General features: G+C 46.0%; 92 protein-coding genes, 1 tRNA gene and 6 pseudogenes. 49 read left to right on the top strand and 50 right to left on the bottom strand.

Annotation, left to right across the window (positions count from 1 at the left end):
* Positions 1-323: 323 nt before the first annotated feature.
* Entirely contained in the window at positions 324-932 is a 609-nt protein-coding gene (gene lepB / locus QUA43_RS18920) for a signal peptidase I (RefSeq protein ID WP_333375854.1), read from the bottom strand.
* Positions 933-1,021: 89 nt separating this feature from the next.
* Between lepB and QUA43_RS18915 the strand changes: the two genes are divergently transcribed.
* The 3 genes and pseudogenes from QUA43_RS18915 to QUA43_RS18905 all read left to right on the top strand — a co-directional run bounded on the left by QUA43_RS18915 (position 1,022) and on the right by QUA43_RS18905 (position 3,085).
* A complete protein-coding gene (locus QUA43_RS18915; RefSeq protein WP_333375853.1) occupies positions 1,022-2,350 on the top strand; it encodes a dihydroorotase in 1,329 nt (442 codons plus the stop codon).
* A gap of 55 nt (positions 2,351-2,405) precedes the next feature.
* Entirely contained in the window at positions 2,406-2,747 is a 342-nt protein-coding gene (locus tag QUA43_RS18910) for a DUF433 domain-containing protein (RefSeq protein ID WP_015174644.1), read from the top strand.
* 3 nt (positions 2,748-2,750) lie between these two features.
* A pseudogene (locus QUA43_RS18905) lies at positions 2,751-3,085 on the top strand (DUF5615 family PIN-like protein).
* A 16-nt stretch (positions 3,086-3,101) separates the two neighbouring features.
* Here QUA43_RS18905 and tsaE read toward each other — a convergent pair.
* Both tsaE and QUA43_RS18895 read right to left on the bottom strand, forming a co-directional pair.
* On the bottom strand, positions 3,102-3,551 hold the full coding sequence (gene tsaE, locus QUA43_RS18900) for a tRNA (adenosine(37)-N6)-threonylcarbamoyltransferase complex ATPase subunit type 1 TsaE (protein WP_333375857.1): 450 nt from the start codon (positions 3,549-3,551) through the stop codon (positions 3,102-3,104).
* Positions 3,552-3,641: 90 nt separating this feature from the next.
* On the bottom strand, positions 3,642-5,042 hold the full coding sequence (locus tag QUA43_RS18895) for a gluconeogenesis factor YvcK family protein (RefSeq protein WP_333375852.1): 1,401 nt from the start codon (positions 5,040-5,042) through the stop codon (positions 3,642-3,644).
* A gap of 164 nt (positions 5,043-5,206) precedes the next feature.
* Here QUA43_RS18895 and QUA43_RS18890 point away from each other — a divergent pair, with 164 nt between their 5' ends.
* From QUA43_RS18890 to QUA43_RS18860, 7 genes are all read left to right on the top strand, one after another.
* Positions 5,207-5,989, top strand: a complete 783-nt coding sequence (locus QUA43_RS18890) for an ATP-binding cassette domain-containing protein (RefSeq protein ID WP_333375851.1) — start codon at positions 5,207-5,209, stop codon at positions 5,987-5,989.
* A 79-nt stretch (positions 5,990-6,068) separates the two neighbouring features.
* A complete protein-coding gene (locus QUA43_RS18885) occupies positions 6,069-6,443 on the top strand; it encodes a four helix bundle protein (protein WP_333375850.1) in 375 nt (124 codons plus the stop codon).
* Between the two features lie 125 nt (positions 6,444-6,568).
* Positions 6,569-8,047, top strand: a complete 1,479-nt coding sequence (locus tag QUA43_RS18880) for an MlaD family protein (protein ID WP_333375849.1) — start codon at positions 6,569-6,571, stop codon at positions 8,045-8,047.
* 191 nt (positions 8,048-8,238) lie between these two features.
* Entirely contained in the window at positions 8,239-9,015 is a 777-nt protein-coding gene (locus QUA43_RS18875; protein ID WP_333375848.1) for a Uma2 family endonuclease, read from the top strand.
* A gap of 115 nt (positions 9,016-9,130) precedes the next feature.
* Entirely contained in the window at positions 9,131-9,283 is a 153-nt protein-coding gene (locus tag QUA43_RS18870) for a hypothetical protein (RefSeq protein ID WP_333375847.1), read from the top strand.
* Positions 9,284-9,460: 177 nt separating this feature from the next.
* Positions 9,461-9,913 carry a tetratricopeptide repeat protein gene (locus QUA43_RS18865; protein WP_333375846.1) on the top strand — a complete coding sequence of 151 codons (453 nt, stop codon included), beginning with the start codon at positions 9,461-9,463 and terminating at the stop codon, positions 9,911-9,913.
* 90 nt (positions 9,914-10,003) lie between these two features.
* Positions 10,004-12,238: a methyltransferase domain-containing protein gene (locus tag QUA43_RS18860; protein WP_333375845.1), complete on the top strand. Its 2,235-nt coding sequence runs from the start codon at positions 10,004-10,006 to the stop codon at positions 12,236-12,238.
* A 42-nt stretch (positions 12,239-12,280) separates the two neighbouring features.
* Here QUA43_RS18860 and QUA43_RS18855 read toward each other — a convergent pair whose 3' ends face one another.
* The 5 genes from QUA43_RS18855 to QUA43_RS18835 form a co-directional block, all read right to left on the bottom strand.
* On the bottom strand, positions 12,281-13,327 hold the full coding sequence (locus QUA43_RS18855) for a PDDEXK nuclease domain-containing protein (RefSeq protein ID WP_333375844.1): 1,047 nt from the start codon (positions 13,325-13,327) through the stop codon (positions 12,281-12,283).
* A 59-nt stretch (positions 13,328-13,386) separates the two neighbouring features.
* The gene (locus QUA43_RS18850) at positions 13,387-15,627 is read right to left on the bottom strand and encodes an O-linked N-acetylglucosamine transferase family protein (protein WP_333375843.1); all 2,241 of its coding nucleotides are present in this window, start codon (positions 15,625-15,627) and stop codon (positions 13,387-13,389) included.
* 109 nt (positions 15,628-15,736) lie between these two features.
* On the bottom strand, positions 15,737-16,270 hold the full coding sequence (locus tag QUA43_RS18845; protein WP_333375842.1) for a type IV pilin-like G/H family protein: 534 nt from the start codon (positions 16,268-16,270) through the stop codon (positions 15,737-15,739).
* A 114-nt stretch (positions 16,271-16,384) separates the two neighbouring features.
* Complete coding sequence (locus QUA43_RS18840) at positions 16,385-17,704, bottom strand: methyltransferase domain-containing protein (protein ID WP_333375841.1); 1,320 nt, start codon at positions 17,702-17,704, stop codon at positions 16,385-16,387.
* Between the two features lie 93 nt (positions 17,705-17,797).
* On the bottom strand, positions 17,798-18,079 hold the full coding sequence (locus QUA43_RS18835) for a hypothetical protein (RefSeq protein WP_333375840.1): 282 nt from the start codon (positions 18,077-18,079) through the stop codon (positions 17,798-17,800).
* A gap of 18 nt (positions 18,080-18,097) precedes the next feature.
* On the opposite strand from QUA43_RS18835, the gene QUA43_RS18830 reads away from it, so the two are divergent.
* Together QUA43_RS18830 and QUA43_RS18825 are read left to right on the top strand one after the other, a co-directional pair.
* Complete coding sequence (locus tag QUA43_RS18830; RefSeq protein ID WP_333375839.1) at positions 18,098-18,220, top strand: hypothetical protein; 123 nt, start codon at positions 18,098-18,100, stop codon at positions 18,218-18,220.
* Positions 18,221-18,343: 123 nt separating this feature from the next.
* Entirely contained in the window at positions 18,344-18,484 is a 141-nt protein-coding gene (locus QUA43_RS18825; RefSeq protein ID WP_333375838.1) for a hypothetical protein, read from the top strand.
* A gap of 147 nt (positions 18,485-18,631) precedes the next feature.
* Here QUA43_RS18825 and QUA43_RS18820 read toward each other — a convergent pair.
* Positions 18,632-18,805 (bottom strand): annotated as a pseudogene (locus tag QUA43_RS18820) (pilin); the annotation flags it as partial.
* A 99-nt stretch (positions 18,806-18,904) separates the two neighbouring features.
* A complete protein-coding gene (locus tag QUA43_RS18815) occupies positions 18,905-20,239 on the bottom strand; it encodes a class I SAM-dependent methyltransferase (RefSeq protein WP_333375837.1) in 1,335 nt (444 codons plus the stop codon).
* 214 nt (positions 20,240-20,453) lie between these two features.
* On the opposite strand from QUA43_RS18815, the gene QUA43_RS18810 reads away from it, so the two are divergent.
* From QUA43_RS18810 to QUA43_RS18800, 3 genes are all read left to right on the top strand, one after another.
* Entirely contained in the window at positions 20,454-20,642 is a 189-nt protein-coding gene (locus QUA43_RS18810; RefSeq protein ID WP_332984302.1) for a hypothetical protein, read from the top strand.
* Positions 20,643-20,751: 109 nt separating this feature from the next.
* Complete coding sequence (locus tag QUA43_RS18805) at positions 20,752-21,369, top strand: Uma2 family endonuclease (RefSeq protein ID WP_333375836.1); 618 nt, start codon at positions 20,752-20,754, stop codon at positions 21,367-21,369.
* A gap of 179 nt (positions 21,370-21,548) precedes the next feature.
* Complete coding sequence (locus tag QUA43_RS18800; RefSeq protein ID WP_333375835.1) at positions 21,549-22,724, top strand: AI-2E family transporter; 1,176 nt, start codon at positions 21,549-21,551, stop codon at positions 22,722-22,724.
* A gap of 95 nt (positions 22,725-22,819) precedes the next feature.
* Here QUA43_RS18800 and QUA43_RS18795 read toward each other — a convergent pair.
* Positions 22,820-23,469: pseudogene (locus QUA43_RS18795) on the bottom strand (Uma2 family endonuclease).
* A gap of 211 nt (positions 23,470-23,680) precedes the next feature.
* Here QUA43_RS18795 and QUA43_RS18790 point away from each other — a divergent pair.
* Positions 23,681-24,856, top strand: coding sequence for a homocysteine biosynthesis protein (locus QUA43_RS18790; protein WP_333036886.1), 1,176 nt, complete (start codon positions 23,681-23,683; stop codon positions 24,854-24,856).
* A 68-nt stretch (positions 24,857-24,924) separates the two neighbouring features.
* On the opposite strand, the gene cobA is transcribed toward QUA43_RS18790, so the two are convergent.
* The 4 genes from cobA to QUA43_RS18770 form a co-directional block, all read right to left on the bottom strand.
* Positions 24,925-25,734 carry a uroporphyrinogen-III C-methyltransferase gene (cobA, locus tag QUA43_RS18785; protein WP_333375834.1) on the bottom strand — a complete coding sequence of 270 codons (810 nt, stop codon included), beginning with the start codon at positions 25,732-25,734 and terminating at the stop codon, positions 24,925-24,927.
* Complete coding sequence (locus QUA43_RS18780; protein WP_333375833.1) at positions 25,731-26,465, bottom strand: sirohydrochlorin chelatase; 735 nt, start codon at positions 26,463-26,465, stop codon at positions 25,731-25,733. The genes cobA and QUA43_RS18780 overlap by 4 nt, the downstream gene beginning before the upstream one ends.
* A gap of 245 nt (positions 26,466-26,710) precedes the next feature.
* A complete protein-coding gene (locus QUA43_RS18775) occupies positions 26,711-27,394 on the bottom strand; it encodes a manganese catalase family protein (protein ID WP_333375832.1) in 684 nt (227 codons plus the stop codon).
* A gap of 197 nt (positions 27,395-27,591) precedes the next feature.
* Positions 27,592-29,118: a serine/threonine-protein kinase gene (locus QUA43_RS18770; protein WP_333375831.1), complete on the bottom strand. Its 1,527-nt coding sequence runs from the start codon at positions 29,116-29,118 to the stop codon at positions 27,592-27,594.
* A 658-nt stretch (positions 29,119-29,776) separates the two neighbouring features.
* On the opposite strand from QUA43_RS18770, the gene QUA43_RS18765 reads away from it, so the two are divergent.
* From QUA43_RS18765 to QUA43_RS18745, 5 genes are all read left to right on the top strand, one after another.
* Positions 29,777-29,849: transfer RNA gene (locus QUA43_RS18765), tRNA-His, on the top strand.
* A gap of 182 nt (positions 29,850-30,031) precedes the next feature.
* The gene (locus QUA43_RS18760) at positions 30,032-34,336 is read left to right on the top strand and encodes an AAA domain-containing protein (protein ID WP_333375830.1); all 4,305 of its coding nucleotides are present in this window, start codon (positions 30,032-30,034) and stop codon (positions 34,334-34,336) included.
* The gene (locus QUA43_RS18755; RefSeq protein ID WP_333375829.1) at positions 34,314-35,195 is read left to right on the top strand and encodes a hypothetical protein; all 882 of its coding nucleotides are present in this window, start codon (positions 34,314-34,316) and stop codon (positions 35,193-35,195) included. Before QUA43_RS18760 ends, QUA43_RS18755 begins: the two co-directional genes overlap by 23 nt.
* A gap of 136 nt (positions 35,196-35,331) precedes the next feature.
* Positions 35,332-35,748 (top strand): XisH family protein, encoded by a 417-nt coding sequence (locus QUA43_RS18750; protein WP_333375828.1) that lies wholly within the window; start codon positions 35,332-35,334, stop codon positions 35,746-35,748.
* Positions 35,736-36,071 carry a XisI protein gene (locus tag QUA43_RS18745; RefSeq protein ID WP_333375827.1) on the top strand — a complete coding sequence of 112 codons (336 nt, stop codon included), beginning with the start codon at positions 35,736-35,738 and terminating at the stop codon, positions 36,069-36,071. Before QUA43_RS18750 ends, QUA43_RS18745 begins: the two co-directional genes overlap by 13 nt.
* A 72-nt stretch (positions 36,072-36,143) precedes the next feature.
* On the opposite strand, the gene QUA43_RS18740 is transcribed toward QUA43_RS18745, so the two are convergent.
* The 4 genes and pseudogenes from QUA43_RS18740 to QUA43_RS18725 form a co-directional block, all read right to left on the bottom strand.
* Entirely contained in the window at positions 36,144-36,401 is a 258-nt protein-coding gene (locus tag QUA43_RS18740) for a hypothetical protein (protein ID WP_333375826.1), read from the bottom strand.
* Between the two features lie 63 nt (positions 36,402-36,464).
* Positions 36,465-36,512, bottom strand: a pseudogene (locus QUA43_RS30890) (hypothetical protein); the annotation flags it as partial.
* Between the two features lie 63 nt (positions 36,513-36,575).
* Positions 36,576-36,683, bottom strand: a complete 108-nt coding sequence (locus QUA43_RS18730; RefSeq protein ID WP_445301982.1) for a hypothetical protein — start codon at positions 36,681-36,683, stop codon at positions 36,576-36,578.
* 70 nt (positions 36,684-36,753) lie between these two features.
* Positions 36,754-37,437 carry a DUF3747 domain-containing protein gene (locus QUA43_RS18725; protein WP_333375825.1) on the bottom strand — a complete coding sequence of 228 codons (684 nt, stop codon included), beginning with the start codon at positions 37,435-37,437 and terminating at the stop codon, positions 36,754-36,756.
* Between QUA43_RS18725 and QUA43_RS18720 the strand changes: the two genes are divergently transcribed.
* Positions 37,429-37,623: a hypothetical protein gene (locus QUA43_RS18720; protein WP_333375824.1), complete on the top strand. Its 195-nt coding sequence runs from the start codon at positions 37,429-37,431 to the stop codon at positions 37,621-37,623. The two genes, QUA43_RS18725 and QUA43_RS18720, sit on opposite strands and share 9 nt — an antisense overlap.
* Positions 37,624-37,869: 246 nt before the next feature.
* On the opposite strand, the gene QUA43_RS18715 is transcribed toward QUA43_RS18720, so the two are convergent.
* Positions 37,870-38,862, bottom strand: a complete 993-nt coding sequence (locus QUA43_RS18715) for a ribose-phosphate pyrophosphokinase (protein ID WP_006635514.1) — start codon at positions 38,860-38,862, stop codon at positions 37,870-37,872.
* Positions 38,863-39,768: 906 nt separating this feature from the next.
* Here QUA43_RS18715 and QUA43_RS18710 point away from each other — a divergent pair.
* The 4 genes from QUA43_RS18710 (at position 39,769) to QUA43_RS18695 (ending at position 44,648) form a co-directional block, all read left to right on the top strand.
* Entirely contained in the window at positions 39,769-40,227 is a 459-nt protein-coding gene (locus QUA43_RS18710) for a GatB/YqeY domain-containing protein (RefSeq protein WP_333375823.1), read from the top strand.
* 508 nt (positions 40,228-40,735) lie between these two features.
* Positions 40,736-42,415 (top strand): protein kinase domain-containing protein, encoded by a 1,680-nt coding sequence (locus QUA43_RS18705; RefSeq protein WP_333375822.1) that lies wholly within the window; start codon positions 40,736-40,738, stop codon positions 42,413-42,415.
* Between the two features lie 60 nt (positions 42,416-42,475).
* Positions 42,476-43,183 (top strand): dethiobiotin synthase, encoded by a 708-nt coding sequence (gene bioD, locus QUA43_RS18700; protein WP_333375821.1) that lies wholly within the window; start codon positions 42,476-42,478, stop codon positions 43,181-43,183.
* A 247-nt stretch (positions 43,184-43,430) separates the two neighbouring features.
* Positions 43,431-44,648 (top strand): M20 family metallopeptidase, encoded by a 1,218-nt coding sequence (locus QUA43_RS18695; protein ID WP_333375820.1) that lies wholly within the window; start codon positions 43,431-43,433, stop codon positions 44,646-44,648.
* 209 nt (positions 44,649-44,857) lie between these two features.
* Here the strand turns inward: QUA43_RS18695 and QUA43_RS18690 are convergent, their stop codons facing one another.
* The 3 genes from QUA43_RS18690 to QUA43_RS18680 form a co-directional block, all read right to left on the bottom strand.
* A complete protein-coding gene (locus QUA43_RS18690) occupies positions 44,858-45,838 on the bottom strand; it encodes an aldo/keto reductase (RefSeq protein WP_333375819.1) in 981 nt (326 codons plus the stop codon).
* A 217-nt stretch (positions 45,839-46,055) separates the two neighbouring features.
* Positions 46,056-47,447 (bottom strand): glycoside hydrolase family 10 protein, encoded by a 1,392-nt coding sequence (locus tag QUA43_RS18685; protein WP_333375818.1) that lies wholly within the window; start codon positions 47,445-47,447, stop codon positions 46,056-46,058.
* Positions 47,438-47,668, bottom strand: coding sequence for a hypothetical protein (locus tag QUA43_RS18680; protein ID WP_333375817.1), 231 nt, complete (start codon positions 47,666-47,668; stop codon positions 47,438-47,440). Before QUA43_RS18680 ends, QUA43_RS18685 begins: the two co-directional genes overlap by 10 nt.
* A gap of 8 nt (positions 47,669-47,676) precedes the next feature.
* Here QUA43_RS18680 and QUA43_RS18675 point away from each other — a divergent pair, with 8 nt between their 5' ends.
* From QUA43_RS18675 to QUA43_RS18665, 3 genes are all read left to right on the top strand, one after another.
* Positions 47,677-48,957, top strand: a complete 1,281-nt coding sequence (locus QUA43_RS18675; protein ID WP_333375816.1) for an FAD-dependent oxidoreductase — start codon at positions 47,677-47,679, stop codon at positions 48,955-48,957.
* Between the two features lie 117 nt (positions 48,958-49,074).
* Positions 49,075-49,734 carry a DUF2834 domain-containing protein gene (locus tag QUA43_RS18670; RefSeq protein ID WP_333375815.1) on the top strand — a complete coding sequence of 220 codons (660 nt, stop codon included), beginning with the start codon at positions 49,075-49,077 and terminating at the stop codon, positions 49,732-49,734.
* 199 nt (positions 49,735-49,933) lie between these two features.
* A complete protein-coding gene (locus QUA43_RS18665) occupies positions 49,934-50,686 on the top strand; it encodes a gamma-glutamyl-gamma-aminobutyrate hydrolase family protein (RefSeq protein ID WP_333375814.1) in 753 nt (250 codons plus the stop codon).
* 4 nt (positions 50,687-50,690) lie between these two features.
* On the opposite strand, the gene QUA43_RS18660 is transcribed toward QUA43_RS18665, so the two are convergent.
* The 9 genes and pseudogenes from QUA43_RS18660 to QUA43_RS18620 all read right to left on the bottom strand — a co-directional run bounded on the left by QUA43_RS18660 (position 50,691) and on the right by QUA43_RS18620 (position 55,917).
* Positions 50,691-50,879 carry a CPXCG motif-containing cysteine-rich protein gene (locus QUA43_RS18660; protein WP_015176827.1) on the bottom strand — a complete coding sequence of 63 codons (189 nt, stop codon included), beginning with the start codon at positions 50,877-50,879 and terminating at the stop codon, positions 50,691-50,693.
* Positions 50,863-51,324, bottom strand: a complete 462-nt coding sequence (locus QUA43_RS18655) for an SRPBCC family protein (protein ID WP_333375813.1) — start codon at positions 51,322-51,324, stop codon at positions 50,863-50,865. Before QUA43_RS18655 ends, QUA43_RS18660 begins: the two co-directional genes overlap by 17 nt.
* A 13-nt stretch (positions 51,325-51,337) precedes the next feature.
* Positions 51,338-51,697: a transcriptional regulator gene (locus QUA43_RS18650; protein ID WP_333375812.1), complete on the bottom strand. Its 360-nt coding sequence runs from the start codon at positions 51,695-51,697 to the stop codon at positions 51,338-51,340.
* Positions 51,698-51,700: 3 nt separating this feature from the next.
* Complete coding sequence (locus QUA43_RS18645; RefSeq protein ID WP_333375811.1) at positions 51,701-52,030, bottom strand: type II toxin-antitoxin system RelE/ParE family toxin; 330 nt, start codon at positions 52,028-52,030, stop codon at positions 51,701-51,703.
* Positions 52,031-52,079: 49 nt separating this feature from the next.
* Positions 52,080-52,178, bottom strand: a pseudogene (locus QUA43_RS18640) (SRPBCC family protein); the annotation flags it as partial.
* A gap of 137 nt (positions 52,179-52,315) precedes the next feature.
* On the bottom strand, positions 52,316-53,953 hold the full coding sequence (locus QUA43_RS18635) for a radical SAM protein (protein WP_333375810.1): 1,638 nt from the start codon (positions 53,951-53,953) through the stop codon (positions 52,316-52,318).
* A 351-nt stretch (positions 53,954-54,304) separates the two neighbouring features.
* Positions 54,305-54,814 (bottom strand): signal peptidase II, encoded by a 510-nt coding sequence (gene lspA / locus QUA43_RS18630; protein WP_333375809.1) that lies wholly within the window; start codon positions 54,812-54,814, stop codon positions 54,305-54,307.
* Between the two features lie 236 nt (positions 54,815-55,050).
* A complete protein-coding gene (locus QUA43_RS18625) occupies positions 55,051-55,629 on the bottom strand; it encodes a biotin transporter BioY (protein WP_333375808.1) in 579 nt (192 codons plus the stop codon).
* Between the two features lie 123 nt (positions 55,630-55,752).
* A complete protein-coding gene (locus QUA43_RS18620; protein WP_333375807.1) occupies positions 55,753-55,917 on the bottom strand; it encodes a hypothetical protein in 165 nt (54 codons plus the stop codon).
* A 170-nt stretch (positions 55,918-56,087) separates the two neighbouring features.
* Here QUA43_RS18620 and pstS point away from each other — a divergent pair, with 170 nt between their 5' ends.
* The 4 genes from pstS to pstB all read left to right on the top strand — a co-directional run bounded on the left by pstS (position 56,088) and on the right by pstB (position 60,406).
* Complete coding sequence (pstS, locus tag QUA43_RS18615) at positions 56,088-57,263, top strand: phosphate ABC transporter substrate-binding protein PstS (RefSeq protein ID WP_333375806.1); 1,176 nt, start codon at positions 56,088-56,090, stop codon at positions 57,261-57,263.
* 333 nt (positions 57,264-57,596) lie between these two features.
* Positions 57,597-58,553, top strand: coding sequence for a phosphate ABC transporter permease subunit PstC (gene pstC, locus QUA43_RS18610; protein ID WP_333375805.1), 957 nt, complete (start codon positions 57,597-57,599; stop codon positions 58,551-58,553).
* Between the two features lie 34 nt (positions 58,554-58,587).
* Positions 58,588-59,481: a phosphate ABC transporter permease PstA gene (gene pstA, locus QUA43_RS18605; RefSeq protein ID WP_333375804.1), complete on the top strand. Its 894-nt coding sequence runs from the start codon at positions 58,588-58,590 to the stop codon at positions 59,479-59,481.
* A 124-nt stretch (positions 59,482-59,605) separates the two neighbouring features.
* Entirely contained in the window at positions 59,606-60,406 is an 801-nt protein-coding gene (gene pstB, locus QUA43_RS18600; protein ID WP_333375803.1) for a phosphate ABC transporter ATP-binding protein PstB, read from the top strand.
* Positions 60,407-60,769: 363 nt separating this feature from the next.
* Here pstB and QUA43_RS30885 read toward each other — a convergent pair whose 3' ends face one another.
* Complete coding sequence (locus QUA43_RS30885) at positions 60,770-61,033, bottom strand: NblA/ycf18 family protein (protein ID WP_445242851.1); 264 nt, start codon at positions 61,031-61,033, stop codon at positions 60,770-60,772.
* 135 nt (positions 61,034-61,168) lie between these two features.
* On the opposite strand from QUA43_RS30885, the gene QUA43_RS18590 reads away from it, so the two are divergent.
* The 3 genes from QUA43_RS18590 (at position 61,169) to QUA43_RS18580 (ending at position 63,763) form a co-directional block, all read left to right on the top strand.
* The gene (locus QUA43_RS18590) at positions 61,169-61,765 is read left to right on the top strand and encodes a phycobiliprotein lyase (RefSeq protein ID WP_333375802.1); all 597 of its coding nucleotides are present in this window, start codon (positions 61,169-61,171) and stop codon (positions 61,763-61,765) included.
* A 279-nt stretch (positions 61,766-62,044) separates the two neighbouring features.
* Positions 62,045-62,803: a phycobilisome rod-core linker polypeptide gene (locus QUA43_RS18585; protein ID WP_333375801.1), complete on the top strand. Its 759-nt coding sequence runs from the start codon at positions 62,045-62,047 to the stop codon at positions 62,801-62,803.
* 279 nt (positions 62,804-63,082) lie between these two features.
* On the top strand, positions 63,083-63,763 hold the full coding sequence (locus QUA43_RS18580) for an NERD domain-containing protein (protein WP_333375800.1): 681 nt from the start codon (positions 63,083-63,085) through the stop codon (positions 63,761-63,763).
* 236 nt (positions 63,764-63,999) lie between these two features.
* Here the strand turns inward: QUA43_RS18580 and QUA43_RS18575 are convergent, their stop codons facing one another.
* The 4 genes from QUA43_RS18575 to QUA43_RS18560 form a co-directional block, all read right to left on the bottom strand.
* On the bottom strand, positions 64,000-64,965 hold the full coding sequence (locus tag QUA43_RS18575) for an RluA family pseudouridine synthase (protein WP_333375799.1): 966 nt from the start codon (positions 64,963-64,965) through the stop codon (positions 64,000-64,002).
* 195 nt (positions 64,966-65,160) lie between these two features.
* Positions 65,161-66,609 carry a RecQ family ATP-dependent DNA helicase gene (locus tag QUA43_RS18570; RefSeq protein ID WP_333375798.1) on the bottom strand — a complete coding sequence of 483 codons (1,449 nt, stop codon included), beginning with the start codon at positions 66,607-66,609 and terminating at the stop codon, positions 65,161-65,163.
* 37 nt (positions 66,610-66,646) lie between these two features.
* Positions 66,647-67,012, bottom strand: a complete 366-nt coding sequence (locus tag QUA43_RS18565; RefSeq protein ID WP_333248710.1) for a DUF4087 domain-containing protein — start codon at positions 67,010-67,012, stop codon at positions 66,647-66,649.
* Positions 67,013-67,187: 175 nt separating this feature from the next.
* A complete protein-coding gene (locus QUA43_RS18560; protein ID WP_333375797.1) occupies positions 67,188-67,571 on the bottom strand; it encodes a hypothetical protein in 384 nt (127 codons plus the stop codon).
* Between the two features lie 33 nt (positions 67,572-67,604).
* Here QUA43_RS18560 and QUA43_RS18555 point away from each other — a divergent pair, with 33 nt between their 5' ends.
* Both QUA43_RS18555 and QUA43_RS18550 read left to right on the top strand, forming a co-directional pair.
* Entirely contained in the window at positions 67,605-67,790 is a 186-nt protein-coding gene (locus QUA43_RS18555) for a hypothetical protein (protein ID WP_333375796.1), read from the top strand.
* A 276-nt stretch (positions 67,791-68,066) separates the two neighbouring features.
* Complete coding sequence (locus tag QUA43_RS18550) at positions 68,067-68,621, top strand: M23 family metallopeptidase (RefSeq protein WP_333083646.1); 555 nt, start codon at positions 68,067-68,069, stop codon at positions 68,619-68,621.
* Positions 68,622-68,811: 190 nt separating this feature from the next.
* Here QUA43_RS18550 and ftsH read toward each other — a convergent pair whose 3' ends face one another.
* Complete coding sequence (ftsH, locus tag QUA43_RS18545) at positions 68,812-70,746, bottom strand: ATP-dependent zinc metalloprotease FtsH (RefSeq protein WP_333375795.1); 1,935 nt, start codon at positions 70,744-70,746, stop codon at positions 68,812-68,814.
* 303 nt (positions 70,747-71,049) lie between these two features.
* Here ftsH and QUA43_RS18540 point away from each other — a divergent pair, with 303 nt between their 5' ends.
* Positions 71,050-71,763, top strand: a complete 714-nt coding sequence (locus QUA43_RS18540; protein ID WP_445301981.1) for an NADPH-dependent FMN reductase — start codon at positions 71,050-71,052, stop codon at positions 71,761-71,763.
* A gap of 220 nt (positions 71,764-71,983) precedes the next feature.
* Here QUA43_RS18540 and QUA43_RS18535 read toward each other — a convergent pair whose 3' ends face one another.
* Complete coding sequence (locus tag QUA43_RS18535; RefSeq protein WP_006635545.1) at positions 71,984-72,214, bottom strand: hypothetical protein; 231 nt, start codon at positions 72,212-72,214, stop codon at positions 71,984-71,986.
* 132 nt (positions 72,215-72,346) lie between these two features.
* On the opposite strand from QUA43_RS18535, the gene psb32 reads away from it, so the two are divergent.
* Positions 72,347-73,069 carry a photosystem II repair protein Psb32 gene (gene psb32, locus QUA43_RS18530; RefSeq protein ID WP_333375794.1) on the top strand — a complete coding sequence of 241 codons (723 nt, stop codon included), beginning with the start codon at positions 72,347-72,349 and terminating at the stop codon, positions 73,067-73,069.
* Between the two features lie 60 nt (positions 73,070-73,129).
* Here psb32 and QUA43_RS18525 read toward each other — a convergent pair whose 3' ends face one another.
* A complete protein-coding gene (locus QUA43_RS18525) occupies positions 73,130-73,513 on the bottom strand; it encodes a DUF4346 domain-containing protein (RefSeq protein ID WP_333375793.1) in 384 nt (127 codons plus the stop codon).
* A gap of 330 nt (positions 73,514-73,843) precedes the next feature.
* Between QUA43_RS18525 and dcm the strand changes: the two genes are divergently transcribed.
* A complete protein-coding gene (gene dcm / locus QUA43_RS18520) occupies positions 73,844-74,896 on the top strand; it encodes a DNA (cytosine-5-)-methyltransferase (RefSeq protein ID WP_333375792.1) in 1,053 nt (350 codons plus the stop codon).
* A gap of 88 nt (positions 74,897-74,984) precedes the next feature.
* Positions 74,985-75,425: a DUF29 family protein gene (locus QUA43_RS18515; RefSeq protein WP_333323424.1), complete on the top strand. Its 441-nt coding sequence runs from the start codon at positions 74,985-74,987 to the stop codon at positions 75,423-75,425.
* A gap of 118 nt (positions 75,426-75,543) precedes the next feature.
* Here QUA43_RS18515 and QUA43_RS18510 read toward each other — a convergent pair whose 3' ends face one another.
* The 3 genes and pseudogenes from QUA43_RS18510 to QUA43_RS18500 form a co-directional block, all read right to left on the bottom strand.
* A complete protein-coding gene (locus tag QUA43_RS18510; RefSeq protein WP_333375791.1) occupies positions 75,544-77,352 on the bottom strand; it encodes an aspartate kinase in 1,809 nt (602 codons plus the stop codon).
* Between the two features lie 213 nt (positions 77,353-77,565).
* A complete protein-coding gene (locus QUA43_RS18505) occupies positions 77,566-78,201 on the bottom strand; it encodes a Uma2 family endonuclease (RefSeq protein WP_333375790.1) in 636 nt (211 codons plus the stop codon).
* Positions 78,202-78,311: 110 nt separating this feature from the next.
* Positions 78,312-78,500, bottom strand: a pseudogene (locus tag QUA43_RS18500) (Uma2 family endonuclease); the annotation flags it as partial.
* A gap of 46 nt (positions 78,501-78,546) precedes the next feature.
* On the opposite strand from QUA43_RS18500, the gene QUA43_RS18495 reads away from it, so the two are divergent.
* Together QUA43_RS18495 and QUA43_RS18490 are read left to right on the top strand one after the other, a co-directional pair.
* Positions 78,547-79,209 (top strand): HAD family hydrolase, encoded by a 663-nt coding sequence (locus QUA43_RS18495; RefSeq protein WP_333375789.1) that lies wholly within the window; start codon positions 78,547-78,549, stop codon positions 79,207-79,209.
* 409 nt (positions 79,210-79,618) lie between these two features.
* Positions 79,619-82,963, top strand: a complete 3,345-nt coding sequence (locus QUA43_RS18490; RefSeq protein ID WP_333375788.1) for a PAS domain S-box protein — start codon at positions 79,619-79,621, stop codon at positions 82,961-82,963.
* Positions 82,964-83,231: 268 nt separating this feature from the next.
* On the opposite strand, the gene QUA43_RS18485 is transcribed toward QUA43_RS18490, so the two are convergent.
* Positions 83,232-85,457 (bottom strand): iron uptake porin, encoded by a 2,226-nt coding sequence (locus QUA43_RS18485; RefSeq protein WP_333375787.1) that lies wholly within the window; start codon positions 85,455-85,457, stop codon positions 83,232-83,234.
* Positions 85,458-85,628: 171 nt separating this feature from the next.
* Between QUA43_RS18485 and QUA43_RS18480 the strand changes: the two genes are divergently transcribed.
* Positions 85,629-86,360: a sucrose-phosphate phosphatase gene (locus QUA43_RS18480; RefSeq protein ID WP_333375786.1), complete on the top strand. Its 732-nt coding sequence runs from the start codon at positions 85,629-85,631 to the stop codon at positions 86,358-86,360.
* A 445-nt stretch (positions 86,361-86,805) separates the two neighbouring features.
* Complete coding sequence (locus QUA43_RS18475) at positions 86,806-87,159, top strand: DUF6464 family protein (protein WP_333066483.1); 354 nt, start codon at positions 86,806-86,808, stop codon at positions 87,157-87,159.
* A gap of 231 nt (positions 87,160-87,390) precedes the next feature.
* Here the strand turns inward: QUA43_RS18475 and QUA43_RS18470 are convergent, their stop codons facing one another.
* The 6 genes from QUA43_RS18470 to QUA43_RS18445 all read right to left on the bottom strand — a co-directional run bounded on the left by QUA43_RS18470 (position 87,391) and on the right by QUA43_RS18445 (position 96,992).
* Positions 87,391-87,741, bottom strand: coding sequence for a late competence development ComFB family protein (locus QUA43_RS18470; protein ID WP_333375785.1), 351 nt, complete (start codon positions 87,739-87,741; stop codon positions 87,391-87,393).
* A gap of 74 nt (positions 87,742-87,815) precedes the next feature.
* Complete coding sequence (locus QUA43_RS18465; protein WP_333375784.1) at positions 87,816-88,124, bottom strand: DUF1830 domain-containing protein; 309 nt, start codon at positions 88,122-88,124, stop codon at positions 87,816-87,818.
* Positions 88,125-89,193: 1,069 nt separating this feature from the next.
* Positions 89,194-89,580 carry a response regulator gene (locus QUA43_RS18460; RefSeq protein WP_333152401.1) on the bottom strand — a complete coding sequence of 129 codons (387 nt, stop codon included), beginning with the start codon at positions 89,578-89,580 and terminating at the stop codon, positions 89,194-89,196.
* Between the two features lie 283 nt (positions 89,581-89,863).
* Entirely contained in the window at positions 89,864-93,310 is a 3,447-nt protein-coding gene (locus QUA43_RS18455; RefSeq protein WP_333375783.1) for a PAS domain S-box protein, read from the bottom strand.
* Between the two features lie 270 nt (positions 93,311-93,580).
* Complete coding sequence (locus QUA43_RS18450) at positions 93,581-95,509, bottom strand: response regulator (protein WP_333375782.1); 1,929 nt, start codon at positions 95,507-95,509, stop codon at positions 93,581-93,583.
* A gap of 196 nt (positions 95,510-95,705) precedes the next feature.
* The gene (locus QUA43_RS18445) at positions 95,706-96,992 is read right to left on the bottom strand and encodes a chemotaxis protein (protein ID WP_333375781.1); all 1,287 of its coding nucleotides are present in this window, start codon (positions 96,990-96,992) and stop codon (positions 95,706-95,708) included.
* Positions 96,993-97,237: 245 nt separating this feature from the next.
* Between QUA43_RS18445 and QUA43_RS18440 the strand changes: the two genes are divergently transcribed.
* From QUA43_RS18440 to QUA43_RS18430, 3 genes are all read left to right on the top strand, one after another.
* Positions 97,238-97,480 carry a hypothetical protein gene (locus QUA43_RS18440; protein WP_333375780.1) on the top strand — a complete coding sequence of 81 codons (243 nt, stop codon included), beginning with the start codon at positions 97,238-97,240 and terminating at the stop codon, positions 97,478-97,480.
* Between the two features lie 143 nt (positions 97,481-97,623).
* Entirely contained in the window at positions 97,624-100,173 is a 2,550-nt protein-coding gene (locus QUA43_RS18435) for an ATP-binding protein (protein ID WP_333375779.1), read from the top strand.
* The coding region (locus QUA43_RS18430; RefSeq protein WP_333375778.1) for a hypothetical protein at positions 100,166-100,433 on the top strand (268 nt) is incomplete at its 3' end. The genes QUA43_RS18435 and QUA43_RS18430, both read left to right, overlap by 8 nt.

Here is a 100,433-nt window from a genome sequence, read left to right as displayed (position 1 = left end):
TGCGGGGAAACCAGCACGTCCGGATCTAACTGAGAGGTGCGAAGGATAATACCTTCCATCGACTCAACCAACCGCTCGTGACGCAGAGGATTTGAATTGATTCTGATGTCACCGGAATATTGATATCATCCATCAACCCACCAACCCCAGCGGTTGAAACCGCGTCTACACAAACAAAACCCGCAAGGCAAGGGTTGAAGAATCGTAGCGTAGCGGGGCGTAAGCCATCGCACATTGCTCTCAAATTCCATATTTCTTAGTCCGCGGAGGCGGACATGGTTTGTGTAGATGCGGTTTCCAACCGCCGAGGATTTGAATGGTAGCTAATTTTTAGCGGGATAAAGGGGCGTGGGGTCGATCGAACCTGTGCGGTTGAGTGGCCAAAAACGCACAATTGCCCTACCAATGATATTTTGCTTGGGTACAAAGCCCCAATAATGACTGTCACAGCTTGCATTGCGGTTGTCGCCGAGCACCAAGTAAGAATTTGGAGGTACAACTACAGGCCCGTAGGGATACTGCGGAATTTCTTCAATATATTTTTCCTGTAGCGGCTGCTTGTTAATAAAAACTTTTCCCTCTCTGACTTCCACACTGTCCCCCGGCAGTCCGATTACTCGCTTGATATAGGCATCTTTGATCGGTGGCGGCTGTCCCGTGCACAAACTAGCCTGGTCAGGAGGCATAAATACGATAATATCTCCTCGCTGGGGCTCTTGGAATCGATAGCTGACCTTATCTATAATTAATCGATCGTTAATTTGTAAGGTTGGGAGCATCGAGCCGGTGGGAATGTAGCGTGCTTCGGCAACCAGGGTGCGGATACCAAAGGCTAAGAATGCTGCTAAGCCGATCGTCTTAATTCCTTCGATCCAAGGATTTTCGGTGTCTTGCGGGGGTTTTTCGTCGGCTGACTTGTCTAGACGAGTCATAGGGTATTGTAGTGACTGAGCTGGATACGAATTATAAACTTAATAATGCTTCCATGCTAGCACGCTGTTTACTCAATTAATGATATCTTATGACTCCCCAATCAAGTTTGTTAATCCGTCGCGCTCGCATTCTTTTGCCAAATGGTGAGTTTTTGGTAGGAGATGTGCAAATCTGCGATCGCAAAATTGTCAAGGTTGCTGCGGAAATTGTCGAATCGGGCGATCGAGAAATAGATGCCAAAGGCTTAACTCTGTTACCCGGAGTAATTGATCCCCAGGTACACTTCCGGGAACCGGGTTTAGAACACAAGGAAGACTTATTTACCGCTAGCTGTGCTTGCGCTAAAGGCGGCGTGACATCGTTTCTGGAAATGCCGAATACGCGACCTCTGACCACAACCCAAGCTGCCTTAGATGATAAACTAAGTCGCGCTGCCGAGAAGTGTTTGGTGAACTATGGCTTTTTTATTGGTGCAACGCCCGAGAATTTGCCGGATTTGTTGAATGCGAATCCGACTCCGGGAATTAAGGTGTTTATGGGTTCGATGCACGGGCAGTTGTTGGTGGATGGAGAAGCAACTTTAGAGGCGATTTTTGCTGCAGGCGATCGACTAATTGCCGTGCACGCAGAAGACCAAGCTAGAATCAACCAGCGTCGTCAAGAATTTGCTGGTATTACCGATATTGCAGTTCACTCACAAATTCAAGACAATCAAGCTGCTTTGTTAGCAACTGAGTTAGCAGTAAAACTTTCTAAAAAATACCAGCGTCGGCTGCATATTCTGCACCTATCGACAGGAGAAGAAGCTGAGTTTTTGCGCCAGGAAAAACCGAGTTGGGTAACGGCCGAAGTAACGCCGCAGCATTTGCTGTTAAATACCAGCGCTTATGAAACTATTGGCAGTTTCGCTCAAATGAATCCGCCTTTGCGCGAGCCCCGCGATAACGAAATACTTTGGCAAGCTTTACTCGACGGCGTAATTGATTTTATCGCCACCGACCACGCGCCGCACACATTAGCAGAAAAAGCTCAAGAGTATCCCAATACACCGTCGGGAATGCCCGGAGTCGAAACTTCTTTGCCTTTGATGCTGACGCAAGCAGTAGAGGGAAAATGTACAGTGGCGCAAGTTGCTAATTGGATGTCGGCGGCAGTTGCTAAGGCTTATAATATTCCGAACAAAGGGGCGATTGCTCCGGGTTTTGACGCCGATTTGGTATTAGTTGATTTGGAGAACTACCGCCCGGTGGTCGGCGCAGAGATGGCGAGCAAGTGCGGCTGGAGTTCCTTTGAAGGTTGGAGTTTGACTGGATGGCCAGTTGTGACTGTTGTTGGAGGAAAAGTTGTTTTTGAAAATGGTAAATTGGATACAAATGTGAGGGGAGAAGCATTGACATTTGACGCTGAGGAAGCATGACTTTAACTCAAGTGTTATAATTGGGTATTCCTGCATCGCAAAGGCGATATTACCCATGCTTCTCCAAGAACTAGAAACACAACTCCTGGCCTTAACTCCGACGGAGAAAGCTGAAGCCATCCGGCTTTTAACCCAAAGTTTAAACAATAGCTGGCCAGGAATTACCAAAACTCCCGACGTGTGTGGCGGCGATGCTTGCATTGCCAAAACTAGACTTCCCGTTTGGCTGTTCGTGAGTTTGCGCCGTCAAGGTTCAAGTGATGCTGAACTTCTACAATTTTATCCCCAGTTGAATGCTGCAAACTTAGTAAATGTCTGGACTTATGCTGAGGCTAACTCAGAAGAAATTGAAACAGCACTCCGAGAAGAAGCAGCAGCAATGATGCAGGAAGTATAATTTATGGCACGTCTCTATGCAGATGAACAGTTCCCGTTTCCTGTTGTGGCATTGCTGCGAAATTTCGGTCACGATGCCCTGACTATTCAAGAGGCAGGAAATGCCGGAGATGATGACCCGAAGTATTAGCCTTTGCTGTGAATAACGATCGGGCGGTTATGACGCAAAATCGCCGGCATTTCATTCGCTTGCACGCTCAACAACCAAATCATGCTGGTATTATCGTGTGTACAGACGATAAAAATCTAGAAAGGTTGGCAACACGCATCAATGATGCTATTGCTGGTGAGGAAAATTTGAGAGGTAAATTGATTCGAGTCAACCGCCCGCCGCCGTAAGTTCGATCGCCTTTTCTCAAATTTCCAATTGCCAATCCAATAAGTCGCCATTACCAATCACTTCAGCTTGCCGCCCCTGATCTAGATAACTTAAAGAAATTTGCAAATATTTTTCTGGTTTGTAGTGCAATCTTTCCGCCCATTCGATCGCCACAATTCCCAAATCCATTTCTAACCCGTCCCAATAACTTTCTAAGTGCAAAGCCTCCGCTTCTTCGGGTTCCAGTCGATACAAATCTAGATGATACAGCGGAATTCGCCCTGTAAAATACTCGTTAATCAGCGTGAAAGTAGGACTTTCGATCGAGTCTGAGATTCCTAAACCTTCAGCGATGCCTTGAACCAAGGTAGTTTTGCCCGCACCTAAATCTCCTTGTAATAAGATGACAGTGCCGGCGGGGAGCGATCGACCTAACGCAAAACCAAAATTGTGCGTAGCTTCAGCATCTGGAAGTGAAAGTATCATATTAGTCATTAGTCATTAGTCATTAGTCATTAGTCAACAGTCAACAGTCAACAGTCAACAGTCAACAGTCAACAGTCAACAGTCAGCAGCTTAAATGTTCTGGGCGCGGCCGTACCAACGCAGCAACATCCCCGCCAACCTTTGAGAATTGTGGCGAATTAAACCTGTATTTTTATCTTCATCCATCACATTTGCGATGACAATTCGCCGCCCCAATTGCGCTACGGCTTCTCGATCGAGCACAACCGGATAAGAATCCTCCTGAGAATAGCGGATCAAAGCCTTTGCAGAAGGGACTTTTCCTTGAACGACTACAGCATCGAACAGCGGCCTGCCGCAAGCGCGGTCGATCGCCCGAATGTGGTCTGCAACACTGTATCCGTCTGTTTCCCCCGGCTGAGTCATAATATTGCACACATAAATGCGCGGAACTTCGCTATTGGCGATCGCATCAGCAATTTCCGGCACCAACAAATTCGGAATAACACTCGTATAAAGACTCCCCGGCCCAATAATGATAAAATCCGCTTCCCGAAGTGCTTGGGCCACCTTGGGCAACGCCGGAGGATTAGCAGGAGTGCAGCCAATTTTGAGGATTTTTCCGTTAGCTTTTGTAATGCTGGACTCCCCCTCAATCCTCCGGCCGTCCGCCAGTTCTGCCCACAAAGAAACGTCGCTCAGAGTAGCCGGCAGCACCTCTCCCCTAACTGCTAAAACTTTAGAACTCGCGGCGATCGCCTGTTCCAAATCTCCAGCAATATCGCTCATCGCCGTCAAAAACAAATTCCCAAAACTGTGACCCACCAAACCATCACCGGCCTGAAAGCGATATTGAAATAACTCAGTCAATAACTTTTCCTCATCTGCCAAAGCCGCCAAACAATTGCGAATATCTCCCGGTGGCAATACCCCAATTTCCCGCCGCAGCCGCCCGGAAGACCCCCCATCATCGGCCACCGTGACAATAGCAGTGATTTTGGCACTGTAATCCTTCAATCCCCTAAGCAAGTTAGAAAGACCCGTACCGCCCCCAATTGCCACAATTTTCGGGCCGCGGTGCAAGCGGCGGTGGTTGAGGAGTCGATCGACCAATTCCTCGTTGCCTTCGGGCATCAGCACTTGAGTAATAGAGTTCAAACTGCGAGTTTGCCCCCACAGAATTAACAAAATCCCGCCAGCAATGATGATCGGCCCCGACACGTAATTGGGAATAACTTCCGCAATCCACGCCAAAAAATTTCTCAACAATTGCAATAAGAAGAAAATGGGAGTCATCCCAGTCCAAATTGCTAAACCCAAAGTGGCAAGTACCACGCCGCTGGCACTGATCAGCAGCCACCGTTTCACTAACAGTCCGGGTGCTAACCACTTAAACCACTGGTGAACTCGCCCGTTCCGCAAAGAAGGGGCGTAAGGATTTCTGGAACTGGCAAAAACCTGCTTGGCTTTAGCCAAGACGCGGAGGGCTTTAGGAAGTGAACTAATTGACATGGTTAATTAGTCTTAAGGGTATTGGAACAGCTCGAGCTGACAAATTTACAATACAAGAGAGTTTTGATTCTGGCAGTCAATTGAAGTAATTAGTTATTAGTCATGAGTCATGAGTCATTAGGTAGACTGATGACTGAGGACTGACAACTTATTGATAACATCCTATGGCTGAGCCACTAATCGAACTCAAAGGGGTAAGTAAGTCCTTCGGCCAGAACCCGATCCTCGATCGAGTCGATCTGAGGATTTATCGGGGAGAGGCCCTGGCAATTATTGGCCCTTCCGGGACGGGGAAATCTACTATTTTGCGGATAATTGCCGGTTTGTTGGCCCCGGATGCCGGCGAGGTTTTTGTTCAGGGACAGCGCAGGGTCGGATGGGTGGACGACGTGGCAGATCCGATCGGAATTGGGATGGTGTTTCAGCAAGCGGCTTTGTTTGATTCGCTGACGGTGGAGGAGAATGTCGGTTTTTTACTGTACCAGCATTCTAAGCTGCCGCGCCGCCGGATTCGGGAATTGGTGGAGGAAAAGCTGGAGATGGTGGGTTTGCCGGCAATTGGCGAACGCTATCCGGCGCAGTTGTCTGGGGGAATGAGGAAGCGGGTAAGTTTTGCCCGCGCTATCATGGCGAATCCTGATAATGACAGGGATAATCCAGAGGTTTTGCTGTACGACGAACCGACGGCGGGTTTAGATCCGATCGCTTCGACGGTAATTGAAGATTTAATCCGCGACTTGCAGGCGGCCCAAGGTGTTTGCAGCACTTATGCGATCGTCACTCACCAAGACAGTACCATCCGCCGCACTGCCGATCGCATCGTGTTTCTCTATCGAGGCAAAGTGCAGTGGGAGGGAACTGTCAATGACATTGCATCGACAGATAATTTACTGATCAGACAATTTTTTAGCGGCAGTGTTACTGGGCCGATTCAAGTGATTGGATAGTCAATTGTCACTTGTCAGTGGGCAGTTGTCAGTTGTCAGTAGGCCGTGGTTAATTGTTTGTATTGTTGGGAGATAGTATATGTCACAAACAAACTTTCAGAAGTTAGATGTTTATAAATTAGCTGAAAAATTAGCTGATGAAATTTGGAATATTGTTATAAAATGGGACGCACTAGCAAAAGATACGGTCGGCAAGCAAATTATTCGCTCGGCTGATAGTATTGGTGCTAATATTGCTGAAGGAGATGGTCGAGGTAGCTATCAGGATCATCGGAGATTTATCAAGATTGCCAGAGGTTCTTTATATGAAACAAAGCACTGGTTGAGACGGGCTTATACTAGGCAACTACTAACAACTACGCAAGTAGAAATACTCAAACCAATTATTGACGAACTGTCGCCCAGGCTAAACGCCTATCTAAAATCTATAGGCAACACATCAGACAAAAATTAACAACTATCAATTGCCAACTGCCAACTGCCAACTGCCAACTATCAACTGCCAACTACCAACTGCCAACTGCCAACTGCCAACTGCCAACTGCCAACTGCCAACTGCCAACTGCCTAATGAGGTAATATGCGATCGCGAACTGTAAGAGAAGGTTCTGTCGGGTTCTTAATTTTAGTAGGAATCGGTTTATTTGGTGGCTTAGTGCTCTGGCTGCGAGGCGTGCAGCTAGGGAACCGCAGCTACAAATTCGCCGTAGAATTTGCCAGCGCCCAAGGAATGCAAATAGGTACGCCCATCAGGTATCGCGGGGTTGCAGTCGGTAAAATTACCGCCCTCCAACCGGGTTCCAACGGCGTAGACGTGACGCTGGAGATTGCCCCCGGTACTTTAGTGATTCCCCGGGATGTGGTGATCGAAGCGAATAAATCCGGTTTAATTGGCGAATCGTCGATCGACATTACCCCCAACTCGATTTTGCCAGAATCATTACTTACCGCAAATCCAGTTAGTGCCGACTGTCCCCCAGAGATTATCTGCCAAAATTCGCGCTTAAAAGGTCAAGCTGGAGTCACTATCGACGAACTAATTCGATCCACAGTCCTCCTAGCTAATTTATACACTGACCCCGCGCTGTTCAACAATATTAAATCAATTGCAGAGAATACAGCCAACACAGCTAAAGGTGCAGCTAAACTCACTCAAGATTTATCGAATTTAACTCAAGCTGCCCAATCCGAAATAAAAACTTTAAATCAATCTGTCAGGGGAGATATTGGGACATTGAATCAATCGGTAAAAACCGAAATAGCAAGTTTAAATCAATCATTAAAGGGAGAAGCAAGCACCTTAAATCAATCATTAAAGGGAGAAGCAAGCACCTTAAATCAATCGCTCAAGACGGAAATATCAGCAGTCGCCGCTGATGTTTCTAAAGTAGCAGCTACGGCGGACACATCCACAAAAGCCGTATCTGCCGCTGTAATAACTTCTGCTAATTCAGTAACTCAAGCAGCCAATCAAGTTACATTAACAGCTAATCAACTCAATTCTTTAGTCGCAACCAACCGCGCCAGTTTAGTCTCAACTCTGAATAACATCAATCAAAGCAGTCAGGAACTGCGGGTAGCTGTTAGCAGTTTGAGTCCGACAATAAATCGAATCAACCAAGGACAATTGCTGAACAATTTAGAAGTTTTATCAGCGAATGCTGCCCAAGCTTCTGGTAGTTTGCGAGATTTATCCAGCCAGGTAAACAATCCCGCCACTTTGCTATTATTGCAGCAAACTCTAGATTCAGCACGAGCTACATTTCAGAACGTGCAGAAAATTACTTCCGACGTAGATGATTTGACAGGAGATCCGGCTTTCCGCAACAATATTCGCAGGTTGTTCAACGGATTGGGAGGCTTGTTGGGTTCGACAGAACAACTGCGACAGCAAGTTAAAGTGACTCAAACATTAGCTCCCCTTTCTGAGAAAGTAAATGCGAGTACACGTGCCAGAAATCAATCAGTAGAGCCTGGATTTCCCAGCTTGAACAAACAGCAAAAATTGCCTGTTATACCTTCTCAAACTGCCAGGTCAGCAGAACCAGTAGAGCCATAAAATACCCCTTAAAACAGGGTATAATTGAATAACTGCAATTGCAAACTTCGCGACATCCTCTATTTAGTAAGGTGGGCAATACGCACTCCGATTACAGCTATTCAATAAGGTGCCGCTTTCGCACTAGGCATTAAAGATATTGTCCAAATCCTATTAACAAAAAACTCTTGCTCTCGAAACCAGGAAAACCAATGACGCCAACATTATCGAAACCGGACGCAACCAAAACCCAGTATACTATCACTTGGGAAAAATTGCCAGACGACTTTAAATTACCAGACGATCCTGTGGAAAACATCGACCAACCACTTTTAGCCGCCGCCCTGCGAGAAGCCTTGGATCTCGCAGGATTTATCCTAGCTTCAATGCTAATAGCTTCCAATTTTGGACTCTGTGCCAAAGTTAACGACAAAACAGTAGTAAAAGCACCGGATTGGGTGTACGTTCCCTCGGTATTGCCAGCAGAACCAGGAGAAGTTCGCCGCAGTTATACGCGCAATGCTGAGGGAGAAGTACCTGCTGTAGTGATGGAATTTTTATCAGATACTGACGGTAGTGAATATTCAAATAAACCGACATATCCTTACGGAAAATGGCGGTTTTATGAGCGAATTTTGCAAGTACCAATTTATGTAATTTTTGAACCTAAATCGGGAGTATTGGAAGTGTACAGACTCTCGACTTCGGGAGAATACGAATTGCAAGAACCGGATGCTAATCAGCGATTCTGGATAGAATCAATGGGTTTATTTCTGGGGGTTTGGGAAGGTGAAAAATCTCAGAGAACTGGTTACTGGTTGCGCTGGTGGGATGAGAATGGCAATTTGCTGCTGTGGGGTGCGGAACGGGTGGAACAGGAACGCCAGCGCGCCGAAGAGGAACGCCAGAGGGCCGAAGAGGAACGCCAGAGGGCCGATCGACTAATGGCATACTTGAGAAGCCAAGGCATCGATCCTGATGGCATTTGAAGGTGTGGGAGGTCTATCGGCCTTTCTGCCCTTAATCCAATCCCATTTTGATTGCACAATCGAGTCAGCAAGGGCGTTTTAGATTAAAAATAACCACAATTAAGGAGCGAGCGGCATGACTGCAACAAAATTAGAAGAAAAATTAGATCGGCTTTCTGATGAATTAGCCTCAGCACTAGAAGCGGAACGCCAGCGTGCTCCTGAACTCACATCTTTGCTACCGCGTTACCGAGATCGGTTTGGCGAAATGTCAGAGAGTAACGGCTAAAAAGTAAGGGTGCGATCGCGCTTGATCGATCTCGATCGTCCGCGTGTTATTGTCACCTAAATGTCCTTGACAAATATGAGATTTTGTGCAGGGCTATAATTGGTTCCAAATTTTCAATGGCGAAGGGCGATCGTTTTGCGATCGAACTTGGGCAATCTAGAGATAGGCGCTTCTTGAGTGCCTGGAAAACAGCGAGGCCAAGACTTAGCAATGGAAAGTACACAGAAAAAATCTAGTGATAGTCGGGTTCGTAAGGGCGATCGAACTAAGCAGATTTTTGCCTTAGTATCAATGGTTGGCTTTGGTGGTTCGGCAATTTTTGGTATGGTGAGTCTGTTCGGCAGCGGTTTGAGTAGCGAGCACCAACAAAAATCTGCTCCGGTAGCAGTTTCTCAGGAATCTTTGCTGGCGGCGCAGGAACGGGGATATGAGACGGTTTTGCAGCGGGAACCGCAGAATCAGACGGCTCTGGAGGGGTTGGCAAATGTGCGGTTGCAGATGAATAATCAGGTGGGGGCGATCGAGCCTTTGGAGAAGTTGGTGAAGTTAAATCCTGACAGAGCTGATTATAAGGTATTGTTGGGACAAGCGCGACAGCAAATGGATGGAAAAAATAAAGCGAATAATTAGTTACAATAAGTTAAACATTTACTATATTATATGCCAGTTAAATGCAAAGTTTGCGAATCTGATTCCCATCATTTGGCCCAGGGTAAAGTTATGGGAAAATATGATGTAGATTATTTTCAATGTTCAAACTGCGGATTTGTTCAAACTGAGGAACCATACTGGTTAGAGGAAGCTTATTCTCAGCCAATAGCGAGCAGTGATGTTGGCTTAGCGTTCAGAAATTTGTCATTTTCACAAATAACACAAAATTTATTATTTAACTTCTTTAATCATCAGTCAAGATTTCTCGACTACGGTGGTGGCTACGGCCTATTTGTCAGGCTGATGAGAGATGCCGGATTTGACTTTTACTGGCTAGATAAGTTTTGTCAAAACATATTTGCTCAAGGATTTGAGATTAATGCAGCCGCAAATAACCAATTTGAATTAGTGACGGCGTTTGAAGTATTTGAGCATCTGGTTCACCCCATGGATGAGCTGGAAAATTTGTTAAAAAAATCCCGAAATATTTTATTGAGCACAGAATTGCTGCCAGAAAGCAATCCTAAACCTGATGAGTGGTGGTACTACGTGCTTCACGAAGGTCAGCACGTTTCTCTTTACACAGCTAAAGCTCTTTCCATAATTGCTACTAAATTTAATCTCAATTTCTACTCAAATGGTTCGTCTCTGCATTTACTAACAGAAAAAGAATTGCCGGACGATTTATTTCAACAATTGGCAAAAGGAGGATTAGCAGCGGTTAATAAAGCGTCGCTTTTACAGAATGACTTCTTAAAAGCTGTTAGCCAAATTACTAATATTCAACAGCCAGCAAAGATACAACTTGCTCAAATAGAAGAGGAAGGCGACTCGCGAAGCGGGTTAACAATCCTGATTGACGGTGTATTCTTTCAAATGTACAAAACAGGAATTTCCCGTGTTTGGAGGTCGCTACTAGAAGAATGGGCAGAAAATGGTTTTGCAAAGCACATAATTGTATTGGATAGGGTGGGGACATCGCCAAAAGTTCCGGGAATTAGGTATTACACCGTGCCTGCTTATGATTATAGTAAAACAGAGGCTGACCGCGAAATGTTACAGCAAGTCTGCGATGAAGAAGGTGCAGATTTATTTATCTCCACTTACTATACAACGCCAGTATCAACCCCTTCTGTGTTCATGGCTTATGACATGATTCCTGAAGTTTTAGGAGCTAATTTTGATGAACCTATGTGGCGAGAAAAGCATTATGGAATTCGCCACGCATCTGCATACATTGCTATTTCAGAAAATACAGCACGCGACTTAGTAAGATTTTTTCCAGCTATTGCCGAAGACCCTGTAACAGTCGCTTACTGTGGAGTAGAAAGCCTTTTCTCACCAGCCAGTCCAGAAGAGATGAGGAATTTTCAAATTAAGTACGGGATTTCAAAACCATACTTTATGTGTGTTGGTGGTGGGTTGGGTCATAAAAATTCTATTTTATTCTTCCGCGCTTTTGCTCAACTTGCCAGCAAACAAGGCTTTGAAATAGTATGTACGGGGAGTGGAGCTTTATTAGAAGAAGAGTTGAGAAATTATACTTTAGGTACTGTAGTTCACAAGCTTCAACTTGATGATCGGGAGTTGAGATTAGCTTATGCCGGTGCTGTGGCACTGGTTTATCCATCGAAATATGAAGGATTTGGCTTGCCTATACTGGAGGCGATATCCTGCGGTTGTCCCGTCATTACTTGTCCTAATTCTTCTCTTCCAGAAGTGGCAGGCGAAGCGGCATTATATGTGAATGATGATGATGTTGATGGATTGGCTAATGCACTTTGCGAGGTACAAAAACCGAAGGTTCGCAACTCATTAATTGCGGCTGGATTGGAACAAGCTAAAAAGTTCTCTTGGTCAAAAATGGCGAAAACGATTAGTTCAGCACTGGTTGACGCAACTCTAGTGCGTTTAAACTTGAAAGATATTAATCTAATTGTTTTTCCAGATTGGACGCAGCCAGAAGAGTCTCTGGGTTTAGAATTGGAACGAGTGGTGAGATCGATCGCAACTCACCCAGACAAAAGCAAGATGGCTCTCTTAGTAGACACCAGCAATATTTCTGACGAAGATGCTAATCTTGCTTTATCAAGCGTAGCGATGAATCTTTTAATGGAAGAAGATTTAGATGTTTCTGATGTGCCAGAAATTTCACTGATTGGACAGTTGAGCGAAAGTCAGTGGTCAGTTCTGATGCCGCGCCTGCATGGGAGAATTGTATTGGAGAATGAGAATAGAGAGGCGATCGCTCACGCAAAAGCACAGAACATAGCCTTATTTGAATTAGACAGCTTAAAAATATAAAATTCCATCCTCTGTTTCCTTAAGTCCTTGTTGCTACAGCATCTATATTTCCTCATCTGTTTCTTGTGAGACCGCAGATAACTCTGCTTCTAATTGCTCAATCGTTGGTAAACTACTTTGCAAATATTCAGGTAAAGCCTCCCTAAGTTGATAAGTCGAAACACTCATCGGCTTGTTCAGATCGCGCAGGGCATATTCTACAACCGTCTGGTTCTTATTCTTGCACAAAATGATACCAATGCTCGGTCGATCGTCAGGGTGTCGTAACAGGTCGTCCACTGCCGAAACATAAAAATTCATCTTTCCCGAAAACTCTGGCTTAAACTCTTCTATTTTAAGGTCAATCACCACAAAGCAACGCAATCGCAAGTGATAAAATAACAGGTCAATGTAAAAATCATCTCCGTTAATTTCCAAATGGTACTGGCTGCCCACGAAAGCAAATCCAACTCCCAACTCTAGCAAGAAATCGCGGATGTGGTTGAGTAAGCCACGCTCTAAGTCGCGTTCTTGTGATTCCTCTCCCAAACTAAGAAAGTCAAAATTGTAGGGGTCTTTTAGGAGTTGTTGGGCTAGTTCTGATTGCGGTTTAGGGAGAGTGTTTTCAAAGTTAGTAATTGCCTTTCCTTGCCGATTGTACAGCCTGCTTTCTATTTGATGAACTAACACATTCCGACTCCAGCCATACTGAATTGTTTGTTGCACATACCACTCGCGCTCGGCTGAGTCTTTAACTGTCTCCAAAATGCGGACATTATGCCCCCAAGGAATTTGTGCAACAACCTGTTGCACAAATTGCTCATCAGGGTATGCTTCAGCAAAAGTTCGCATATACTTCAGGTTACGTGATGAAAAACCCTTAATTTCTGGAAAAAATGAGCGCAGATCCGTAGCTAGACGATCGATGACTTTAGCACCCCAACCTTGCTGTTGTTGTCGCTGTAAAATATCCACCCCTATTTGCCAATACAATAGCACTAACTCACGATTGACAGCCAGTGCAGCACGAATTTGAGCTTGTCTAATCCGCTCCTTTAAATCGCGTAAAAACTCGTCATAGGCGACTTCTGGTGACAGATTATTGGTCATAGGGCTAACAATTCCTGTAAAATAAGATTGCTATAGCTGACAAATTTATGTCCAGGTAATTAACGATTTTTGTCCAGATAGATCTGCCACATTTGCTCGTATGCTTTCTCCATCTCTCGCGTAAATTGCTTGCCATTCCACAGCGGAGCAGTTTGTCGTGACTGTCGCAGTTTCCAGGATATTTGCTGGCGCAGAGCTGCGTCTTTCCCCAAGCGAATTCCCCACTCGACATACTCTTCATCAGTCCAAGCAATCCCTTCCGAAATACCCGCATTCATCATCATTCCGTAACTGTTGCGACTAGAAAACTGTTGCCCTACTCGTGTCACCAAAGGAATGCACATCCAGAGAGTTTCCATTGTGGTTGTAGCTCCGTTGTAGGGGTAAGTATCTAGCACCACATCAGCAATACCTAAATTAGCCCGGTGTACTGCCTCTGAAGGAGCGTGAGGCAAAAATCGCAAGCGATCCGCACTCACCCCCTCTGATTCCGCAATCTGAATAAAAAAGTTTTTTAGCGATTCTTGCTCAGCAAACCATTTAGTTACAAAGTAGCTATTCGGGACTGCTTTAATAATTTGCATTTGCAGCCGAGCTGTGTTGGGATTGTATTTGTATCCCATCTGACTGCAGTAGTATATGACGGCATCGCTAGGAATATCCAGCGAATCCCGTCGAACCGTTGGCACTCCCACTTCAAAACCATCTACTGCTAGATAAGTGGCAGGCAATCGCCATATTTTTTCCGCATAGTAATCCTGTGCTGATTCGGGTAAAACGTAATTATCTGCAATATAGTAATCAACATTTGGTACGCCAGAAGCATCCCACCCCAGCCAACTAATTTGTACAGGGGCAGGCTTAATTGCCATTACCTCACAGTTAGTATTCATCGTAATGCTATCAAGATCGATCAATATATCAATTTCATCTTCGTGAATTTTTTCAGCAGCTTCAATACCCGAAATACCTAGTTTATAAGCTTGGTCAGCTTTACCAATATACCATTGCTGAATGGGATCATTTGTCAGTTTTGCTCCTATTAGATAAGCACATATTTCAAAGCGATCGCGGTCGTGATGTTCAAACAACCAGCGTGCCAGCCATCCTACAGAATGGCTACGTAAGCAATAAGATAAATAACCAACTTTATAACGTCTTTTTTCATTACCTCCCTGAAGCAGAGGCAACGAGCGATGGCGACACTTCTCTACTATTGGCTTAGCATAATTTTCAACATTTGCTTGAAAAAGATTACCAATTTGGATGCGAATTATCCCAGCTTCTTGAGGTCGATCTTCAAAGTAAGGAAGGAAAAATAACGAACTCATCAAGCGAAGCGCAGCAGCCGAATCCAGATTAGTCGGAGCTTCCTCAATAATAGCCCTCATCATTAATTTGTGTGTCTCAAAGGCTGACCAAGCATCTTCCCAATTACCACCAGCCAGCATCAGTCCGCGCAGCAGCAAATGATTGGCAAAAATTTTATCTACCAACTGTTCCATCACTGAGAAGCAAATCTTAGCAGTTTCTATCCCTTTAGAAAAATTTCCTATATCTTGGTAAAAACTAGCCAATGCCCGCAAAACTTCTTGGTGTTTAGCTTCTAACCGCAAGGCGAGTTCCACATAACGGGTCGCTAAGTGAAATTGCTTTCCTGAATATGCGATGTCATAAGCAAAGTAAAGTATATTTTCAATAACAGGTAGAGGTTCTTTAACATGGTTAAAACAAGCTTCTGTAAATTCAAATGATGAAGGGTGGAATGGAGCAACATCTAAAACGGTCTTCCAGACTTGCAGCAACAGGTCGTAGTCTAATGCTATTGGAGGCTCGGACTTCAGAAGCTCGACGATCGTGCCCAAAGCGTCTGATTCTTCACCTCTGTAAGTTTTCCGCAGGATGGAAAGTCCCACCGAATGCAACAGGTTATTAATATCCCCAGGATTGATTTCTCGGATGTGCTGCCGAATCGCCCAAGCTACTTCATAATTTACCAAATCCAGCCGTTGTCGTTCAGCCTCAGCTTCCAGCACTTGTAACAGTTCTGCGGTCCAGAGTTCAATTTCTTCAGATTCACCCTCAGCCATTGCCAGCAGCCAAGTTGTTTGAGCTTCTGCTTCTTGTTCTTGCAACAGCAATATCAATCCTAAGTGCCAGTAGTAAGATTTAACGCTTGGTTGCTCTGTAATTGCCTGTTCGTAGAGGATTGCTGCCTGAGCGTAATTTTCTTTAAGCAGGAGTTGCTCGGCTGTTTGCTGCCAATCGGGCGCCAGTGCTAATAAATTGTCAGAAATCATAAACTCAGCCAAAAAAATCAGTTTCCTATCTACAGTAAAGCGGGCAGCATCGATAACGCTAACCCGCTTTTTCGTACTTTTTCACAAGCATGGCTTGTGTACTAAGCTGTTACTTAGTAACAAGCGTCATACTGGCGGGACAAACACTACTGCTACCAGCAAGAGCAATAGTTGCAGGAGCTCCAACCCCCGTCGTTTCACAAAGGATTGTCTGTGTGCCTGAAGCCCCTGAAGCATCGGGGAGTGTCACTGCTACGGCTCCTCCATATCCCTTCAGTGTAGTAAGATTCTTAGGGGTAGCGGCCGAAGTTGATCCGCCGTTTGTGCCCGTACCACCATCGCTAAGGGTGTATGTATAGTTGGTGGTGTCTGTTTTGAGACCAAGACCCAACACACCGACATCTGTTGTAAACTTGGTGTTTTCTGCATAGTAAGCCTGCGTACCCTTGTTAAGGGAACTGATATACTGCTTGGCTTCTGTCTGCTTGGCTTTGTTTGCTTGACTGAGGAAGGAAGGCAAAGCAATAGCAGACAAAATACCGATGATGATGATAACAACCAGCAGTTCAATCAGTGTGAAACCCTTATCCTGTCTTCTTTGGTTGATGTGTTGCAGGAACTTAGCTTTAAATTCAGTCTTCATAAGTCTTTTCTCCGTGAGGGGTGGGATGCTCGATTTCTAACTCTTATATGTAACTTACCCAGTTATCGGCGCTTTAATATCACCCCAAACTATTTTTTTTTTCAAATCCTAGCTCTAAGGCTCCAAAAGCACATACAGAAAGACTTCTAGCCTAATCAACAGTTCCTTGACTTCCTCAAAGGCAGTCTGCTCACTAACAGACTCTAGGTTAACACCGCTCAGGGAGCGGATCGATCGCCACTTCTCCACGATCGACACCACAGACTGTGGCCCATCCCAAAGAGGTAGCAAACAAGCCGCCATTGTACTCTCGATCGCGACTGGCCCTAGAGTTGGCACAATAATATAACGGCTAATCTCAAACGGCGTCTGGCTCTCAATGCAATTACTCAAGTCTTCCCTCACCTGGGAAGTCCTCAATTGAGGGTGCAGGTGTACCCGTGCTTCCCGCCATTGAGCCTGAGTCCATTCCGCAACTGGCACAAAAGCCTGAGCCCGATCGGGATTGCCGCACCAGAAATCAAACAAACGGTGCAGGGGATGTAACAAGTCAAATAAATGCAGCCGCTCTTCCAGAGAAGCTTCTGGCAGACTCATCGCCAAAAACGGAGGCAAATCATCTGGCTCTTTGAACAAATCCATCAACTCCCACCTGCGCCAAGCCACCATACTGATAAACTCTAAATCAGCACCTCTCAACATAGCAAACACTTCAGGAATGGTACAACCTTTATCACCCACTAATAAATAGTTAGCCATAATCCATCCCTCATCCTGCGCGCGATCGGAATTCCAGGTGAATGCCTTAAGCCCTACTTCATCTTGTAATGCTTCCATTGTTTCCCGGACTATTTCTATCTCCAATTCTCCCGGAGAGCCATTCATTAATCCCATTGCTTTGAAAGCAGCTTGAGCGCGAAATACTCCGGCTCTACCATTTGAACTGTGAAGGTTGGTGCGGATAATTCCGTCTGGAGACAGAACCGATTTCATTGCTTGCAATCCAGCAACAGCGTCGGGCAAAAGATACAGAACTTCGTCAGCATTGATATAGTCAAACTGTAACCCTAGACTTGGTAATTCTTCTATCTTCAAAGCATAAAACTCTGCATTAGCAACCCCATGATACTGTAAACGTTGCTCAGCTAGTTTCACAGATTCTTCTGATAAATCGATTCCTACTATTTTCGCTCCCGGATTGGCTATAGCTAAAACCAAGGATTTATAACCGGTGCCGCATCCCGCATCCAGGATAACTTTACCTTCTGTATTGATAATTTTTCTATTTCTGAAGTAGTAAGCAGTGACAAGATTATGAAGGTAGAGCAATTCACTGTTGTCTTTTGGAGATTGTTCCAGCGGGATTCTGGGATAAGGAGTATTGTCAAATTGCTGGCGAATGTTTTCTATTAACTCTAAATTTTGGTGATCCATGTTCAATTACACTCAACGCTGGCAAATTACCTTAGTATCTCAGAAAATCGCCGATCGCCCGCCGGGCCGCAACACATACTTGCAATAATACTCTCAAAAACCGATCGCCCAACCAACTACCACGTCCATGAACACCAACATCAGCCCCATCCTCAAAGTATTCACCCTTTCCGCCGCCCTTTCCCTGGCCATCAAGTACGCGGGGCCTAGCCTATCCATACCCTCTACGGACCTCAACGCCCTAATCGCCGTCTTTACTCCGAGTATCATCTTAGCTGCCATCCTCGGCTGGCGATCGCGCCAACAGCCAAGATAGGGGATGGAGGGCGATCGCGCCCAAAGACGAGTTAAATTAAACCAGGGGCGATCGAACACTCACACCAAAACCCCTCGATGCCCAGCAATATAGATGAGACAGACAATCACATGAATCTAGCCACCTTAAATCTGAAACCCTTAAATTTGCTAATTTTTCCTGATTGGAACCAACCCGAAGAATCTCTTTATTTAGAGTGAGAACTAATTATTAGGAGTCTGGTAAATCATCCCGATCGCGATTTCCTAACTCTTTTAATAGATGTGAGCGAAACTTTAGAAAAATCCGAGTTAAATGCAAGTTTAATTGTCTGAGGGATTGTGATGAATCTTTTGATGGAAGAAGATTTAGATATTAACGCAGAACAGGAAATTATTTTATTAAAAAACCTCAATCGAAGCCAGTGGAGCGATATTTTGCCACAGATTCAATATCCAATTAAGCTGAATGCGGAAAATCACTAATGAATGCGGAAAATCACTAAGCAATAGCAGAATCTGGAACCACACAAATTCCAGTATTGGAACAGAACTTCGTGATATCACCCTTGACTCCCATCTCAGCATAGTAAGCCGGCTGACCCTTGTCGAGCGAGGCGATATACTACTTGGCTTGGCTTCAGATTGCTTGGCTTTGTTTGTTTGGTTGAGGAATGCAGGCAAAGCAATAGCCGAAAGAATACCGATAATCATGATAAATACCAACAGTTCAATGAGCGTAAAACCTTTATCTTGTCTTCTTTGATTGAAGTGTTACAGGAACTTGGTTTTTAATTCAGTTTTCATGGTTTGTTTCTCCTTGAGGGGTGGGGTGCTTGATTTCTAACTCCTGAATGTAACTTACTCACTTTCGTTCCTTCTCAAATCACCCTGTACTAAAAAAACTTAGCTAGGGCGGGGTGAACGCTCCAAAAGCAAGTAAAGAAACACTTCCAGCCTACTCAAGACTTCTTTAACTTCCTCCCAAGCTGCCTCTTCGCTGACAGGCTCTAGAGTAACGGGATGCAGGGGTTTGAGCTTTAACCAGCGTTCCACAAGGGACTTCGCAGGACAAGCGCCCTCCCAAAGCGGTAGCAAGCAAGCAGCCATATTACTTTCTAGGAAGATAGGTACTAAAACGGGCAAAGTGACATAACGGCTAATCTCGAAGGGTTGTTGGCTAGTGATGCACTGGATCAAGTCTGCTCTGGCCTGGGGAGTTTTTAGCTGAGGATGCAGGTGTACCCGCGCATCCTGCCAGTCATATAAAGTCCATTCAGCAACCGGCACAAATGGCTGTGCCCTATCGGGATGAGCGCACCAAAAGTCAATTAAACGGTTGACGGGATGTAACAATTCACATAAATGCAGCCCTTCTTCTGTAGAAATTTCTGGCAGGCTCATGGCTAGAAAAGCAGGTAAATTGTCTTGCTCTTTGAAAAGATGGAGCAAGTCCCATTGCCGCCAATTCACCATACTGACCAATTCTAAATCAGCGGCTTGCAGTGCCGAAAACATTTCAGGGATAGTGTAGCCTTTATCGCCTTGAAATAAATAATTCATTAGCATCCACTCTTCACTCTGGGCGGCATCGGGCTTCCAGGTGAGTCTCTTGAGAAGGACATCATCTTTCAAAGCGGTCATAATTTCTCGGGCTAATTCCATTTCTAACTCTCGGGGATTTTCGTCCATCAATCCCATCATTTTGAAAAGTTCCTGAGCCCAAAAATAGGCAAACCTCTGTAGCGAACTGTGGAAATTAGCACGAATTATTCCCCGATCTTTTAGCACAGACTTAAGTGTTTTCAATCCCGCCTTTATATCTGGCAATAAATAAAGAACTTCGTCACTATTAATATAGTCATACTCTAATCCTAATTCAGGCAAATCTTCAATTGAAAGCACATGAAACTCTGCATTCTCAATCCCATGATATTCGAGACGGTGACGGGCTAAATTAACCGATTCTTCTGATAAGTCAATACCAACTATTTTAGCGCCGGGATTGGCTTCTGCTAAAGTCAAGGATTTATAGCCGGTGCCACAGCCTGCATCTAAAATAATTTTTCCTTCTGTTTCAATAACTGTTTGATTTCTTAAATAGTAAGGTGTTATAAGGTTATGAATATAGAGAAGCTGGTAGTTATCTTTAGGAGATTGTTCGAGTGGGATTCTCGGGTAAGGAGCGCTGTTAAATTGCTGGCGAATTTTTTCTACGATGTCAGATTTTTGGTTGTTCATTCTACATTGCTCCCGCTACTAACAAATTGCGCTGTGACATACGTTAATTTTAGGATGAGAAGGTATCTTAATCTACGCGGCGCCCTAAAGGTAGTTGCGATCGCACTTTTGCCCAAAGCCCACGCGGCACAACGGCAGGGACTGGGCATAATAGTGAGGGTCAATATTTCCAGCCCCCGCGCAAAAACAAATTATACAACCCACTACCACCTCCATGAACACCAACATCAGCCCCATCCTCAAAGTATTTACCCTCTCCGCCGCCCTTTCCCTCGCCATCAAGTACGCAGGGCCTAGCTTATCGATACCCTCTACCGACCTCAACGCCCTCATCGCCGTCTTTACCCCCAGTATCATCTTAGCTGCGATCCTCGGCTGGCGATCGCGCCAACAGCAGCAGTAGAGACGCAATCAAAAAGTGCGATCGATCTACACTAGGTCTAAAGACTATGTTTTAGCCAAAATCTTAATTCCCCGTACAGCTTATCAAAACCAAAGTTGAGGCACTCACCATGATTCAAATTATACCTGAATTAGTAACATTCGATGAATTCATTGACTGGTATCCTGAGAATTCCGAACACCGCTACGAACTGCACAATGGAGAAATTGTTGAAATGCCAAAAGCAACAGGTAAACATTCTAAAGTTGCCGGTTTTACCAGCGGCTGGTTATTTCTCGAAATAGAACGCTTAAACCTACCCTACTTCATCCCCAAAGAATGCGTCATCAAACCCATGCGCGAGGAATCGGGATATGAACCAGATATAATTGTACTTAACGAACAAACCATTGGAAACGAGCCGCGATGGGAAAAATCATCAATTATCACAATGGGTTCAACAGTCCCCCTAATCGTCGAGGTAACTAGCACTAATTGGGGTGATGATTATGCCCTAAAGCTTGAGGCATATGAGTCAATGGGTATTCAAGAATATTGGATTATAGACTATCTAGGATTGGGCGGCAGACGGTTTATTGGCAACCCCAAACAACCCACTTTTTCGGTTTACCAACTAATTGACGGCGAATACCAAGTCAAATTGTTCAGAGGCGGCGAGGGTATTGAGTCCCGAACTTTCCCCGAATTGAAGCTGACAGCGCAGCAGGTGTTCGCCAAAGGGAATTGAGGAGGCTGCTTATGCTGATGTCCGAGTAGAGGTATCCGATTAAAGATGCGATCGCCCGCATCTAAGGTATCTTATAGAGATGCGATTTATCGCTTCTGGGCTGCAGAGCAATTACCAAGCTGCAATTCCCAATACCCTATTCCTCAATCTAAAATCTAAAATCTAAAATCTAAAATCTAATGAAGCTAGGACAGTGGATGGGCTTATTAGCCCTCATCGCATCTTGTTACATCCTGTGGCAAATCAGGCAGGCCCTACTGCTGCTGTTTGCCGCCGTCGTCTTAGCCACCGCCTTAAACAGACTAGCACGGTATTTACAAAAATTCGGACTCAAAAGATCGATCGCCGTACTCTTATCAGTTAGTTTCCTAATCCTCGTATTCGTAGGCTTATTCCTGATAATTGTACCGCCCTTTACCCAACAGTTTCAACAACTTACCCAAAGAGCCCCTCAAGGAATAGAAAGATTAAATCAGTGGATTGATCAATTTGAGGGTCGCTTTTCAGGACAATTTGGCCAGCGGCTACCAAATCTTGATGTTAACGACATCATGCAACAACTGCAACCTTTATTCAACCAACTCGTCGGCGGTGCAGGAGCCTTTGTCGGCAACACATTAGGCGTTATCCTCAGCTTTTTGCTCGTCATAGCTTTGACCTTGATGACATTAGCAGAACCTCTATCTTACCGCAAAGCATTCATCCAGCTATTTCCCTCTTTTTATCGGCGACGAGTGGATGGCATCTTAGATGAATGCGAAATAGCTCTCGGTCGATGGGTAATCGGCGCTCTCATTAGCATGAGTGTGATTGCTTTTTTGAGCTTAATTGGTCTGTCAGTCTTGCAAGTTCCCCTACCGCTAGCTCACGCTGTAGTAGCAGGATTTCTTAACCTAATTCCCAATATAGGCCCCACTCTGAGCGTCATCCCCCCAATGACGATCGCACTTTTAGATTCTCCCTTACAATCAGGTTTTGTCCTAATCCTTTACTTTCTAATTCAACAGTTTGAAAGCAACGTCCTCACCCCCTACGTCATGGCACAGCAAGTATCACTGCTGCCAGCAGTAACATTAATAGCTCAAGTATTCTTCGCCACCTTCTTTGGATTTTTAGGATTATTGCTAGCTCTCCCCCTCACCGTTGTAGCTCAAGTTTGGATTAGGGAAGCCCTCATTAAAGATATTCTAAACCAGTGGAGTGCCAGTCCTAAAACCTTAGCAGCAATCGATTCTGCTATCAATGAAAAACATGAATCTATAGGAGTCACCGAAACCCTGCCAGAAAAATATTTACCAGAACAGAAACCAGACATCCCCGATCATTCTGAAAATGACGCTCCTGAAAATCAATAATTAAGAGTTGTAAGGAGTAAAGTGTTTATGGATTCCCACTTATAGGATAGAATTATTCCCTACAAATTTAGTAAAAATGGGGGAATAGCCCTAGACTAACTATCTTCAACACTCGCATTTTCTACCGCATCTCTGCCAGCGCTAAAAATCTGTTTAACCGTTAAATTCAACTGCCCAAATGTGGGCGACAAAACCCGCTCTTTCCCTCTAAACAGACTGACTTGATACTCACCGTCAACCAACTGGTAAACAGAAAAAGTAGGTTGTTTGGGATTGCCAATATAGCGTCTGCCGCAAGTCCCAAATAGTCCGCAATCCACTATTCAGAAATTCTCAAAGGTTCGTAATCCACTAATTTGTAGCCGTAATCATCCCGCCAATTGGTACTGACCACTTCGACAATTAGCCGGACAGAACTACCCATTGTAATGATAGATTCCTTTTTCCATCTCGGTTCGCCGTCCGTCCCTTGCCTGTCCAAAACGATCGCATCCGGTTCGTAACCAGATAGCTCGTTATCAGCTTTGACAACGCATTCTTTGGGAACGAAGTAGGGCAGTTTCAGTCTCTCGATTTCAATCCCTAGCTTCAGGCAAAGGAAGCCGGCTACCTCTGAATGTTCTCCGGTGGCTTTAGGCATTTCAACAATAGTTCCATTGTGCAGTTCGTAACCGTTTACCGAATTTTCAGGATACCAGTCAATAAATTCATCGAAGGTGACTGGTTTTAATATCGCTTGAGTCATGGCGATCGCTCTTTATTTTATTTATAATATAATCCTGATATCTGTTATAGCATTTTGCTGTGTTATCAAACCGAGGTCGATCGCCAAAACAGCATTCGCTCGATCGACATTCCATCAATCCCAAATCAATCCCAAATCAATCCCAAATCAAAATCACTCCAAAATCAATCAATTCAAAATCAATCAATTCAAAATCTAAAATCTAAAATATATGCGATCGATCGACGAAATCAACGATAAAATCAGCCAGGGCAAAGCCACAGTCTGGACAATCGAAGAACTCAAAACAAGAGTTCAAGAAACCAGCATTACCCAAGCCGCCAAAGAAGTCGATGTGATTACCACCGGCACCTTCGAGCCGATGGAATCCTCCGGTGCAATCATCAACCTCGGCCATACCGACCCGCCCATAAAAATCCGCCAGTGCTGGCTAGACGGCGTTTTAGCCTACTCCGGCTTCGGGGCAGTAGACCTGTACCTGGGAGCCACCCAAGTAGCCGAAGACGGCGAAGAATCCCGCGAACGGGGCGGCGGACACGTCATCGAAGACCTGATTGCCGGGAAACCCGTGCAGTTGCGAGCCTTGGGGCAAGTAACAGACTGCTACCCCCGCGCCTCCTTTGAAACGACGATTACGCGCGATACAATAAACCAGTTTTATTTATTCAATCCCCGCAACGCATATCAAAACTTTATTGTTGGCGTCAACGGGGGCGATCGACCGCTGTTCACCTACCTCGGCCCCCTGCAACCAAACCTCGGCAACGCCGTCTACTCGAACCTTGGAGCCATGTCTCCCCTGCTCAACGACCCCGACCTCGAAATCATCGGCATCGGCACCCGCATCTTCCTAGGAGGCGCTCAGGGCTATATCACCTGGGAAGGAACCCAGCACTTCCCGCTGCAAAAACGCCAGCCCAACCGCACCCCCATCGGCCCGGCCGCTACCCTCGCACTAATCGGCGACGCCAAACAGATGAACTCCAAATGGGTGCGCGGGTGCTACTTCAAAAACTACGGCCCATCCCTGATGCTGGGAGTCGGCATCCCCTTTCCAGTCTTAAACGAAACAGTCGTCGCCCACTGTGCAGTATCAGACAAAAAAATAGTAGCGCCGGTGGTAGATTTCTCTATCCCCCGGCGCGTTCGTCCCACATTCGGTTTAGTCAGCTATGCTCAATTAAAGACTGGCCGCATTTTGATAGAGGGCAAACCTGTGCGGGCCGCCCCCCTTGCGAGTATGTTTCTCTCCCGGCAAGTAGCATTGGAATTGAAGCAGCAAATTGAAGCGGGTCAATTTACCCTCACGGCCCCAGTTGCTCCCCTACCCACCGACAGAGTATTTCTCCCGCAAGATTTGTGGGGTGCCCAAGTGAGGCTGGAATAGACAACTCCTAGACTAAATAAACTCACGAATTGTCATTGATGCGTCCAGGATTGACCCAATTTTCCCGCTTATCCTACCGTCTGAGAAACTGGCCGACAGCCAGACAATATCGAGTGCAAATTGACGACATTTCCGATTACTGCGATCGCAGGTGCTGCAAATCCGATCGCCTCAACTTGCTCTACAATTGTACCCAAAGTCCCGATCAATTCTTCTTGTTCCGGCCGCGTTCCCCAGCGCACTAAGGCTATGGGCGTTTCTGCACTCAATCCTGCATCTGTTAACTGGCCGATAATGTAAGGCAAATTGTGGATTCCCATGTATACTACAATGGTTTCCGAGCCGCGGGCGATCGCCTGCCAATTTACTTCCGGTCGATATTTTCCCGCTGATTCGTGACCGGTGACAAAGGTGACAGAGGAACTGTACGATCGATGTGTTAAAGGAATTCCCGCATAAGCAGGGGCCGCAATCCCAGAAGTTACGCCGGGGACGACTTCTACTGACACTCCAGCTTTTACCAACTCTTCCATTTCTTCGCCACCGCGGCCGAAGATAAACGGATCGCCGCCTTTGAGACGAACTACGATCGCATTATCTCCAGCTTTTTCTATCATTAACTGAGTTGTTTCGTCCTGCATTAACGAGTGACGGCCCTTGCGTTTTCCCGCATCAATTCGTTCTGCTTGGGGGTTGATTGCTGCCAAAATTTGAGGGCTGACTAAAGCGTCGTAAATCACCACATCGGCACACTCTAACAGAGCTTTTCCCTTCAAGGTCATCAAACCCGGATCTCCGGGCCCCGCACCTACTAAATACACTTTTCCTAAAGACATTTTTCTTTCTTCCTTTACCTCTTCTGTGCCTCTGGGGTTCATTTTTGAATTAAATTCCCAATTAAGTCTGCTAATTGTACACTTGCGCCTAGAGGATTTGCGAGATGAAGTTCCGCCGCAGGAAATTGCTGCTTTAGCTGTGCGACATTTTTGGCGATCGCATCTGTAATTCCTCCATTAAATAAGAAGTATGGCACAATCCCTATTTGCTGCTGTCCACCACGAACCAAACTGTCAATTTGCTCTGACAAACTCGGCTTGACCGACCAATAAGCTGTCAGCGCACCGAGTTTGCTGGCGATTTCCTCAACTGTCGAGTTACCTCCGGGCCGACGGCTGCCGTGAGATAATAAAATCCATTTTGGCAATAGCAGATTGGGGAGAAAAGTCACCTCTTCCATCTGACTTTTTACCAATTTTGTTAAGCCTGCTTCCTGGGAACCTAAATGCGGGCGCAATGCAATTTTTAGCTTGTCACCAAAAGTTTTTTGGGCAATTTCCACCTCTGCCGGTATGTCTTCGGCGACGTGAACTCCCGGCAATAAAAATACAGGCAGGATTTGCAATTCTGTCAGTCCCAGGGACAGGGTACGTTCGCCAAAACTGCAAATTTGTTCGTGCAGCGGTGCGGGCCCGAGTTCTAAGGTGGCGGTTGCTACTGCGGGGAACGAGTCAGCCAAATTTTGAGACAGCAGTTGACCTAGGTTTTCCAAAGCTAGTTGGGGTCTGGGGTCGCGGCTGCCGTGAGAAACTAATAAATAGGTCGATCGCAATTTCAATATAGATAGGATGTTAATGTTCGAGCCGAATTTCAAATAATTATAACACCGTAGGGCGCGTGACTTAAAAATTACTCAACACAAAAGTTCGATATCCTAGGGTGCGCGGCTTAAAAATTACTCAACACTGGGCTTAAAGTTTCTAAGCCGCACACCTTACAAAAGAAGGCGCGCGGCTTAAAAACTACTTAACACTGGGCTTAAATCTTTTAAGCCACCCCCCCTAAACAACTATCAAATTAAGCTTTTGGAGCGGGATCGGCGATGTACTGGAAAGTAGGTTCCGAGTTCCACGGCCCGCGTTCATCCTTGCCATTTGTGGACAAGTTAAAGTAGAGATCCACAGTGGAATCTGGCGGAATATTGCCGAACATCGGATCGGTGAGTTTGCCCAGCGCTTCCAGAGCTTTCATGAACATTTGAGTGTGAGAAATTTCGCGAGTCAGCAGAAACTGCAACGTCTTTTTCGTTCCCATATCCGGTGCTAGTTTAATCAACTCTTCGTAGGTTTGGCGAGCTCCTGCTTCCGCAGCGATATTAGCGCGCAAATCGCGCACCACCTCCCCGCCTTCGTTGATATAAGCAGCCGTCCAAGCTTGACCTTGGCTGTCTAACAAGTGTGGGCCTACGCCGCGCACCGCAAACAAAGTGCTTTTGTAAGCTTCTGTTTGGTCAGAGTTTTTGGTGTGCATTTCTATGAGTTGGCCCACCATTTCTAAGTGGCTGAATTCTTCTAGTGCAATATCTTGGAGCATATCCTTAATCCCTGCATCTTCACAGTGAAAGGACTGCACCCAGTATTGCAGAGCTGCTGTCAGTTCTCCGGTTGCTCCGCCAAACTGTTCTAGCAGCAATTGGGCAAAACGGGGATTGGGTTCGTCTACTGTCACCGCAGCCATTAATTGTTTTTTGTGAAAAAACATGGATCGATACCTCTTCTTTAATTCTGTTGTTACAGTCTCTGGATTGCAGACTTGTAGCTGTGTTCACCTTCACAATCCATTGTGCGACAAGCGATCGCACCGAGCCTCGGTCGATGGATACATCTAGCTCGACAAATTTCTCTGCTTTCAGGTAGAGTTTAAATATGAAATTTTACTTAGTGAGTCGGTAGACCAAATTACAATTTACAAGCTGCATTATTGTCGCACTCGGTTAATTTTGCTGACAGGGCATCGAGGTGTCGCAGCCACTGAATGCCGCCAACCCAACTGCGAGAGGGGAGGTGTCCGATTGGTGCTTGCTGACTAAATTTAATCTGCCCTAAAGTATTAGCAGAATTGTAGGTTTGCCAGTTGACCCGATCGCAAAATCTGATATAGTCTCCCTTAACGCTTTCATAAATCTGCTTTTGGACGCTGAAGCCAAACCGACCTTGACTGTAGTGCAGCCAAAGGCGATCGACTGTTTGCAAATCTTGGCAGGGGATCTGGTAAATTTGGCTAATTTCTAGCTGAGTTCCCGGTGGCTGGGAAAGAGATTGACACATCAAGCCCCAAGTTTCGCGATCGGCTTCTTTCCACTTTTTATTTGACAAAAAATCTCGCAATTTGGTATAATCAACTCCCCGTGCTGAAATCATGGTCGGATCGAGATTTGAAGTAACAGATAAGGAAAAAGTTTCTGCGGAATTGGCGACGGCATTTGTGGGTAAAATCCGAGAATCAGAAGTTGGTAGCGCGTTGATATCGGCAGAGTTGTCGCTATTATTAAGAGCAGGAGCGATCGGCATTTCGGACGAAAGCAAATTTTGATGGCGAATATCTAAAGCTGCTTTGATATCGTCCAAAGCTTCCGTAGCAAAACTGTACCGCTGAGTGAGACGAGTTTGCAGCAATTTATCTAAAATTTCGCCTAACTCGTTGCTCATACTCGTAGCTTTGGGGAGAAACTCTCGCCACCACCAGCGCTCGTTGTTGCAGTCGTACATATCCAAGGGAGGAACTTGCGTCATTAGGCGAATACAAGTAACCCCTAAACTGTAAAGGTCGCTAGCAGGAAATACTTTGCCACGCATTTGTTCGGGAGCTACATAATCTTGACTACCGATGAGCGTTGCTGAACGGAGGATTGCTGAATCAGTCAGCAGTTTGGCAATGCCGAAATCGATCAATACGAGTTTGTTGTCTGACTGTCGGCGGATAATATTTTCGGGTTTGATGTCGCGGTGAATGACGCGCTTGTCGTGGATAAATTGCAGCACGGGCAATAAGTCTTGCAGCAGTTGCCAAATTTGATTTTCATCGTAGACACTCTTGTCTAATTCTTGTTTAAGAGTCGATCCCTCTATAAACTCTTGAACTAAATAAATATGACCTTCTTGTTCAAAACAGGCTAATAATGTGGGGATTTGCGGGTGTTTTCCGAGTTCGTCTAAACGGACGGCTTCTTGGCGAAATAATTCAACGGCTTTGTTGAAAATTTCGGGGTCGCGGTCGTAAAAATAAAATTGCTTGACTGCACAGCGGGGTAGAGATGGGATGTCTTGATCAATTGCTAGGAAAGTTTTACCAAATCCGCCTCTACCTAAAAGTTCAATCGGGCGATATCGCTGTCTCAGCAACAGGTTAAAGCCGCAGTTTAAGCAAAATTTTGCGGTGTTGGAGTTTTGAGGATTTTGACATTGTGGGTTGATACAGTAGCTCATATGGATTTTAGATTTTGGATTTTAGATTTTAGATTGCGGACAAGACTTTTTTTTAAACGAACCGCGAAGACGCGAAGCGACGCGAAGGAAGAGGGAAAAGAGAAGAGAGAGAAGAGGGATGGTGGATAAGTCATGCGGTGTGGGATAAGCTGTCCCGCTTCTGGCGTTGTATTTTTCGGGCGGGCGGGACACCCCACAAGCATTTCATCTGAGATGTTGCACCATTCTCAATAAGGCTTTTAGGGGCGGGCTAGAAGAGCCCACCCTACAAGAAATTCATTCTTTGTGGAACAGGCATCTTGCCTGTTCTTGAGAATGGTGCCAGATGTGAGTTTTATCAAACAGGACTGTAAAATGTAGATGCGCCTGGGCTGATAAGGCTATTTTAATGCGCTGGATCGAATCGGGACGCTACCAGATCGGCCGAACCCACGCCACATGACTGCTGGGGGCGAGATAATTGCCGTTGGCGAAGCCCTCGAAGAGGCTCGCACAGGCCGATCGCACAGAGCGAAAATTGTGCTATAGTCTTACTGTGCTTGGAACTTGAGGCACAATCGATCTGTCCGGTTCAGGGACGCTCAGAAATATTTCAAAATATTTTTGCCTTACCCCTAGACTTGTGCTGAGATCTGATGCTATAGTTAAAACTGATACGGCGAGCGTAGCCAAGTGGTTAAGGCAGTGGTTTGTGGTACCACCATTCGTGGGTTCAAGTCCCATCGTTCGCCCTTTTGATTCTCAACTGTTTAATTCGATCGCCCGTCGCCTGTACGGTAATTTGCGATGGTCGTAGGGTGTGCAATGCACACCTTAATCTTTTTTGGGATGTAGCTGTTCTGTCGGCACAAGTTCCGATGTGCTAATCTTAAATCCAATCTAAAATCTAAAATCTAAAATCTAACATCAAAATATGCCATCTTTAGTAACAGAAGATTGGGGATATAAATTTAGTGGCGATCGCACAATTAATAAGTTTATTCGGGATATAGAAGGAGAAGCAGCTTTAGCGAAATATTGTGATTGGGAATGCCGAGAACGTGCGGAAATTCTGATGTCGGAGATAGCTGGCAAATCCCACAATCTTTTCTACGTGCGTCGGCAAAAGGTAAATGAGAGATTTTCCGAAGAAGAAATCTGGGAATTGCTGCTTGCTACGGATGGAGATGATTTTGAATTACCCCAATTGTTGGAAAAAGCCGATCGCACTTTACGCTTACTAGCAACTGTACGCTGTGAAGACGGAATCGGCGGTTTAAAACTGCTGGATGCTGGTTTGGTGGCGGTTCCCAGAGGAAGGAAAGATGGGTATTCTTTGCCGGTTCAGTTGCGACTTTTGGCTAACAGTAGATCGCCAATTCCTGCAAAGTCGATCGCCCGCGTCCAACAAATGCCATTTTGGGACGACAGACACATACCAACTACCGAACAGCTAAAAGTTTGGCACACTTTTTTAAATGTGGAAAAACGCATCGCGGAAGCGCGTCAATTTTGCGTACCTTTCCGAGGGCACAATTACGGTTCCGGCTTCAAAATCGTCACTTTTGAAATCGATCGTAATTCCGCAACTCTTGACGGCTACGAGGAAAATTCCTTAGAATTGGGCGACTTTCGCGACAGGCTGAAAAAAGCCAGAAATGAAGAAATTATCCTGTTTGATTCGCCGCCCGGAAGCAGAAGCAGCCGCGATGGCGAGACATTGGGTAGCATCGCCGAAATTGACTTTGAACATGGTAAATTACGCATTAAGTTAGATGTTGATTTGGGCGATCGCATGGCGGGCGGCAGATATCAACTGCCCAAACAAGGATTCTTGTATTTTGAGGCGGCGGGCGATATCAGTCAGATCGAACGCAAGAAAAAAGCTTTAAAAATGCTGACAGATGGTCGCGCTCAAAATCCTTATTTGAGTGAGTTTTTATTCGACTCTTCCCAGGCGAGAATACCCGAAAAACTGATTAAATTGGATCGGGAAAACTTATTAAATCGCAATGCTAATGAGGACCAACTTGCTGCCGTAGAAACGGTGCTTTCGGCGCGGGATTTAATTTTGATTCAAGGGCCGCCGGGAACGGGCAAAACGACTGTGATTGCGGAGATTTGCTATCAAATTGCCCGTCAGGGTGGCAAAACGCTCATTGCTTCGCAAGCAAATTTGGCTGTAGATAATGCTTTGAGTCGGTTAGTTCACAATCCGGCGATTCGGGCTTTGCGGAAGGGAAAAGCTCATAAGGTGCAGGAAGAAGGGCAGCCGTTTTTAGAGGAAAATGCGATCGGCACTTGGCTGCAAAATACGGCGACTGACTGCGAAGAAAAGCTCTCGCAGCGCCTGAATAATGTCAAATCTTTGCGGCAGTTGGTGGCAGAATCAGAGCGATTTACCGCCTACTGTGCGGCAGAGAGAGATTTTTTTAATGAACTCAAACACCTGCACGACAGTAAAGCAAGTATTGAGGAAAAGTGCAGCCAGCTAGCAGCAGCTTATGAAGTAATTTTAACCGAAAAAAGCGAGATTGAATCTGTGGCTTCGGGGCTAGAAAATCTGCTGGATGCGCCGCAAGTTAACTGGGAATCTCCAGAAGTGGCTGAGTTTATGCCCCGACTAAAACCCTATTCAGAAGGGAATGTTTTAGTAGAAAACTTTATGGCAAATGTTCGGATTGCCGCTAGCAATGCTATTCAAATAGGCTTCGATCGCCCTGCTTGCGGCGCGTTTGGGATTGGGGTTTGGCTGCAGGAAACTGTAGCAGCGCAAATATCGGAATTTAAGACGGCATTCGATCGCGCTGATGATGTTTGTCACGCTATGTCGGCGGTTGCGGAGTCGTTGCGGGTGTCGCGGCAGATGTCTGAGGCTGTGAATCAACTCGAATTGGGCGATCGGCAAAATCAGACACATCGCCACAATCTCGAACAGAAAATCAAGAATTTGGAACTGCGAAAAGCGGAAATTGCAGCCGTTGTCGTCGCCGTTGCACAGTGGATTGAGACAGCAGATACGGGACTTTATGAAGTCGTGAAAAATTGCTGGGAAACGGGCGCAATGCTCACGGATGATATGGTAGAATTGCCCGCAGGATTGCTGAAAATTGCCCGATCGCTCAAATTGCCGATCGTGCCGCCCAAATGCAAAATCAATTTACCCGATTTGGATCGGTTGCAAAAGGCGATATCCCACGAAGAAAGCGCAGGTTTTAAGGACTTACAAGGGCAACAGTTCCGGTTTAGCGAGTTTCTGCACCTAAATTTGAGTCAAACGCCGATCGTGCTCTCTGCGGGCGATCGTACACAGTGGCAGCAACTAGCTAAAGACTTCGCCAGCTACTCCCAAGTCAGCCAAAGTCAGCGCAAATTTATCATCGAAAAAGCAGCGACTTTCTTAGCTAGCATTCAACAATTTTATAGTGAATCCTTGCAGCCAAATAATATCCAGGCTACCTTCGATCGCCTAGTCAAAGAATTGCTGCACAGTATCCTCGCAAATGCGCGTCAGTGCGTGGTTCCCCTGAAAACCGAAACCGAACAGCAGCTTATCAAACAGCAACAGTTATTAGATAAAATCGGTCAAACCTTGAGCCAGCAGCAAATATCCGCCGCTAAACTTCAGGTAGAAACAGCGCAGCAAGAGGCCAACTTAAAAATTAGCGAAGTTACTAATTTGTTGCAAGCAATTGTCCAACAGCCAAATGTACCTGAAAAATTGCGAATTTTAGCCGAACAATATCTCGCCCAAAAATCGAATATTTGGGAACAACCGCAGCAGTTTGTCAAGCAAGTTGAGGCTTGGAAAGCCAGCACGATTCAGCTTGAAAAATTTATTGCTGACTTAGATCCTTTTGGCGTTTTGGAGACAATCAAAAACACTCTTGACGAGCATTTATCCCCGCTACAAACTGCGGCTGCAACTTCGCAGCAGCAACTCGCCGAACTTCAAACAGAATTGAGCAAAATTAACGCTCAACTGCAACAACAACAACCGACAGCGGCATTACTTGTTGAGAGAAATTGGTGGGAGTCAGCATGGCAAACTATCCCGACTCAATATCAGCCAGAAGTTCCGAATACAGGATTATTCAGCGTAGCTTTTTTAAACAAAATTAAGCGTCTCTTCAAAACTTGGCAGCGGAAATTAGAACAAGAAGAAACAGCGCTAAATCGTTCTCAAACGTTTGTGACAGATTGGATTCAAAAACTCCGCAATCCATCAGAAAAAGACCGCAACGATTTAAAGCAAATTTATATTGACAATGCCAACGTTATCGGCATTACTTGCGTGCAAGCTGCTAGCTTCGATTTTACTAAAAACTTTCCCAGCTTTGATGCCGTGATCATTGACGAAGTTAGCAAATGCACTCCCCCAGAGTTATTAATTCCCGCTTTGAAAGGCAGAAAGTTAGTATTAGTGGGCGATCACAGGCAATTGCCGCCGATGTTTAATCAAAGTACGATCGACGATATTGCCGAAGACATCGGCTGTACCGGAGACGAACTTAGCTTTATCAAAGAATCGCTGTTCAAAGTTTTGTTTGAAAATGCCAGCGACAGCATCAAAAAAATGCTGACAACTCAGTATCGAATGCACCCACAAATCATGGGCGCAATCAATCAGTTTTACCAGCAAAAACTCAACTGTGGCATTCAGGAAGCTGACACCAAGCGCGCCCACAACCTCGCAGGTAGAATCATTCAAGAAAATAATCATATTTTATGGGTGAAAACGCCGATCGGACAAGGGTTTGAAGAGGAAAAACAGGGTACTTCGCGGTTGAATGTCAAGGAGATTGATGCGATCGAGCGTTTGTGCGAACAAATGGAGACAGCTTGGCAGCCCAAAGTTGCCGACGGTGAACCGCCCAAAGAAATCGGAATTATCACTTTTTATGCGGCTCAATTAAATGCAATTAAAGACAGAATCGAAGGCGATAGATTCCCTGCTTTGAGTATCCGCACTGGTACGGTTGACATATTTCAAGGCATGGAAAGACCTGTAATTATTGTCAGCACAGTGTGCAATAATGTTAGGGGCGATATTGGATTTGCTAAGGAACCGGAACGGGTGAATGTGGCATTTTCCCGCGCTCAAGAATTGCTGGTAGTTGTCGGGTGCCACGATTTATTTACCCAACAAACAGGTACTGTCGGAAAAATGTATCAGGAAGTTTCAAAAACGGTGCGTCACTGCGGAGGTTTTGTAGATGTTTCTAGCGTCCTCAACTAAACTAATAGACTCGAATTTAAGTTCCTTAGCCGAACAGATTGAGCAACAAAATCCGGGTTTGTCAGTGTTGGCGGCGCGTCAATTTCGCTTCGCAATCCGGCAAACTCCGCTGGAGGTGGCGATTAGCGAACCGCGCCAGTTTAACGTGTTGGAAGAGTTCATTTTGCGGGCGGGCGTTGAGTTTGAACCTGCGCCAACTTTGAAGGAATTGGCGGATTTGCTGGGGTTGGACGAGATTTTTGTGAAGACTACGGCGGCGACTCTGGTTAGTTTGGAAAGCTTGGAGGTGGCTGAAAATGGGAAAATTGCGATCGCCCCTCAAGGCAGAGATTTTTTCGATAAAGGTGCGGTTAGTCGATCGCAAATTCAATCAATTTACGCCATTTCCGATCCGCTGAATCAAACTCTTACCTTTAAATTTGATGCTTTAGCCGCAGAATCGGTCAACTTACCCGATTTAGCAGATTTATTATCCCTCGAACATAAAATTAGCGACCTTGCGAATTTAACTCTAGCAGAAATCCAGCCGTTAATTCAAGATTCCGGCTTAGGAATTCACGCCCCACAAAACGGCAAAATTGTCTCTGCTTGCGATGTCGTCGGCGACGATTTAGATATTTGGCAAACAGTTTCGATTTTTGTGTTGCTAGATGCGATCGAAAATAAAACTACTATTCAAGTCCGACAGGGAAAGCAAATATTAGAAACAGCTTCAAACTTGCTAAACGAACTTGAATCGCAACAAAAACTTTCCTTGAACGACTTATGTAAAGTAACCCCAGACATCGCACAGGAAGAATCAGAGACAATCCCCGTCCAGAAAACTCCTAAAAAGCCATCTAAAAAGAAACCCAAGTAAACGATATGATGAGGACTCAAGTCCTGATTAACTTAAAAATTAAAACTATTTATACGATTAGTATTGTACCGATTGACAATATACCGCGATTTCGGTATAATTAATAGTTATTTGCAATCGCGCTGAGAATTTGTTTGTGTCTGCCAAAGATACTTTCCACGAATCCGTAAAACGAGCCCTTGAAAAAGAACAGTGGGTGATTACTGCCGATCCACTAAAGTTTAAGTTTGGCAATATTAAATTTCAGGTCGATTTGGGAGCAGAAAGGTTAGTCGCAGCGGAGCGAGGAGGGGAGAAAATTGCAGTCGAAATCAAAAGCTTCCTCAATCCTTCTGTAATTACAGACTTTTATGCTGCATTGGGACAATTTCTCAGTTATCGGCTAGGGCTGGCATCTGTGGAACCCAATCGGAAATTATACTTGGCAGTACCAATTGACGTGTATAGAACATTTTTTCAGTCTGAGTTTACTCAAGCTGCCGTACAACAGTATCAGGTATTGCTAATCGTATACGATGCAACAAATGAGGTAATTGTACAATGGACAAACTAGCTCAATATCGTCAGTACGTTCAGACATTAATGAGCCGTTATGCCGAAGATGATGTTTCAGATGATGAAGTCGAAGTGCAACTAATTTTAGACACAGAGCGAGATCATTATCAGTGGATGAATGTCGGCTGGGAACACTTAACCCGGATTTATCAAACCTTCATTCACATTGACATCAAAGATGGAAAAATCTGGCTTCAACAAAATTTGACTGAGGAAAATCCTGCGGAGGAATTAGTTGCAATGGGAGTACCGAGAGAGGATATTGTTTTGGGATTGCAACCCCCATACAAGCGGCCGTATACTGATTATGGTGTAGCGTAAAAGGTCAAGTTCAAAAAACCAAATACTCCGATTCCCAACTTCTTGAAGAAGTCGGGTATCTAATTCCCCCTACTAAGCATTAACGCATTTCAACATCCGCAAAGTAGCAGCCGCGTAATTCCGCTTTGCAGAATCATTCGGAGCAAACCGATCGCCAATTTCCTTAATAGCGGCAGCAACAGAACAATAAGAAGACATTTGAGTAATAATAGAAGCAACCCAATAATTCTGAATGTTTGAAAAAGTTTGAGACGGCTCTTTAGCAACTAAATTTGGCTGCATTCCCCGCGCCGACAAACCACATTCCGCCGCTCGACGGCGCACCGCCATCCATTCAGCGCGAGTGACGGGCTGCGTAGGTTTAAAAGTTCCATCTTGATAGCCGCTAACTATCTTGTTGTCCCGCGCAAATAGAACTTTTCCGGCACTCCAGCGGGAAATATCAACGTCGCTAAATGGACGGATAGAAACATGGCTAGGAAATGTGATATTAGCACCTTGTATTCATTTCAAAGATTCCCAAACTAAAGATACCAATTGCTCTCTGGTAACAGCAAGTTGCGGTCGAAAGGTATTATTTTGAGAAAACTGGGCTACAAACCCAAAGCCCACAGCTTCTTTAATTTCGGAAGCGTAGATATCATCGGTAGCTATCTCCGAATTGTAGAAAAGCCCGTATTGCCTACGGTATTGGTATTTCCTGCGGTATTTCCTGCGGTATTGGCTGCGGTATTGGTATTGGTATTGGCTGCGGTATTGGCTGCGGTATTGGCTGCGGCATCACTTCGGTATTGCCTCCGGTATTGCCAATTTCTTCCGGTGCGGGTTGATTGGTAGTGAAATAAAAGTGACCTAATGTGCGGCCTTGATAAGCTCTTTTACTCAAGCGCCAAGCAGGATCGAGAGTGATTTTCATGAATTCGTTAACATCGCCATTTGTGCGACCGATAATCACCGATTTACCTTGGTAATCTACCGGAGTTCCAATTAGTAGAACATTGCCATCAACACTTTCCAAAGTCAGGGTGTATTTTAATGCTAAATCGGTGCCGGCCATGCGAATTGAAAAGCCGTTGCTGTCTGTGGCGCGGCCACAAATACCGGTGAAATCAAAAGTAACTAATAATGGATCGACTTTCACGGGATCAGAGCCACTTTCGCTCCAGCATTTTCGCGTGTCAGATACCTGTTCTACAATTAGCAATTGGTAGCCGCCGAAAGGGCGGGGTTGGGCGATGACAATTACTCGGTCTTGGTTAATGTCGGTTTCGTCAAAAGTAAATGCTTTAGCCGAACCGATCGCGCCAAGTGTTAAAATTGCTGAACCTGCCAGTGCGGCCAATGTTCGTACAAGTGAATGTTTCATGATTTTTCCCTATTGGCTCCTTATTGTGATGAGACTTATCTAGAATATAAAAAAGTCGCCCTCTTCCAACAACAAGATAGAATTTTACCATCTCTTGTTCCGGTGGTACCAAGTGCGATCGATCGCCGATCGTCACATTGGTTCGTAGTGAAAACTCAAGTCCGAGCGAATTTTATGAGGACTTGAGTCCTCCCTACAAAGTTATAGCCGTTATTTTACCGAGGAACTTGATAAGCTGTTCGACCTCTAAATTGTATTTTCCGGGCGGGCGGGACCCCCACTCCACAAGAATTTGATGGGAGTTAACAGTAAAATTTAGATGCGCCGGGCTTATTACTTGCGGGAAACGATCGCACTATTCACAAAAAAAACGGTGCGTTACACTCTTGTTAACGCACCCTAAAACAAACATTCAAAAAGTGTCTTTGCCCTCTAGCGGAACATACTGCTAACAGAACTATCTTCGTGAATCCGCCAAATAGTTTCTCCGAGCAAATTGGCTACCGAAAGCACCGTCAACTGCTTAAAACGGTTCTCTTCCGGCACAGGAATTGTATTCGTAACAATTACCTCTTCCAAAACCCCGCTAGACAAACGCTCGATCGCCGGAGGCGAAAACACCGCATGAGTAGCACAAGCATAAACCTGCCTCGCACCCTCGCGGCGCAACAATCGGGCGCCCTCAGAAATCGTGCCGGCAGTATCGATCATGTCGTCCACCAACACGGCTGTTTTGCCCCTGACATCACCGATGAGGTTCATCACTTCTGCCACGTTGTGAGCTTGGCGGCGCTTGTCAATAATTGCCAGGGGAGCATCACCAAGCTTTTTGGCAAAAGCTCTCGCCCTAGCGACTCCGCCAACATCCGGCGAAACCACAACAATATCCGTCAATTGCTTGCTCGCCAGATAATCCAAAAGCACCGGCGAACCGTAAACGTGATCGAAAGGAATGTCAAAATAACCTTGAATCTGAGCCGAGTGCAAATCCATCGCCAAAATGCGACCGGCCCCAGCTTCCGTAATCAAATTAGCCACTAATTTTGCAGTAATCGACTCTCTTCCGGCCGTTTTGCGGTCAGCCCTAGCATATCCGTAATAGGGAATGACGGCAGTAATTTGTCTGGCCGAAGCGCGGCGACAAGCATCGATCATAATTAACAATTCCATGAGGCGATCGTTTACCGGACAGCAAGTTGGCTGAATCAAGTAAACATCGCAACCCCGAATCGATTCTTGAATTTGAACGTAGAGTTCCCCATCAGCAAACCGCTTGCGAACCATCGGCCCCAAATCAATCCCCAGATAGCGAGCCACCTCTTGGGCGAGGGGAACATTAGCAGAACCGGAGAACAGCCGCAGACGGTCATGAGCGGAAACCGGCGGCTCGGGAAGCGGAAGCGGTAAAGTAGCAGAACGGATCACAGCAGGCCTCTTGCAGGACGTTTATTCCATCGCTATCTTACCATCTGAAACTAGAAATATTCAGCCAAATTTTTGAGAGATTTAAATTTCGGGGCGGCCACAAGTGTTAAATTAGGCGAACTGAATAGGACTTGCAGAAGTATGTCCAAGAAACCGGGTTTCTACCCCACATTCGGCATCGTTAACGGTCACAATCGGTTTTTACTTATTTTTATCCAGCAATAAAACTATGAATTATACTTGGATACCGTAGATTAACGTAGATTTTTTTTTAAAGGCATAATTTATTACTTTAAAGCCCACATTCGGCATCTTCAAGGGTCACAATCGGTTTTTACTTATTCTGATCCAGCACTAAAACTCTAAAAATTATACTAAAATACCGTATATTAACGGATAAATTACTTTTTAAAGGCATATTTAATTACTTTAAAAATAGTGTTTTCTGCGTAATTATGCTGTGTGACACCCCAGGGTGCAACATCTCACTTAAACAGTCCTCGACGCAGGTACTACGATTTTCTGTCAGAAGAGAACGTAGTGAAGGAATCTCAAACCCTTGATTTAACGCCCTTGAGTGCATAAGTTCTGTTAAAGATAGAGTTGTCTCCGTAATTATGCTGTGTGACACCCTAGGATGCGGAATCTGGGTTCTCGCGAGTTCTGTACGGGCAGAAGTACGATCGCACTTTTGCCCCTGCGTCTAAAAATTCTGGCGAGAGTCAATGCGACGGTCGAGGCTGGAAGTGCAGCCACCCAAAATTCGATTCAAGGCCCAAGGCATCCGGGTTCAATGCGATAAAAATGCCACCAACAGGCAATAAACTTGAAAAATACTGTAAAAAAAGTTAAGAATCGGAAGCATACTTCAGATTTTTGATATCGGGCAAAGCAAGGTAGAAATCGATGAGCTTAAGAGAACGCATTGACGCAGAAATCAAAGCAGCCATGAAGTCCAAGGACAAGGTTCGCTTGGAAACTGTTCGCGGCATCAAGAAATTTATTCTCGAAAAAGAAGTCAGCCTTCGTCCTTCCGGGCAAGAAACGCTGACAGAAGCTCAAGAAATGGAAATTTTGATGCAAATAGCCAAACAGCGCCGGGATTCGATCGAACAATACCGCAAAGGTGGCCGCGAAGATTTAGTGGCACAAGAAGAAGCGGAGTTAGCAATTGTTGAAGAGTATTTGCCACCCCAGATGTCAGACGAAGAGGTGAGTCAAGTCGTTGACGAAGTGATTGCCTCAGTTGGCGCTACTTCTGCAAAGGATATGGGCAAGGTGATGGGCAAGGCAATGCAGCAGCTTAAGGGCAAAGCAGACGGTAACAGAATTCAAGACATGGTGAAAGCAAAGCTTAGTCCTTAGTCCTTAGTCATTAGTCATTAGTCAGTAGTCAGTCGTCAGTAGACATCTCCCATAAATAATCTCAAGCTTTATAGAGATGTATGGCCTAAGCCCAGGGGCGACAATTTACAGCAGATTCCACGTTTATGAAGTACCCCCGCCTATCGTTCTATCCCCGTAGGGACACGGCGAAAGCCTTTGTCCCAACACTTCATCAACCTGGAATACGCTGTATTAGGGCTAAGGCCCAAAAACCCGGTTTCTACGAAAAATCGTGCATTTCTCCCTTGAGATACTGACGCAGAAACCGGGTTTTTGATCGGATCTGCGGGTTGCAACCTCTGTATTTTCGTGAAAAAACCCGGTTTCTGACCATCCTTGCGTCCAAGAATGTCAAAAAAATGTAAAATACTAACTTTGGTCGGGACTGGAGACTACAGATAGTGAAGTATGCTCAAGAGCATTAAAGACTTAGTATTACTAAGTCTGTGAGCGATCGTCTATTTTTTAACAGTTTCTACTTAAACTTATGCAGCCACCTATTGCTATTGGAACTCTCCTACAAAACCGCTACCGCTTGGTGAATATTTTAGGTCAAGGAGGATTTGGCCGGACTTATTTAGTAGAAGATTTGGGACGGTTTCAAGAACGCTGCGCCCTGAAGGAATTGATTCCGGTGCAAAGCGGGCCATACGTTTTGGAAAAATCGAAGGAATTGTTTCAAAGAGAGGCGGCAATACTTTACCAAATTGGGCACCCACAAATTCCCCAGTTTCGGGCAATATTTGAAGAGAACCAGCGTTTGTTTTTAGTGCAGGATTACGTGGAAGGGATGACTTACCGCGAACTGTTGCTCGATCGAACTTCAAATGGTCGCAGCTTCACCGAAGCCGAAGTCTTGGTATTTATCCGGCAAATGCTGCCGGTACTCGCTCACATCCACGCCCGCGGCATCATCCACCGCGACATCTCCCCAGAAAATATAATTCGGCGCGAAAACGACCAGTTGCCGGTGCTGATTGACTTTGGAGTGGTAAAAGAACTTGCCACCAAAGTCCAGTCTCCCGAAGGAACAGCCCACGCGACAACAGTGGGTAAAATCGGCTACGCGCCGATGGAACAGTTGCAAAGCGGGCGGGCAACAGCCAGCAGCGACCTCTACGCTTTAGCTGTAACGGCGATCGTCCTGCTGACAGGCAAAGAACCGCAGGAATTGCTCGATCAAACAACGCTGCAGTGGAATTGGCAGCAGCAAGCGCAGGTGAGCACGGGTTTGGCTTTGGTGCTGAATCGGATGTTGAGTCGGTCTCCGGGCGATCGATATCAATCTGTCAGCGAAGTCGCCCAAGCACTCGACGGCCAAACAAATCCTAAACCTAGCCAGCCAACTGTACCGCCCGCGCCAGCAGTGGTGCCGACAAACCCTTCGCTAATAGCAACGGTGGCCGTGGGCAGGCCGCCAGAGCCCGCCGCCCAGAGTTCCCACCCGCAAAAAAACCAGCCAGACCCGTTAATTGAGCCTGCTGCCGACACTTTTTGGGACAATCCCATTGCTGCGATCGGACTGCTGGCGGGCTTAGTAATCTTGACGGGCTTCGGTTCCTGGGCTTTAGTCGGCTCATTTCTCAACAATTCGCGCCCCAAACCCACTCCGACACCGCCAGCACTCACAAGTCCAACGCCGACACTAACTCCGATACCAAACCCGCTACCTTTGCCAACCCCAACCCCGCAACCTTTGCCAACCCCAAGCCCAGAACCTTTGCCGGAACCAAGCCCAGAACCTTTGCCGGAACCAAGCCCAGAACCTTTGCCGGAACCAAGCCCAGAACCTTTGCCAGAACAAAGCCCAGAACCTTTGCCGGAACCGAACCCAGAACCTTTGCCAGAACCGAGCCCAGAACCAAGCCCAGCGCCAACTCCGACACCAAAACCGACGCCTGCGCCAACTCCTGCGCCCAAACCGACCCCCAAACCGACGCCCGCACCAACTCCCGCACCCAAACCGACGCCCGCGCCGTCGCCAACACCAGCACCAACACCCGCGCCAACACCGGAACCGGCGCCAACACCCGCGCCGTCGCCGGAACCGGCCCCAACACCCGCACCATCGCCGGAACCGGCCCCAACTCCTGCACCGTCGCCGGAACCGGAACCCGCGCCGTCACCGGAACCAGCACCAACACCCGCACCATCGCCAGAACTCTAAACTTCTGGCAAAATTCCCCTAGACTGAGGTTGATGCCAATTAATTGTTAGCTATTTGCCAATGAACTCGCTGCTAATTGCTGGAACTGATACCGACGCGGGCAAAACTGTTTTGACCAGCGCTCTGGCTGCTTATTGGCAAATGTATTTTCCCGATCGCAGTTTGGGAATTATGAAACTCATGCAAACGGGAACGGGCGATCGCGAACTCTACACCCGTTTGTTTTCCCTCGACCAATCCCCCGAAGAACTCAATCCGCTGCACTTTGATGCGCCACTAGCACCGCCGATTGCTGCGGAACGGGAGGGGAGACGTATCGAACTCGAAAAGGTCTGGACGGCTTGGCAAAGCCTCTCGGAGCGCAAGGATTTTGTGTTGGTGGAAGCTTTGGGAGGACTCGGTTCGCCTGTAACGTGGGAACTGACGGTGGCCGATATTGCCAGGGATTGGCGGCTGAGAGGGGTTTTGGTAGTACCTGTGAGGTTGGGGGCGATCGGGCAAGCTGTGGCGAATGTTGCTCTCGCCAGACACGCTGGTTTTAAGCTCAGAGGAATTGTGCTCAATTGCGTTAAAGCTTATTCTGAACAAGAAATTGCCGATTTAGCGCCCGTTGATTTGATCCAGTCGCTGACTCAAATACCTGTGTTGGGTATTTTGCCGCATTTAGATGACCCGACTGACCTTGCTAAATTAGCTAAAATTGCTTCAGATTTAGATTTGGAACGCTTATTGCCGGGGGTTAATCTAGTTCCTCAGACTTCTAAATAACCCTATTCTCAACACCTCTCTTTCTCGTTCTTCTCTTCCTCTGCGTACTCTGCGTCCTCTGCGGTTCATAAAAAAATCTCCGGCACAACAATTCAGATAGGATTGAAGAAGATTTCCTTTTAACCGCAGAGAGCGCAGTGAAAAAGCAGAGAGAGTTTCACAACTTATTCTGGGTTGCTATAATTAGTGATTACCATTTATTAAGTGATTAAATCTAAAACCTCATCAAAAAAAAGGAGAATAAAACATGGTTTCTACTTTACCGAATTTAACCTCTGTCGATTTATCTCAATTGCGGCTGGAGATTAGAAAATTGCAGCCTCAGCTAGTCGAATGGCGTCGCCTTTTGCACCAAAAACCGGAGTTGAGTTTTGATGAAAATTTAACGGCGCAGTTTATCTCACAAAAGTTGCAGGAATGGGGCATAGATCATGAAACTAATATTGCTAAAACTGGTATTGTCGCCACTATAGACAGCGGCAAACCGGGGCGGGTTTTGGCAATTCGAGCTGATATGGATGCTTTGCCTATTCAAGAAGAAAATGAGGTGGATTATCGATCGCAGCATGATGGAATTATGCACGCTTGCGGCCACGACGGCCACACTGCGATCGCCCTCGGTACTGTCTGTTATCTTGCCAAGCACAAACACAGCTTTTCGGGTAAAGTAAAATTTATCTTTCAGCCCGCCGAAGAAGGGCCAGGAGGCGCAAAACCGATGATTGAAGCGGGAGTTTTGAAGAATCCTGATGTTGATGCGATCGTCGGCTTGCATTTGTGGAACAATCTACCTTTAGGCACTGTAGGCGTCCGCAGCGGCGCGCTGATGGCTGCTGTCGAAGTTTTTGACTGCACGATTTTTGGCAAAGGTGGACACGGCGCAATGCCACATCAGACTGTGGACTCGATCGTAGTTACAGCCCAAATTGTCAGCGCTTTGCAGGCAATTGTCGCGCGGAACATTGACCCGATCGACTCAGCGGTAGTAACTGTCGGCAAATTCCACGCAGGCCACACCCACAACGTCATTGCCGATACCGCTCAAATCGGTGGCACCGTGCGCTATTTCAATCCAGCATATCAAGGTTATTTTGCAAACCGAATCGAGCAATTAATTGCCGGAATTTGTCAGAGTCACGGGGCAAATTACCAATTAGATTATTGTGCGCTTTATCCGCCAGTTATTAATGATTCAAGAATAGCTGAATTGGTGCGCGACGTTGCAGAATCAGTTGTCGAAACTCCGGCGGGAATCGTGCCGGAATGTCAAACAATGGGCGGCGAGGATATGTCGTTCTTTTTGCAAGAAGTCCCCGGTTGTTATTTCTTTTTGGGTTCAGCAAATCCAGAGAAAAACTTGGCTTACCCGCACCATCACCCGCGTTTTGACTTTGATGAAACTGCGCTGGGGATGGGTGTAGAAATGTTTGTGCGGTGTGTGGAAAAGTTTTGTGCGAATCAATGAAAGATTGTGTCATCCGGTGGGGGCGGGTTTATGAGATTATTGATTTTAGGCAATGATAGTTTGTAAAACCCGCCCCTACAGCAATCATATCTATATTAACCCGATCTCTTGCACCCTCCGTCAAAAACCTGTAGGGGCGGGTTCACCAAAAGATTTAAAGAATGCAGACAGCTTAAATAAACCCGCCCCCACCCCACGCGAGAGTCTTTTTACCGAGTTTGAAAGATATTCTGCACCATTTTTTTATCTACACTTGCCGCCGCCTTATCCAATTCGGCAATCTCCCCGGAGTCTAACTCCCACCCCAAAGCACCAATATTATCCCTCGCCTGTGCCGCAGATTTCGCCCCCGGAATCGGAATAGTTTCTTTGCAGATGCACCAGTTGATTGCTACCTGCGAAACAGTCTTGTTTCTGAATGTCGCTATTTCTCGCAAACATTCCAAAAGCGATCGCATTCCCGGAAGTAGCTGCTTGCACGCCAAACCTCGGATACCTTTAGGAATAGAGCCATTTTCCGAGTATTTACCAGTCAGCAACCCCAAGGCTAGAGGACTGTAAGCAATCATTTTAATCCCCAATTCATCGCAAACATCTTTCAATCCGAGTTCTGTCACCGGATAGGTAGAAAGTAGCGAATATTGCACTTGTAAAGTAACAATAGGAATTTGGCGCAAGCTAAATCTTTGATGCACCCATTTCAGCCGTTTCGGCCCGTAATTAGACAAGCCCACTCCTTTGACCAATCCTTGCTCATAAAGGTCAGCCAAACCATCTAAAAGAGCCCCCTCTTGCCAAGGAGCGTAATTAGCTGTAGACCAGTGCATTTGCACCAAATCTACATTTTTTTCGAGGCGCGCCGCAGAGGCTTTGCAAGCCGATATCATTGATTGTCGCGTCAGCCTCCAAGGATAAGCAGCCAGTTTTGTGGCAATACAAATACTGTCTTTATTTGCACCTTGATATTGTTGAGAAAACTGCCCCAAAAGCTGTTCGCTGCGTCCACTTAATTTCCCTGTTCCGTAAGAGTCGCCGGTATCGAATAAACTGACACCGTTACTAACACAAAGATTGAAAACCGCTTGCAATTCGTCGTCCATACTTTCATTGTAGCCCCAGAGGAATCTGTTGCCCCAGGCCCAAGTGCCGCAGCCCATTTTTGGCAGTAAAATTTTTTGGTTAGTTGGCATTTTTATTGATGGTTGTTATATTAACTCCGGTTAAACTGACATCTTGCCCCTCTGTTAGGAACAGGCAAGATGCCTGTTCCACAAAGAGTGGATTTTATTGTGGGCTGTTGCTTTGAGCAACGCCCCTCAGAGCCTTATTGTTGTAAAACCCGCCCCTCCGAATTAATGGTTTCTAACTAATGACTAATGACTGATGACTGATGACTCTTTAATTCTTTTACGTGGTTGGTGATGGCGAAGGTGCGGTGTTTTTGGTAGGTTGCTCTGGCTTAGCTTTGGGGTCTGGTTTGGGTGGCGTAGGTGGAGGGAAAGTCGCCGCACGTCTGGGTATTGGTAGCGCTGTTCGGAATGCAGAAGATGGGAAGAAAGCACTAAATTGAGACAGTCGATGGGCGAGGGGTTCTGGTGCATATTCCCACAAGCTTTCGTAGTAGAAGAAAGCGACGCCTAATCCGTATTCTTGGACTGCTTGCACCTGAGATTTAATTTGCTGAATCGGTACTGGGTTATTTCTCAAACCTGTCATAATCCCAACTCCGGTGGGAATTTTTTGCTGTGCTTCTTGCATTTCTGGACGGTTAAGCTTGTCTACAAATGATTCTAGATTGGAACGGTAGACTTGCACGATTAGCTCGTCGGCAATATCCAAACGCACCCAAGTCAGCCAATCTTGTAGGTGATGTTTGTAAGCAAACTCGTAGTAATTGGGAGAAATTGAGAAAATGGCATGGGGTTTTACTGCTTTGACGGATTGATTTAGCTGCGACATAAAAGCGGTAATTTTATTGGCTCGCCACTGCACCCATGCTGGGTTTTGAAAATCTTTCGGCGGAGCTTTTTTTGTTTCTTTGGTATACAAAGCAACTGTGTACTCATCGTATCCAAATTCAGACGGCAAACTCATGTGATCGTCAAATTGAATGCCGTCGGCGTTGTATTGAGTGGTGATTTCTAGTACGAGTTCGGTAATGAATTGCTGAACTTCGGGATGAAAGGGATTGAGCCAAACTACTTCGCCACCTGCACCGATTGATGTTTGGCTGCCGTCCTGTTTTTGGGTCAGCCAATCGGGATGATTTGAAGCTAATTCTGATGTGGGAGGAGCCATAAAACCAAACTCAAACCAAGGAATTACTAACAGCCCTTGGCGGTGAGCTTGAGCGATTAAATCTCCGATCATATCCTGTCCCTCTAACCCTCTGTAAACAAAGGGTTGAATGTCTCTTTGCTGCGCTACATTGCTGGGATACATTGCATAGCCAGAATTCCAGACAACGGGATAGATTGTGTTGAAATTTAACCGTTTTAGTTTGCTGACAGCATCTCCTAGTTTGCGACGATCTCTGAGGATGTCTTTGTCGTTTGTCGTCATCCAAACGCCGCGAATTTCCTGGCGGGGTGGCTGGGCGATCGCCGGAATGAAGTTGTTCGCCAGCAATACTATAATGAATGAGAGGGCAAACAGAAGCGGGAAAAGAGTTTTAATCGATCGCTGCCAACTGCGCGGAATGATGCGTAATGTCATAGTTTTGAATGGTGAGTTAGCTATTGAAACACACCCCGGCATAATTTGGTGATAAAATTTGCTCGCTCTACAGTCTACAGCCATTGGCGCTGAATGTGGAATCGGTTAACTGAAATGGGTGAATTGATGTGCTGCGATCGCAACTGAGCCAAGTATAATTTGCGATACAGAGGGTAAGTCAGAGGATTCTGTCTAACTGCTGGGAAATCATTCATTACGCACTGCAAGCTCTCCTTACCGGACAGTTTGGCCCAAGGAGTGCGAGTGCTGTACAATATTGGTGCTGGAACATTTCGATCGAACATCTGTAATTGTGAAACATTTAGTGTTAATTGGCGGCGGTCACAGTCATGCTATTGTATTAAAAATGTTCGGTATCAACCCGCTGCCGGGAGTGCGTTTGACTCTGATTAGCGACGTGCTGCACGCGCCTTATTCGGGGATGCTGCCGGGACACGTTGCCGGGTTTTACGATTATGATGAATGTCACATCGATTTGCGATCGCTCGCGGAATTTGCCGGATGTCAAATATTAATCGATCGGGCGATCGCGATCGACCTTAACAAAAATTTAGTGATTTGTCAAACTCACCCTCCGGTTAATTTTGATTTGCTTTCGGTGGATATCGGCAGCACTCCTGCGACTTTATCTGTACCGGGTGCCGCAGAATATGCAATTGCAGCTAAACCCGTACCGGAGTTTTTAGCTAGCTGGAATCAGTTAATTTCCCAAAGGCAAAATCATCCCCAAAAACCGCTGCGGATAGCGATTGTAGGCGGCGGTGCAGGCGGCGTAGAATTAGCATTAAATATGCAATCTCGATTGGGGAAGGAAGAGAGAAGAAGGAAGAAGGAAGAAGGAAGAGGGAAGAAGGAAGAGGGAAGAAGGAAGAGGGAAGAAAATTTAGAAAATTTATCATCAGAAATTCATTTGTTTCATAGCGGTGCTGAATTAATGCCGGGACATAACAAACGGGTGCGTCGCCGCCTGAAAGAAATTTTGATTAGTCGTGGGATTAAACTGCATTTAATGGAAAAAGTTAGTGCTATAGAAAAGCCAGAAACGATTGACATAGAAGATAATCAAGAATGCCCGATGCCCAATGCCCAATGCCCAATGCCCAATGCCCACATTTCCTGTAAATCAGGTTTAGAATTAGAGTGCGAGATCATTTTTTGGGTAACACAAGCATCGGCTGCCAATTGGATAAGAGAATCCGGTTTAGCAACCGACTTAAACGGCTTTATGCAAGTCAACGATTGCCTGCAATCAGTCTCTCACCCCAACGTATTTGCGGCTGGCGATATCGCTGCGATGGTTAATTATCCCCGTCCCAAAGCAGGCGTATTTGCCGTGCGTCAGGGCAAACCGCTGTTTGAAAATTTGCAGCAGTTTTTATTGGAAAAACCGCTGAAACCATTTGCACCACAAGAACAATACTTAGGGTTAATTGGTACTGGGAATAAAAGGGCGATCGCATCTCGCGGATCTTTCATGTGGGAATCGGCGCTGCTGTGGTACTGGAAAGATTGGATCGATCGCCAATTTATGCAAAAATTTAGCAATCTACCCAAAACCCGCAATACCAGATAGCAATACATTCAGATATTCTCCTCTCTTCCTCTGCCTCCTCTGCGGTAAATAAAAAAAGTCTTATTCAAAAACCCTTTAAGCTTGCTATAGTAATATCAGAAGTCAGAAAAACTAACTATGTTCAGAAAAATTGGATTTTGGCTGATTTGGATTGCATTTAGCACCTACGCCTTTGTATTTGCACCACCCGACAGCCCCGAAACTATCACACTAATTACCAATCTTTCCACAGGCAAAATAGCAGACATTAACCCTTTAATTGTAGCTTTATTCAACATCATGGGAGTGTGGCCGCTCATCTACAGTTGCGTCTTATTTGCTGACGGCAGGGGCCAGAAAATACCTGCATGGTTATTTGCCGTGTTATCCTTTGGCGTGGGCGCCTTTGCCTTGCTACCTTATTTAGCCCTGCGCGAACCTAATCCAGAATTTTCTGGTCATAAAAATATCTTTTTAAAGATATTAGACTCCCGTTTTACTGGAATTTTCTTAACATTGGCTGCTGCTGCTTTAGTTGCCTTTGGCTTGACAAAAGGCGATTGGTCGGATTTTATTGAACAGTGGCAAACCAGCCGTTTTATCCACGTAATGAGTTTAGATTTTTGTATGCTTTGCCTACTATTTCCTGCCTTATTAGGAGACGATATGGCGCGCCGAGGAATGCAGAAATCTACAGCATTTTGGGCAGTAACATTAGTACCGCTGTTCGGGCCGCTGGCTTATCTGTGTACGCGCAAACCGCTGCCGGCAACTAATACTGAAACTGTTACAAATTAGACAGCAGTGGAGGAAAATTTCAGTTTAATGTAGGAATCAATCACAAGTAATCAGACAAGAAACAGGCAAGATGCCTGCTTTACAATAAGTAAGTTTTATTGTGGGCCGTTGCTCCTAGTAGCCCGCCCATGAAACACTGATTACAAATAGTGCCAAATCTGAGTATTAATGTAAAAAATTATCTCCCAGTCTCTAGCAAATGAAAAAATTTCCTATTGTTGGCATCACCACATACAACCGCTGTCCAGCAGGTGAATATCGCTTAAATGGAACTTATATTGATGCAGTTCAGGCGGCTGGTGGCATTCCGATTTTACTGCCGCCCCATCAATTAGATCCGGCTAGTATTTTTGATGCAGTAGATGGTTTGATTTTTTCCGGCGGCGGAGATATCAACCCAGAACTTTATGGCGGTTATGTCGATCGCACTGTTTACTCGGTTAATGCAGAACGCGACAATTTTGAATTAAGCTTAGCAAAACTAGCTTTGAAGGCTGACATACCTGTATTGGGGATTTGCCGAGGAATGCAAATGTTGAACGTAGCCAGCGGTGGCAGTTTGGTGATTCACGTACCGGATGCTTACGGAGACGAGGTTAATCACGGATCGGGAATTCCCCCGCGTGCGATCGAGCATACCATTGAAATTGAACCCAACAGTCGGCTAGCAAAAATTATGGGAAAAACTTCAACAACAGTTGTTTCCTGGCATCATCAAGCAGTGCAGCAGGTAACATCCGATTGGCAAATAGTAGCCAATGCACCTGACACTTTGGTAGAAGCAATGGAACACTCCTCTCACCCTTGGATGATCGCAATTCAATGGCACCCAGAAATGTCGCCCAACTGTTCGTTTAACTCTCGAATTTTTCAGGCTTTCGTAGAAGCAGCAGCTTCAAGATTTATGAATTCTACCAAGTCAGCATCACAGGCAATTCCTACATTTTTATAGTCACTTATTCTTGATAGTCAGTATCTATTTCAATATCCAGGGTATCTTCATCTATTCTGACATACAGAACATTCGGGCGACAGCAAACCTGACAATCTTCGATATAAGATTGCTCCATTCCGGCGCTGATATCAACAAAAGTTGTACTCGGTTCGCCGCAGAAAGCACAGTAATATTCAGCCGTTGTTTGCATTTTTCTCGCACTCTCTTTTTGTGACTTCGTGGCGGTAGCGAAACATATCTGTTAACCGCATTTCCACCCACCAACCTAACAGCAAATCGACAATCGGGCCGCCCGGTATCGAAAAGGCGATCGCATCTGTCAATCTAGTCTTGCCATTTTCTGCTGTAAACTCGTGTCGGTGAACCCAACGTGCCATCGGCCCCTCAGTTTGTTCATCAACAAACAAGCGATATTGTTCGCACTCAGTGTGAGTCGCCACCCATTTTACAGGAATCGGCCCCAATAACAGGCGAAATTCTGATACCGCACCCACATCGAGTCCCCCTTCGCGGCGAATGATTTTCACCGGTTGCCAAGGCGGAGTCAAAAGTTGCAGAATATCCGGCCTTTCGTGAAAGTTCCAGACTGTTTCAACGGTGGCATTAATTAGGGATGAATATCGAAAATTAGGCATTTTCTAGATTAAGTTAAACAGTTATTTCCGATCGCGTTTCAGCATTTGCAGTATTATCCTCTGTATCAGTACAAACAGCAACAGTTAGTTTCAACCCCAAAGCATTCAGCCAACTTCCCAGATTGTAAATTGTATCGCTTCCTTGCTGCGACAGCAATTCATCCAGTTTTTTTAAGTGCAATTCATATTCTTCAGGAGTCATTTTCGGTTGACCCAAAGCTTCTGCTACATCGCCTAGAGCAAGTCTGAGCAATGCTTCGTCAGGTTCTTCGCCTTCATCTAATTCAAAATGAGTTTCGAGATAGACTGCCGCATAGCTGGGGCTTTTTAGCCGTGCCATCAAAAAGTCGTGATACGGTAAACTTTTAGGCATTTTTTAACTCCTATAATCTGTCCAGTATTCTATTGCTTGGCGAATGTCTCGGTCTTGAGTGCTTTTATCTCCCCCCCACAGAAGAAGTATAATTGTTGTTCCTACTTGCCCAAAATAGATTCGGAAACCAGGGCCATAGTCTATCCTTAATTCAAATACTCCTTCTCCAACTGATTGACAATCTCCCAAATTCCCCAAAATAACTCGGTTAAGTCTTTTATCAATAATTGTTGAAATTTTGCTATCTCGGAGCGAATCATACCAGTTATCAAACGGCACTTGACCGTTTGAGGCAACATAACGCTGAATTTCCCTGGGTTGGACTTCTGCCATAATTGTATTATAGTATGTCGCTCCTCATCTTATCTTAAACCGATTGCTAAGGCGGAGTCAAAAGTTGCAGAATATCCGGCGTTTCGTGAAAGTTCCAGACTGCTTCCACGGTGGCCTTAATCAGCGACGAATATTTAAAATTGGGAATTGTATCCTTGGGCTAGACAGTTAAGTGCGTGAAGCGAAGCTATCCCGAAGGGAATCGTGTTTCAGCATTTGCAGTATTATCCTCTGTATCAGTACAAACAGCAACTGTTAGTTTCAATCTTTCGCATCCGCTATTTCTTAACTCGTCAACTGCAAATCCTTCGTCCTAAAATGACTCATCGCCTCAGCCAAATGCTTCTTCAGAGTCGCCTCCGGTAGCGGCCCTTTTAAATGACTCCAAGGCAAAACCTGATCCAATTCCCACTCTTGAAAAACATAAAAATCCATCTCCGGCAACTGTCCCCGCAACTCCTTAAACGCCCGCCGATAACTGCCCAAAGTATCGCCGTAATGCCGCACTAATTCCAACAGCCGAGACAACCGCCGATCACCCTTTGACAACAAACCCTGAATCACAGACCAGTTATAGCTTTCAGGTCTAAATTCTAAACCCAGCTTACGCAATTCTTTATCTAAAAACTTCAGCCTCTTCTCCGCATCTTTATTCACTCCAAACCACTGAAAAGGAGTGTGAGATTTCGGAACAAAAGTGCTGCATCCCAGAGTCAACCGCAAACCGGGAACAGCTTTTCTAATCGCCCGCATCATCGCCACCGTCTCCTCTAAATCCTCCATTTCTTCGCCGGGAATGCCCGCCATCCCGTAAAGTTTAATTCCCTTTAATCCGCCCGCCTTAGCATTGATAGCAGCTTGGATAATTTCGTCATTTGTAAGTTTTTTGTTAACGATTTTGCGGAGGCGATCGCTCCCGCTTTCCACTGCAATTGTCACCGATTTGCTGTCTCTGTTTGTCAATATTTCTGCCAATTTAACTGTCACCGTATTCGTCCTTACGGAAGAAAGACTGAGCCGCACGCCGTCGTATTTCGGATGATTCAAATGATCCAGCAACGCTTCAAATTCTGGGTGCTGAGTGACCGAAGCACCCAACAAACCCAAACGATTAGTCACAGCTAAACCGCGATCGATCGCCGGAATTAGCGAATCCTCCAAACTCGCAGTTCTAAACGGCAAAGTCAGATAACTTGCCAAACAAAAACGGCACATTTCTGGACAACTCCGAACCACTTCCACCATGTAAATATTTTCCCAAGCAGCTTTTTCTGTCACCACAGTGGAAGCAGATAAAGTATTGCCGCGATAAGTCTGTTTTTCAACCATACTGGGAATTCCCGAATCGACAGGCTGAATCGATTTAATACCCTCAGTGGCATCCAGATAAGTTACTTCGTACAAACTGGGGACGTAAACTCCCGGAACTTGGGCTAAATGCCGCAATTTAGTTTGTCTGTCGGCCGTACGGACTTCTTTATAAGCATCAATAAAATTGTCAATGAGATGTTCGCCATCTCCCAGCAAAATCACATCAAAAAAATCGGCAAAAGGTTCTGGATTCGCCGTAAAAACCGGGCCGCCGCCGAATACTATGGGGTGATTATCAGTTCGTTTAGAAGCCCAAATCGGAATTTCTAGAGATTCCAATAAATTTAGAATATTTACATAGTCTAGTTCCCAAGAAAGCGAAAATCCCAGTAATTCTGGATGTCGAGGAAGTTGTTCACGGATATCAGTAAATAAACGGCTGACTTCAATATCCGATCGCACAGCCAAAGTTGCCCACACTATCTGATAGCCGAGACTGGTAATACCCACCGTGTACTCGTTGGGAAAAGCAAAAATAGTCGGGATAGCATCACCATCCGGGGTTGCTGGGGCAAATAGTAAGCGTTCTTGGGCAAATTGATTAGGAGTCATCCGATTTTAGATTTTAGATTTTAGATTTTAGATTAAGGAATTTCTCCCACGGATAAATCCGGGGGTTTATGACCAAATTGCTTTTGGTCGCGGGCAAGTTTAGCCTTAGCAATAAAAAATATAATTATAGCTCATAAATGACTCTAACCTGAAGTTGACACCTAGACCTTCTGCTAACAGACAACTGACAAATGACCGAAAGCAATTGCTTGTGAGGCCGCCGGATTCATCAATGGATCAGCAAAAAAAGCTCGGCATCCGATAAACCTGAGAACGCTACAACCCGTGGGTGGTTAATCTAAAATCTAAAATCTAAAATCTAAAATCTAAAATCGATTGACTTGTTGAAAGTTACTCTGAAATAGAATCGCCATCGTCTTGCCTTCTCGGCGGCGGTGCACTGTGAAAAGTTGCAATCAGCAAACAGATAATCCCAGCATTAATAAACACATCCGCCAGATTAAATACCGGGAACCGAATCAGCCGAAAATCGATAAAATCTACAACGTGGCCCGAAATAAACCGATCGATCCCGTTCCCCAGTGCTCCCCCCAAAATCAAACCGTAGCCAGCTTGTTCCCAGCGGTTAATTCGCGGCCCGAACCAAGCCAGCACAATCAATCCCACACTAACGCCCAAAGACAGCCAGCGCAACCAAATCGCGCCGCCATTGCTGAACAGACTAAAAGCTGCACCAGTATTAACAACATAAGTGAAGTGAAACACCCCGGGTAACAGCGGCTGCGTCTGCGGAGGAACCGTCAAGTCAAAATTTTGTACCACCCAAAACTTAGTCAGGTGGTCTAAAACTAAACTGATAACAGCAGCAACCCAGAACAAGGGATTTCTTTTAAAACGCATGAATTAAGCAATAGAAAATGGGGCATCGGGCATGAGAGAAGTTACTCCAATCTCACGTGTCATTATGAGCAGAATGCAGTGCAGGAAAGCAATCCCACCCGCAGCGCGATGATTCTCCCGTTTCGCAATGTATAGTATAACCTTATTTTGCACAATTACCAGTTACCTCTTCCTTCTTCCTTCTTCCTTCTTCCTTCTTCCCTCTTCCTTCTTCCTCCTTCCTTCTTCCTTCGCAATTAATAAAACATCAAGCGGCGCAAAGTAAATGACAGCACTGCGATCGCACAAACTACCGCCAATTGTCCCGGCAGGGGATAAACCGAATATTTAAGAATCTCATCAAATAAAGGTGTTTTTTTTGCCGGAGGTAGCCAGTAAGTAACAATTAGATAAATTAAGCCGATCGCGTGAACAGTGAACAAACCGCACAAACAGCTAAAAGCCATAGATTCCAGCCGCGAAGCCACCTTAAAAGCCACCCAGCCGCACACCCAAGCACCAGGCACAAAACCCAGCAAATACCCAAAACTCGCTTCTTTGAGATAGCCGATGCCGCCGCCTTGAGAAAAAACTGGCCACAAAGTTAATCCTAATGCCAAATAAGCAATTTGCGAGAGAGCCGCAGCATTTTTCCCCCCCATGCAGCCTACTAGCAAGACGGCTCCAATTTGATAGGTAACACCTAAAGAGTAGGCCTGAAGTCCTCGATCGTCCCACAACCCAATCGGAATTGTGACAGATGCAGGCAAAAAAGTGCCTCCTATAGTCAGGAGCAAACCAATAACAGCCCAGATTAGTTCAATAGGAGCAGGCATTATAGCAGAAGGAAGAAGGAAGACCGAAGTTGCAATTGACCGTTTATGTTTGTGCAATTAAGAACGTCCTCACCGTCAGGGCGGTTGCTATATCATCAAACGGCATTCTTCAGAATGTATTTGTCAGATGCAAGCTTCAATGCCCGCAGCTTTTAAATTCTTAATACTAGCACTACTGTCAAAATAACCACCATTGTACGGTTTTCTGGTTCTCAAGCCTGGATCTTGTGATAATTTAATGGGAAATTTTTCGCGATCGGGCGATCGACTGCTTGTTTCCGTACACATTTATCTTGCCTTTATCTTATAAAATCATACTTGTCAAGCTCATCAATTAATTAATAATATTAATTAATATTAAATTGGGATTAAGTGTAAAGATTCTTAACCTAATCTTTACTTTTGCGCGCTATGCTGATGCGGGACACCCCTATAACGATCGCAGATTTTTTATACCTATGCTTTTTCGTCTCAACTTGATTAATTCAAACCGTCTGACTACTGCAATTTCCGCTATGGCGATCGCCCTCAGTGTAGCAGCTTGCGGCGGCGAGACCACAACCACGGGCAGCAGCCCTAGCCCCGGTGACACCGCAGCATCACCCGTTGCAGCCACCGGCACAGCACCAAACACCAAACTCGCCCTCGCCTCAGACGTAGCCCTGACGGGTGCCGGCGCGTCATTCCCAGCACCCCTCTACCAGCGCTGGTTTCAAGATTTCAACACAACCAACCCCAAATTACAGATCAACTATCAGTCAGTGGGCAGCGGTGCCGGAGTCGAACAGTTTACCAAAGGTACGGTAGACTTTGGAGCCAGCGACACCGCAATGAAAGACGAGGAAATTGGGAAGGTGCCAGCGGACAAAGGCGTGCTCTTGCTGCCGATGTCGGCTGGCAGCATCGTGATCGCCTACAACCTGCCTGACGTACCCGAACTGAAGTTGCCAAGAGACGTTTACACAAATATCTTCTTGGGGAACATCACCAAGTGGAATGACCCCAAAATTGCTGCTGCTAACCCGGGCGCTAAACTGCCAGACCAAAATATCACAGTTGTACACCGTTCTGACGGCAGTGGTACGACAGACGTATTCACAAAACACCTCAGCGCCATCAGTCCAGAATGGAAAGAAAAAGTAGGGGAAGGCAAGACAGTAGAGTGGCCTTCTGCAGGTAAGATTGGCGGCAAGGGGAATGAAGGTGTCACGGCTTCTATTCAACAAACAGTTGGCGCTATAGGCTACATTGAGTACGGCTACGCCAAGAACAACAATATCAAGTTTGCTGCCCTGGAAAATAAAGCCGGCAATTTTGTAGTCTACACAGACGCAGCGGGGGCAAAAACCCTTGAAGCAGTGGTACTACCGGAAAATCTCCGGGCGTTCATTCCCGATCCGGAAGGGGCAGAGTCCTATCCTATTGTTAGCTACACTTGGATGCTCGTACCCAAAACTGTTGCTGACCCCAACAAAGCCAAAGCAATCGAGGCCATGATTGAATACGGCTTGAATGAAGGTCAAAAGGTCAGCCCTGAATTGGGCTACGTTCCTCTGCCCCAAAACGTTAAAGAAAAAGTAGCCGCGGCTGCTGACGGCATCAGCCCAGACTACAAGATTGAGGTTGCCAAATAGTAATTGTTGACTGTTGACTGTTGACTGTTGACTGTTGACTGTTGGAAAAAAGGGAAAAGGAAGAAGGAAGAGAGATATTTCTGTAGGGGCGGGTTCACCGACAATAATTGCCTAAAATCAATAATCTGATAAACCCGCCCCACCCAACGGTAAATCGCCATTTACCTCTTTCAAAATACAAGGGTCAGGTTTTACCAGAAATATTTGTTGAAAAGTCAGGGGATTAATAAACCCGCCCCTCTTTGATTTTATTTATGGTCTTTCTTTCTGCTTTTTTCTAGCTTTTTCCGAAACAGGCTATTTTCGGCTACTATATATTTGGTTTTTTTTTCTATGATTTCAGATAATCACAGCGCTCAATCAGAGAGCCGATCGCGCTCTGGGGCAGAAAAGTCTTTAGACGAAGGCTTTATCTGGCTGACTCGGATTTTGGGCATAGGAGTTGGTGTAATTTTGCTGGTAATCGCGCTCACCGTTGCTTACAGGGCTTTACCTGCGATTCAACAGTACGGTTTGGGATTTCTATTTAGCAGTAGCTGGAATCCGGTTAAGGAAGAGTACGGTGCGCTGCCAATGATTTACGGGACGATCGTCAGTTCGGCGATCGCGCTCGTAATTGCAGTACCATTAGGAGTAGGGACTGCCATTTTCTTGAGCGAGGACTTTCTGCCGCTGCCAGTGCGTACAGCTTTAGTTTTTTTAGTAGAACTTTTAGCCGCCATTCCCAGCGTAGTCTACGGTTTGTGGGGAATTGCTGTATTGATTCCCCTGATTACCACTCTCGGCAGGTTTCTCAACAGCACTTTCGGATGGCTGCCGATTTTTAGCACCCCGCCAGTGGGCCCGGGAATGTTACCAGCCGGAGTAATTTTGGGAGTCATGACTTTGCCCATTATTACTGCTATCTCCCGCGACTCTTTGGCAAGTCTCCCGCCCGAATTGCGGCAAGCATCTCTGGGTTTAGGAGCTACTCGCTGGACAACAATTTTTAGGGTACTCGTACCGGCGGCTTTTTCCGGCATAGTCGGCGGAATCATGCTCGGGCTCGGTCGCGCCATGGGAGAAACAATGGCTGCAACTCTGTTAATTGGCAATTCCAATCAGTTAAGTCTTTCTGTGCTAGCTCCGGCAAATACTATTGCTTCTCTGATGGCAAATCAATTTGCCGAAGCCTCTGGGTTGCAAGTATCAGCTCTGATGTACACTGGGCTAATTCTGTTTATTATGACACTGATTGTTAATGTTTTGGCAGAGTGGATTGTTTCTCAAGTAAGAGCGAAGTACAACTAGAAGTTTGCCGCGATTTCCTACATAGTTTTAGTTTATGTCAAATAGCGTCTCCGACGAGAATCCTTTGGTATCGAAAACAGGCAGTTTAAAGAAGGTTAAAAACAGCCCGCAAGCGCTGTTTAATCTGGCAATGACTGTACTGGCTGGAGCTAGTCTGGCCCTCACTCTGCTGCCTTTGTTTGCAGTGCTTTCCTACGTCACCGTACAAGGTTTCAATCGCCTGAATTTAGATTTGTTTACCAAGCTGCCACCGCCGCCCGGACTGTCGGGAGGCGGAATTGCTAATGCAATTGTCGGTACGTTAATGACCGTAGGAATTGCTTCTTTAATTGCTGTTCCTTTTGGTGTATTGGCCGCCGTTTATTTGTCGGAGTTCAGCAGCGGCCAAGTAGCTCGCTGGGTACGCTTTGCTACTAACGTCCTCAGCGGCGTTCCTTCGATTATTGCCGGGGTATTTGCCTACGGTTTGTTCGTGGTAAATATGGGAGGTTTTTCGGCAATTGCAGGGGGTGCGGCGCTGGCTGTGCTGATGTTGCCCACGATTGTGCGGACTACTGACGAAGCTCTACAAATTGTCCCGCAAGATATTAGATGGGCGTCGGTTGGTGTGGGTGCTTCAAACTATCAAACGGTGTTGCAGGTGGTTTTGCCTGCGGCAATTCCGGCTATTTTAACGGGTGTGACTCTGGCAATTGCCCGCGCTGCTGGAGAAACTGCTCCTTTGATTTTCACGGCGCTCAATTCGCCTTTTTGGCCGACAGGATTTGATAAGCCAACTCCGAGTCTTTCGGTTTTGGTGTACAACTTTGCAACGGTTCCTTTTAAGGCACAGAAAGAATTGGCTTGGGCGGCATCTTTGATTTTGGTGTTTATGGTTTTGCTGACGAGTATTCTTTCTCGCTGGGCTACTCGCCAAAAAGTTTATTGAAGGATGAGGGTTCTTGGAATTCGCTAAGGGTAAAAAGAAGGAAGAAGGAAGATTTTCCTTCTCTCCAACTTTCCCACTCTCATCTTCTCCTTATTTTGTAAAATTCGATTGGATACTTACCTGTATGATGACTGATTTAGACCAGCAAACGGAAACAGTTTTACGGACAGAAAATATCAATATTTTTTACGGCGCTTTTCACGCGGTTAAAAATGTTTCAATGGAGATTCCTAAAAATCGCATTACTGCCTTGATTGGGCCGTCTGGCTGCGGTAAAAGTACAATTCTGCGATCTTTTAACCGCCTCAACGATTTAGTTAACGGTTTTCGTTTAGAGGGTAGGATTGATTACCACGGTCAAAATCTTTACGATCCTGATATTGATGCTGTAGAGGTGCGCCGCAAGATTGGGATGGTGTTTCAAAAGCCGAATCCTTTCCCGAAGTCGATTTATGACAATATTGCTTACGGTGCGAGGGTGAACAATTATAAGGGGGATATGGATGAGCTGGTGGAAAAGTCGCTCAGCCAAGCTTATTTGTGGGATGAGGTGAAGGATAAGTTGAAGCAAAGCGGTTTTTCTCTTTCGGGTGGCCAGCAGCAGCGTTTGTGTATTGCTAGGGCGATCGCGATTAATCCTGATGTAGTGTTAATGGATGAACCTTGCGCTTCTCTTGACCCGATTTCTACGATTAAGATTGAGGAGTTGATGCGGGAACTTAAGGAAAAGTATACGATTGTGATCGTTACTCACAATATGCAGCAGGCTTCTCGGGTTTCTGACCTAACTGCTTTTTTCAATGCTAAACTTTCTGACGATGGGAAGCGGTTTGGCTATCTTGTGGAGTGTGACAAGACTGAGGTGATTTTCCAAAGTCCGAAGGAAGAGTCTACTTTAGATTATGTGAGTGGCCGTTTTGGTTGATTCCGCGACAGGTTTTAACCTATCGCTACACAAACTATTGTCCCTCTTTAAGAGACTAAAAACATTTAATTTGCTGAGTTTGGTAGCACCAAAAAAAACCGCGTAAAACTTTTCTGAATTGAGAATCCCGCTTTCTTGGAGAAAGCGGGATTCTGGGTTTTATGTTTAATAGCTCGATCTGAGATGTTGCACCATTCTCAATAAGCTTTTTAGGAACCGGCAAGATGCCTGTTCCACAAGAAGAAAATTCACTCTTTGTGGAACAGGCATCTTGCCTGTTCTTGACAATGGTGCAAGATGTGAGTCGATCGTACTTTTTGCAGATACAAGCCACTGATTTTTGTGAAGAAATGCTCGAAGGGTTCACATATTCTTCATCCAATGCTTTAACAGGTTTTCTTTTACCATGTTTTGCCGCATAACTTCGAGCAAGTATTCCTGAGCTTGGTCTTGGCTTAACCTTTTGACTTCTTCGCGCAGCACTTGAAGTTTGAACTGCTGTTCCATGCTGAGGCTGGTTGTAGGCATATCCATAAATCGCTCCTCCAGTTTGCTGAGATTGATGCGAAATTGATCGGAATGACGTTTCGCAGGATTTGTTGTGTCTCCTACATTGTAAACTATCATAACATTCACTTGACAATATGTCCAAAGTACACATTTTGAGACTAATTTGTGTAGCAAAAGTACATCTAAGTGGGGGGAGCCTTATCATAAAAAGGCGTAAAGACAGGGAAGCCTAAGCCAAAGGAGCTAGTTTGTATGGATGCCATGGAGTTTTTTCAAAGCAGTGCTGGGGAGTGGCGTTCTCAGCGCAGCACTCACCACCTCGCTTTCCGCCAAGCGGAGATTGGGGATTCAAATATTCAGGTAACGGCGTTGGGTGCGGATGACGCGAGAGTCGCCGAGATTTGCAAGATGCACGAAGTCGATCCGAGCCGGGCTGCTGGGGGGGCTTTTGTGACTTGGCACGGCTCGATGGCGTGGGATAAGGATGATGAGAATCATAAAGGGTCTACGGTGTTCGCGATCGTCCCCGATCCTGAAAATCCCCGGCAGGGCTTGATGTTGCGCGAACGGGGCTATGCGGAAATTGTGCCGGTGGCTGGCCGTTTTGAGATGGATGACGAGGATGGGCTGCTGCTGATTACCGAATACGAGACGATGAGTTCGATCGAGCGTTTTTGGTTTGCTAATCCGAACGTGCGGATGCGGACGAGTACCGTAAAGCGCTTTGGCGGTTTCAGCACATCGACTTTTTGTACCGAAATTAGGGTGCAACCAGACTCGGATGCAACATCAGAAGCAGCAGGAGCTCAAGTGCCCGCCAGCGAGTTTTATTCGGCTCTGGGCTGGTAATTTAGTCATTAGTCATTAGTCATTGGTCATTAGTCATTGGTTAATACTTTGGCGTCGTTTCGAGACTCAGCCGACTGCTGACTGCTCACTAATGACGAATGACTGCTGACTAATGACTTCCCCAAAGTCAACAAATGTTACAGATTGTTGCAAAAATTCAGGAAAATCAGATTTAGATTGCGGGAATCCCCTAATCTGTATGTTGGTTAGTTGTATCCGTTTTGCTGGCAGCTCACGGTGTCAACTATTTCTGAAATTTGAGATAACGGAGATTTTAACGTGGCGCTTCCTTTATTAAGCTACGCCCCCAACAGCCAAAACCAGCGCGTTGCTGGTTTTGAAGTGGGGAGCGACGAGCAGCCGAGAATTTTCACAACTGAAAATGTGCTCTCGTCTGGAGACATGGAAAATTTGATTTGGGCTGGATATCGCCAGATTTACAGCGAACACCAAATCCTCAAGAGCAACCGCCAAAAGTCTTTGGAGTCGCAACTCAAGTTCGGCCAAATTACTGTGCGGGACTTTATTCGCGGTTTGGCGACTTCTTCTCCTTTCTTGGAGCGGAATTATCAAACTAACAGCAATTACCGGTTTGTAGAAATGTGCGTGCAGCGCATTTTGGGCCGGGATGTGTACAGCGAGCGCGAAAAGATTGCGTGGTCGATCGTGGTAGCCAATAAGGGGCCTCAAGGCTTTATTGACGAGTTGGTCAATAGCGAAGAGTACCTGGATAAGTTCGGCTACGATACAGTACCTTACCAGCAGCGCCGAATTTTGCCTCAGCGAGTTGGAGGAGACACTCCTTTCAACTTGAAGACGCCCCGCTACAGCGAATACCACCGTTCGCAGCTTGGCTTCCCGCAAATCATCTGGCAGACTGGCGTGCGCCGTTTTGTTCCTCAAGAACAGCAACCGAAGGCTGGCGATCCGTCGAATTATTTGAGTATGGCGCGCAATATGCCCATGCCTGCTACTCCGCCGCAGCGCGTGCCTCTAGCTAATATCAATATCGAGACGATGGTTCCCCGTCGCCGGTAATTGATGCTGCCCTGATGCGATTATTTGTGTCGGGCGATCGACTGAATCGATCGGCTTTTAAGCTGAGAGAGTTTTGAGTCTTGAGTTTTGAGGTTTGAGTTTTTTGATAAACTTGGAATCCAAAACTCGGGACTCATAATTTTTTGTCATTAGTCATTAGTTATTAGTCATTAGTTATTAGTCATTAGTTATTAGTCATTAGTCATTAGTCATTAGTTATTAGGAAGAAAAATAATTCGACCTTTTCTCATTGTTAACTATAAGTGCATAGGTGCATTTATGCAGCCGCAATATAACGAAGGTGCTGGAAAATCTTTGCGTCGCCATGCTCAACAGCTTCGTACCAAAGCCTTATACAGGTACGGTGCGGCAACAGGGTTGGTGTTGTTGCCACTGCTGGTATACGCGGTAGCACCTTTTTCTCCTTTATTTTTGGTCGCAGTTCTTGTGATAGGGGCATTAATCGCCCTTCCGTTCATTGAGGACGGGAAAACGTTTTGGAAGTCGTCTCAGAGATTTGACCAAGGGGCCTGTGGTGAAGAAAAGATTCAGCAAGTTTTGGAGTCCCTAATCCAATCTGGATGGATAGCTGAGTACAATTTAAGATTGCCGCAAGTAGGCGATATCGATGTGTGGCTGCGATCGCCTAAAGGAGTCAATTTTATCCTTGATGTGAAGTCTCACTCAACCGTAGTTCAGTTGGATGGGGATGTGCTCAAGCGTCTATCTTACGACGGGAAATTGATAGATTTTAAGAAAGATTTTCTGGCACAGATTGCCAACCAAGCTACGGCTATCAAAAAAGCTAAGAAGTTAACCAAGGTCACTCCAGTAGTTGTATTTAGCGATGCCAAGGTGAGTTTTAGCAACAAAAAGAAGATTAGGGGTGCTTACGTCCTGGAACTGGGCAATCTGGTGTCAAGGTTGCAAGAACTCGATCGCACCTATAAAAGTAGATAAGATTGGGAGAAATGAGATAAACGGCTACATTGATATGTTCGACATCAACAAATTTGCACATAGCAGTACCATCCCAGACTTGCACTAGCATCTAAGTGATACTTGTGTTATTAAAAAAAGTTAAGGTAGAAACAATATCCTGGAGGGAATGTTGAACAAAGCAATCAAGGTAGATAAAATTCTCAACGCCTGATAGCCACTTGCCATAACAGCTTTGGCGACTGCTATACCAATTATCAAATATTAGCCCGTAACCTCAATATTTTCAACAAAGTGTTGAATTGATCGGGCAAAGGTGCGATCGCCTCTATTAATTCTCCTGTTACAGGATGCTGCAATGTCAGCCGCCATGCGTGGAGGGCTTGTCCGGTTAAATTGACGCCGATAGAACGGTTGGAACTGTACATCGGGTCGCCCACAATCGGATGTTTTATTTCGGCTGTATGCACGCGAATTTGATGGGTGCGGCCGGTTTCTAATTGATAGTGCATTAAGCAATAGTTGCCGATTCTTTCTTTGATTGTCCAGTGAGTAACTGCGGGGCGACCGCCTTTTTCTACTGGTACTACTGCCATTTTTTTGCGGTCTGTGGGATGCCGCCCGATGGGTAAGTCTACTGTGCCTGTTTCGGTGTTAGGAGCACCGTAAACTATGCCTAAATATTCGCGGCGGGCGGTTTTGGCTTTGAGTTGGGCTTGCAGGTGTTGGTGGGCGATGTCGGTTTTGGCGATCGCGATCGCACCTGTTGTATCTTTGTCTAATCTGTGCACGATTCCCGGTCGCTGAACTCCGCCTATTTCTGCTAGAGGACAGTGGGCTAAGAGGGCGTTGACTAATGTACCGTCTTGGTGTCCGGCGGCTGGGTGGACGACTAATCCGGCTGGTTTGTTGATGATAATTAGGCTGTCGTCTTCGTAGAGAATGTCGAGGGGAATTGCTTCCGGCTGCAACTTTGTGGGCTGGGTTTCGGGTAATGTGAGGTGGATGCGATCGCCCGTTTTTACTGATATTTTTTTCGATGTGCAGGTTTCGTCGTTGACTTTGACATTACCTTGTGATATGAGGCTTTGGATTCGCGATCGGGATAAGTCCGGTATCTGGTTTGACAGCCAAATATCTAATCGCTGATTGACATTACTGCGATCGAATTCCTCTGTATTTTCTACTGTGTAAATCTGTGCCGCAGTGTCTGTTTCTATCATTAACTTTTTACTATTTTTTGCCAAGTGTGTAAAGCAAATATCTTAATCATAACATCTGTGAGTTAGTTCGCGATCGCACGGGTAGCGAGAAACCGGGTTTTTTCATAGCAATACTTCATTTGGGCCCGCAGACTGGGTAAAAAACCCGGTTTCTTTGGTCGGAGTGGTTAAGTCGCTTGAGTATAATCGTCAATTCTATCGACAATTGTCGCAGTGGCCGCAGCGCATTGATTTAGCTTCCTTGGCAAACCCAAAAGCTTGCAGCAAAAATTGCCACCTACACTCGCGATGTTTGAGATATTTTGCCATTTCTTCCGCTGCGGTAAAATTTGATTTTTCCGCTTTGTGCTGGGGAGATTTATTAATCGCATAATTAAAAGGATCTTGCCATGTTAATTGTCCGCTACTGTGCAAGATTGAAAGGGCGATCGCACTTTCGGGAAATTCGCGGGAAACTGCTTCTATATCACCTTTAACTGGCAGTTTTTTGGCTAATTGCTGAGCTTCTCGGTATTGCGATCGCAGTTTATCTTGAAAAAATTGCCCTCTTTGTTTATCTTCAGGATAAAGCAAACCCGTAGGTTCGCTAATCAATGTCAGGGCGATCGCCGATTTGCCGTCGCGTCCGCCTCTACCAATTTCCTGAATGTATTCCGATAATAGCAAAGGTGCTTGATAATGAACAACCCACCGGACATCAGGCTTATTAATCCCCATACCGAATGCTGAAGTACAAGTCACGAATTTAAGCTCATTGTTCAGCCAAGCTGTTTCTATTTGTCGTCGTGATTCTGGACTTAAACCTGCATGATATGCTGCTGTTTCATAACCTGCTGCTTCCAACAAATCCGCCAAGCTTTCGCTATCTTTTCGGGTGCGGACATAGACTAAACCTGCTTGTTTTTGTCGAGCTTTAATAAAAGTTAATAACTGCTGTTTTCGTCCTCTCGGCGTCCAGACTGTCTGCACTTGCAGGTGCAGGTTAGAACGGTAGGGACTTAGCAGAAAGGCTTCTGGTTTTTGCAGTTGCAAGACATTTTTGATTGTCTGCTGTGCTTCCGGGTTGGCGGTAGCGGTAAAAGCTGCGATCGCAATTTTACTGTTTGCTGGTTTAGCTTTCAACAAAGCCGGCCGCACTGTTCCCAAACGGCGGTAAGCTGGTCGAAAAGTATCACCCCATTGTACTAAACAGTGAGCTTCATCTAATATTAAACCGTTAATTTGAATGTGCGGCTGACTGATAATTTCCCAAACAGGTTTGCTGAGTAATGTTTCGGGAGACAGGTACAGCAATCTTAATTTGTTTTGTTGCAGCGATTGCATAGTTTGTCGGCGCTGCGCTGTTGGCAATTGACTGTGTAGGAGGGAAGCGGGTAAATTGCGATCGCGCAATTCTTGCACTTGATTTTCCATCAAGGCGACTAAGGGCGAAACCACCAAAGTCAAGCCTGTTTGTAACAAAGCTGGCAGTTGAAAGCAGATGGATTTGCCACCACCTGTCGGCATAATTATCAGCGTGTCTTTTCCTGCTAGCAAACTGCTGACAATTTCTGCTTGGGGCGGGCGAAAGTCGTCGTATCCCCAATTTTTTTTAAATGTGGCGCGGGCTTGATTTAATGATGTTAATTCGGGTTGAAAGTTCATTTTACTGAGTTAAAAAAATTGTATTGTTTCGCCACAACTAACGAATTTTTGGCAAATTCGGATCTTTTCGACAAGTCGAGAGTGGTAATTGTTCACCACCTTGTATCGTGGTAATTCTCATTCGATTTCTATCTGTCACCACATTTAAACAAGCACAGCCATATCCATAGTTAACATTAGTTTTGACATATTCATCGTCGTTAAAAGGAGGAATATTGTTCATTCCTCCGGCTTGATATCCCCCTTGCACCGAGATAGTCCACTGAGCATCTTTGTCTTTGAGATACCAATTAGCAGGCGTGGGATTTATTAACCATCCGCACCGGGTTTCAGCCGCTTTCGCAGGAATAACAACGATCGAAAAAGATGAGATAATTGCAGGGATCAACCACTTGAGTTTCATAGCTTTACATCCTAATTTTTGAGCGACAATCATACAGGAATTACGCGCTTCGAGAAAAGAAACAGCAACCGGGTTTTTTAGCGAATCTGCGGGTGACAACGAAATATTGTCGCAAAAACCAGGTTTCTAACTACCTGCGCGTAAGTCCTGTCCAAAATCCAAAATCCAAAATCCCCTAAGACTCCTCGCCGTCTCGGCGGCCGAGCTCGTACACGCCGCCGCCAATACAGGCGATCGTACCCATAGATACCGCCCAACCAGCGCCCAGAGACAATTCGACGCCCCAATTGCACAATCCCCCCACAATCAAAAAGGGTACAATGCTCAACAGCGAAGCGTAAAACGCATTTTGGGCTTCTCTGGCTTGGCGGGTTCTTTCAAACTCGGCTTCCGAGGTGTAGAGGGATCTCTCGGCAAAATTCATCCAGCGGTTGAGTTGCAGGATTACCCATTCTGTGAGGGGCGACAGGCCCCAGTATAGGGCCAAAGACCACAAGGACGCACCGGCGATCGCAGTTGCGTCTATGGCAAAACTAAAGGGAAAAATTTCAGTAAGCATTGCTTGATGTTTGTGATGAATTTGAGATTTTGGATGTTATCCAAAATCCCCGAACTTAACTATAGTGTCAAGCAAAAGCTCGATCGAATTCAACCGCAGCAGGAATTCCTCGGCCAATTTTTTTTTATTACCCCTGGGCATTTACCCGGAAGCCTTGACACGGGTTTTGGATGGAGTAAGATACACGTTGTTGATAAACTGATTCGCGATCGCGGGTAGAGCTCAAAGCCAATCTTGCAGCGAATTGGCATAACTTACATTTTGCACCCTTCTGAGAAACGGGCAAGATGCCCGTTCCACAAAGAATGATTTTTTTGTGGGGAGTAGGGGTTGGGCCGGAAAGCCCGCCCCTGAAAGCTTTATTGACAAGGGTGCAAGATGTGAGCCTAACAGACAACGCACACTCCCACACACATTTAACTTTGAGCCGTGAAAAAAATCCTGCAAGACTCTAGAGGCCCGCTGACGGCAAAACGCTTTTTTCGTCTCAGACAGATGCTGCTGCTGGCACTTTCGATCGGCATTGTGTTGATTAGCCCTTATTTGCAGCAGCAGGTGGTCAAAGCTCAGTCAGGCTTACCAAGCAGAGTAGCGACGGGTAATTTGTGGCAAGAAGCTTCTTTTCCAGTCGAAAACTTTGAAACATACACTTCCCCCTTCGGCCCCCGTGGCGGGGATTTTCATTACGGTTTGGACTTGGCCGCCCCGGAAGGCAGCTATATCCGCAATTGGTGGGGCGGGCAAATTGTGGAAGTTTGGGAAGATGGCCGGTGCGGCACTGGTATGGTGGTGCGATCGGGAAATTGGGAACACATCTACTGTCACCTCAGAGGCCGAGTGCTAACGGCTAACGGCGGGCGTTATTATACCGATCGCGAAGGTACTTTGCAAATTTGGCAGGGTCAAACAGTGCCTGCGGGTGCGAGAATTGCCAGAGTTGGGATGACCGGCCGCACGAGTGGGCCTCACTTGCACTGGGGATTGAAGTACGGCGGCCGCTGGGTAGACCCGGCTTTGGTACTCCGGGAAATGTACGCGCAACAATCTTAATTAGTCATTAGTTAGTAGTCATTAGTCATTAGTCATTAGTTAGTAGTCATTAGTTAGTAGTCATTAGTCATTTTTCTTGGTTTGTAGTAAGGACTAAAGTCCTTATTTTGTCGGTAATGAGGACTTTAGTCCTCACTACAAACTTGAATAACTAATGACTAATGACCAATGACTAATGACTAATGACTCTTTAGGTTGGTGCCAACTCTTTTTTGTTTACCTCGGTGTAGCGATCGACAATTTGGCGGAATTCGTCGCCGTCGATTGTTTCTTCATCCAACAGCGCTTCGACAAGTTTGTCTACCAAAGCGCGGTTTTCGCGGATAATTCGGCGAGCTTCTTCGTAGCAGTCAAAGGCAATTTCCCGGACTTGGCGATCGATCTTGATTGCCATTTCTTCGGAATACTCCGATCGCGAATTCCAGTTTTGGCCCAAAAACACCTCATTGTTCGGACTTTCCAAAGCCACAGGCCCCAAATCCGACATTCCATAAAGCGTTACCATCTCCCTGGCGAGACTGCTAACTTTTCTGAGATCACTACCGGCACCGGTGTCGATTTCAGCATCGCCATAAATTTCTGCCTCCGCCGCCCGTCCCCCCAAAGCTACTTTAATTCGGTTTAACAGCAAAGCCCGACTCCTCAAACCTTCGCTGTCGAGCATTTCGTCGTCGAGCACAAAGCTAGTAAAGCCTTCGACCCCGCCGGAACGCGGAATAATCGTTACTTTTTCCACCGGGTCGGCATTTTTGAGCATGGTCGCGACTAGGGCGTGTCCGACTTCGTGGTATGCTGTCATCCACTTTTTCTTGCTGTCGAGCAGCGGGTTGAGCGTAAGCCCGATCGTGATCCGGTCGATCGCGTCGTGAACTTCTAAGTTAGTAATCGTGTCTTTGCGACGCCTCGCTGTGAGAATAGCTGCTTCGTTGAGCAAGTTTGCCAAGTCAGCGCCCGAAAAGCCGGGAGTGCGGCGGGCGATCGTGTCTAGGGCAACTTCTGGGTCGAGTTTTTTGTTGCGCGCGTGAACTTGCAAAATCCCCAAACGCCCTTTGTAACTGGGTAAATCTACCGTTACTTGTCGATCGAACCTGCCGGGCCGCAGCAGGGCGGTATCGAGCACGTCGGGCCGGTTAGTAGCTGCAATCACAATCACGCCGCTGTTACCCTCAAAGCCGTCCATTTCTGTCAGCAACTGGTTGAGAGTTTGTTCGCGTTCGTCGTTGCCGCCGCCGATACCAGCGCCGCGCTGCCTTCCTACGGCGTCTATTTCGTCGATGAAGACGATGCAGGGCGAATTTTCTTTAGCTTTGCGGAACAAGTCGCGGACGCGGGAGGCGCCAACTCCGACAAACATTTCGACAAATTCGGAACCGGAGATGCTGAAGAAGGGGACGGCTGCTTCGCCTGCGATGGCTTTTGCCAACATTGTTTTGCCGGTTCCTGGAGGCCCGATTAACAGAACTCCTCTGGGAATTTTTGCGCCGATGGCGTTGAAGCGTTCGGGTTTTTTGAGGAAGGTTACGACTTCTTGCAGTTCTTCTTTAGCTTCTTCGATGCCTGCTACGTCGTCGAACATCACGCCGGTTTTGGCTTCCATTTGGAAACGGGCTCTGGATTTGCCGAAGTTCATGGCATTTCCTTGAGATTGGGTCGATCGGCGCAGGATTGCCATCAGCACTGCCAACACTGCAAAAATCACTAGCAAGTTTACTACTAAACTGACTGCGGCGGCGTTGTCGGCTGTTTGTTTGACTTCAAAGTCAATCTTTTTGGCGCGGATTTGCGAGTACAGTTCTCGGTTGTTGTAGTCGAACAGACTAACTGATTGGGTTTGATCGCTTTTTTGATTTTTTAGCCTAACCTTGGCAGTTTTTTGAGTTTCGTCTACTTCGATTTTACTGACTTGCCCTTTTTCTATGTTGTCGATCAGTTGGCTGTAACTCATGGTGTTTGGCGCGCTGTCGGCAAACACCGGGGTCGAGAGCAATATTCCTTGAGAAATCACCAAACTGCCCAGGATGCGCCAAAGATTCCGTCCTGGAATTGATTTTTTAGGATTCTGGCTCGACTTGTCTTTGTTTACAGCTAGATGCCCCAGCCATGCGTGTTTCCAAGAATTTTTCATATTGCTTTGCCCAAGGTTGAAGACTGCCAAGATTGACCGCTTGTGGTTTGATACGTTCATTTATTTTAACAAGATGGCGGGTGTTGGATGGGGTTATCTCTCGCGGGCATCTTAAGAGGCCCCTCTTGAGGGTGGTTTTGAATCCACGGATCCTCAAGAAACCGGGTTTTTTACCTCATCTGCGGGCTATAACCAAGGATTTTGCTCAAAAAACCCGGTTTCTCGGCCCCGTCCACTGAACTTACCCACTTCTGCTCAAGAAACCGGGTTTTTTACCTAATCTGCGGGCTATAACCAAGGATTTTGCTCAAAAAACCCGGTTTCTCGGCCCCCTCCGTAAATCTCAAATCTCAAATCTCAAATCTCAAATCTCAAATCTCAAATCGATTGACAGTTGCCGATCGAACTTGCTATGTTAATCATACTCGTAATGAGTACGCTTTAGTAAAGCAGTTATTGTTTTTAAGCTTTATGGTAAAAATTGTCGGCATTGGTGGAAGTTTGCGGGCTGGCTCCTACAGCCAGTTAGCGTTGAAGGTGGCAGCAGAACGAGCGCAGACCCTGGGCGCGGAAGTTGAAATATTGGATTTGCGATCGCTCAATCTGCCCTTCTGCAACGGTGAGAATGATTATCGCGATTACCCGGATGTGGAAAAGCTGCAGAATGCGGTTAAGCAAGCCGACGGCTTGATTTTGGCAACGCCGGAGTATCACGGTAGCGTCAGCGGTGCTCTCAAGAATGCCCTGGATTTGATGAGTTTTGAGCATTTGGACGGGAAAGTTGCGGGTGGGATTAGCGTTTTGGGAGGGCAAGTTAACAGCAACGCACTCAACGATTTGCGAACCATTTTGAGATGGGTGCACGCTTGGGTAATTCCCGAACAAATTGCGATCGGACAAGCTTGGAAAGCTTTTAGTCCTGATGGTAAATTGTTGGATGAAAAACTGTCCGAAAGGTTCGATGAATTTGCTCGAAGTTTAGTGAAAAATACACGGAAATTGCGAGGGATTTCTTAGCAGACGGCTTGCTTTCGCCAGTAGTCCTTGGTAATGGGGAATTGGAAATTGGTAGTAACTAACCAATAACCCATAACTAATGACTATTGGTAAGGGGTAAGGAGTAATTTGTATGGGTTAGTGGCAATTGGTAATTTGTAGCAACCAACTAATGACTAATGACTAATGACTACTGACTACTGACTAATGACTACTGACTACTGACTACTGACTACTGACTTCAAAATGGCATATCGATCATGTCTCCGAAAGGATGGGGTACGTCGATCGGCATTCTTCCGGGTTTTGACTCATATTTGTCTATCCACTTTTTTGCCAATTCCAAAGCTTCCTCCTCAGTCTTGGCATTTTGGACGGCGACGTGGCGGTTGCCGCGACTATCCCAAACCTCGACGTAGAAGACTTTCTGGGATTGAATAATCCAACCTTTATAAGTGTCTGCTGGTTCCATAGTTAGAATCCTAAAATAATCGGGCGGGGAGTTCCACTGGCTAGCTAATTGTAAATATTGCCCTGCATAAAATGAATTTTACGGGGGTTTCTATAGTATTTTTGGAAAAAAGTCAGTTTTACGGTTAACCTCATGACTAGACTCCTGAAGCAATTATTTAACTGGAGAAAATATCTCCAACCTTTGGCAGCGACGATCGCGATCGTCCTAATCGCATCCCAGATGGCGGTATTGCCGGCATTGGCGACGGGCGTTTACGAAATACCGGTGTTGTCGGCGGGCGATCGAACTTGGGTGTTCGACAAAGGCGACGTGCTCAGCCGCAGTAGCGAAAGCAATATCAGCAGCGTGCTCGACAACCTGGAAAACAAAACAGGGAAACAAGTCAGATTTGTCACCATCCACCGCTTAGACTACGGTGAAACGGCTGCCACTTTCACCGACCAACTGTTTGAACAGTGGTTTCCAGCAAAGGAAGACCAGACTAATCAAATTTTACTCGTTCTCGACACTGTTACCAACAGCGCGGCAATTCGCACCGGCGAAGGGGTTAAGTCCCTGCTAACCGATGAAATTGCCCAGAGTGTAGCTGGAGAAACCGTGCAAGTGCCGCTGCGGGAAGCCAATAAATACAACGAGGCATTTGCGGCTGCAACTACGCGCATTGCAACTGTTTTGTCGGGCGAACCCGATCCGGGTCCTCCTGAAGTTGTTGACAACATTCAAGTTGAAGGCACGTTTAAAAAAGCTGAAGAAACAGACCAGGGCAATGCCACAGTTGTTGTGGTTGTGCTGTTGGTGTTGGCGACAGTGATTCCGATGGTGACTTATTTCTGGTATCAAGGTTTTTCTTGAACAGTTGACTGTTGACTGTTGACTGTTGACAGCGAGGTTTTTAAACCGTTGATGCTTCGACTAATCTTGAACGTATTCTCGATCGCCCAACAATGCAATTTCTGCCCGTACAAATTCCCGTCCCAGATAAGCCGCGTGATCTAACATTGTCACCGGGTTGGGGCGGGTTTCTTCTAGGATTTTGACGCAAAGTTCTTTGGCGGTTCTGCCGGTAAAAAGTGTGGATTGGGTGCGTTCTACCTTGCCGCGGGCGGGGATGGGTTTGCCGGTTTCGGGATCGACGGCGAGGCCTCGATCGTCGATGATGTTGGTGAAATGTTTGGCACAAATTAAGCTGGTTTCGCGATCGAGATAGATGATGAAGTAGCCGCCTGGATCGAGATCGAGGTGGCGTTTGGATAGGTTGTCATCGATTGCGGTGAGGTTTTCCAAGGTTTGACTCATGGTTGGGGAAAGAAAGTAAACAATAGCTATATTTTTTTGCTATTTCTAGTTTAGTCGGCTGCGGGACAAGTTTGGGACATTGGTTGGTTGAATGCGGGGGAAAGTTTCGGGCGATCGACATTCTACGCGATATCTGTGGGGACAGGGCATTGCCGTGTCCGGCGCGGGGTTGTGCGACTTTTAACGATCTGTATAAGATTGAGGAGTGTCACAAGACTTGTTGAACTTGATAGAATGAACCGCAGAGAACGCAGAAAAAGCAGAGTGAAAAAGAGAGACAAACCAAATATGTTACCATGAATTTGAGTAACATTTTACATGAAGTTATATATGAAATTTATAGATTTATTTTCAGGAATAGGAGGTTTCAGACAAGGGTTTGAAAAATTTGGCTTTGAATGCGTTTTTTCCTGCGAGATAAACAGCAAATGCCGACAAGTTTACACAGAAAACTTCGGCGAGGTTCCTTTTGCCGACATCAGTAACATCAATCCCGCCGATTTAGCAGACTTTGATATTTTAGTCGCCGGGTTTCCGTGCCAACCTTTTAGCATCTGTGGCAAAAAGCTCGGTTTTGAAGATACTAGAGGCACGCTATTTTTTGAGATTTGTAAAATCATCAAAATCAAGCAACCTCAAGTTATTGTTCTCGAAAATGTCAAGCACTTAATTCATCACGACAAGGGAAATACATTAAAAGTAATTATTGCCAGTCTTGAAGATTTGGGATACAGCGTGAATTACAAAATTCTGAATGCTAAAGACTTTGGAATTCCTCAACATCGTGAAAGAATATTTATTATTGCAACTCAAGATAAACCATTCAATTTTTCTAGGCTTAAAACCCAGTTGACTCCAAAACTCTGGGAATTTCTAGACGAGACAGGGGATTTTGAAATATTGGATAAATCCGAGTATACTTTAATTGAGTCTCCGAGAAAGCAAGATTCGGGACTTGTATTTGTAGGTTACAGAAATAAAGGTACTTGGAAAACTGGCGTGAGGCCGAATACAGAACATTTATCGAGAGTTCACAGACAGCCTAATCGCATTTATTCGGTAGATGGAGTGCATCCGACAATTCCTTCGCAAGAAACATCTGGCAGGTTTTTTATCTACATTCCTTCGCAAGATATGGTGAGAAAGTTGACGCTGAAGGAATGTTACCGTCTTATGGGTTTTCCTGAAGATTTTAAAAGTTATCCGAGTGCAGGGGAAAGTTACAAGCAAATCGGGAATTCGGTTTGTGTGCCGGTTGTGGAGGCGATCGCCAAAGAAATATTAAGTCAAAATTTATTGTATGATGAAAAGAAGGAACTACAAAGATGTCCACAGTCCCGAATTCTGGAACCAGTTGAGACTCTAGTTAACACTCTTACTTGAGATTAACTTTATTATTAAAGAATTTGAGAATTAACCAAGCGCTAACTTTGAGCTATAATATAAGTCACCCAAGATAGATATAGTCGTCATGGAAGAATTACTCACCTTAAAAAGCTTACTGCTCAAAGGGGATATACCTGGGTCATTAGCTATAGTTGAAGAACTAGAAGAAATGAGCAAAAAAGACATCATTAAAACTATTCGCAGCTATGCAGTTATTTTACTATTGCATCTGATTAAACAGCAAGCTGAAAATCGCACAACTCGCTCTTGGGATATCTCGATTCGGAACTCGGTTCTAGAAATTCAGGAGGAAAATAAGCGACCGAGAGGCGCGGGATTTTACTTACCTATAGAAGAGTTACTCATTGTTTTAGAAATGGCGTATCGACAAGCTATTAACAAAGCTTCCCTAGAAGTGGAAGAAGGGCGTTATGAACCAAGAGAATTGTCGCAGTTAGTGAATCAAGAGGCACTTATTAATCAAGCAATGACTTTAATTTCACAAGAAGCTGAAGAGAATGACTAAAGTTACCCAAAGTTAGGACACGGCAATGCCGTTTCCCTACCTCACTTAATTGTAGGGAAACGGCATTGCCGTGTCCTCGATATTTGCAAGGACACGGCAGTGCCGTGTCCCTACTTGATTAGGCGGGAACTTGGATTCTTTCAGTGCCGGCAAGTTCAAAGGCTGCGTGAATTGCTTTCAAAGCAGTTACACCTTGTGCCTCATCCACAACGCAGCTAATTTTAATCTCGGAAGTTGCAATCATTTGGATGTTGATTTGGTGCCGGGAAAGCGCTTCAAACATCTTTGCCGCTACTCCCGGATGCGCTACCATCCCGGAACCGACAACGCTAACTTTGGCAATTTGTGTATCGACTGCTACTTCGCCCCATCCGAATTCTGGGGCGGCTTTTTCGAGGGCGTTTTTAGCAGCTTCGGCGTCAATTTGTGCTACGGTAAATGCAATGTCGCGAGTTAATATGCCGTCGATATTGTGGCAGCGCTGCGACTGAATAATTGTATCTACGCTGATATTTTCCTCGGCTAAAAGTCCGAACAGTTTTGCTGCTACTCCGGGTCGATCGGGCAATTGGCGAATTGCGAGACGCGCTTGATTGAGATCCAACGCAACGGCGCGGACTGCGGGCGGTTTGTGGGATGATGAATGGAGTCCAATAGGGGAGTTGGCGACATCAAATGCTTTGCAGAGTTCGGCAACGGCCCGATCGCAATCTTCGGCATCGATCGCACAACTAACTTTCACCTCGGATGTAGAAATCATTTGAATGTTAATTCCCGCATCCGCTAAAGTCTTAAACATCTGCGCCGCTACCCTCGGACGACCGATCATTCCCGCACCCGCAATGCTAACTTTAGCTATTGGCCGCTCTTCTGCTTTCACTTCCGGTTCTCCCAATTCGGGGCGAGAATTCTTGCCGAGGGTGGGGATAATTGCATCTGCAACCGCAGTAGCTTGTTGCAGAGATTTTCGCGTCACGGTGAAGGCAATATCATTAGTATTTCCTTCATGAATTGACTGAATAATTAAGTCTACATCGAGGTTTTGTTGGGCGATCGCACCAAACAACCGCGCTGCTACGCCGGGGCGATCGGGCAAACGCAGTAGCGACACCCCCGCCTGATCTAAGTCAAATTCCACCGCATCGACCGCTTTTGCGAGCTCCAAGCCCTCCAAAGGCCGGGGTTGCGGGGGTGGGGACACTACCCGCGTACCGGGGGCGTCACTCCAGCTAGAAAGCACTACCAGGGGCACGCCGTAATTCTTGGCAATTTCTACCGCGCGCGGGTGGAGGACTTTTGCGCCCAAACTCGCCAATTCCAGCATTTCGTCGCAAGTGATTTCGTCCATCAATTGCGCGTCGGCAACCAAGCGCGGATCTGTAGTCAGAATTCCGGGCACGTCGGTATAAATTTCGCATCTGTCGGCCCGCAGCGCTGCCGCGAGGGCAACTGCTGTCGTGTCGGAACCGCCACGGCCCAAGGTGGTAATTTCCAATTCTCCGGCATCGGCGATACCTTGGAAACCCGCAACCACAACGACTTTACCGCTTTTTAACTGACTCTCAAGCCGATTGGGATCGATTCGCAAAATCCGGGCGCGGGTGTGGGCGGCTTCGGTGACAATGCCGACTTGGGCGCCGGTGAGGGAAATTGCGGGCTGTCCCATTTCCTGCAATGCCATGCTCAAAAGTGCGATCGAGACTTGTTCCCCAGTGGAAAGCAACATATCCATTTCCCGCTTGTTGGGATTTGCGGAAATTTCCTTGGCGAGTTTAACTAAACCGTCGGTGGTTTTGCCCATCGCCGAAAGTACGACAACCAGAGAGTTGCCAAGCTGTGCTGTTTTTACAACTCGTCTGGCTACTTCCAGAATGCGATCGACTGTACCAACCGAGGTTCCGCCATATTTCTGAACAATTAGTGCCATAGATTCTACACAAAGCTACAAAATACTTATCAAATAATACAAGCAGCTTCTGGATTAGAAGTGGTAATTTTTAAAATTCCCATACGACAAACCGGAGAAAAGAAAAAAATATCTGCGTAAACGATAAAAAATATGTGGGTATGGGCGGGTTTTACCAGCCATTTAATTCTCTCACACCAATATTTTAATAAACCCGCCCTCTTGATTCGGATTTTAGCCTCCTTCTAGCTCTCGCAAACGCGCTTCTAAGGCTTGAATTCGCTGCTCGGCTTCTATTCGCCTTTGCCGTTCTTGTTCTGCTTCTGACTGCGCTTGTTCGACTGCCAATTCCGCTTGTTCGGCTCGTTCATCAGCAGCCAGCAGCAAATTCCCCTCAGCATCCCACCAGCGCATCCAAGGCAATTCTACGCCCTGATAAATTCCTTGCCAAATGCCTAATTCCAATCCCATTGGCTCGATTTGGTAATGTCCGCGCTGATTTTCTGACATTAACTCAAATCTATCTTCTACCAAATGATAGCATTCTATTTTGGCTTTTTTAACTTCATAAATTCCGTAAAAAGCAGGTCGAATAATCCGCTCGTAAATCCAGAGTTTGCCTTTTTTTGGAGTTTTATCTCTTTCTTCGCTGCCATCTCCGGAGACAAATTCTAGTATAATTAACGGCGGCATTAATTCTTTCCACATCACATAGGAACGCCGCATATTTCCGTCAAGAGTTGGCGGCACTTCGGGCACGTAAAACCAATCCGGTGCTTCAGCTCCTCTGGCTAGGGGTTCTGGGGGTTGCGGGACTCGCCAATAAATGCCGGAATCTTGACAAGCGAATTTCTTGATGGTACCCGCCACGTGATTTATCCGTGGAATCAATCCAAAATCTAAAATCTCAAATCCTCAAGCCCCCGAATTTATCCGTGGGGTCAATCCAAAATCTAAAATCTAAAATCTAAAATCGAATGACCGATGCAGTATTGTCCGTCGGGATGAATTTGGTCTAAAATGGGTCGAACGGATGTTGTTAACAGGATGCTTTGAGGATGTTCTTGAAAGTTTTTTACAAAAGTACCGTCGGAGTCGGGTAATTGAGTGTGGCCTGGGAAATCTGTAAAATCTGTTACTAGAAGTTCGGGTTTTTCGGTGACACTCATGTTGACCTCTTGAAGGCTAAAAAATTATAATTCACATTGGGAACGGATGATGAGTCAGTACAAGTTAATTATTTTCGACTTCGACGGCACTTTGGCAATTACTCACAAAGCTATTGTATTTTGCTTTACCAAAACTTTTGAAAGTTACTATATTGCCCCGCCTCCTGCTGATACTATTATAGGTACGATCGGCATCAATTTACCAAAGAGTTTTAAAATCCTCCATCCGGCGATCGAGGAAAGCGCAATTCCTGAATGGGTTGAAACTTACCGCTCTTATTATCGGACGGAAGGTGAAAAGCAGGTAGAGTTATTTACCGGGACAAAGCAAATATTGCAGTTGGCGCGTCAGTCGGGATTGAGCCTGGGAGTTTTCAGCAACAAACACGTTATTTTTGTGAATGTGTTACTCCAAAAAATGAAAATTCACAGTTTTTTCGATTTAATTTTAGGTGATAATGGGGAAATAATTATGAAGCCAAACCCGGCGGTTTTTCACTCGATTATTAAACCGCTGTTCCCGGAGTTGGACAACAGTCAAATTTTAATGGTTGGCGATACAGCGATTGATTTGCTGTTTGCTAAAAATGCTGGGATAGATGTTTGTTGGGCGGCTTACGGATATGGCGATCGCACTCAGTGTCTCGCCCTAGAACCGACTTTCGCGATCGACGATATTTCCGAACTTGCTATGTTCGTTCAAAATTAATTTTTCCTGTTTTTTTATTAGAATAGTTTGAATCGTTTAAGTTCTAGGTCTTTTATTCAAAATATTTCAAGAGAGACTCGGGGCATCTTATTTTGATTCGGTCGTAAAAATAAAGGCGCGAACTTGTAATCTGCCTACACTCTGCCAAGTAAACCATACCAAAGATAGAGTGATCCCTGGAACAGCTATTATAAATTAACAAGTATGATTCCTTTGAAGGTAGAAGGCACAAGGCAAAAGCTAAGAGGAAAAAAACGAAGGAAGCCAGATTTTTTTAGGTATAATTTACCGCCAAAATCCTGCATAATAGCCTTCTAACTTCGACCTTCGGAAAATAATAGGCAATTCTGTTAAACTCTAGGGTGTGCTGCCAGTCGGGATAGACAATAAACTCAATCTATAGAAACTCATGCAGATCGATATAAGCAGTCATTCTGAAACGCTATCGCCGACTCGCACTGGCGGCAATCCACCGAATTTAATAGAAGAAGTATTTCGGCTGTACGATCGCGCCCTGGCAGCTACCAGCAACGGGATCGCGATCGCGGACGCTACCCGGCCGGACAAGCCAATAGTTTACTGCAACCAGGCTTTTGAGCGGATTACAGGCTACAATCGCACCGAAATAATCGGGCACAACTGCCGCTTCCTGCAAGGCCCGGATACCGATCGCACTGCCGTCGATCGAATCCGCGCGGCCCTGAAAGAACAACACGACTGCAAAGTAGTTCTGAAAAACTACCGCAAAGACGGCACCGCCTTCTGGAACGAACTCACCATCTCGCCGGTGCGCGACAGCAGCGGGATCGTTACTCACTTCATCGGCGTCCAATCTGATATCACGGATCGCTTCCAGGCAGAAGAAGCCCTCAAACAAGCCGAGGCAAAATACCGCAGCATCTTTGAAAACGCCACCGAAGGCATATTTCAAACCGCCCCAGACGGGCGCTACCTCAGCGCCAACCCCGCACTAGCCCGAATGTACGGCTACGATTCCCCGTCAGAATTGATCGCCAAATGTTCGGCAAAAAACATTTACGCCGATCGCACCCGCCGCGCTTCATTTATGGCAGAAATCAGCAAAAACGGCTCCCTGAAAGAGTTTGAGTCCTGCGTCCGCCGCCAAGACGGCAGCACTACCTGGATCTCGGAAAACGTGCGCGAAGTCCGCGACGAAGATGGCGAAATCCTTTACTACGAAGGAACCGTCGCCGAAATCGCCGATCGCAAGCGCGCCGAAGCAGCCCTGCGAAATCAAGAATACTGGTTGAAAACCGCAATTAACGCCGTCCCCGACGCGATCAACCTCACAGACAGCGAGGGGCGCTGGCTGATTGCCAACGACTGCGCCCTCCAACTTTTGGGCTGGGAAACCGCAGACTACCAGGGTAAAACTACTGCCGAACTCGCTGCCGCCGCCGATCCCAGAGTCAGAGAAATCCTGCTAACTTGGCAGGAAACCGACGAAACCACCTGGCAAGCAGGCACTCTCACCTCCAGCCGCCAAATTGTCCCCTTGCCCACAGGCGGCAGCAATTTGTTTGAAGTGCGGAAAGTGCCACTGTTCAACCCCGACGGTTCGCGCAAAGGTTTGGCAGTGGCGGGGCGGGACATCACCCAGGAAATGGCAGCGGATGCAGCTTTGCGAGACAGCGAACAGCGGTTTCGGGCAATTTTTGAACGCGCTGCGATCGGCATGGTAGTGGCTACCCTCGAAGGTGTTGCGATCGCCACTAATCCGGCATTTCAAGCTATGCTGGGGATCTCGGAAGCTCAACTGCGGGGTGTCGGCATCGACGACTGCGCGCACCCGGAAGACGCACAAAGTTCGCGCGAGTTGCGCCAACAATTGGTCGCGGGCTCCCGCGAAGCTTACCAAATCGAGAAGCGCTACCTCCGCCAAGACGGCAGCATCAGGTGGGGACGCCTCAGCGCCTCTGTCATCGACAGCAGTCAGGGAACGCCACAGTTTATTTTGCAAATGGTAGAGGATATTACCGATCGCAAACAAGCCCAGTCAGCTTTATTGCAAAATGAGGCTAAGTGGCGATCGCTGATTCTCAACAGTTCCGACATCATTACTATTCTCGACGAAAGCGGTCGCATTGTTTACGGAAGCCCTTCTGTAGAAACAGTTTTGGGCTACGAACCCCTTGAACTCGCCCGTCAAATTGCCGTCGATTTCATCCACCCTGACGACCTTCCCTCGCTGATGTCCGACGGCGAAAAACTGATCGCAAATCCAGGCGATCCGATCGCCCTAGAAGGTCGGTTCCGCCGCGCTGACGGTTCTTGGTGTTTTCTCGAAGGCGTGGGCATCAACTTGCTAGCAGACCCCGCTGTCAACGGAATTGTGATCAACTCCCGCGACATGACGGCGCGCAGGCAAGCAGAGTACCGCCTCAGCAAAATCAACGAGTGCTTTTTGGGATTCACCACCGACGCCAGTGACAACATCCAGCGCCTGACATCCTTAGCCGGCGAGCTTTTGGGCGGAAGTTGCGCTATCTACAGCCGCATCGGCGGCGGTCTGCTGCGCGCGATCGCGACTTGGCAAGCGCCGCCGGACTACCCGCTGGTCGATCGCGCCGAGGGCCACATCTGCACCGATGTATGTAGCAAAGGAAGCGATCGGGCTGTTGCCATTCCTGACTTGCAGAACACGATCTACGGCCAAATCGATCCCGCTGTTATCCGCTACCAACTGCGAAGCTATCTGGGACAAGCAGTGCGGCTGGGCGACAATTATGTGGGTGCGATGTGCGTTCTCTACACTGAGTCGATCGCGCCCACAGAAGCCGACTGCAAGCTGATCGGAATTATTGCCGGGGCGATCGGAGTTGAGGAAGAACGGGCCGCCGCCGCCGATCGCGATCGGCAAAAATCCCAAGAATTGCAAACAGCTTTGCGCGAATTGCAGCAAACTCAAATGCAGTTAGTACAAACCGAAAAAATGTCTTCCCTCGGACAGGTGCTAGCAGGAATTGCCCACGAAATTAACAACCCAGTTGGCTTTGTCGCTGGCAACCTCTGCCACGTCCGAGGCTACGTTCTCGACTTGTTAGAAATCGTGCAAGTCTATCAAGAAGAGTACCCAAATCCCCCAGCAAAAATTCAGCAACAAGCCGAAGATATAGACTTAGAATTTCTAGCAAAAGACCTGCCAAAATTGCTCAATTCGATGCAGACCGGATGCGAGCGAATTGTAGAAATTATTCAAACTCTCCGAAATTTCTCGCGGGCGGACGAAGCGAAAATCAAAACTGCCGACATTCACGAAGGTTTAGAAAGTACCTTGTTAATGTTAAACAGCCGGCTGAAAGCCAAACCCAACTGGCAGGGCATTAAAGTGATTAAAGAATACGGAGAACTGCCCCAAATAAAGTGTCATCCCGGACTGTTAAATCAGGTATTTATGAATGTATTTGCAAATGCGATCGACGCCTTGGAAGAAAGCTGCAGCCAAGCAAAAAACACCGCCAATTCTATCTTTCCTACTATTATTATTCAAACTACAACGATTGATGACAAGAGCATTTTAATTCGGATCAAAGACAACGGTCAGGGCATTCCCGAAGATCAGATTGTGCGTTTGTTTGACCCGTTTTTTACCACAAAACCCGTAGGCAAAGGCACAGGTTTGGGTTTATCAATTTCCCACCAAATTGTCGTTGAAAAACACAACGGCAAATTGCAGTGTCACTCGGAACCCGGTAAAGGCACTGAATTTATCATTGAAATTCCAATTAAGTAGAAGGAATCAGGAAGGCACTACACGGATGAACATGAATACACGGATTAATTATTGAGTGTGTGTCAATTCATGTAATGTCCGTTTGATTCGGACTTGTATGATGTTAAATTGTGTAGGGCCGGGTTCGCCTATATTTTTGATAATTATCGACAAATTATATAAACCGGCCCCGCCCATACTTAGAAACCGGGTTTTTTACCTTGGGTGCGGGCTACAATGCGTCTTTTTGTTGTGAAAAAACCCGGTTTCTTGGTTCCCATGCGTGGAATTAAAAACTAAACTGCGTCCGCAAATTGCCCACAAAAATTGTCGGGTTGTTATCGAAATTGTTGGGATTGCCGATCGCATAAAATGCCGGCACGATCGAAACATGGTCGCTAATAGGAAAATAATAAGTTGCCTCAATTTCGTACTGCGTGCCACCATTACCCCCGCCAGAAACCAGAAACCTCCGACCGCCAGTAAAGTCAAAAGGTACTAAATATGACACCGTAAGCAAAGCTCCTTCTTTGAACAAATCGGGAAATGCAACTCCTAACTGATAAGATTGATTTTTGATCGTGCCGTCGGGTCGGTTAGTCTTGGGAAATATATTGGTTTCGGCGTAGCCGTAACGGCCGAAAAGACCAAAACCACGAGTGACTGACCAATCGAAATTGAAACTATAAGTATTCGCAGTCGCATTCCCCAGCCGACCACCAAAACCGTCATCTGCCACACCGTTTAACGGCTTGCTGTTAGGAGATCCAATTAAGCCGCCGATTTGCTGGATGTTGGAACGGCTGTACAAAAAGCGCAAATTAGTCCGATTGCTCGGACTGAATGTTAATTCTGCTGTAGTCGTATTTGTCCCACCAAACAAGCCTTGAGACGGATTGGAAGCGGAATTAAATACGGAAGTGGGCAAAAATTCCGTACTCTCGCCCAAGTAGCCAAAACGCAGTTTCAATGCGCGGCCGATATCCCACAAAACCAAAGCACCGGCACCGCGTCGGGTAGCGCTTAACAAAGGGCTGTTGTTAGAATTAAAGCTGCTCGCACCGTCTACGAAAAAGTTAAACTTATTGTTGTCAAAGTAGCGGTAAAAATTAATCCGCGGCCCGACTACTACTTGCAAGCTGTTGGTAAGCGGGAACCGATAGGAAAGTTCCCGCAGGGTAACTTCATTGGGATTTGCTCCGGCAGTTTGATCGAGAAAAGGAGTGCCGAATGTATTGAAAAAACCCGTTGAAGTATACTGGTTGGCTGGGGAATTGCCGTTACCTACAGCTAGCTGTGTAATCAATTCGTCTTTCCCTGTAAAGGAAGTAGTGAGAGTCAACCAAACTAACTGACTGAAAGTGATTTCTGGATCATCGTCCACTCTCTGCACAATTGGTCTGTTGGTGACAGGATCGCGTCCGGCTACTCGATCGAGCGGAGCAGCATTTCCATTTATTGCTTCAACTCGGACTCCCTCGCCCGCAAAAGCTCCAGTCAGGTTAAACCAAGCAAATCCGTTTAGTTTAGTTGTCGTGGAAAATTGGTTGGCCTCCAATTCGGCCGTGCGGGCTTCTAAAGCATCGACTCTACCGCGCAAAGTAGCTAATTCTGCTGCAAATTCTTCTTGCAATCTTTGCAAAGCAAGTAAATCTTCTCGCTTGACTAAATTACCAGTAGAACCGCCAAGTTGTTTGGTAATTTGGTCTAAGCAAGCGTTTAATCCGGCGGCGAATTCATACCGAGTCATTGCTCGATTGCCTCGGAATGTGCCGTCTGGATATCCCGCAATGCAGCCGTATCTTTCTACTAGGGATTGCAAGGCTTGAAAAGCCCAATCTGTGGGGCGCACGTCGGAGAGTTGGGAAACAGAGGTGACTTGTGCTGCGTCTTCTTGTATGCTGAGGTCATCAGCGCTGCCCGTCTCGCTGCTGATATCGGCAACTTTGCTGGCTTCAGCAACTTGTTGAGACTGAGGAGAGTTTGCAATTTCTAACTTCTGTGGGGGCAATTCGCGAATTGCCTCCGTTATTTCTGGGGTTGTTGCACGATCGACTGTTGCTGCATCTGTTTGGGGTAAAGCACGATCGACTTTTGCTATATCTGTTTCGGGTAAAGCACGATCGACTGTTGCTGCATCTGTTTGGGGTAAAGCACGATCGACTGTTGCTGCATCTGTTTGGGGTAAAGCACGATCGACTGTTGCTATATCTGTTTCGGGTAAAGCTTGGGGTAAAGCACGATTCACCCATGCTGCATCTGTGTCGGGTAAAGCGCGATCGACTGCGGAGTTAGTCTCTGCGGTAATCCCCGCTAACTGGGGTATCTCAATCTTACCTGCTGCCAGCGCTGCGTCTGGGGTAGCCGTAGAAACGGCACTACCTTCTAGGGCAACTTCTGGAGTTGAGGTATCCTGAATTTGAGCTGTTGCTGCGATCGGCCCCAAAGGCACCGCCACACCAGAAATCAAGAAAGACAGCCAAAAAGCTTTAACGGAGGTTGCATTATTCACCATACCACTCACACCACTTGTTGAAAATTAAATCTGGCCCATCTTAAACGATAAGCTTGCTTATAAATGTAGTTGGTTTAACAAATTCTTATAAATAGTTAAAATTATTTTAGGAAGCGAGCGATTCCCAATCGCTAATGACTGAAGACTACTGACTCCTGACTAATTCTCCAAATGAAGTTTTTATTAGTTACAGATTTAGACAACACGCTAGTCGGAGATGACGAAGCAACTCAAGTTTTAAACCAGCGCTTGCAATCACAGCGATCGCAAATTTGTTTGGTTTACGCTACCGGGTGTTCTCATACTTCAACTTGCGAATTAATTGCCCAAAAGCAACTGCTAGCACCGGACTATTTGATCGCAGGTGTAGGCAGCGAAATTTACCAAGACGGAACCCTCGATTTAGATTGGGCGGAGTATCTTTCTCAAGACTGGGATAAAATGGCGATCGCCTCTTTAGCGCAGCAGTTTTCCCAGCTTAAACCCCAATCCCTAAAAGAACAAAATCCTTGGAAAATCAGTTATAGTCTGGAACCAGCAGCAGAAAATAGCTCGACTGTCCAGGCTTTGCAACAAAAGTTAACTGAATCGGGACTGCCAGCTCAAATCATTTTTAGCAGCAATCGCGATGTGGATATTTTACCGCAAACTAGCAATAAAGGCAATGCCCTTACTTATTTACAAAAGCGCCTACAAATTCCATCTGAGGCAACATTAGTTTGCGGTGATTCTGGTAATGATATCAATATGTTTGAACAGGATGTCCGGGGAATAATCGTCGCTAATGCTCTGTCAGAACTATTAGAATGGTACCGCGAATATGGCACTACAAATCATTATTTAGCTGGCTCTGCTTGTGCTTGGGGAATCATGGAAGGAATGGCATATTTTTGGGAATTTTGATTGCCAAAAATTCGGTGTGGTTTGTAGTGAGCAGTGAAGTCCTCATACAAATCAGAGGACTGAAGTCCTTAGTACAAACCCACCCGAAGCACCCCAAGTCCTGCAAACCGTTAAAATCTGTTCAGGAATCTCAACCGCGTATCGATCGAACCTGCCAGTTGCGATACCATCAGCGTGTACTGCTTGATCAAACCTAATCGAACTTAACTTTAGTTACCTCAAGCGAGTGGAAGTTTATTTCCTAGCCTGTTGGGCCCAACGTAGTGGAGGAAGTCGGCTATCCCCAGATAACTCGGCTATTCCCCGATCGCCAAAGGTTCTATAGTTAAGTTTAGCGCCTAAACCTAAATTACTCTCTCTATAAAAACTTATCTTTCTAGATGAACAAGATGTAGGTTGAGTCAACTATTTGCCCCTTTAGTTCAGTTCGCAAACGCACCGCCACATGGAACAAAATACTTTACCCGTAGAGGTGATTCTCTCTCACCCCCGCCAATATTTAGGTAGCATTCGGCTGGATTGGACGCCACAACCGGGGAACTATCTAGATTTAGAGGGACAAACCTACGCTGTCTTGGAACGCCACCACCGCTATCAACTCAAATCCGGCCGCTACCGACTGCAAAAAATTGCCCTGTACGTGCAGTCGGCCACACCGCCGACGGAAAGAACTTTTGTAAGCGGCATCTGGGTTATCGGAGATGCTAGCTGTCGCTTTAATGCTCGATCGGAAATTCTGCGCTGTGCTGTCAATCCCAATGGCCCGTGCAACTGCTGCTGCGATTACCAAAAGTCTTGAACCATCAAGTCAATCGATTTTAGATTTTAGATTTTAGATTTTAGATTTAAGCATTGACCCCACGGATAAATTCGGGGGCGCCTTTATCGGATACAGGTTTCTTATTTCTGGACGGATGAATCCGGGGGCTTGTATCCTGGATGCTTTCGGTCAGTACACAATTCCACCTCGCCCAACCGAGAAACCGAGAGTGCCGATAATCTCGGCGTCTCCCTCATTTACAACAAACTATCAAAACCAACTCGCAACTCTCGAATCGAATTTAACTTCTTCAGGAAGGCGGTAATCTATCTTCTGATAGCTGTGCAGCACGTCGCGAATGCCAGTATGAATCAAATTTTCTATGTGCAGCAATTGCTCTGAAGAACAGCGAACCTGAACTGTTTGGTTTGACACAGACTCGCCGGAGTCGATCGCAGTATATCTATTAGGAACTCGGCAGAGAACATAAGCAATTAAATCCTGTCGCAATCCCGAAGGCGCAAAAGCTTGTTGGTAGGGGTGCTTTGGATAAGACTCCAAGATAATTTCTACTTCCTCTGTTACTACAGCTAAGGTAATATTGACAAGATTTTTCTGCATTTTCCCTGTCCCCACAGACTCGTTAACTAATATTTTTGTGCCCGTTCTCGATCTGGTCTGATTTGTCATGAATTTTAACCGGCTAATACCACCAATTGTTTTTCGGTCATCACCAGCTCAAACTGGGAACTTACCTCTTCTATAACCCGCAGCACGTAGCAGGGAATCTTGTCCGATAAAATAGCACTTGCCACCGTAGCAGTGTGAATTTCTAAGACTGCTTCAGCAGCAGCTTCAAACATCAGTCGCTGTCCCGGAAACAGCACTCTTTCAAAGTACCAATTAGGAATGTTCCCAATCCGAACCACCTGAACTAGATTGGTAACATTTGCGTAATAGCACAGAATCTGGTTGTTACCTTTATAAGATAGCTGATCAGACATTTAAAAAAATCTCCCCACTCGTTCAAAAACTTACTGATACTTGACTTTGCCTGTTAGTGGCAATTGCGAGTTTTGCTCTTGACAAAACGACAGACTTATTTTTGGGGTGTTATTCGAGAGCGCGAATCACATCTTCAGTTATTAATTTTTGTAGCATTGAGTTATGATGCCAACACTTAGAGGTCTGGCGCAGAAACCCCGTTTTTCCGGTTAAAAAACCCGGTTTGTTTGGTATGCAGGGCCTATATCCTGACTTATTTAGGTTGGTTATGCTGTGGCACCCGTTAATCGAAAATACCGTCACTTTCCCGAACTCTCCTGACAACAGATTCACTCTTGGGCAGTGGAATGGTGCTGAGAGTGCGATCGACCTTCAGATCCAGAGCTTGAGGTAAACTTTATCTAAAAAATATGAGGAAATTATGAAGGTCATAATTTTTTTTGATAAATCTACTTTTGCCGAAGCAGGGATTACAAAAGTTAGGCCAAAACCGGATTTTTTACCCAAAAACTTGGCTGCATCTGTGATGCTGGGTTAATAAACCCGGTTTCTGAGGGAACTCTGCGTAAATCTTGGATTAGCAGGCCCAAACCGGGTTTATTAGCAAAAAACTTGGCTACATCCGTGATTCCGGGTTTAAAAAAAACCGTTCTTGAGGCAAGTGTTTGTAACTGCTGGAGGAGTTATTCTGCCTGTAAATACGGTGATAGCCGATCGGCTTTGCAGGTAACAAAAAACCCCGACTCCCTGAGATCATCTCTAGAATTTCTAGGGAATCAGAGTTTCAATTAATTAATCACCGATCGATCTCAAAGCTAAATCAAAAAAATGAGGAAATTATGAAAATAGCCGGAAAAACTAGGATTTTTCTAGACGCATAAACCCGTTTTAAAAACATAATTGCATAAGTTTCGCAATAATCAATGGAATGAGAAAGCGCATTTTCGATCGTCATCCGGCTTTAATGCCCCATTAATTCTTCCGTCGGGCTGGGCTGACTTTGTGTGTGTAGTAGCGGTTTCAAATGCCGAGTTTGATATGCTATCTGCGATCGCCTTTTACCCCAGTTTAAAGCAACGGTTCCCAACCCAGAATTTCCGCCACTTGCTGTGCCAAACTCAAAGGATCGAAAGGCTTTGCAATCACCCCCGCTACCCCCAAATCCGCAAATTCGCTCAAATCCATCGCCTGCACCTTAGCCGTCAGGAAAATCACCGGAATCCCCCGAGTAGCCGCATTGTTTTGCAGCAAACCAAATAGAGTAAGCCCGTCCATATCCGGCATCATCACATCTAACAGAATAGCGTCAGGGAGTTGAGTTTCAGCTAAAAGCAATCCTTGGCTGCCGTCGGGCGCGCTTAGTACAAACCAGCCGCCTAAATGTTCCAGACAGGCCTGAATCACGCTGCAGAGGTTTTTTTCATCATCAATGACCAGAATGCGCTTTGCTGACATAATTAAAACTCAAATTTTAAATTAATCATGGTAAATCGAAAAAAAACTTACGCACGCTGCCTCATCAACCGGGTTTCTTGAAAGATATAGCAAAAGGAAGAAGCAATAAAATTAAGAGTTTCAGCACTTAAAAACGTCCTAATCGTCGGGCGCGGTTGATATATTTTGCCGCTCACCTACTTAAATCCTGAACAGAAAAATCGACCTATCAGCCTCCCAAAATCATCCTACCCGCGTGGGTTGCCAGGAACTTGAGCTTTCGCGAGATCTTATCAAAGCAATCTCAAAGCTCCAAACTTTTTTCCCCTTCGCCTTCCAACGGTGCAGGCACTGTGAAATAGAAACTGCAGCCTTGTGAGACAACACTTTCGACCCAAATTCTGCCGCCGTGCTGCTGTACGATGCTGCGACAGATAGCCAAACCCAAACCCGTACCTCCTTTTTGGCGGGAGTCAGAAGCATCGACTTGTTGAAACCGTCCAAAGATAGTTTCTAGTTTATCTGCAGGAATCCCCCGCCCTCGATCTTTGACTTCAAATACAACCCGGTCGCCCAAATCTTCAACCCTGATAGTTACTGTACTCCCTGGAGCCGAGAATTTAATCGCATTGCTCAACAAATTTACCAGCAGTTGAACGATTCTGTCGGGGTCAGCCCAAATTTGGGCTGTTTCCGGCAAAATCGACAAATCAATGTTATTTTCCGCAGCCAAAGAAAGTACAGCTTCTGCAGACTTCCGCATCAAAACCTCGGCATCGCACCACTGCTTGACGAGGATAACTTGGCTCGAATCGAGCCGTTCTAAGTCGAGAATATCGTTGACCAAACGCACTAACCGTTCGGTATCGCTAGAAGCAATTTCTAGCATCTGTTTGGCAGTTTCCGGTTTACTTTTCAGTACCCCAGCCGCCAGCAAACCTAAAGAACCGCGAATGGAGGCAAGCGGCGTTCGCAGTTCGTGGCTGACAATCGAAATAAACTCATTTTTCATTTTTTCAATTGCCCGACTTTCTGTGATATCTGTGACTGTGCCGACGTGACCGATTAGTTGAGATCTGTCGGAAAAAATCGGAGCTGTTTTAAGCCGACAAAACCGGATGGTTCCGTCTCGCTGGATGTGGCGGAATTCGCAGGAAAATTCCCCATCTAGCGATTGCGATTGGGACCACTTAGACAGAATTAGTTTGAGGTCTTCGCGGTGAACAAACCGCATCCAGCCGTTTCCTAAAGCTGCTGCCGGTGTGAAGCCACCAATTGCTTGACAGCGAGGATTTGTATAGGTACATTTCCCCTCAGTATCGATTTTGAAAATGCCCACGGGGGAACTCTCGCTCAGAGAGCGAAATAAAGCTTCGCTTTCCCGGAGTTCTGCTTGAGAGCTTTCTAGTTCTCTGGTTCGCTGCAAAACTCGCATTTCTAACCGTTCGTTGAGCTGTTGGAGGGCGGCTTCAGCAAGTTTGCGATCGCTAATATCGCGGTGTACTGATACCCAGTGGGTAAACTCACCATTTTTGTCCGCTATGGGCACAATGCTCATTTCTACCCAAAATTCCGTTCCGTCTTTGCGGTAATTGATCGAGTCAACCCGCACCGGCTGCCAGGTTTTCAAAGCAGTCCGAACTCGATGGAGACTGGCGCGGTCTGTTTTTTCTCCTTGCAAGATGCGCGGCGTTTTGCCCACAACTTCTTCTAGCGTATAGCCGGTCATCCGCGTGAAAGCTGGGTTGACATAAATAATTCGCGGGCCCGGTTCCTCAATCGGTTCAGCTTCGGTAATTAACACGGCATCGTCAGTGGTGGTGACTGCTGATTCCAACAGGCGCAACTGTAATTCTCTAGCTTTGCGATCGGTAATTTCTGTAATAGTCCCCACCATCCGCACTGCATCGGCTGCTTCGTTGTAAAAAAACTTACCTTTCCCCTCAATCCAGTGAATGCTGCCGTCCGGCCAAACCACGCGGTATTCCTGACAGTAATCTGATCGCTGGGCGATCGCCTGATTTATAGCATTCTGAATACTGTTTAAATCTTCTGGGTGAACGCAAGCTGCAAAGATTTGATAAGTTCCGGTAAAAGTCCCTGGGGCCAACCCAAACAACTCTTCGTGTTCCCTCGACCAAACAATGCGATTTTTCTGCAAGTCCCAGTCCCAAAATCCGATTTTGGTAGCCGACAAAGCTAAGCTAAGCTGCTGATTTTTTTTCCGCAACTCCATGCTAGTAATAGCAACTCGGAGTTCTCGGGCTATTTCCATTTCGCACCGCTGCCAAGGCAAAGATTTTGACCTCACAGTTTCTTGCCACAACTCAAAGGAAGTGCGAGGAGACCTCGATCGGCTGCCATCCGGTTTAAATTCAATTTGCCCGTCTGGTTGACCAGCCCAGTTGACAGTTTGAATTGCTTCGGGACGGAACCACAAAATGTAATAATTTTGCATTTCGGACATGACAAGCACCAGCAAACCGCTAGCAACTTCTTTAAACTTATCGGATGGTCGATACAGTTCAGAGAGACAATCTGTATGAAAAACATCATTATTGATTTGAGTTTTTATCCAAGGAATTAACTTTTTGATTTCTCCCAATTCCGGGGTTTTGCCGATGGTTGTTAAATTTTCATTGGCACAGACAACTCCACCGGTAGCGCCCACTAAGGCCAGCAATTCATCTCGGAATGTAAGCAAACCTTCTACAAAGCAGTTTTTTCGAGAGATTTCTGTGATAAATTTATGGCAATTTTCTTTTAAATAAATTCCATATTTCCAGTCTTCGCTATCTTGTTTGTAGCTGAGTTCTAGATTCACAAATTTTGCTAGCAGTTCGCAAGCCGTTATTGTTTCGTAGTTGACATACTTTCGTGTAGGGTGGTGACAGGCGAGCAATCCCCAGACTTTTTTATCTTTGATTAATGTCAGGGTCATGCTAGCGGCCACGTTCATATTTTTGAGATATTGAACGTGGCAAGGGGAAACTGTTCTCAACAAAGAACAAGCCATATCCAGGGGGCGACCAGTCAGCGGATTGCAGTGAGGAATTAGTTCTACAGGCCGACAGTTAATATCGGGAATAAACCGAATTAAATTCATGCTGAACAGGTTTCTGGCCAGGGGGGGGATATCGGTAGCCGGATAGTGCAGTCCCAATAAAGGAGCCAAACTTTCTACTTTGTCTTCGGCGACAACTTCCCCCGCCCCGGTGGCATCAAATTTATAGACGATCGCCCGATCGAAACCGATCATCCTCCGCACTTCTTCCACTGCTGTCTGACACAGCACTTGCAGGTTGGGTGTTTTGTGGATTTTGTCGATCGGCTCTTGGACTAAATTATAACAATTGAAACAATCGCTCGTTTTTGGGGAAACAACCGACTCTAGTTCAACAATTAATGTTGAATTTGATTGATGCAGCGTTCCTTCAAAAAAAGACTTGCGGTCTTGACTTTTGAATGATAATCTGATACCGTTACGTTGTTGGTCGTTTTCAAATAAAGCTTTTTCAATAGCCTCAATTTCCTCAGTCTCGACAAATTCCTCTAAAAATTGCTCCAAAAGTTGTTCGGGGTAAAGCCCCATCGCCTCAAAAGTATTGTTGCTAACTTGCAAAATTTTCAACGCCGGAGATTCCAGCACCAAAAGGATGCCGTGAGGTTGAATCGAACCGGGGGCGTAAATTAGTTCGCAGTCGCTGTTATTGAGAGTGCTTGTGTCTGAGGGCAATACCATTGCTTTCATCTGATTAATACTTCTCTAAATTAGCCTGTGTTCTTGATCAGCGGGCAAGCATCAATTAACAGCACCGGGTCGGAATCACACAATCTAATAATCCCAAGTCTTGGCTAAGGCTTCCTGATTTGTTTCGGCCACGCACTGCATATTTGCTTCTAGTTATCCCATTTAAAAAAAAGAATACAACTGTAGGTACGTGCTCGAAACCCATATCTCATAAGTCATGCCCAGTTCTTCAATTCTTTAATTCTTTAATTTTTTAAATCTAAAATGGGATTAGCGCTGTGCCTGAGCCAGTCTGTTTCTCAGTTGAGTCCGCTCCAAACGATTCAGGAGGCGAGCAATTAATTCCGGTTTCACGATCGGCTTGTTCACGTAGTCGTCAGCACCTGCGACAAACATTTGGCGCACGGTTTCCGATTCGGAATGAGCTGTCAAAAATAGCACGGGGAGCTTGCTCCAGCGCAAATCGTTGCGAACTGCCAAACACAGCTCGATACCGCTGTAACCGGGCATCTCCACATCTAAAATTAGCAAATCCGGACAAGTTTTTTCGAGTACCTCCCAGAACTTTTCGGGATCGTCCAATGTTGTTACTTGAAATCCCCAAGGTTTTAGAATCACTTGCAGTGCAGCCAATAGATGCACGTCATCATCTACCACCATAACTTTAGCTTCAGCAGGGCCAGTCTGGTCGAGTAGTTGGGCGACTGCTTTGAGTATATCTGCTGGGGGCATAGATTTGTGTAAAAAGCCGGAAGCTCCCAAACGAGCAACTTCTATTCGATCGCTCAATTGATTATGCCCGCTAAAAACCATCACCGGAATTTCTGGCTTTTCACTGCGGAGTTCGGCTAGGAGAGAAAGTCCGTTTTCCTGAGATCTGGAAAATGTCAAATCCAGCAAAATCGCGTCGGGAGGCTGTTGAGAAATCGCATTTCTTGCCGCTTGCGGAGAGTTGGCGACTTCTATCTGGAAGCCGGAACCGGATGCTACTATTTTCAGTTGATCGCTCCCAAAAGTATCATCATCAACAATCAGCATTCGCCGCTGTGGGGAAACTTGAGCAACCAAATCGCTTTCAGCTTCGGGCGATGGGCGATCGAATATTTGTTTGATCTGATGTAGAAATCCCTCAATCTGCTGAGCAGTCCCCGGTTTCAAGATATTTTCAGCCTTGAACAAATGTTCTATCTGGCGCGCAACTTCCGAACCTTTCGGCAGCCCTAACGTTCCCAAAGAACCGACTAATTTGTGAGCTTGAGCCTGGGCTTCCGCGCGCACTTGGCCCTCCAAGCTTCCGTTTTTGAGTTGAGCGATCGCGCGATCGAAGATCGCCACCTTTTCTATAAAATTAGCTTTTAAATTTCCCCGCATTTGGGCAATCGCATCCAAGACTTTGAGACGGCGCTCGTCTTTGTTTAATTCCTGGCTCGACCCGCTGGATTCAGTAGATAAAGTCTCTTGAGTTTTAGCAATTTCTGCCCTTTCCTGCCCAACTTCTTGGCTCTCAATCTCCTCCGGCAGACTTTTGAGCCGATAGCCCAATCCGTACACGGTTTCCACTAAATCTACAGTCATCCCGGCTGCTTTCAGCTTCTGCCGCAGCCCCTTGATGTGAGCGGTAACGGCTTCTTCTTGAGGAAATTCGCCGGCCGACCAAATGCGATCGAGGATGGCGCTGCGACTGAAAATGCGCCGAGGATTTCTCAGGAAAAGTTCTAGCAAATTGTACTCTTTGGGAGTCAAGTGCAGCACTTTTTCGGCATAAGTTACTTCCGTAGTGTCCGGGTTGACTTGCAGTTTTTCCCAGGTCAAATTTGTACTCGACAAAGTTGCCTTACCCCGGCGCAGCAAAGCCCGAATTCGAGCGATTAATTCTTCGAGATTAAAGGGTTTGACCACATAATCGTCTGCACCCGCCTCTAAACCTTGGACTCGATCGTTGCTGCTATCTAGCGCTGTCAGCAGTAAAATCGGCATTTGGCAGCCGGACGATCGCAATTTTCGACACAAACTAATGCCGTCGAGTTTAGGAATCAGCACATCCAAGACAATCAGGTCGTAATCGTATGCCTGCACCAAATGCAACGCTGTTTCACCGTCGGCAGCCGCATTCACATTGTAATTGTGAGAGTTCAGCGCTTGAGTTAGTAAACTGACTGTAACTGTGTCATCTTCTACCAGCAGGATTTTCATAAACATCACCTGTCCTTCCAACTCTTCTTGGAACTTTTTATCGGTTTTTGGGGCTAATTAAATAGCCTTTTTACAACTGAGTTTAAAAATTCCCCACCTTCAGTATAACAAATATTTTTCTTGAAATAGTATAAGTGTCAATTATTATTGTGATTTTATTTATTTTCCTCTGGTAATATTTTATTAAATTGTAGCTGGGATTTTATGGCTTTTTGGACTTCAGCGCCTGCTGAATTTTTTGAATCAGATATTGCGAGGAATCTTGCTGTTTAACTAAGTTTTCCAACTCGGAAACCGCGACTTCGGCGTCTTCTATCTCTTTAACTAAAGAATCAGCGGTAACACTTTTTATGACTCCCAAAGGTTCTTGGATAGCGGTCAATGAATTAAATTTTTTTTCCGCTATTAATTCTTCCAACTCTAGCAGGGCCATTTCTGCGCGATCGATCTTGATAGTCACCGATTTAGCCACATTAGCACCTGCTCTTGCTGCCTCCGTGAGTTCGTGAACTCGAAGTTTAAACCGGCTGGCAATTTGCTCCATTTGAGTCCCCAATTCAAAAGTTTTACTTGCCAGTCTGCCAATTTCTAGACTCACTTTGCTCAGACCACTGGGCTGACTTCCCATTTGATTGGTAACTACAGCCACCTGTACTGCTAAATGCCTGACTTGTTCGATCGCCTCCCGGATGGTTCGGGAAGTGCGGTTAACCGTTTCTAAATCATTAGCTATTGCTTTGCCCACGCCCAAAATTTTCTCTGTATTGTTGCAAATAGAATTAGCACCTTGAAAAGTAGCTTGAAATGCTTGGCGACCTTCCGAAGAAATCAGTTTCGCAATCCTCACAAATCGCTGATTCATTTGAGCGATTTCTTCAGCTTGTTTGACCAGTGCCACTTGCTGGGAACTGGGATTGGTATGCAACTTTTCTGTTTGACGTTGTTGGATTTTTAAAAGCTCATTACATTCGTGAAGCTTAGCCTGTTCTTGTTGAAGCAGCGCCAAATACTTGTGTCTTTCTACTCGGTATTTTTGAATAAGTTTGTTAGCTTGTGCTAAAATTTTCGACTGGGCAATCACCAGAGTATGAACGTCCAAAAGGCGGTGGGTCTGGTCTTCCATTACCACAATAATCGGTTCATAAATCAAGTCTTTGTGCCTGTTGAAAGAGGCTTGCACGGCATCGTCAACTTTCCAGTTTTCCGAAAGCAGCAAAGGCGGAATTCTAATAAAATCTAACAAGGCGCGAATCGGGTGTGCCCCGTAAAGTTCTACGCGATCGGGAAAACTCATTTGCTCTCGAAATTTGACGCGAGAAATCATGCCCAATAGCTGTGATTCATGAGTAATAATGACTCCCGGCAGGTCGGGTTCTTGCTCAAATCTTTCAGCCACTACCTGTCCTGGAGTTGCAGCGCTCACTTGGAAGTCGTGACACGGCAGATGTCCGATCGTGAAATCGGGGGTGAGTTGAGTTGGATTGCTCATTTACCCGGATAGTGTTAAGTACAAGTTAACAAATTATATATTAATATTATACTGGAATAAGATTGTTGAAAGTAGTCAACGACCCAGCACGGAAGTGACTGAGCTTCGGACCTAAAACTTCATTTTCAGTTGACCAGCCGGAGACCTTTGATGTCTAGATTTTGTGAGTAATGACACCAAGCGGATGCTTAGCTAGTCCCCTGTTCTGTCGTTAAGGGTTAAGCATTTTTATTTGGGTTAAGGACGTGCCATTAGCCGAATCAGCTCAGAAAATAAAGGCGCGTGCTAACTTCACCCCAGCAATGGGAGTGGAATTGCTTAGTTTCCATCAACAAACCGGTTCACAAACACAACCAGAAGCGATCGATTATACAGCCGTATCTCTTCCCCCCGTTTCCTCCTACCGCTTTCGCGCTCGTAAAGCGCTGGAGCACGGGTCACTCGCCCAGAAGAAAAATGACAACTATAGGGAGAAATTAGCTCTCTGACCCTGGGGCCTTCTATTACCTACTTTCTGACTACTGTCATCTCAACTTGTTGGATCGGCCGCGCCTGTTGTGCCCCAGGTTCCGTCCTCACAACAGGGGCATTCAAATTTTGTTCGTTCACAACAACCGGGAAAATATTTAGATTGAAACCAAAAACCTTAAATCGGACTTTGCCGCTAGCAACCTTTGAGGCTGCTTACCAGTTGTTACAGCAAATGGCTGAAATTCCAGGGGCGATTTGGCTGACTGACGATGCGCTCGCTGATTCTCAAAATCTGGAAAATTCGTCGGAAAGGTTTGCAGCAGTGGTATCAGAGCATTTTAGCGCGCTGCTGCGGGGCAATCTATTAGATGAGTTCGCAACAAACGGACACAAGCACAGCGAAAAAAATCTCCATTCGCAATTGAATGTGCAGTTGACTTTCGATCCCGGGGCGATCGCCAATTTCCTGTCTCCCCTCGCAGACAAACTCGCAGAAATAACGCCCGCCCCCTCTTGTAAAATTGACCTTCGCGCCCTCAAACAAGCAATTAAAAATATACAGACTAACTCGGCCGTTCTTCAAAGTGAATTCACCCTAAATTTGCTGGATATTCTCGCTGCCAATGCCAGCCCAAATAATCGCCTACCCCTACACAGCAAAACAGAAATAGAGGGAAAATCCGCGCCCAAAGTTATAGATCCAGAAACGCTACAAAGCCAGATTGCTGAAGCCGTCAATCAATTACAAATTGCCAGTCCCTGCATTTCATTTTGTCAGCCAGTAGAAGATGCTTTGCAGCAACAGCTTGAACAAGAGCGACTTTTGAATCAGGTCACAACTCAAATCCGCCAGAGTTTGGAATTGCCTGTAATTTTGTCAAAAGCAGTCGAGCAAGTGCGAGAGTTTTTGGAGGTCGATCGCCTGTTAATTTATCAATTTGAAAAAGTGCCAGCGCCGCACAATGGCGAGTTAGCTAAAGAAATACCTGCCGCGGTTTCTCGGTCTGGCGAAATCCCAGAAAATTCCCGGTCTTACTTATATTTAGGTCGCGTTACCTACGAAGCTTTAGCCAACGATGCTATCTCGTCTGTACTAAATTTTAGTGATGGCGCGCAGTGTTTTACCAATGGAGTCATTGATCGAGAGAAATATCGCAAAGGCTTGGCTTTGTGCGTCGCGGATGTGGAAACAACTTACTCTTCGCACCCTTGTTTTTTAGAGTTGATGCGGCGGGCGAAGGTGCGGGCGAAGTTGCTAGTGCCGATCGTAGTTCAAGACGACTTGTGGGGGCTGCTAATTGCCCACCAGTGTACTTTTCGCGAGTGGGAAGAAAGCAAAAAAACATTTTTGCGACAAATAGCAGAACATTTGGCGATCGCCATTTACCAAGCCGAACTTTATGCACAAGTCCAGCAGCAAAAGCGCACCTCAGAACAGCGCGTAATAGAGCGCACGCGAGAACTGCGCGATGCACTGGTCGCCGCCCAGTCTGCCAGCCTCGCCAAGAGCGAATTTTTGGCAGCTATGAGCCACGAATTGCGGACTCCTCTCACTTGCGTCATCGGCATTTCCGACACGCTGCTGCGGTGGTCTTACGGCAAAGTTGGCAGCAAAGAAGTGCCGATACAAAAGCAGCGGCAGTACCTGCAAACTATCCGAGACAGCGGCGACCATTTATTAGAATTAATTAACGATATTTTAGATTTATCGCAAGTAGAAGCGGGAAAAGCAGTATTAAAAATTAGTGAATTTTCACTTTCTAAATTAGCTTCTCAGAGCCTGCACGCCCTCAAAGAAAAAGCGGCGGCTAAAGGCGTAGAACTGCTGCAAGAACAGCGGATAAAACAAGAGTGCGATCGCTTCATCGCAGACCCGCGCCGCTTGAGACAAATTCTCTTCAATCTTTTAGGCAATGCGATTAAATTTACTCCCGAAGGCGGGCGAGTTATCCTGCGAGTTTGGGTGACAGAAGATAAACATAGAACCCCGGCAGTGCGACAGCCAGGTACTGCACCTGCTGGCAGTACCGCTGTTTTTCAAATCAAAGATACCGGCATTGGAATTCCCGAAAATCAGCGATCGCTGTTGTTTCAAAAATTCCAGCAGTTGGATTCCCCCTACCGCCGCGAATACGGCGGCACAGGTCTGGGATTGGCTTTAACTAAACAGTTAGTAGAGCTTCACGGCGGTGCGATCGAAGTCAACTCTACAGTTGATGTCGGCTCTACTTTTACCGTTTTTATACCCATCCAAACTCAAAGCAAAGATGAATCCACAAAATTTAAATATGAAAAATCGAATTCATCTTTACCGCTGCATTCTTCCTCCTTGCGGGGCAGCCTCGTGCTCGTGGAAGAAGATGAAGAAACTGCCATGCTGATTTGCGATATCCTGACAGCCGCAGGACTGCAAGTTGTGTGGATGATTGAAGGTTCGGCGGCGGTGGAACAAATTGAACTTTTGCAACCCAATGCTGTGGTTGTCGATATGCGTTTGCCCGGTATGAATGGCTGCGAAATAATTCACCAACTGCGCCAAAGACCCGCTACTGAAAATATTAAGATTCTAGCTTTAAGCGCTAATGAAATTCCGGCAGATCAGATATCTTTTGTGACGGCGGGAGCTAACGATTGTTTGGCTAAACCGATTCACCCTGAGCAATTGCTGGACAAAATTATTTCTTTAATGGCCGGGATTGGTAATGGCTAATTGGGCATTGGGCATGGGGAATTGGGCATGGGGCATGGGGAATTGGGCATGGGGCATGGGGCATGGGGAATTGGGCATGGGGCATGGGGCATTGGGCATGGGGCATGGGGCATGGGGCATGGGGCATTGGGCATGGGGCATGGGGCATGGGGAATTGGGCATGGGGCATGGGGCATGGGGAATTGGGCATGGGGCATGGGGCATGGGGCATGGGGCATGGGGCATGGGGCATGGGGCATGGGGCATGGGGCATGGGGCAT

Source organism: Microcoleus sp. N9_B4, from assembly GCF_036701635.1.
Taxonomy (GTDB): Bacteria; Cyanobacteriota; Cyanobacteriia; order Cyanobacteriales; family Microcoleaceae; genus Microcoleus.
Note: the sequence above shows the minus strand (reverse complement) of the source record. Positions and strands in the feature narration are given on the sequence as shown.

Bases quoted from the DNA above. Each gene is read 5' to 3' on its own strand.
- QUA43_RS18860 (WP_333375845.1), top strand. From the start codon at position 10,004: ATGGGAAAATATGATGTAGATTATTTTCAATGTTCAAACTGCGGATTT.
- lspA (WP_333375809.1), bottom strand. From the start codon at position 54,814: ATGCGTTTTAAAAGAAATCCCTTGTTCTGGGTTGCTGCTGTTATCAGT.
- QUA43_RS18535 (WP_006635545.1), bottom strand. From the start codon at position 72,214: ATGGAACCAGCAGACACTTATAAAGGTTGGATTATTCAATCCCAGAAA.
- QUA43_RS18840 (WP_333375841.1), bottom strand. From the start codon at position 17,704: ATGGATCACCAAAATTTAGAGTTAATAGAAAACATTCGCCAGCAATTT.
- QUA43_RS18890 (WP_333375851.1), top strand. From the start codon at position 5,207: ATGGCTGAGCCACTAATCGAACTCAAAGGGGTAAGTAAGTCCTTCGGC.
- QUA43_RS18495 (WP_333375789.1), top strand. From the start codon at position 78,547: ATGATGAGTCAGTACAAGTTAATTATTTTCGACTTCGACGGCACTTTG.
- QUA43_RS18880 (WP_333375849.1), top strand. From the start codon at position 6,569: ATGCGATCGCGAACTGTAAGAGAAGGTTCTGTCGGGTTCTTAATTTTA.
- QUA43_RS18465 (WP_333375784.1), bottom strand. From the start codon at position 88,124: ATGTCTGATCAGCTATCTTATAAAGGTAACAACCAGATTCTGTGCTAT.
- QUA43_RS18885 (WP_333375850.1), top strand. From the start codon at position 6,069: ATGTCACAAACAAACTTTCAGAAGTTAGATGTTTATAAATTAGCTGAA.
- QUA43_RS18745 (WP_333375827.1), top strand. From the start codon at position 35,736: ATGGACAAACTAGCTCAATATCGTCAGTACGTTCAGACATTAATGAGC.
- QUA43_RS18550 (WP_333083646.1), top strand. From the start codon at position 68,067: ATGCTGCTGCTGGCACTTTCGATCGGCATTGTGTTGATTAGCCCTTAT.
- QUA43_RS18625 (WP_333375808.1), bottom strand. From the start codon at position 55,629: ATGCCTGCTCCTATTGAACTAATCTGGGCTGTTATTGGTTTGCTCCTG.
- bioD (WP_333375821.1), top strand. From the start codon at position 42,476: ATGAACTCGCTGCTAATTGCTGGAACTGATACCGACGCGGGCAAAACT.
- QUA43_RS18655 (WP_333375813.1), bottom strand. From the start codon at position 51,324: ATGCCTAATTTTCGATATTCATCCCTAATTAATGCCACCGTTGAAACA.
- dcm (WP_333375792.1), top strand. From the start codon at position 73,844: ATGAAATTTATAGATTTATTTTCAGGAATAGGAGGTTTCAGACAAGGG.
- QUA43_RS18760 (WP_333375830.1), top strand. From the start codon at position 30,032: ATGCCATCTTTAGTAACAGAAGATTGGGGATATAAATTTAGTGGCGAT.
- QUA43_RS18680 (WP_333375817.1), bottom strand. From the start codon at position 47,668: ATGTTCGATCGAAATGTTCCAGCACCAATATTGTACAGCACTCGCACT.
- QUA43_RS18845 (WP_333375842.1), bottom strand. From the start codon at position 16,270: ATGAAGACTGAATTTAAAGCTAAGTTCCTGCAACACATCAACCAAAGA.
- QUA43_RS18690 (WP_333375819.1), bottom strand. From the start codon at position 45,838: ATGCCAACTAACCAAAAAATTTTACTGCCAAAAATGGGCTGCGGCACT.
- QUA43_RS18645 (WP_333375811.1), bottom strand. From the start codon at position 52,030: ATGGCAGAAGTCCAACCCAGGGAAATTCAGCGTTATGTTGCCTCAAAC.
- QUA43_RS18850 (WP_333375843.1), bottom strand. From the start codon at position 15,627: ATGATTTCTGACAATTTATTAGCACTGGCGCCCGATTGGCAGCAAACA.
- QUA43_RS18515 (WP_333323424.1), top strand. From the start codon at position 74,985: ATGGAAGAATTACTCACCTTAAAAAGCTTACTGCTCAAAGGGGATATA.
- psb32 (WP_333375794.1), top strand. From the start codon at position 72,347: ATGACTAGACTCCTGAAGCAATTATTTAACTGGAGAAAATATCTCCAA.
- QUA43_RS18670 (WP_333375815.1), top strand. From the start codon at position 49,075: ATGTTCAGAAAAATTGGATTTTGGCTGATTTGGATTGCATTTAGCACC.
- QUA43_RS18705 (WP_333375822.1), top strand. From the start codon at position 40,736: ATGCAGCCACCTATTGCTATTGGAACTCTCCTACAAAACCGCTACCGC.
- QUA43_RS18720 (WP_333375824.1), top strand. From the start codon at position 37,429: ATGTTTCATGATTTTTCCCTATTGGCTCCTTATTGTGATGAGACTTAT.
- QUA43_RS18710 (WP_333375823.1), top strand. From the start codon at position 39,769: ATGAGCTTAAGAGAACGCATTGACGCAGAAATCAAAGCAGCCATGAAG.
- QUA43_RS18470 (WP_333375785.1), bottom strand. From the start codon at position 87,741: ATGCAGAAAAATCTTGTCAATATTACCTTAGCTGTAGTAACAGAGGAA.
- pstC (WP_333375805.1), top strand. From the start codon at position 57,597: ATGATTTCAGATAATCACAGCGCTCAATCAGAGAGCCGATCGCGCTCT.
- QUA43_RS18560 (WP_333375797.1), bottom strand. From the start codon at position 67,571: ATGCTTACTGAAATTTTTCCCTTTAGTTTTGCCATAGACGCAACTGCG.
- QUA43_RS18800 (WP_333375835.1), top strand. From the start codon at position 21,549: ATGAAGCTAGGACAGTGGATGGGCTTATTAGCCCTCATCGCATCTTGT.
- QUA43_RS18565 (WP_333248710.1), bottom strand. From the start codon at position 67,012: ATGAAACTCAAGTGGTTGATCCCTGCAATTATCTCATCTTTTTCGATC.
- cobA (WP_333375834.1), bottom strand. From the start codon at position 25,734: ATGAACCCCAGAGGCACAGAAGAGGTAAAGGAAGAAAGAAAAATGTCT.
- QUA43_RS18770 (WP_333375831.1), bottom strand. From the start codon at position 29,118: ATGAGCTACTGTATCAACCCACAATGTCAAAATCCTCAAAACTCCAAC.
- QUA43_RS18620 (WP_333375807.1), bottom strand. From the start codon at position 55,917: ATGTGTACGGAAACAAGCAGTCGATCGCCCGATCGCGAAAAATTTCCC.
- QUA43_RS18445 (WP_333375781.1), bottom strand. From the start codon at position 96,992: ATGAGCAATCCAACTCAACTCACCCCCGATTTCACGATCGGACATCTG.
- QUA43_RS18725 (WP_333375825.1), bottom strand. From the start codon at position 37,437: ATGAAACATTCACTTGTACGAACATTGGCCGCACTGGCAGGTTCAGCA.
- QUA43_RS18570 (WP_333375798.1), bottom strand. From the start codon at position 66,609: ATGAACTTTCAACCCGAATTAACATCATTAAATCAAGCCCGCGCCACA.
- QUA43_RS18575 (WP_333375799.1), bottom strand. From the start codon at position 64,965: ATGATAGAAACAGACACTGCGGCACAGATTTACACAGTAGAAAATACA.
- QUA43_RS18490 (WP_333375788.1), top strand. From the start codon at position 79,619: ATGCAGATCGATATAAGCAGTCATTCTGAAACGCTATCGCCGACTCGC.
- QUA43_RS18875 (WP_333375848.1), top strand. From the start codon at position 8,239: ATGACGCCAACATTATCGAAACCGGACGCAACCAAAACCCAGTATACT.
- QUA43_RS30885 (WP_445242851.1), bottom strand. From the start codon at position 61,033: ATGATAGTTTACAATGTAGGAGACACAACAAATCCTGCGAAACGTCAT.
- QUA43_RS18480 (WP_333375786.1), top strand. From the start codon at position 85,629: ATGAAGTTTTTATTAGTTACAGATTTAGACAACACGCTAGTCGGAGAT.
- QUA43_RS18775 (WP_333375832.1), bottom strand. From the start codon at position 27,394: ATGTTTTTTCACAAAAAACAATTAATGGCTGCGGTGACAGTAGACGAA.
- QUA43_RS18855 (WP_333375844.1), bottom strand. From the start codon at position 13,327: ATGACCAATAATCTGTCACCAGAAGTCGCCTATGACGAGTTTTTACGC.
- QUA43_RS18485 (WP_333375787.1), bottom strand. From the start codon at position 85,457: ATGGTGAATAATGCAACCTCCGTTAAAGCTTTTTGGCTGTCTTTCTTG.
- pstA (WP_333375804.1), top strand. From the start codon at position 58,588: ATGTCAAATAGCGTCTCCGACGAGAATCCTTTGGTATCGAAAACAGGC.
- QUA43_RS18460 (WP_333152401.1), bottom strand. From the start codon at position 89,580: ATGTCAGCAAAGCGCATTCTGGTCATTGATGATGAAAAAAACCTCTGC.
- QUA43_RS18650 (WP_333375812.1), bottom strand. From the start codon at position 51,697: ATGCCTAAAAGTTTACCGTATCACGACTTTTTGATGGCACGGCTAAAA.
- QUA43_RS18815 (WP_333375837.1), bottom strand. From the start codon at position 20,239: ATGAACAACCAAAAATCTGACATCGTAGAAAAAATTCGCCAGCAATTT.
- QUA43_RS18580 (WP_333375800.1), top strand. From the start codon at position 63,083: ATGCAGCCGCAATATAACGAAGGTGCTGGAAAATCTTTGCGTCGCCAT.
- lepB (WP_333375854.1), bottom strand. From the start codon at position 932: ATGACTCGTCTAGACAAGTCAGCCGACGAAAAACCCCCGCAAGACACC.
- QUA43_RS18525 (WP_333375793.1), bottom strand. From the start codon at position 73,513: ATGAGTCAAACCTTGGAAAACCTCACCGCAATCGATGACAACCTATCC.
- QUA43_RS18555 (WP_333375796.1), top strand. From the start codon at position 67,605: ATGTTATCCAAAATCCCCGAACTTAACTATAGTGTCAAGCAAAAGCTC.
- QUA43_RS18830 (WP_333375839.1), top strand. From the start codon at position 18,098: ATGCCCAGCAATATAGATGAGACAGACAATCACATGAATCTAGCCACC.
- QUA43_RS18510 (WP_333375791.1), bottom strand. From the start codon at position 77,352: ATGGCACTAATTGTTCAGAAATATGGCGGAACCTCGGTTGGTACAGTC.
- QUA43_RS18895 (WP_333375852.1), bottom strand. From the start codon at position 5,042: ATGTCAATTAGTTCACTTCCTAAAGCCCTCCGCGTCTTGGCTAAAGCC.
- QUA43_RS18755 (WP_333375829.1), top strand. From the start codon at position 34,314: ATGTTTCTAGCGTCCTCAACTAAACTAATAGACTCGAATTTAAGTTCC.
- QUA43_RS18450 (WP_333375782.1), bottom strand. From the start codon at position 95,509: ATGTTTATGAAAATCCTGCTGGTAGAAGATGACACAGTTACAGTCAGT.
- QUA43_RS18910 (WP_015174644.1), top strand. From the start codon at position 2,406: ATGCTTCTCCAAGAACTAGAAACACAACTCCTGGCCTTAACTCCGACG.
- QUA43_RS18455 (WP_333375783.1), bottom strand. From the start codon at position 93,310: ATGAAAGCAATGGTATTGCCCTCAGACACAAGCACTCTCAATAACAGC.
- QUA43_RS18590 (WP_333375802.1), top strand. From the start codon at position 61,169: ATGGATGCCATGGAGTTTTTTCAAAGCAGTGCTGGGGAGTGGCGTTCT.
- tsaE (WP_333375857.1), bottom strand. From the start codon at position 3,551: ATGATACTTTCACTTCCAGATGCTGAAGCTACGCACAATTTTGGTTTT.
- QUA43_RS18825 (WP_333375838.1), top strand. From the start codon at position 18,344: ATGAATCTTTTGATGGAAGAAGATTTAGATATTAACGCAGAACAGGAA.
- ftsH (WP_333375795.1), bottom strand. From the start codon at position 70,746: ATGAAAAATTCTTGGAAACACGCATGGCTGGGGCATCTAGCTGTAAAC.
- QUA43_RS18805 (WP_333375836.1), top strand. From the start codon at position 20,752: ATGATTCAAATTATACCTGAATTAGTAACATTCGATGAATTCATTGAC.
- QUA43_RS18870 (WP_333375847.1), top strand. From the start codon at position 9,131: ATGACTGCAACAAAATTAGAAGAAAAATTAGATCGGCTTTCTGATGAA.
- QUA43_RS18685 (WP_333375818.1), bottom strand. From the start codon at position 47,447: ATGGCTGTAGACTGTAGAGCGAGCAAATTTTATCACCAAATTATGCCG.
- QUA43_RS18740 (WP_333375826.1), bottom strand. From the start codon at position 36,401: ATGGCGGTGCGCCGTCGAGCGGCGGAATGTGGTTTGTCGGCGCGGGGA.
- QUA43_RS18660 (WP_015176827.1), bottom strand. From the start codon at position 50,879: ATGCAAACAACGGCTGAATATTACTGTGCTTTCTGCGGCGAACCGAGT.
- QUA43_RS18695 (WP_333375820.1), top strand. From the start codon at position 43,431: ATGGTTTCTACTTTACCGAATTTAACCTCTGTCGATTTATCTCAATTG.
- QUA43_RS18475 (WP_333066483.1), top strand. From the start codon at position 86,806: ATGGAACAAAATACTTTACCCGTAGAGGTGATTCTCTCTCACCCCCGC.
- QUA43_RS18635 (WP_333375810.1), bottom strand. From the start codon at position 53,953: ATGACTCCTAATCAATTTGCCCAAGAACGCTTACTATTTGCCCCAGCA.
- QUA43_RS18790 (WP_333036886.1), top strand. From the start codon at position 23,681: ATGCGATCGATCGACGAAATCAACGATAAAATCAGCCAGGGCAAAGCC.
- QUA43_RS18915 (WP_333375853.1), top strand. From the start codon at position 1,022: ATGACTCCCCAATCAAGTTTGTTAATCCGTCGCGCTCGCATTCTTTTG.
- QUA43_RS18810 (WP_332984302.1), top strand. From the start codon at position 20,454: ATGAACACCAACATCAGCCCCATCCTCAAAGTATTTACCCTCTCCGCC.
- pstB (WP_333375803.1), top strand. From the start codon at position 59,606: ATGATGACTGATTTAGACCAGCAAACGGAAACAGTTTTACGGACAGAA.
- pstS (WP_333375806.1), top strand. From the start codon at position 56,088: ATGCTTTTTCGTCTCAACTTGATTAATTCAAACCGTCTGACTACTGCA.
- QUA43_RS18665 (WP_333375814.1), top strand. From the start codon at position 49,934: ATGAAAAAATTTCCTATTGTTGGCATCACCACATACAACCGCTGTCCA.